Raw genomic sequence first — 115,343 nt, 5'->3', positions numbered from 1 at the left:
CAGCGCGCGCCGCGCAACGTTGATGCTGGAAAAGACCTCAAGGCCAAGGGCGGGCGTCCACAGAATCGCTGTTCCCGCGTGCGCGTCGTCGAGGCCGCCACGCTCGGTCAGCAATACACAATGCGCTAACGTCCGTGGGTCTTTCGTCACTGGGTGCTCCAAGGCAATTGACCAGGCATCAGGCCGAAAACCATTGAGTGAGCGGCGAGCGTCGCGATTGGGCTGAGCGGCATTGAAAACAGTGTCGACAATCGCCTGCTCAGCGGCTTTGAGCGAGCCACTGAGTACCCGCAGCTTTGCCTCACTGGTCACTCCGAAAAAGAGTGCGTGGGCCAGTCGCGGCTTCAGGTTTTCAAGGTGACTGCGTTGCTCGATCACATTGTCGAGCGGTTGATTTTCGAACAAACCGGCAAGCTCCGTGCGGATGCTTTCGCACGATTTCTCCACCACTTTCGCTTTTTGCTCAAGCACCGCTGAAGGTTGTTGAACGCCGGCCAGCACGGGCCGCGTCACCCAGCGTTCACCCGCGTCCATTTCCAGTAACTTCTCGTGGATCATCGTGCGGATATCCAGAGCCTTGTCGAACAGCGAGTGGATGCCTACGGCGCCACCGCTGAGGCGAAACGCTTGTAAGGCATAGACGATGTTCTGACGTTGTTTGGTGATGATTGCCTCGAACAGGACCTTGAAAATCTCACCACTGATGCGTTCGCCGGTCACGTGAGGCCGGTGGAAACCGATAAAGCGTTTGCGCTCTTCCAGGTTCAACAAGCCAAACAACTCATCCTGGTGGCCGGCTGCGCGAAACTTGCTGATCAAGGTCTCTTTCAGATCGCGGTAATCCTTGAGCACCTGCAGCCCCATGGTTGGCGTGTAGAGGCAGGCGTCGGCATGACTGATCATCAAGGAACCGGCCAGTTCGACATAGTTGGGTTCGTCTTCCCACAGGCGCACGGTTTCGATGGTCGGCAGCGGTGCCGTGCCCTGCTGGATCACGTGATGCAGGATGGCGAACTGCGTCGGATCAAGAATGTCGCTTTCGCGCTTGATCATCAGCTCGGCGCGTGCCTGCTCGCGCAACACTTCAGCAAAAAATGTCCGGCGCGCGGATTCTGTCGAGGCGGGCGCATTCCAGTAGTTTTCCATTTCGCTAAACAGCAGTACTTGAAGTTTGTCTGACGCCTGGTTCACTGCGTTTTCCCAGGCAGTCTGATCGCCTTCGACGGTCGCATGACCGGGGTGGGAAAATTCGCGCAGTTGGCCGCTTGGCCAGGCTCGCTGGCGGTAGATCAACAGCACGGCGTCACTCAGGCTCATCGAATCGTGCAAGTGCCGACCAGACTCCGGCGGTGGCGCACCGTCGATAACCTCGGCATCGGTATAGAAGGTGACCCGGGTCTGCGCCTGTTTAAGGTTGGGAAACCGGGCGGCCAACAGGCCATCAAGGATTTTTTCCAGCAGGGACGTGAGTGAGGGCAGTTGTTTCAGTTCCTTCAGCACAGCCTCGGCGTCGATTTGCCGGCAGGCGAGGATGGCAGCCTTCTGACTATCGAAAATATCGCCTTCAATCGCTTCGTAGCTCAGTGTGCGGCTGCTTTGCCCGACGATTTTTCGGCGTTGGGATAACGCCAGAAAAGCCAGTATCGAATCGTCTTCCTTGATCGATTTGAAGCGCATTTCGAGTGCATCGATGAGGTTGGGCAGGCTGTCATATTTTTTCAGGCCATCGTACGGCGTATAGAGAATCGCGCCTTTGTCGTCAGGGGTTTCACTGAGAATAAAACTGCCTGCCAACGCGACGGGCGAAGGTTCGCCAAGATTGAGGCTAATGCTTTGCGCGAGCATCGGCGGGGTCTGCTTGCTGCGTAGCGCCTGTGTGGCCAGTTCGACGTTGGCGAGCCAGCGGAAGTCGTTGTCGTTGAGGTTATGGGTCTTGCCCAGTGCTATCCACTGGCCAGATGAATTCAGGATTTCGGGGAAAAGGAGCGGGGGGACAGGCACGGTCATCATCGAGTCTCGGTATGGCGCGTTCGGCGCGAAAGGTGAGGCTCAAGGCTAAAAGGCGTGCCCGCGGCACGGGTGGTAGATAGTTATCGCGCAGCCAGCCTTGGCAGTGCCGCTGCACTGGCGGTCGGAGGGTTGACAGCAGGCGGGTCTGGCGTGGTTAATCGGTGGGCAAGTTATCCGTACGCTGGTGTTCCCTCCAATAATTATTCTGGAGCTTCAGATGTCTGCGCCACACGATTGTGCAACGCCTGCTTCTGCGTCGTCGATTTCACTCGAAACGCTGACCCGATTGCTCGAAACGATTTTTCTGCGCCATGGCACCTCCACTGAAGTGGCTCAGGTGCTGGCCGCCAACTGCGCCAATGCCGAGCGTGATGGCGCCCACAGCCATGGCGTGTTCCGAATTCCCGGTTATGTCTCGACCCTGAAAAGTGGCTGGGTCGACGGCCACGCAGTGCCACAGGTCGAAGACGTCGCCGCGGGTTTCGTGCGTGTTGATGCCGGCAATGGTTTCGCCCAGGCGGCACTGGCAGCGGCTCGACCGTTGCTGGTGGAGAAGGCGCGTCGTGCCGGGATCGCCGTGTTGGCCATTCGCAACTCGCATCACTTTGCTGCGCTGTGGCCGGATGTCGAACCTTTCGCCGAGGAAGGACTGGTTGCGCTGAGTGTGGTCAACAGCATGACCTGCGTGGTGCCGCACGGCGCCGATCGACCGTTGTTCGGCACTAACCCGATTGCTTTCGCCGCGCCACGCGCCGGCGCCGCGCCGATTGTTTTCGACCTGGCCACCAGCGCCATCGCCCATGGCGACGTGCAGATTGCTGCGCGCAAGGGCGAGAAGGTGCCGGCAGGCACGGGAGTCGACAGTCTCGGTCAGCCAACCCAGGACCCCAAGGCGATTCTCGAAGGTGGGGCATTGTTGCCGTTTGGCGGCCATAAGGGGTCGGCGCTGTCGATGATGGTGGAATTGCTGGCGGCGGCGTTGACCGGGGGGAATTTCTCTTTCGAGTTCGACTGGTCAAATCATCCCGGCGCGAAAACACCGTGGACCGGGCAGTTATTGATCGTCATCGATCCGAGTAAAGCGGCGGGGCAGAGTTTCGCCGAGCGCAGTGAGGAACTGGTGCGGCAGATGCACGGGGCAGGGCTCAAGCGATTGCCGGGGGATCGTCGGCATTTGCAACGGGCCAGATCACTGGCGGAGGGGATCGTGCTGGATGAACAGACTTTGGGACAGCTAAGGGATCTGGCAGGTCATTGAAATGTTGCTTGGGGATCTGGCAAGTAATTGAAATATTGCTTGGGGATCTGACAAGTAATTGAAATGTGGTGAGGATCAATGTGGTGAGGGGATTTATCCCCGATGGCCTGCGCAGCGGGCCCCTGCTTTTGATTCAAAAGCGGGGGTCGCTGCGCGACCCATCGGGGATAAATCCCCTCGCCACAAAAATCCCCTCGCCACAATTGGTTTCTGATCAAGTTAAGATTTTGATTCTAAAAGAGTTTTTTGCTTAGCGACGACCCAGCAGCAATCCCACTACCAAACCAAAACCAGCTGAAATCGCCACGGTCTGCCAAGGATGGCCGCCGATATAGCTCTCGGTGGCATCGACAGCGGGTTTGGTGCGCTCGCGCACGCTGGAAACCGAATCCAGCGCCTGTTGCAGCTTCAGCGCGACTTGTCCGCGCAGGGTCTCCGCTTCTTCGCCAACCAGTGAGGCGCTGCTCTTGAGCAGTTTGTCGGACTCTTCGATCAGTGCCTGAAGGTCGCTGAAAGCTTGATCCTTGATTTGATCCTGAGCGGCTTGCACGGCGGATTTGCGGGCCATTGGGTGACTCCTTGCAGTTGAATGGACAGTGATCAATGGAGTGTGACGCTGAGTAAAAAGTTGCACTGAATTTAGTCCGGAATCAAAAACCTGCGCGGGAGATTTCCGTCGAGCGTGTAAGATGTCGGCATTTTACGCCGCAGGATAATTCCCCATGAGTTTCAATCTGGCCGACAAACCCCTCGCAGAGCGCGCCGCGCTGGAAGACGAGAAATCCCGTCTGTTCGACCTCTGGCAAAGCAATCTGGGCAAAGCCAAAGGCGAAGCTGCACGGTTGTTCGGCGAGCGCGCCAAGCGCAAGGGCAAATGGGCCGAGTGGGTCCGTGCGGAACTCGACGGCATGTCACCGCCGGAGTTCGCCAACATGGTGCGCAGTGAGGTCAACCGCTTGATGGCGGCGAAGTAAGACCACGTCAGTCGCGTTTGAAACACGCAACAATTGCTTCGCGCACCTTCACCACCACAGGGTCGATCTGGGTGCTGGTGCGCCAGCCGAGTTCGATCGGATAACGCGGCAGGGCCAACGGGCAGGGCAACAGCGCCAAGCCGCTGAGTGCGGCGATGCTCACGGCGGCATGCGCCGGAATCGTCGCCACCGCCTGACTGCCCTTGAGCAGAAAGGGCAGCGCGGCAAAATGCGTGGTCGATGCGCAGACCCGGCGACTCAAACCTAGCGCCGCCAGCCCTTCATCGGTAATGCCGATAAACCCTCCTGACGACACCAGCAGGTGCTCGCGGGCGACAAACTCCTGCAGATCGATCTGTTGCTGGCCGGGCGCAAGGCTCGCCGGGTCCACCAGGCATGCGTAACCCCCTTCACCCAACACCTGACGGCTGAGCAAGCGTTCGGCAAAACCGCCGGCAGTGATCGCCAGATCGATGCTGCGTTCCATCAGGTCGCGGGCGACAATCTGGCTGTGAGTCTGCCGGAAGATCAGCCGCAGCTTCGGCGCGCTACGGGCGATTTCTTCGATCAGGCGGCGACCGTAAGCGATTTCGAAATCGTCCGACAGGCCCACCGTAACCGACCGCCCTTCGTAGTGATTGGCTGCTGGATCAACCATCGCCAGGCTTTGCCGACACTTGTCAAGCGCCTCGCTGACCACCGGTTTCAACTGATTGGCCTTGAGCGTCGGCGCCAGTCCGCGCCCGGTGCGCACGAACAATTGATCGCCATAAACCTCACGCAGGCGCCGCAACGCCGCGCTGACTGCCGATTGCGTCACGCCCAGACGCAACGCTGCGCGGCTGGCGCTGGATTCTTCATGCAGGGCTTCGAAGACTTTCAACAGGTTGAGGTCGACCGTGGCGATATTCATTTGGCTCATATCATTCAGCAGCGATTGGGGCTTTATTCATGATCCCGTGGCGCCGGAGAATCAGCAACACTTGAATCCGATGGAGTGACCGCGATGCCAAAATCAATTGTTGCTGCGCTGCAAATCGGCGCATTACCCGGTGGTAAAGGCGAAACCCTGGCGCAGATCCTCAGTTGGGAAGCCGCCATTATTGAATCCGGCGCGGCACTGGTAGTGATGCCGGAAGCGTTGCTTGGTGGTTATCCGAAAGGTGAAGGCTTCGGCACGCAACTGGGTTATCGCTTGCCCGAAGGTCGTGAAGCGTATGCACGCTATTTTGCCAATGCCATTGATGTGCCGGGTGCGGAAACCGAGGCGTTGGCGGCGTTGTCGGCGCGCACGGGGGCCAACCTTGTGATCGGCGTAATCGAGCGCGCGGGCAGCACGTTGTATTGCACGGCTCTGTACTTCGATCCGCAGTCAGGACTTGTCGCCAAACATCGCAAGCTGATGCCCACCGGTACGGAACGGCTGATCTGGGGCAAGGGCGACGGCTCGACCCTGCCGGTGCTCGACAGCCAGGTCGGCAAACTTGGCGCAGTGGTCTGCTGGGAAAACATGATGCCGTTGCTGCGCACGGCGATGTACGCCAAGGGTATCGAGGTCTGGTGCGCGCCGACCGTGGACGAGCGCGAGATGTGGCAGGTGAGCATGCGTCACATTGCTCATGAGGGTCGCTGTTTCGTGGTCAGCGCGTGTCAGGTGCAGGCATCGCCAAATGAGCTGGGAGTCGAAATTGCGAACTGGCCGGCGGATCGTCCGTTGATTGCCGGTGGCAGCGTGATTGTCGGGCCGATGGGTGATGTGATGGCGGGGCCGTTGCGCGGCGAGGCGGGGTTGCTGGCTGCTGAAATCGATACCGATGAACTGATTCGAGCGCGCTATGACTACGACGTGGTCGGCCATTATGCGCGGCCCGATGTGTTCGAGTTGAGCGTGGATGAACGCGCCAAACCGGGTGTGCGGTTCAATACTTAATCCTTGTGGCAAAGCCTGCCCTGTGTCGTATCTGGATTCCAACAGGGCAACAACCGGGGATTCTGGATTGCGCCGGCCTGGCAAGGTCAGTGAGTTGATCCGCGAGGCTCACGTATTTTTACCAGGTCGCGGCGCTGGCCTTGGGCAGGCTGAGCTTGCCGCTGTCGACAAAACGCATCGTGCCGAACAGCCCGCCGGCGAGTTTGCCGCGCAGCACGTAGGGCAGGTTGTCGAGGGTTTGTGTCTGGCTCAGGCCGAGGGTCTGGCGCAACACCGAGAACGCCGAAACGCTGACCGGGACGCTGACCACGGTTTCGGAAAACCGCGCGATCGTCCCGCTCTGGTCGCTGACGCCCGAGGCCAGCGCATGGCCGTTGACCTCCAGATCGAGGGCGATGCCGTTGTAATCGATAGCGGTTTCGTTGGGGTTCTGTACGCGCAGTTTGATCGCGAAACGCACTTCAAGATCCTGGCTGGTCAGCGGCTCGATTCCGACCACGTTGATGTTGACCGGATCACGATTGGGAAACAGCGCGCAGGCACTGAGCGACAGCAGAAGGAGTGACAGGATGAAAGCGTGCAAGCGGCGCATAAACAGTCTCTCAACAAAAAGGGCTGAACCGATTACCGGCTCAGCCCTTTTTCACAGGCGCAGCTTTTAGCGGTTCAACTGTGCGACAGCCGCAGGCGAAGCAGGTTCACCCTTGGCCGGGACATCCGGGTTTTCCATGACTTGCAGAATAGAAGCTTCCGGATCGAAGTCGTCTTCCTCAAGTTCGATGAATTCTTCCGGCAGGAAGATGTTCAGCACGATAGCGCACAACGCGCCCACGGTAATCGGCGATTCGAAGATATTGCGCAGCGCTTGCGGCAGTTCGCGCAGCACTTCCGGCACGGCGGCGATGCCAAGGCCCATGCCCAGCGAAATGGCCACGATCAGCATGTTGCGTCGGTGCAGGCCAGCCTCGGCAAGGATCTTGATCCCGGCCACGGCCACGGTGCCGAACATCACCAGTTCGGCGCCGCCGAGCACCGGTTTGGGCATCAGTTGCAACACCGCGCCGATCATCGGGAACAGCCCCAACAGCACCAGCAGGCCGGCAATGAAAAACGCGACGTAACGGCTGGCCACGCCGGTCAGCTGAATCACGCCGTTGTTCTGCGCGAAGGTCACCATCGGCATGCTGTTGAACACCGCTGCCATCGCCGAGTTGAGACCATCGGCGAGCAAGCCGGACTTGATCCGGCGGATGTACAACGGGCCTTTGACCGGTTGCCGGGAAATCATCGAGTTGGCAGTCAGGTCACCGGCAGCTTCCAGTGGCGAGACAAGGAAAATCACCGCGATTGGCACAAACGCTACCCAGTCGAAATTGAAGCCGTACTTGAACGGCACCGGCACGCTGACCACCGGCACGTCGGGCAAATTGGCAAAGTCCACGGTGCCCATCAGCCAGGCGACCACGTAGCCGAGGGTCAGGCCGATGACGATCGCGCCCAGACGCAGGAACGGCACGTCGACCCGGTTCAGCACCACGATGGTGCCGAGCACCAGCGCCGCCAGAAACAAATGGCTGGCGCCGCCCAGATCCGCCGCGCCGAAACCGCCGGCGATGTCGGTCATTGCCACTTTGATCAGCGACAGGCCCATCAGCGTGATGATTGTGCCGGTGACCACTGGGGTAATCAGCATGCGCAGTTTGCCGATGAACTGGCTCAGCGCCACTTCGATGAACGCAGCGAAAAAGCACACGCCGAAGATCGTTGAAAGGATTTCATCCGTGCCGCCGCCGCGAGCCTTGACCATAAACCCGGCACTGAGAATCACGCTGATAAAGGAAAAACTTGTTCCTTGCAGGCACAACAAACCAGAGCCCACAGGGCCGAAGCGCTTGGCCTGAACGAACGTGCCCAGGCCCGAGACGAACAGCGCCATGCTGATCAGGTAGGGGATTTCGCTTTGCAGACCGAGGGCGCCGCCCATGATCAGGGTCGGGGTGATGATGCCGACGAAACTCGCCAACACGTGTTGCAACGCAGCAAACACAGTGGCGGTCAGGTGCGGGCGGTCGTTGAGGCCGTAGATCAGATCGTTGTTGCGCAGGGCTTTTTCAGAGGCGGTCATGATGATTTGCGCGCCGTGAGGCGGGGCCGGGTCAGAAAATGGAGGCGCAGGATGCCGGAAGAGAGCGGCGAGGGCAACGCAATAAAACTGCCTGAAAGGTCAGGTTTTATTGGGTGTGGAAGGTTTGAACACAGCCCCGATCCTGTAGGAGCTGCCGAAGGCTGCGATCTTTTGACTTCGGTTGTTCAGATCACAAGCCAGATCAAAAGATCGCAGCCTTCGGCAGCTCCTACAGGGAGTTGGGTGACTTAAAGGTGTGGGCAAGCCATGGCATACTGCCGCGCATGACTTTCGACTCTCCGCTAAGCGCCTGGCAGCATGCCATCGAGCACAAGGGTTTCATCCAGGATGAAGCTCAGGAGCACGCTGTATGGGCGCTGCAAAAATGCCACGAAGCCTTGCACGCCGGTGCGCGGTCTGTCAGTGGCGTGTACTTGTGGGGCCCGGTCGGGCGCGGCAAGACGTGGCTGATGGACCAGTTCTATCAAAGCTTGCGAGTGCCGGCGCGGCGCCAACACTTTCATCATTTCATGGGCTGGGTGCACCAGCGTTCGTTCCAGTTGACCGGCATCGCCGATCCGCTGCGTGCGCTGGCCAAGGAATTGGCGGGCGAAGTGCGGGTGCTGTGCTTCGACGAATTGTTCGTCAACGACATTGGCGATGCGATCATTCTCGGGCGCCTGTTCCAGGTGATGTTCGACGAAGGCGTTGTGGTGGTCTGTACATCCAACCTGCCGCCGGATGATTTGTACGCCGATGGCTTCAATCGCGACCGCTTTGTCCCGGCGATCGCCGCGATCAAGGCGCATATGCAGGTAGTCCCGGTGAATGGCGCCGAGGATCATCGCTTGCATCCGGGCGCGATCCACCAGCGCTACTTTGTCGCCACTGCCGAAAGCACCAGTGCGCTGGGCGAGGTCTTTGACGCGTTGACGGCCGGGCAATCGGCCAGCGCTGCACCGGTAGCGGTCGGCCATCGAGTGCTCAACGTGGTGCAGGCCAGTCAGACGGTGCTCTGGTGTCGCTATGCCGACCTGTGCGAGCAACCGTTCGCCGCCATGGATTTCATCGCGCTGTGCGACAACTACCGGGCTATTCTGTTGAGCGACGTGCCGAACCTCAGCGCACAGAAGCGCGAAGGACGCATCGCTCGCGGCACCGAAGACGGCTCCGCGCAAGTGGTGGCGGGGGATCGTGAGTTGCCGCAGTTATCGGTGCACGACGATGGCGTACGGCGCTTTATCGCCTTGGTCGACGAGTGCTACGACCGCAAGGTGCCGCTGTACATCGAGGCACATGTGGCGATGGAGGCGCTCTACACCGAGGGCTATCTGCAATTCCCGTTCCGCCGCACCCTCAGTCGCTTGCAGGAAATGCAGTTGCAGCGCTTTGCCGAGGCTTGAAAGAAGAGGGCGCCCATATGAATCAGCCGCTGTCCCATCATCTATTGACCATGGCATATCAAAACGCCTGGGCCAACCACCGACTGGCCAAGGCCTGGACGCAACTCGACGACAGCGACCTGTCGGCCCCTCGGGTGAGTTTTTTTCCGAGCCTGCGGCTGACCCTCAACCATATCCTCACCTGTGACTGGTTCTACGTGGATGCGCTGGAGCGCGAACTGCGCGGGGACGAACCGCATCCTGACTGCTACGTGTTTTTCAACGCCGCCGAACCCTTTACCGACCCTCTTGCATTGCGCGAAGAACAGGCCCGTGTCGATCGCCGGCTGATCGCTTATTGCGAACAACTGCGCGATGCCGATCTGGGCCGGCTCGTCACCATCGCCCGCGAGACGCCGCAGCACGACAGTCGCTTGCGCATGCTTTCGCACCTGTTTGAGCATCAGATTCATCATCGTGGGCAGGTGCATTCAATGCTTAGCGATACGACCGTGAAACCGCCGCAACTGGATGAGTTTTTCTGTGTCGGTGAGGCTGGATTGCGCGCCGGGGATTTTGCTGAACTGGGCTGGACCGAGGAACTGATCTGGGGTCGTTGACCTACAAAAGATCAAAAGATCGCAGCCTTCGGCAGCTCCTACAGGAGATCGGTGTAGGAGCTGCCGAAGGCTGCGATCTTTTGATCTTTTGCTTTTCTTGCAGGTTGTCTGCCGGCCCGCGCTCGCGCTAAGGTCAACACAGCCTATCAGCAAGCACTTTGCGCGCCGGGGCTTTTGTGTTCGGGGATGGAAATGGATTCCGCAGAAATTCTTGTGCTTCAGGCCAGTTACACCAATCCACTGCATGCCGAGGCCATCGGCGTAGTACTCAATCACTATGCAGAAGACCCCATGGGCGGCGAGCAGCCGATCGACCCTGAGTTGCTGCGCCGACTGCCCGAAGAGCTGGCGCGCCGGCCGCACGCCTTCAGTGTGCTGGCATTCGTCGGCGGCGAGCCGGCAGGGCTGGTGAACTGCTTTGAGGGGTTTTCCACCTTCGCCTGCAAGCCCTTGGTCAACGTCCACGACGTGGCGGTGATGAGCAAGTTTCGCGGTTTGGGGTTGAGCCAGAAAATGCTCCGCAAGGTCGAGGAAATCTCCCGTCAGCGCGGCTGCTGCAAGATCACCCTCGAAGTACTGGAAGGCAACGCCGTGGCACAAAACGCCTACAGCAAATTCGGTTTTGCGCCAGGCATGTTCAACCCGGATCACGGGCGCATGCTGTTCTGGATCAAAGACCTTCAGGCATAAAAAAGGCGCCCGAAAAGGGCGCCTAACTGTCATCTCCCAGGCCGGAGCACAGCCGTGGGAGGTCCATCGGTTGCTTGGTAAAAACTCAGTTGCGGTAGGACTCGGTCACTTGCGCCGTCTGATCGGCGGGAACCCGAATCTCTTTCGCGCTAGCGTCGCTCGTCTGTTCGCTTTGCGCGTGATGGACCGGGAAGTTGTCGTAGTAATGGCGCATGCGTTCGGCGCCTCCTTCAGCGAATACGCTGGCGGAACCAAGGGCGAGTAGCCCGGCAAGCATTGCGGTAGTGATTTTCATGGTGCCTCCTACTGAACAAGTCGGAGCCGTTCATCCATGAAGCAGATCTCGCAGGCAAGTCTGTGCCGAGCGAATTAACGCGGGGTTAACAGCAAAATGTGGCGAGGGGATTTATCCCCGATGGGTCGCGAAGCGGCCCCGGCTTTTAGAATCAAAAGCAGGGGACTGCTGCGCAGCCCATCGGGGATAAATCCCCTCGCCACAGATAAATCCCCTCACCACAGATAAATCCCAATCACAGATAAATCCTAGTCACAGATAAATCCCATCCACAGTTGAATCCCGACAGCAGATACAGTCTTCACCCATGACATTTTCCTTCAACACAACTTCCTGTGTCAGAAGGGAGTAATCAGGCGTCGTGTCAGAGCTTCCAGTCTAGGCTCAACGTGACCGTGCGCGGATCGCCCCAGTAGACGCCATTGTAGAAGCCAACGTTCTCGTAGTACTTCTTGTCGAAAAGGTTGTCGACGTTAAGCGAGGCCGAGAGGTTTTTGTCGATGGCATAGCGCGACATCAACTTGACCACGGTGTAGGCGCCCTGGTGGATTTTGGTGTTTTCGGTGATGAATGCACCCTCGGCATCGCGGCCGACCGGGCGATTTGAACCGCCGAAAATACGGCTTTGCCAGTTCACTGCACCGCCCACGGTCAGCGCCTGCCATTCGCCCGGCAAACGATACGCCGTGGAAACCCGCAGCATGTTCAGCGGCTGGTCTTCATTGGTGCGTTGTTGCTCACCGTTGGCCGAATGGGTGTAGGTGTAGCCGGCGGTCATGTTCCAGCCGTTGCGGATTTCGCCGGAGACCTCGGCTTCAAAACCGCTGACCTTGTTGCCTTTACCGCCGGACTTGTAAAACTGTTCGCGCGTGACGGGATCTGGCGGCACCGAATTGTCGACCTCGGCAACGTTGTCCTGCGTGCTCCAGAACAGCGCCGTGGCGACGTTGAGTCGCTCTTCCAGCAAACTGCCCTTGAGGCCCACTTCGTAGTTGCTGCCGACGACCGGATCGAGGTAGTTGCGGCTGCTGTCGCGGTTGCTCTGCGGTTTGAAAATATCGGTGTAGCTGACGTAAGCGGTGTACTCCGGCGTCAGGTCGTAGAGCAGGCCGGCGTAGGGTGTCCAGACGTCATTTTGTTGCTGACGGGTTGTTTCAACGCGGGTCAATTGCAGGTTTTTGTCATAGTAGTGATCGGAATTTTCGCCTTCCCAACTGCCGTAACGGCTGCCAATCACAGCGTGCAACTGGTCGGTCAGGCTCAGGCGCGTAGCGATATAGCCAGCCTTCTGCCGCGTGCTGCCCCTTGAGCCGGTCAGCCCTGTGACGGTGTCGGGGAACTTGCCGATGTTACCCATGTACTTCCAGTCGCGGATCTTACCGTAGTCGTCCGGTACGGGACCGTCGACGGTCTTGGGGGAGTAGGAGCGGTGCTCGGCTTCGCCATAGCCAAACATCATTTCGTGCTCACGGCCGAACAGCGAATAGGGGCCCGAGAGATTGAAGTCATAGACGTCCATTTTCTGCGTGCCGACCATGTGCGATGTGTAAGCGATCATGCCGCTGCGGTCCGCCTCGGGAAAGCCTGCGCCGCCGTAGTAGACCTTGCCGTCGATATCGCTTTGGCGATGGGTGTAGGCCGCTTTCAGGTGCCAGCCACCTGCCAGTGCCTGATCAAGGGTGGCGAAGGCGGTTTTGTCCTTGAGCGGCCACGAGCTCCAGGAAGTCGCCATATTGGTCGAGCGGCCGAGCCCGGCCTTGCCGCCGTCGGCGTTCCAGTAAGGCACGGTGCCCCAGGCCGAACCTTGCACCTGTTTATCCTGATAGTCATAACCCACGGCGAGCACCGTGGAGTCGGTCAGGTCGGCCTCAAGAATCCCGTAGCCGACCTCCCGTTGCAGGGCGTACTTGTCGCGAAACGACTGGCTGTCGCGATAGGCCAGCACGGTACGCCCGCGCAAACGGCCATCGAAGGCCAGCGGGCCACCGACATCGACGTAACTGTAGTAATCGTCGTAGCTGCCACCGCTGACCCCGGCCAGCGCCTGAAGTTGGGCGGTCGGGCGTTTGCGCACCATGTTGATGGTCGCCGACGGATCGCCCGCGCCGGTTGTCAGGCCTGTGGCACCACGCACCACTTCAATGCGGTCATAAATGATGGTATCGGCGTCGGACTTCATCCGGTCGAACGTGTTGAGCATCCCGTCGATCTGGAAATTGTTGATCGAATAACCCCGGGACGAATAGCTGACCCGATCCGAGTCCAGGTGCTGGACCACCACGCCAGTGGTCTGGCTCATGGCTTCGGACAATGTACCGAGCTTGAAATCATCCATCTGTTGGCGGGTGACCACGGACACCGACTGTGGCGTTTCCTTGATCGACAGGTTCATCCGCGTGGCGGTGCTCATGGCGCCGGTGGTGTAAGCGTGGGTGTTTTCGGTGCTGCTGCCCAGGCCTTGGGCGGAGATGTTGGTGGGTTCCAATTGCATAGCCGGGGCTGCGGGCTCCGATGGTTTTTCGAGTTCGGATTCAGCCAGCAGATCGGGGCTCAGGGCGGCTCCGCAGAGGCCGAGGGTGAGGGTCATGGAACGGGTGATGGGCGCGAACATCGCAGCCGACTCCTTGTCTTCGAGGGGAAAAAATCCGTTTGTTCAAAGACGAGGCGGGGCACTGCGATTTAGTATCAAACGCGAAATACTTTCATTTGTAAATGTTGCAGGCATGAAAAAGGGGCCGGTTTGGGCCCCTTTTTCTATGTCACTGTTGTACGACTTTCGGCTCTGCGCCCGCGACGGGTTTGGGCTTCATCAAGCTGAAATCGATCAGCGCCCGTTGTGCCGTTTGATACGGATCGCCGATCAGCAATGGACGAGCTTTGAAGCTGTCGCTGACCACGCTTTTGCTGCGGTCCAGTTCATCGAAGCTCAAACCGGCCAGGTCTGCCCAGGTGTGGATCAGATGCGAGCTGCTGTACGGTCGCTGCAAGTCACCGGCCAGGTTCCAGTCATGGTTTTCGCGCCATTTAGGCGAGGCCCAGGCCATGAACGGAATGGTGTACATCGGTGCGGTCGGTTTGCTTTCGTTACGGCCCAGGGTGTTGTGGCCCACCGAGTCGAACACGTCTTCGCCGTGGTCCGAGAGATACAGCAGGAAGCCATTCGGATCGGATTTGGCGTAATCCTTGATCAGGCTCGACACGACAAAGTCGTTGTAAAGCACGGCGTTGTCATAGCTGTTGTAGGTCGGTACCTGATCGTCACGCACACCCGGTGGTACACCGTTGCGGTCCTTGAACTTGTCGAAGGTCGGCGGATAACGGTACTGGTAGCTCATGTGGGTGCCGAGCAAATGTACGACGATCAGCTTGCGCGGTGCTGCATCGGCCAGCGCCTTGTTGAACGGCTCGATCACGTCGCCGTCGTACTGGGCGGCGTTCTGGTTGCGGTTGTTGTTCAGGTACACCTGCTCGTCGGCCTGTTCGGAGAAGGTCGTGAGCATAGTGTTGCGCTTGGTCATGGTCTGCTGGTTGGTGATCCAGAAGGTCTTGTAACCCGCCTGTTTCATCATGCTGACCAACGATGGCGTGGACAGGTACAGGTCCGGGTTTTCTTCGTCAGCGAACGTCAGAACCTGCTGCAGCGCCTCGATGGTGTACGGGCGAGGGGTGACGACGTTGTCGAACACCGCCAGTTGGTCCTTGAGTTTGTCCAGTTCCGGCGTGGTGTTGCGCGGGTAGCCGTACAGGCTCATGCGCTGACGGTTGGTCGACTCGCCGATTACCAGCACAAGCGTTGACGGCTGATCGGCGCCGGCAGCCTTGAGGTTATGCAACGGCGGGATCTTGCTGGCGCTGTGCAGCATGCCCTGCATGTCTTCCAGGGTGTCGAGATAACGGTGGTAAGCCACAACCATTTGCCAAGGCACCGCCGGCTCGATACGGGTTTCGAATTTCTCGAAGCCTTGAGCGAAAGTGCCCATGCGCAGCGTTTGCTTGACCAGCGGATAACCGACAACAGCGATCACGATAGCCGCGGCGGCGACCATTGCACGGCCACGGGGCATGTACACCGGGCGCAGGCGAGTCCACAGAAAGTAAGCGAATGCGGTATGCGCGAGGAACGCCGCCACCATCCACCAGGCAAAGTACTGGGTCATGTACTCGCCGGCTTCAGACACGTTCGACTCGAACATGATGAAGATGACGCTCTGGGAGAACTCCTGCTGATAAATGAAGAAGTAACCCAGGCTGGCCATCGAACAGGCCCACAGCACCACGCCGATCAGGGCGGCAAGCAGTTTTGTGCGTTTGGGGAACAACAGCATGGGTGCCAGCCAGATCGCGCTCATCACGAACGCTTGGCGAAACCCCGTGAAACCGGAGGTGCCGGTTATCTGAATCAGCAGTTGGGTAATGCCGGAGAAGTACCAGAAGAACACAAACAGCCAGAGGAAACCGGCCCAATCGAAACCTGCCGCAGTCGTTTTGCTGCGTTTGAACAATGCCATTCGGCGCTCCAGCTCACTCGTTACAACTACCGCCGGAACATCCATGAAACCGACGAACGGACGCCGCACGCGCAGGTACGGCCAGAATGCGGCGCAGTATCACGAAGGGAATGTGAAAGTTTTGTTAATCGGCGCGCTTGTCTGTGCGAAAGCGGCCAGAGGTGCATCGTGTCGGGAACAGCGTCGGCTGTTCCCGAAAATAGCGGGGAAAATCAGGCGTGCGGGTGACGCTGGACAACCGGCAGCGGTTTGGGCTGAGCGCCCTGGGTCAACGCGCGCAGTTGCGCCAACTCCTGCTTCAACTGGTCGCGCTCGTCTTTCAACTGACGCAATTCATCGCGACGAATCGTGACGTACAGGGTTTGTGGCGGCATTGCTGTGTGTACTGTGCCCATTGCTCACCTCGCAAATGGTATGTCTCAACTGTAAGTAGCTCCCGTTTTGGGGTGCTGACTTACTATCGGCAGCAATTTTGTTTTCTTTTGCCTCTGAATGGAACTTTTTTATTTTTCATGGTCGGTGTGTCTTCGACAGGTTTGAGGGCGTTATCAGTCTAGATCGGGCACAATGCCCGGAAACTTCATCCCGGTGCTCTGGACTAACCTCCATTAGTCGCGTTGGGCTATACCTTTTGACACACATTATTTGTAGTAAGGAGCATCAGCACATGCAACTCGGGATTATTGGACTGGGCCGTATGGGCGGCAATATTGCGCGGCGTCTGATGCTCAACGGTCACACCACCGTTGTTTTCGACCGCAATACCGCTTTCATCGATAACCTGGTCGCCGAGGGCTCCACGGGCGTTGCCGATTTGCCGGCACTGGTTGCAGGCCTGGCCAAACCACGTGCCGTGTGGGTCATGCTGCCGGCCGGCGCGCCGACCGAAGACACCATCGAAACGCTGAGCAACCTGCTGGAAGCTGGCGACACCATTATCGACGGTGGCAACACCAACTATAAGGATGACATCCGCCGCGCCAAAACTCTGGCCGAGAAGGGCCTGCACTACATCGACGTCGGCACCTCCGGTGGCGTCTGGGGCCTGGAGCGCGGTTACTGCATGATGATCGGCGGCGATGCCGAAACCGTAAAACGTCTCGACCCGCTGTTTGCCGCATTGGCGCCGGGCATGGGCGATATTCCGCGCACCAAGGACCGCAAGTCCGATGACCCGCGTGCCGAGCACGGCTACATCCACGCCGGTCCCGCCGGTGCCGGGCATTTTGTGAAGATGATTCACAACGGCATCGAGTACGGGATGATGGCGGCCTTCGCCGAAGGTTTTGACATTCTCAAGACCAAATCCAGCGAGCGTCTGCCGGAAGATCAGCGTTTTGATCTCAACGTGGCTGACATCGCTGAAGTCTGGCGTCGGGGCAGTGTGGTGTCGTCCTGGTTGCTCGACCTGACCGCCGACGCCTTGGCCAGCGACCCGAAACTCGACGGTTTCTCCGGCTCGGTGGCCGACAGCGGCGAAGGTCAATGGACCATCGAAGCCGCCATGGAACAAGCGGTGCCGGTACCGGTGCTGTCGAACTCGCTGTTCTCGCGCTACCGCTCCCGTGGTCAGGGCACTTTTGGCGACAAGATTCTTTCGGCCCAGCGCTTCGGCTTCGGCGGCCACGTAGAGACTGCGAAAAAATGACCCATACGATCCGCAGAAAATCCAAGGCAGAACCCGCACCACCGACCACGCTGTTCCTGTTCGGTGCCCACGGTGACCTGGTCAAGCGCTTGCTCATGCCCGCGCTGTACAACCTGAGTCGCGACGGCTTGCTTGATGAGGGTCTGCGGATCGTCGGCGTTGACCACAACGCCATTACCGATGAAGCCTTCGCGCAAAAACTCGAAGACTTCATCCGCACCGAAGTGGCGGCGAAGGTCGGCAAGGGCGATCAGATGCTTGATCCGGCCTTGTGGGCCAAGCTCGCCAAAGGCATCAGCTACGTCCAGGGCGACTTTCTGGACGACAGCACTTATTCCGCGCTGGCGGCGAAAATCGCCGACAGCGGCACCGGTAATGCGGTGTTCTATCTGGCCACCGCGCCGCGTTTCTTCAGCGAAGTGGTGCGCCGTCTCGGCAGCGCCGGTTTGCTTGAGGAAACCCCCGAAGCATTCAGAAGGGTGGTGATCGAGAAGCCGTTCGGCTCCGATCTGCACACTGCCGAAGCACTGAACGCCTGTTTGCTCAAGGTCATGTCCGAGAAGCAGATCTATCGGATCGACCATTACCTGGGCAAGGAAACCGTGCAGAACATTCTGGTCAGCCGGTTCTCCAACAGCCTGTTCGAGGCATTCTGGAACAATCACTACATCGACCACGTACAGATCACTGCCGCAGAAACCGTTGGCGTTGAAACCCGTGGCAGTTTTTACGAACACACCGGCGCGCTGCGCGACATGGTGCCCAATCACCTGTTCCAGTTGCTGGCGATGGTCGCCATGGAACCTCCGGCGGCGTTCGGCGCCGATGCGGTGCGCGGCGAGAAGGCCAAGGTGGTCGGCGCCATTCGCCCGTGGACCGTGGAAGAAGCGCGGGCCAACTCGGTTCGCGGGCAGTACAGCGCCGGCGAAGTGGGCGGTAAGCCACTGGCCGGGTACCGCGAAGAGGCCAACGTCGCACCCGACAGCAGCACCGAAACCTACGTCGCGCTCAAGGTGATGATCGACAACTGGCGCTGGGTCGGCGTGCCGTTTTACCTGCGCACCGGCAAACGCATGAGCGTGCGCGACACTGAAATCGTCATCTGCTTCAAACCGGCGCCTTATGCGCAGTTTCGCGACACCGAAGTCGACGAGTTGCAGCCGACCTACCTGCGCATCCAGATCCAGCCGAACGAAGGTATGTGGTTCGATCTGCTGGCCAAACGCCCCGGACCGGCGCTGAACATGGCCAATATCGAGCTTGGGTTTGCCTACAAGGATTTCTTCGAGATGCAGCCGTCGACCGGCTACGAAACACTCATCTACGACTGCCTGACTGGCGATCAGACGCTGTTCCAGCGCGCCGACAACATCGAGAACGGCTGGCGCGCCGTGCAGCCGTTCCTCGATGCCTGGCAGCAGGATGCGAGCGTACAGACCTATGCCGCCGGTGAAGACGGCCCGCAGGCTGCCGAAGATCTGCTGACTCGCGATGGTCGCGTCTGGCATGGTCTGGGATGAGCGAGCCTATCCGTTTTTTGCTGAGCGATATGGACGGCACGCTGTTGCTGCCCGATCACAGTCTGAGCCAGCGCACCATCGACGCCGTTCGATCGTTGCGTGAAGCGGGCGTGCTGTTCAGCCTCGCCACTGGCCGCCCGCCAAAAGCCATGCTGCAGCAGATCGAAGCCCTGGGCGTCGACCTGCCGACGGCGGCGTTCAATGGCGGCACTATCGTCAATCCGGACGGCAGTCTGCTGGTGGCGCATTACCTGCCGGCGACGACCGCACTGATTGCACTGGCGACGTTCGCGGACCAGCCTGATGTTGAAGTCTGGGTGTTCAGCGGCGGTGACTGGCTGCTCAAAGACCCGAACGGGCCGATGGTGCCGCGCGAGCAGCATGGCCTCGGTTATGCGCCGGTGGTGGTGGAGAGTTTTGAACCGTATCTGGAGCGCATCGACAAGATCGTCGCGACCAGTAACAACACTGAGTTTCTGATCGAGCTGGAAGCGCGCCTGTTGCCCAAAGTCAACGGCATGGCGCAAGTCTCGCGTTCACAACCGGTGTACCTCGACGTCACGGCGCTGGAGGCGAACAAGGGCACCGCGCTGGCAACGATTGCTGCGCATCTCGGTATTGCGCTGGAACAAACGGCGGCAATTGGTGATGGCGGCAACGACCCGGCAATGTTCCATTGTGCGGGGTTGTCGATTGCCATGGGGCAGGCGGAAGAGAGGGTGCGGCGTCAGGCCGATGTGGTTACCGGCGCAAACACTGAAGACGGTGTGGCCCAGGCGATCGAGAATTACATCCTCCCTCGCTGAGCCCTGAATCACCGAAACCCTGAATCACGGAACCCCTGTAGGAGCTGCCGAAGGCTGCGATCTTTTGATCTTGATTGTTAAAAAAAAGATCAAAAGATCGCAGCCTTCGGCAGCTCCTACAGGGAGTTGTGTTTACAGCCAGTAACTCACCGCATACCAGCCCAACAAGCCCATCACCACGGTGTAAGGCACTGCCATCCAAACCATCCGCCCATAAGACAACCGCACCAGCGGCGCAATTGCCGACGTCAGCAAAAACAGAAACGCTGCCTGACCATTCGGCGTCGCCACGCTCGGCAAGTTAGTGCCGGTGTTGATCGCAATCGCCAGCGTCTCGAAATGCTCACGGCTCATGTGGCCGGCGAGAAATGCCTGCTTCACTTCGGTGATGTAGATGGTCGCGACAAACACGTTGTCGCTGATAGCCGATAGCAGGCCGTTGGCGATAAACAGCATGCCCGGTTGTTGATCCACCGGCAGCGCCAGTACCCACGTGATCAGCGGCACAAACAGCTGTTGATCGTGGATCACCGCTACCACGGCAAAAAACACCACCAGCAATGCGGTAAACGGCATGGCGTCCTTGAACGCGCTGCCCAGGCGATGCTCGTCGGTGATCCCGGTAAATGCGGTAATCAACACAATCACCATCAAACCGATCAGGCCGACCTCTGCCACGTGAAAGGCCAGGCAGCCAATCAGGATCAGCGCGGCGGCGCCTTGCACCAGCAGCGCAGCGCGCTGGCGTGCGGTACGTTCAGCGTTGTCTTCGGCGGCGTAGTTGGCCAGTACGGCGCGCACGTTGTCCGGCAGCAGGGTGCCGTAACCGAACCAGCGCAGTTTCTCCAGCAACACGCAGGTCACCAGGCCCGCCGCCAGTACCGGCAAGGACACCGGCGCAACTTTCAGGAAGAACTCCGCAAAATGCCAGCCCATTTCATGGCCGATCAGCAGATTCTGCGGCTCGCCCACCAGCGTACAGACGCCGCCAAGCGCTGTACCGACCGCGCCATGCATCAACAGACTGCGCAGGAACGAGCGAAATTGTTCCAGGTCGGCATGGTGCAAAGTCGGCAGGTTTTGGTCGTCGCTGAATTCGCTGTCCTGGCGCGGATCGTTGCCCGAGGCCACCCGGTGGTAGACAGAATAAAAACCTACCGCTGCGCTGATGATCACTGCGGTCACCGTCAGGGCATCGAGGAACGCCGAGAGAAACGCCGACAGAAAGCAGAACATCAGCGACAGTATCGCTTTGGAGCGCACGCCCAACAGCAGTCGCGAAAACAGATACAGCAGCAGGTCTTTCATGAAGTAGATGCCGGCGACCATAAACATCAACAGCAGGATCACCGGGAAGTTGTGCACCAGCTCATCGTAGAGCGCCTGCGGCGTGGTCATCTTCAGCAGCAGGGCTTCGATCAACAGCAAACCACCGGGCATCAGCGGATAGCACTTGAGGGCCATGGCCAAGGTGAAAATGAACTCGATCACCAACAGCCAGCCCGCCGCGACGGGGCCGACGGTGAACAGCACAAGCGCATTGAGGATCAGGAAACCGACGATGGTCGCCTTGTACCAACGTGGCGAGTGCCCGAGAAAGTTGTGCGCGAACGCCTGGGCGATTGAACCGGACATCGGTTGCTCCTTGTATTCTGAAGCGCGCAAGTTGCCGGATGTTTCAGCCGAGTTCAAGTTCTAACTGCCTGAAAGACGGCTTCCTGTAGGAGCTGCCGAAGGCTGCGATCTCTTGATCTTTTTTTAAAATCAAAAGATCGCAGCCTTCGGCAGCTCCTACAGGGGCGTAATTGTGTCAGGGGAAATTTATTGATTTGAGTAGCGCGCAACCATCGCCCGGTAGTTGCCATCCAGCGAATAGCCGCCGACCAAGATTGAACCGTCTGTTTGCACGGCCAGTGAGTTGGCCGTGTCGAGGCTGCGGCCCAAGCGTGTGCGCAGCCAGCCGCGGCCATCGCCGAAGCTTGGGTCGAGGCTGCCATCGGCGTGATAACGAGCGACGATGAAGTCTGCCTCGACACCGCCAATGGTTGCTCCCACCGCGATCATCCGACCGTCTGCCATGCGTTGTGCGGCGCTCCATTGACAGCCGCTGGGTCCGATTTCGAGCAGTTGCGACTGGCCATTGCCGATGTGCGAGTCCGGGCGACCATTAGAGTGCAGGCTGAGCGTGAGGCAGCGGATCGGGTCGCGACTGCTGCCGAAACAGTGCAGCGATTCGGTGGATTCAAGGATCTGACTGACCAGTGCACTTTTGCCTTGGGCGGTGAACGCCATGAAACCATCCACTGCAAAGCGTTCATCAAGACAACCATCGGGCAGGTACCGCGCCAACAGACCTTGCTGCGGAAAGTCGATCGATCCGCCAACCACGATACGCCCGTCAGCCTGCAACAACAGACTGCTGAGCCAGGTATTGAGCAGCAAATGGCGGATCATCACGAAGCCGCGACCGTTGAAAGCCTCATCCAGACAACCATCGGGTTTGAGGCGAATCAGCATCCCGGCGTGATCGGCAAGTTCGAAATGATGATTGGCGATCAGCAGAATATGCCCGTCGTCCTGAACCGCGAAATCGCAGGCTTCGGCACCCGGTACGCCGGGCGGGAGCCAGCTATCGCGGGTGCCCATGGACAGGTCGCCCGGCAGCCGCACGACCTGCCGGCCGTTGTCGCCGAAAGTTTGATCCGGATTGCCTTGCGCATCGAACAAGGCTAAGGCCGGCAAAGTGCGATGGCTGTTTTCATAGTGCAAGCCGGCCAGCAGGATGCGTCCATCGGCCAGTGCCTGGACTTTGCCGGCCATCGCTTCGAAACCATGAGTAAACGTGTCAATCACGCTGCCCTGATTGCCGAAGGACAAATCAGCAGAACCATCCGCGAGCAACCGCGCCAGACCGAAACGGCTGCCCTCGGCAACGCCGACTTTCGCCGCCACCAGAATCCGACCTTGCGCATCGAGCGCAACATCCCCGGTCAGGCTGGACAAACTGCCGGCGAAATACACCTGAGCAACGCCGCGGAAGGCGAAGGTTTGGTCAAGTTGACCGGCATTATTCATTAAGGCTGGGAGCGCAAAGGCGTTCAGGGTGGACATGCACGCATCTCCTTGCGAGTTGACCAAGACCGCAAACCGGCTGGTAACTGCATGAGCGGAACATTCAAAACCTGAACTGAGGGAAGTACAACTGTAAGAACTAACAGGTGGAGGGTCGCACTGTGCCAGAACAGTGTCTTTTTGAACCGAATGAAAGCGTGCCAAGCAAATACGCTGGAGGGTGTTGCCGAAAGTTGTACAAAAGTATCGAGGATTAACCAGGAACTGCAACTAACAAGAGTAGGGCGGATGACCAGGAAGTCATCCGCGTCACCCGCTTATCAGTGCGGCATCGACCAGGATTGCAGCGTGTAACCTTCGTCGCTCAATTCAGCACGAGCCTGCTGCAGCAGTTGCTCAAGTTGTGCTGGATCGGAGTAGGCGCTGCTTGGAATCTGTTTGCGACCGATGTGGGAGTTGGTGCGGTCGATAACGGTCAGGCTCAGTTCGCCATTGCCGTCTTGTGGCGCCCAGGCCACGCACTGGAAAGGCTTGAAGGCGTGGTTGGCAATCAAAAGTGCTTCGTTGATACGGAGCGGGGCGGTCATGGGGTCTTCTCTCTGTAGTGCCCAATCAAGTGATGTGCCGTCGGTTGGGCTTACCGTTCGGCTGGTTACTTGTACTGATGCACGCAACCCCGGAGCAGGTCACACTCTTGGCAAAGAAATTTCGACTTTCTTTCATATACCCGGTTTTAAACCGGTTTTGAAAGCTTGGCGAAAGCTTATTAACTGGGATTCATCCAGACATAAGTCGATAGCTAACTAACAACTGTAGTTCTTATAACGAGTTTGCTTGTACACCTATAAGCAATCGATACAAGGCGCTGTCAAAATCTTGCTAATGTTACAGCCAGGTCTGCCAAATGACTGTTTTTTCAACCTTTTCCTAAAATTTGGCGCCAAGGAACAGTCATGAGCGAAGCGCCTGCGTTACGACGTTTATTGGTGGTCGATCCGTGCGACGACTGCCATCGCCTGTTACCGGGTTTACGCGCGGTAGGGTGGGATGTCGACAGTTGTACCCTGGAAAACGCTGCCGACCGCACCTGTGATGTCGGGCTCTTGCGTTTGCAGCCCTTTCATCTGGAGCGACCTGAAGCCGTCAAGGAGCTGATCAGCCGCAGCGGCACCGAATGGATCGCTGTGCTCAATCAGGAAGTTCTGCGTTTGCAGAACGTTGGCGACTTCGTTTGCGAATGGTTTTTCGATTTTCATACCTTGCCGTTCGACGTGTCGCGGGTGCAAGTCACGCTCGGTCGGGCCTTCGGCATGGCGCGTCTGCGCGGGCAGGGCACGATCCATGTGGATCAGCCCGAGCATGAACTGCTCGGCGACAGCAAACCGATCCGCGAACTGCGCAAGTTGCTCAGCAAACTGGCACCCACCGAATCGCCGGTGTTGATCCGTGGCGAAAGCGGTACCGGTAAAGAACTGGTCGCGCGCACCCTGCATCGCCAATCCCAACGCCACAGCAAGCCATTTGTGGCGATCAATTGCGGGGCGATTCCCGAACATCTGATTCAGTCCGAGCTGTTTGGCCACGAAAAAGGTGCGTTTACCGGCGCTCATCAACGCAAGGTCGGGCGTATTGAGGCGGCCAACGGTGGCACGTTGTTTCTGGATGAAATCGGTGATCTGCCGCTGGAATTACAAGCCAATCTGCTGCGTTTTCTGCAGGAGAAACACATCGAGCGGGTCGGTGGCAGTCAGCCTATTGCGGTGGATGTGCGCGTTTTGGCGGCGACCCACGTCGACCTCGAGGCGGCAATTGAGAAGAAGCGCTTTCGTGAAGACCTGTATTACCGGCTCAACGTGCTGCAAGTCGTCACCGCGCCGTTGCGCGAACGGCATGGGGATCTGTCGATGCTGGCCAACCACTTCTCACATTTCTACAGCCACGAAACGGGCCGCCGGCCGCGCAGCTTCAGCGAAGATGCGTTGATTGCCATGGGTAAGCATGACTGGCCCGGCAATGTCCGTGAACTCGCCAACCGCGTTCGTCGCGGCCTGGTGTTGGCCGAAGGTCGGCAGATCGAAGCGCGGGATCTGGGGCTGATCAGCCAGCATTCGATCGCCACGCCCATGGGCACCCTGGAAGACTACAAGACCCGCGCCGAACGCCAGGCCCTGTGCGATGTGCTGAACCGGCACAGCGACAACCTCAGTATTGCCGCCAAAGTGCTTGGGGTTTCGCGGCCCACGTTTTATCGGCTGCTGCACAAGCATCAGATTCGTTAGTTAGATAGCTCAAAAGCAAAAGATCGCAGCCTGCGGCAGCTCCTACATTAGATCTATGTAGGAGCTGCCGCAGGCTGCGATCTTTGCTGTTGCTTTAGAAGTAGTACGGGAATTTCAGACTGAAGGAAAAGTCCGGGGCATCCTCGGTTATACCGATAGACAGGTTGGGTACGATGGTCAGGTTATCGGTGGCCGCAATGGTCATGCCGACGTTGAAGTAACCGGCGTTGGCGTCACTGGATACCACCGACTCCCAATCCCCGCCATCCTGCTTCAGTTTGCTTTTGCGCTGCACCAGGTCGGATACCGAGAACGACATACTCATTTTCTCGTTCAGTGCAAAGGCAATACCGGCGCCGATCTGGAAGCTGTCGCCGATCTTCACCTTGCCCGGGTTTTTCTGGTTGACGGTGGAGCTGATATCGTCGAACGACTCCTCGAGGTTGTGCGTATAGGACAGGCTACCGAACAGCACGGCCGGGTCAAACGTCTTGACCAGCGAGATGCCCGGTGTGATCGACCAGACGCCGTTGCCGGTCGGCAGGGTGTCAGGCACGAACAGGTTGGAGTTGGCGTCGGTCTGACGCAGTTTGATGCCGAACGGATCCTTGCCGGTTGGCGCCTTGACCCGCAAGGTGACGACTGCATCCGGCGTGTTGACCGACTCGTCGAGGAACTTGTACGCAATACCGAAGTTGACGTCGCCGAGGGTTGGATCCTTGGTGACGGTTTCCTCGGTAGTAACGCCTGCCGCACCCTCGTTGCCGCCGCCCGACTGATACGTCGACTCGCGATACACCACCGGCACGTTCAGGTCGAACTGCCAGCGATTGTCGAAGTTGTAGCGGCCCGTGAGGTCAAGGGTCCAGGTGTCGGCCTTGATCCGGTCGAGGTTGATGTTGCCGAGAAAGATCGAGTCCAGTGCCAGGAAGCCGTTGAGAATCAACTGGCGGGTGTCATAGCGTGAATAAGTGACGCCGGTTTCAACGCTGAACTTACCGCCGCCAAAGAAGCCGCTGGCCTCGTCATAGAGGTTCGATACGCTTTGCGCCGGTTGTGAATCGTCAGCCAGCGATTGCCCGTAAGAGGCGCCGCTGCCCCCGGCGGCTCCCCCGGATGCTGCGGCAGCACCGGTGCCGGTGGCGACGCGATTGCCTTTCATGTCCGACGGTGATTTCGCCAGCCGTTTTGGCGGTGGGGCAGAGGGTTGTTCCTCAACCTGGCGGACCCGTTGCTCGAGTACCGCCAGGGCTTTTTGTTGTACTTCGTAGCGTTGCTTGAGCTCCAGAAGTTCCTGTTTCAGGGCCTCTACATCCGCGTTGGGAGCCGCTTGCAACATTGCGGCAGGGAGAAGAGTGCTCAAACACACTGCGGCACGCAGTGATACTGATCGATACATGAATAAGCCGTCCCTTTATGCCCAATGATCGAGACTCAGCGTAGTTCAATATCCGATATTGCGTAGGGCCCCGAGTTGAGTCAGGTTGCAGTCCAGTGCGCCGGCGCTTCTGCCGTTATTGTTCAATACGACGTTGAGTTGAGTCAGGTTATTGACCACGTTGGCGCTGCCCAGCAATCGAGTGTTCTGCAGTAAACCGCCCTGGGCGACTTGTTGCAGTGCAGTCCCCTGATTGCCGCTGGCTTGAATAGCCATTTGAACGCCGCCGCCAGTGGCCGACACCGCGACACTGCCCGCAGCGTTGCTGCCACTGATGGTTTGTCCGGCGACCAGCGCCTGGCCTTGGGAAGGTGCCAGCGCTGGCGCCTGACTGGCTTCGCTGACGTTGATTGCAACATTGTTGCTGGCGGTATTGCTGTCGCCCGCGGCACGTACGCTTTGCGTCACGCCCTGGCTGCTGTTGAGCCCCGCGCCACCGATGACACTGCCAGTACCCAGCGTCGGGGTGCTGCCATTGCCGTGTTCCTTGATGGTCGAGACGTAGAACTCCGGTTTTACCGTCGCGGCCTGGATCTGCATCGAGGTCGCTGCTCCGATCAAGTCACCGCTGGCGTTGCGCCAGGTACTGCTCATTACAATGCCGAAGCTGATGATTCGCCCCGGCATGACATAACGACCACGCAGCTCGGCGAGCTCATGGTCCTTGATTTCGATAGGTGTGAATCCTGCATTGGCATAGCCTGAAGCACTCGCCGCCAGGCAGGCGGCGGCCAGCCAGTATGAGGTTTTCATCTGCTGCTCCCGGGACATCCAGTCCCTTTTTATATAGTCGGCGATTAAAAGAAGTCGCTCTGTATGAACCCGAAATCCATCAATTCAGCATCTTTGACAGGATTGAAGCCATCCAGCTGGTTCTTGGCCGTCAACGGTACCGGTGGACTGCGCAAGGCGTTGGCCTTGTCGTACCCGGGACCGACGATGGCGAAGACAATGCCGTTCCAACCTTTGACAAAGTCATCGTGTTTGTAGCGCTTATGACCCAGGACAGGGTCTCCGATGTAAACCCACTCCTTGTCTGCACGCTGCAACACGACGAAATGCTTGTAGCCGCGAATATCTATCAGTACCACCACCGGAATCGTCACCGCTTCGAGCTTCTCGGGCGGTATCCGGTAGCCTCTGGCACGCATGCCGATGCTTTCAACGTAGCGCTTCATGTCGAGCATGGAGAAGCCTTGAGTACGAACAAGGTCCTGGTCTGCAGTGACCAGCATGCCTTTGATGATGTGCTCCTCATTGACGTCGAGCCAATAAGCCTGGCGTAACACCGTGGCCAGTGCGGCAGCGCCGCAGCTGAAATCGGTTTTCTGTTCGACAATGTCGGCAAACTTGCGCTCACGAATGCTTTGCACGTCCTTGTAGACGAGTGTGCCGCCCGGCAAGGCAGCCACAGGCATCTGTGCCGCCTGAGTCAGACCGCACAGGCACAGCAAAGCGAGAAGGGCCGTCTTACGCATGATCGATACGCCTTTGCGGACTGAGGAAAAGCCCCGTTTCCGGGGCTTTCGTTCGATCGCGATTACAGGCAGGCTCTGCAACCTGCGGCGATGGACAGCGAGTTGCTTTGTTGGTTGCCCACACCAGACGAGACGTTGGCCCCACCGTTGCCGGAGAAGTTGTTCATCGAGTTGGTCATGTTGGCATTGTTGACCACTGGCGCTTTCCAGCCGTCTTTGGTCATCACTTGCTGAGTGGTTACGCCAGCGAGGCCAAAGGTACCCACGGCTTCGAACTTGGCTTTCTGATCATCGTTGCCGCCGTGGCCGCCGCCACGATTGCCCCAACCGCCGTGATCATTATCGTCTTCGATGGTTGCAGTGCCTTTTGCCTTGAACGTCCCGGCAGCGGCATAAGTGCCGGTGAGGGTGTCGGTTTTGTAGGCCTGCACGCCTTTGTTTTCTACAACCAGGCCAGTGGAAGACTGGTTGGCAGATGCAGCAGCCTGAGCTACGCGGCCACCGGATACGGCGATCGCCAGGTTGTTTTTCTGCTGGTTGAAGTTACCGGCAGTGACGTTGATGCCGATGTTGCCGGAACCATTGTTGCCTGCGTTGTTGAGCGTGGCGTTGTTGAAGGTGGACGAGTTTTTCACATAGTTGTTGTTGTTGGTTTGAGTGGCGCTTGAGGCAGCAACAGCGTTACCGAAGATGAAGCTTTCGTCAGCGGTGGCCAATGCAGCAGCGTTGTCCTGCTGGTTGCCGTCGCCGGCTGCCACGTTGGCACCCATGTTGCCGTTGGAGTTGTTGAGCGAGTCACTGGCGTTAGCGTTATTCAGCGTGCCCTGGTTTTTGACAACGTTGCCGTCGCTGTCTTGCTCATCGAGCACAGCGGCGCCGGCGCCTGCAGTGATTTGCAGCAGTTGTTCAAGGCTTGGGCCCCTAGGCTGGTTATTACCATGACCGTTGCCGTGTCCATTACCATGATCGTCATCACGACCGCCTGCCTGTGCTGCGATAGCCATCACTGCTGCAAGTGCGAAAACCAGTGGTTTGAGAGCCATTGTAGGTTTCATGGTGTTTCTCCGTCGTGCTTATTAGTTGGTTAAGTGTTGGTACTTTCTAATTGCACTGCTTTTTATTTGGGTCAGTCTGCGACCCGGATGCTCAGGGTGTTGGCCATTCGGTTCCCCACCCCGGCACTCTGGTTCACCTGGATTATCCCGCGGCTGCCGGTGAAGGCCTGATCACTTGTCGTGACCTGGCGACTGCCGGGTGAGGTACCAGTTGCTCCTGAGCTCGGTAACAACGCCACGTTCTGTTGCGAAAGGGCGCTATCGTCAACGCTCTGCGGGGCAGCACTGATGCTGACGCGCGTCACGTTGGCCATCTGGTTATTGGCCCCGGCACCCTGGTTCACACCCAGTACTCCGTTGCCATTACTGAAAGAGTTGCCGCCGATGTTGGCGCTGGCGTTCATCGAGCGATCGGCAGGTGTGTCGATCTTCTGGATGACGCGAGTGGAGGCGTGGGATTCGGTGCCGATGGCAATTGCCTTGGTGTTGGCTTGCTGCATCTGGTCACCGGCGGCTTGGTTGACGTTGAAATTGCCGCGGTATTGCACGCCTGAATCCTGAATGTTTGCGCTGTTGACTGAACTTGGGTCAGCCATGGCGCTGGTGCAACCGAGCAAGGCGAGGAGAAGAAGAGTGCGATTCATCTCATTGGCCTCCGGCCATGCGGGTCAGGGGGGCCAGGCCGGTGCTCATGGCGCGGTTGACGGTATTGGAGATCGAGCCGCCAGCGCCGCCGCCGGTGCCAGTGCGCATGCCCGGCAAGCCGTTGGTGTTGGTCAGCGTGTTCATGCCCGGAAGGTTCGAAGCAGGCGTGTTCATGTTGCCGCGTATCGAAGAACCACTGGCGATCCCGGCGAAGTCACCGTCACTGAGTTCAGTGCTGCTCAGGGTCTGGTTGATTCGAGCGGAGGGGTTGGCGTTGACGGTCGTCGGGTAGGGGTCTTTGCCGCCATTGCGGCCGATTGGGATAGGCTGAACATCGCGATCAAGGACGATCACGCCATTGCCTTCGGCCTGAACGTTGAAACTGATAAATGCGCTGGCTGCTGATCCGATCAGCAGAAGGCAGGTGATGCTCTTTTTGATATTCCCCACGGCTGCAATTCCTTCTTCAGTGGGCTGCCCTTGTCAGCGTTGTGAAGGAGATAGCGAAAGCTGTGCCGCTTTTGAATTGTTGTTGTTTTCCAGCGGGTTACCGCAAGCACGCGCAGAGTCGATGCACAGGGTGTTTCATCGTTGAAACACAAGCAGTCTCGCCAGCCCGTCTATTGGCTGAACAAAGCTCTGGAACAAGGGTTTGCCGGGATGTGTATCAGTGGCGTAACAAGTGCCATGACAAAGCGATGAATGCCTCTGAAACGGCCACTCTGCACTCGCGTCAGTGTTTCAGGAATGGACACTTTGCCCCCAAAACAGGGTGAAACAGTGGGGCAAGTGACCCATCAGGCGGTTTACTCGGCCAACAGCTTTGCGACTGCCGCAAAGGCTTGCACCTGGCGCTCGGCCCAGTCGCCTTGAATGATCTGGCAAGGTTGCCGATGCTGTTCCAGCCAATCGCGCGTGGCCTGGAAGAAAGCCAGGCGCTGATCAAGGTCCGGCTGGCAGCGCTGACCGTCATCGGTCCAGTCAATTCGTTCCGGGGACAACAGAAGGTGCAGGTCGTAATGGCGCGCCAGCAACTCGCCTTCCAGCCATTCCGGGCAGGCGCCAAACAGGGTCTGGCTCCAGAGAATATTGCTCAACAGGTGGGTGTCGAGAATCAGCAGCGACGGTTGCTGCGCCCGCGCCTGATCTTCCCATTGCAGTTGCCCGCGGGCGATCTCGGGGATGTCGGCCAGGCAGGTGTCGCGCGGGTTCTGCTCGATAAACCAGCGCACGTACTCGTCCACCCGCAGACCGCCAAACTGTTGCTGAAGACCCGCCGCCAGCCAGCTCTTGCCAGTGGATTCCGGACCGGTCAGAACCACGACCTTCATGTGCGCAGTGCCGGGTCGGCGCGCCATTCGCGCCAGCCCTGAATGGCAATCACGGTGAACAGTGCGTACAGGCCCGCGGTGAGGTAAAGCCCCTTATAAAGGAACAGCCCGACAAAAATCACATCGAGCACGAACCACAGCGCCCAGCATTGCAGGCGTTTCTGCGCCATCCACAACTGCGCGACCAGGCTGAACCCGGTGAGCGCCGCGTCCAGCCACGGTTGCGCAGCGTCAGTCCAATGCGCCATCGCAGCCCCCAGCAACACGCTACCAATTGCGCCGACACTCAGGCCAAGCGCAATCGAGCGAGCATCCAGGCGGGTGACCTGACGCCCGTCATGCATCGTCCCGGCGCGCGTCCATTGCCACCAGCCATAAACCTGCAGCGCGGCGTAGATCACTTGCAGCATCATGTCCGAATACAGCTTCACTTCAAAGAAGATCCAGCTATAGAGCAACACCATGACCAGCCCGATCGGCCAGCACCACGGATTCTGTTTGACCGTCAGCCACACGGCAATGACACCGAGAGCGGCGGCAAACAGTTCAAGCCCGGACATGTGGGTTCCTTGGGGGGGGGAGTTGAAAGAGGGGGCGGATTGTACTGTATTCGCCAGAACACTGAAGGACCCAAGGAGCGAGCTTGCTCGCGAAAGCGTCGGCACACTCAACAATGATGCTGAATGTTGGGCCCTCATCGCTGGCAAGCCAGCTCCCACATGGATTTTTTGCGGTGCTCAGCCTTTGTGGCACGCCGACAAAGCCTGCCAACTCCCACATGGATTTATGTAGTGCTCAAAATGATGGCGCTGCACAAAAACTTGTGGGAGCTGGCTTGCCAGCGATAGCGGTGGGTCAGGCGACATCTCTATCGACAAATCCACCGTTATCGCGAGCAGGCTCACTCCTACAGGAGAATGGCGTTAGACGCGGAACTGGCGCAGGAGGCCGTTGAGTTGTTCGCTCAACTGGCCAAGTCGCACGCTGGCCGCACTCGACTGTTCTGCCGCCACGGCCGTGCTGTGAGAAAGCCCCGCCGCCTGAGTAACGTTCTGGTTGATGTCTTCGACCACATGCGCCTGTTGCAGCGTGGCGCTGGCAATCGATGCGTTCAGGCCATTGAGATTGCGCAATGCCTGGCCGATGGCATTCAAGCTAGCTCCAGCCAGCCCAGCCTGTTCAATGGTCAGTTGCGACGCCTTGCTGCTGTCACCGATAACCTTGACCGCTGCCTCGGAGTGATTTTGCAGGCGTTCGATCATCGACTGGATTTCCGCTGTCGACTTCTGTGTACGCTGCGCCAGCAAGCGCACTTCATCCGCCACCACGGCAAATCCACGACCCTGTTCACCGGCCCGTGCTGCTTCGATGGCCGCGTTGAGGGCGAGAAGGTTGGTTTGCTCGGCGATCGAACGAATCACCTCCAGCACACTGCCGATCTGGGTACTTTCGGTGGCCAAAGTGCGAATCACCTCGACCGCTTGGTCAATGGTGCCCGAGAGCTTGTCGATCTGTTGCAGGCTGCCGTCGATATTGATCTGGCCCTGTTGCGCCTGCGCCTCGGCATCACGCATTTCGGCGGCGGCATGCTCAGCGTTTTTCGCCACGTCCTGCACGCCGTAAGTCACCTCGTTGATCGCGGTGGCGACCAACTCCATTTGTTGCGACTGTTGCTGGCTACGTTGTTGGGCCTGCGAGGCATCGTTGCCCAGTTCGCTGGACGATTGACCGAGCGCGCTGGCCGACACCTGCAACTCACCGATCACCCGGCGCAATTTGGCGGTAAATGCATTGAAGTGGTGAGCCAGTTCGGTGACTTCATCCTTGCCGTGGGTGTCGAGGCTGCGGGTCAGGTCGCTTTCGCCGCTGGCGATGTTGGCCATGGCGTTCACGGTCTCCTGCAAGGGGCGCACGATGCTGCGCGCGATCAGGATCACCAACAGCGCCATGATCACGGCGATCACCAGGCCGATAACGGTGGCCTTGATCACCTGGCCCTGGAATTCGGCCTGCACATCGTCGACGTAAACCCCGGAGCCAAGCACCCAGCCCCACGGTTCGAACAATTTCACGTAAGAGGTTTTCGCCACCGGCTCACTCGCGCCAGGCTTCGGCCAGCGGTAGTCGACCATGCCGGCGCCCTTGGACTTGGCAATCGCGACCATCTCGTTGAACACCGCAAAGCCGTCCGGATCGCGGATCGCCGACAGGTTCTGACCTTCGAGCTTGGGGTTGGTCGGGTGCATGACCATTACGGGCGTGAGGTCGTTGATCCAGAAGTAATCGCTCTGGTCATAGCGCAGGCCACGGATGGCGGTGAGGGCTTGTTTCTGCGCGGCTTCCTTGGTCAGCGTGCCGGCGGTTTCTAGGTCGTGGTAATAGGTCAGCAGGCCGCTGGCGGTCTGCACCACATGCTGGGTTTTCTGGGCTTTGGCGTGATACAGGTCATCGTGGATCTGCTTGAGCATCAATGCGCCCAAGGTCAGCAACATGACCACTGCCACAATCAGGATGAGCCACAAGCGTCGGCTGATCGACACACTGCGCAAGCTGTTCATAACGCTGTCACTCCGGATTCTTTTTCTTGTAATTAACGACCGCCAGCATCCAACCACGATTTCGTAGGCGGGCATACGCGACCCAAGTCGTATAACGCGGCAGCGCTATTAAGGCTTGTCTGTTAGGATTTCGGCCCCGCGCGTGAAAACCTGAATCGAAGTTGCTATTTCACGGAATTTTGACCCTTTCGTAAGGATCCTGTGCGCGCGGAATCGGTCCAGCATTAACCAGCTACGCTGATCGCAGTGAACGTAAAAAAATACTATCGGGGCATGCCGGCGTGCATCGCTCTTTGGGGGATTGATGGATCTTTGGACCGCCTTGCAGGCATTGATACTAGGAGTTGTAGAAGGGCTGACGGAGTTTTTGCCCATTTCCAGTACCGGACACCAGATCATTGTTGCCGACTTGCTCAACTTCGGCGGCGAACGGGCCATGGCGTTCAACATCATTATTCAGCTCGGCGCGATTCTCGCGGTGGTCTGGGAATTTCGCCGCAAGATTTTCGACGTGGTCATCGGCTTGCCGACCCAGCCAAGTGCGCGTCGCTTTACGGCTAATCTGCTGATCGCATTCTTGCCAGCCGTGGTGTTGGGAGTGATTTTTGCTGATCTTATCCACGAATACCTGTTCAACCCGATCACCGTGGCGGCCGCGCTGGTGGTGGGCGGGGTGATCATGTTGTGGGCCGAAAAGCGTCAGCATGAAGTGCATGCCGAGACGGTCGATGAAATTCGCTGGAGCGACGCGCTGAAAATCGGCTTCGCGCAATGCCTGGCAATGATTCCCGGCACCTCGCGTTCCGGCTCGACGATCATTGGCGGCCTGCTGTTCGGCCTGTCGCGCAAGACGGCTACCGAGTTTTCTTTCTTCCTCGCCATGCCGACCATGGTCGGTGCCGCGGTGTACTCGGGCTACAAGTATCGGGATCTGTTTGTGCCGGCGGATTTTCCGGTGTTCGCCATCGGTTTCGTCACCGCGTTTATCTTCGCGATGATCGCGGTGCGCGGCTTGCTCAAATTCATCGGCAGCCATAGCTATGCGGCATTCGCCTGGTATCGGATCGTGTTCGGGCTGGTGATTCTGGCGACGTGGCAGTTCGGCTGGGTGGACTGGACGGCGGCCAAGGCATGAATGATTCGCGCGCCCGCCGACCCGAAGGTCGGCCGTCCGGTGGCAGCATTCAGAACCTGAAACTGAAGCTGGTCGTTCTGTTGATCGTCTGCGCGTTGCCGTTGGCCGGCTCGCTGTCGATGTGGCTGAGCGGCATTTCTCTGGTGCCGCTGGCGGCGTACGGCATCGTCAGCGTGTTGGCGTTCTTCATGTATTGGGCAGACAAACGCAAGGCGCGCACCGATGCATGGCGCACGCCGGAAAACATCCTCCACGCGGTGGAGCTGGCTGGCGGATGGCCGGGTGCGTTGATCGCCCAGCAAGTGTTCAGGCACAAGACGCGCAAGGTGTCGTTTCAAGTGCTGTTCTGGGTGATTGTCGCGCTGCATCAGGTGTTCTGGATCGACCAGTTGTTCCTTGGTTCGAATCTGCTAACCCAGCTCTAACCCCACCGCAAACCCCCTGTAGGAGCTGCCGAAGGCTGCGATCTTTTGATCTTAAAAGACAAGATCAAAAGATCGTCCGATCGCGGCCCGAGCCTTCGGCAGCTCCTACAGGGAGTGAGTTACAGAAGTAGGCCAACCCGGGTTTTCTTCGGCAACTTGCTCACCACCAACTGATGCGAGCGTTGCAGCAACCCCTGCAATTCCTCGGTGCCCAGCGGGTAGGGTGGGTGCATGATGATCCACTGTGCCCGGGCCAGATACGGCGCCGGATGAATCCCCGGCCGATCGCAATGCCCGAGAAACAGATCCTTGTCGACCTTGAACGCCAGCGAATCCACGCGTAAACCCTGCAAGGCAAACATCTTGTTGCCCGCAATCGAAAACACCCGCACGCCACCCCACTTGTAGTCTTCTCGCGCGCCGGGCAAGGCCAGACAAAACGCGGCGACATCCGCTTCGCTCATTTTTCCCTTGCTCATAACAACCGCTCCCCACAGGCATTGAACGACTCGACCAGGTGATCAATCCACGCACGCACCGCCGGCATGACCCCACGCCGATGCGGGTAAACTGCTTGCAGCCAACCGCCGGGCAGCGACCACTCGGGCAGCAATTGCACCAGAGCGCCGCTTTCCAGCTCCGCTTCGCAAAACATCATAGGCAGCATCGTGAAACCCTGGCCGGCCAGTACGCAGGCCTTGCGCACGACAAAATCGTCGATGCCCAGCCGTGCTTCCATGCTCAGTTCGAAGCTGTTGCCCTGCTGATCGAGTAAACGCAAGTGCACCAAGCGATCGGCCTCCAGCGCCCCGAGCACCGGCAGGTTCTTCAGCTCTTGCGGATGGCTGATCGACTGGCCTTGCATGAATGTCGGACTGGCCACGACCACCGTTTGTGCCTGGCGCAGACGTCGGGTGACCAGCAATGGATCTTCATCACCCAGCTCGCGTACGCGCAGGGCAACATCAAAGCCTTCGGCGACCAGATCGACCCGACGATTAAGCAGCACCACTTCAAGTTGCACCTGAGGAAATTTGCCGAGAAAGTCGCTGATCACCCACGGCAGCATTTCATGCGCAAGACCGGTAGGGCATGACACACGCAAACGACCCCGCGGTTCGCTGGACATGCTGGCGACGGCTTCGTCGGCCATTTCCGCTTCAAGCAGCATCGCCTGACAGTGACGCAAATAACGCTCGCCGACGGCGGTGAGATTGAGTTGGCGCGTGGTGCGTTGCAGCAAACGCGCACCGAGGCGCTCTTCCAGTTCGGCGATTCTGCGTGACAGTCGTGACTTTGGAATCCCCAGCAGACGTCCGGCTGCCGCAAAACCGCCAGCCTCGACGACTTTGGCGAAATAGTAGAGATCGTTGAGATCTTGCATGGTTGGTATCCAACTGTTCTATCAGTGGGACGAACTATCGCATTGCTGGCGGCTAATCAGCTATTGGTTTCTTGCGTAGGATTGTCTCCATTCCGCCGCCACCGGCGATTCATTCCAGGAGATCCCACATGAAACTGCTGCATATCGATTCGAGCATTCTGGGCGACAACTCGGCTTCCCGTCTGTTGAGCAGCGAAGTCGTCAAAGCCTGGCAGGCCGCTGAGCCAAGCGCTGTGGTGACTTACCGTGACCTGGCCGCCGATGCCATCAGCCACTTCTCGTCGACCACTCTGGTTGCCGCCGGCACCACCGCTGAATTGCGTAACGCCGCACAGCAACACGAAGCCGACCTCAGCGCTTCGACACTGGCCGAGTTCATCGCCGCCGACGCTGTAGTCATCGCTGCACCGATGTACAACTTCACCGTACCGACGCAACTCAAGGCGTGGATCGACCGCGTTGCCGTTGCCGGTCAGACCTTCCGCTACACCGAAGCCGGCCCTGAAGGCCTGTGCGGTGGCAAGAAAGTGGTGATCGTTTCCACCTCTGGCGGCATTCACGCCGGTCAGGCCAGCGGCATCGCTCACGAAGAATATCTGAAGCTGGTATTGGGTTTCCTTGGCATCACCGACATCGAAATCGTCCGTGCCGAAGGCCTGGCGTACGGTGACGAAGTGCGCAACAACGCCATGACCGCCGCGCAAGCGAAGATCAGCGAGCAACTGTTCGCCGCCGCGTAAGGCTTGCGTAAAGAACAGCTGATGTTCAGGTAGTCTCTCAAAAACTCTGTATTCTGGTTCCGCAATGGCCAAATACGGAGTTTTTTGTTTCTGACTGTTACATAATCTGGCCCGGGTTATGCAGTCAAACGATCAGCGTCTGCGCGCAGTCTCGACCCGGAACATCGATTGCCCGTCGTTCGGGGCTCGCACTGCAACGGATCTTTGGATTGAGTCACAACAGGGTGGGGCATCCCGTGATGCGTCTTTGTGCAACGTTACTGATTTGCCTGCTCGGCAGCCTGAATTCAGTGCAGGCGGCGCCCGGGCGTCATCCTGTGTGGAGCGTCGGTTACCACGAGATGACGTTCCTCGATCCGCTCGACTTGCAACCGATGCGCGCCATCGCGTTCTATCCCTCCAACGACCGCGAACACCTGAGCCTGCTCGAGGGTTATTCGGTCGAAGCCGGCGAAGACACCAAAGTCGCCATGGGCCGTTTCCCGATGCTGATGCTGTCCCATGGCAACACCGGCACGCCGCTGGCCCTGCACGATCTCGCCACGTCGCTGGCGCGCAAGGGGTTCGTCGTGGTGGCGGTGATTCACCCCGGCGACAACTCCAAAGATCACAGCCGACTCGGCACCCTGAGCAATCTTTACGGGCGACCGATCCAGATTTCCGAAGCGATTACTGCGACCCTTGGCGACCCCATGCTGGCGCCATTCGTCAATGCAGAACAGGTCGGCGTGATCGGCTATTCGGCTGGGGGCGAGACAGCGTTGATTCTTTCGGGGGCACAACCGGACCTGGATCGCCTGCGCCGCTATTGCCAGGAACGCCCGGACGACCGCGACGCCTGCAACACCCAAGGCGAGCTCATTGTTGACCGTGATGACTTGCAGCCGGTGGCCGACCCACGCGTGCACGCCTTGTTGCTGATGGCGCCGCTCAGTTTGAAATTCGGCCGACATACGTTGGCTGACGTGCATGTGCCCGTGCTGCTGTACAGCGGCGATGGCGACAAACTCGTCGCTTTCGATAAAAACGCTGCCGCACTGGCGCGCAAACTGCCGACCGCACCGGATTTCAAATTGCTGGCCGGGGCAGGGCACTTTGTGTTCATGGCGCCGTGCAACGAAGAGCAGATTATTGCCATGCCGGCGTTGTGCACGGATGCCGATGGGGTTGATCGCAAAGACATCCATCGCAACCTGATTTCCGAGGCGGGTCGATTTTTCGCCCATGCGCTGGGCAGGCCTACACGGGCGGGGATGCAGACTGCGGATCAGTAACCCATAAGATCAAAAGATCGCAGCCTTCGGCAGCTCCTACATTGGCTTGGCGTAGGAGCTGCGGAAGGCTGCGATCTTTTGATCCTGCTTTTCAGGGGCTCGCCCGGCGCTTGAGCATCAAGGTCAACCCCAGCCCCGTCACCGACAACAGCGCCGCAGTGAAGAAAATCCACGAATACCCCAGATTCAACGCCACCGCCCCCATCAACGGCCCGGCAACCGCCAGTGCCAGATCAAAGAACACCGCATAGGCACTCAACCCGGCACCACGACTGGAACCCGGTACCTGCTTGATCGCCTCGACCCCCAGCGCCGGATACACCAACGACAGGCCGAAACCCGCCAGTCCGGCGCCGATCAATGCGAAAGCGGTGGAGGGCGCGAGCCACAGCATCACCAACCCCACGGTTTCAACGGTCATGCACACGATGGCCGAGGTGAATCCGCCGAATCGACTGATCGCCGAAATAAACAGCAGTCGCGACACAATGAAACACACGCCGAACACCGTCAGGCAATACGCCGCGCCGCTCCATCCGCGATTGAGGTAATAAAGGGTGATAAATGTGGTGAGTGTGCCGTAGCCGATCGAGGCCAGCGTGAGGCTCGCGCCGAACGGTGCAATCCGCCCGAACACGGCCCAAAAAGGCAGGCGCTCACCGCGTATCACCGGCACCGAAGGTTTGTTGCGGATCAACAGCAATGCCCCCGCCGCCAACACCGACAGCGAAATGCCGAGGCTGGTGAAACCGTATTCGGCCACCATCACCACGCCCAGCGGCGCGCCAATCGCAATGGCGCCATACGACGCGATGCCGTTCCAGCCGATGGATCTGGCGGTGTGCTCAACCCCGACCTGGCCCATGCACCAACTGATGGTGCCGACACCGATCAGCCCCTGCGCAATGCCCAACAGCAATCGGCCGAGAATCAGAATCAGCAGGCTCGGCAGCGGATAGCTTTGCAGCAACGTGGACAGCAGCGTCAGCGCGCCACTGAGCACAATCCCCAGCAAGCCATAAACGATCGCCCGTTTGGTGCCGAGGGTGTCAGACATGCGCCCGGCCATCGGTCGGCTGAGCAGGGTGGCCAGGTACTGCGAGCCGATTACCAACCCGGCAATGATCGCGCTGAAACCCAGTTGTTCATGTACATAACCCGGCAGCACCGCAATCGGCAGACCGATGCAGAGGAAGGCAATAAAGGTATAGAAAACGATGGAGACGATCTGCACGGTGATCGCCATGGAGCTTTGCGGTGGCAGTTGCTGCGCAGACATGAGGACTCGTTCGCGGGCGGCGGTGGGAGAATTCGCATCATGGCGTGGGTGTGGAACAAAAGGAAGCTGGCTAACGATCAAAAGATCGCAGCCTTCGGCAGCTCCTACAAAGATCAAAAGCGGTCCGGTGTTGGGGCTGCCGAAGGCTGCGATCTTTTGATCTTCAACACTTGAATGCAAAAAGCCCTGTCACATGGACAGGGCTTTTGACATGCAGCTAGCAGCTGAAAACTCGAAGCTGCTTTTTAGAACACCACACCTTGGCTACGCAGGTAATCATCGTACGTACCGCTGAAGTCGGTCACGCCGTCCGGGCTCAGCTCGATGATGCGAGTGGCCAGGGACGATACGAACTCACGGTCGTGGCTGACGAAAATCAGCGTGCCCGGGTAGTTTTCCAGCGCCAGGTTCAGCGCCTCGATGGATTCCATGTCCAAGTGGTTGGTCGGTTCGTCCATGATCAGCACGTTCGGCTTTTGCAGGATCAGCTTGCCGAACAGCATGCGGCCTTGCTCACCACCGGAAATCACCTTCACCGACTTGAGGATTTCGTCGTTGGAGAACAGCATGCGACCCAAAGTGCCACGGATCACTTGCTCGCCCTGAGTCCACTGACCCATCCAGTCGAACAGGGTCATGTCGTCTTCGAAGTCATGCGCGTGATCCTGGGCGTAGTAGCCCAGCTCGGCCGCGTCGGTCCACTTGATGCTACCGGCATCCGGAGTCAGTTCGTTGACCAGGGTACGCAGCAGAGTGGTCTTGCCGATACCGTTCGGGCCGATGATCGCTACGCGCTCGCCGGCTTCAACCTGGAAGCTGAAGTCCTTGAACAGTGGCTTGCCGTCAAAACCTTTGGCCATCTTCTCGACCATGACAGCCTGGCGGTGCAGCTTTTTGTTCTGATCAAAACGGATGAACGGGCTGACACGGCTCGAAGGCTTGACCTCGGCCAGCTGGATCTTGTCGATCGCCTTGGCGCGGGAAGTGGCCTGCTTGGCTTTCGAGGCGTTGGCCGAAAAGCGGCTGACGAACGATTGCAGTTCGGAAATCTGGGCTTTCTTCTTGGCGTTGTCCGACAGCAGTTGCTCGCGGGACTGGGTCGCCACGGTCATGTACTCGTCGTAGTTGCCCGGGAACAGACGCAGCTCGCCGTAATCCAGGTCAGCCATGTGGGTGCATACGCTGTTCAGGAAGTGACGGTCGTGAGAGATGATGATCATCAGGCTGTTACGCTGGGTCAGGATGTTTTCCAGCCAGCGAATGGTGTTGATGTCCAGGTGGTTGGTCGGTTCGTCGAGCAACAGCACTTCCGGATCGGAGAACAGCGCCTGTGCCAGCAGCACACGCAGTTTCCAGCCTGGCGACACTTCGCTCATCGGGCCGAAGTGCTGCTCGATGCCGATACCCAGGCCCAGCAGCAGTTCACCGGCACGGGATTCGGCGGTGTAGCCGTCCATTTCGGCGAATTCGGTTTCCAGTTCGGCAACGGCCATGCCGTCTTCTTCGCTCATTTCCGGCAGCGAGTAGATGCGATCCCGCTCGGCCTTGACCTTCCACAGCTCTTCGTGACCCATGATCACGGTGTCGATTACGGTGAATTCTTCGTAGGCGAACTGATCCTGGCGCAGCTTACCCAGGCGCACGTTCGGCTCGAGCATGACCTGGCCACCCGACGGGTCAAGGTCACCGCCGAGGATTTTCATGAAGGTCGACTTGCCGCAACCGTTGGCGCCGATCAGGCCATAACGGTTACCCGCGCCGAATTTGACGGAAACGTTTTCGAAGAGCGGCTTGGCGCCGAACTGCATCGTGATGTTAGCTGTAGAGATCAAGAGTTTTTCCTGCGAAGCATTCTGAATAGCGAGGGTGCGGCCGTAGCGCTTGGCCCGAGTCAAAGTGCGCTGAAGCGGGGAGTTCCCGGCATCAACCAAGGGGGCGCGTAAAGTTTGGCGGCGATTGTACTGGTCTGGCTCTTTAAACGATAGGGCGAAGACGTCGCGGGTGCCGATTGGCACTATCGCGGGACAGTTTTTCACAGATGAAGGTTCACTATCCGTTACAAAGTGTGGCTAAAATGCCATCCATTCAACCACCGCCCTACAGCGGCGCGGGCTCAAGGACGTGCCATTTTGTACTCAGACCACTGCATAAGACGCTGGGCCTCAGGCCGACAGGCGCGCAGTTTGTTCACTTCTGACGTGTGACGAATTCCGTGAAACTCATCATTGCTGCTATTTATGTCATTTCCATTGCATACGTTCACTTGCGTGGCCGTGTGCGCCACAAACTGGGGCGACAACTGAGCGACCATTCGACGTTTCTGGCGCCGATCAACTGCTTTCTCTACCTGTTCTCGAAAAAGCCGAACAAACCTTACCTTGATCCGACTGAATTTCCCGACCTGAGCCCGTTGCAGGCGCATTGGGAAGAAATCCGCGAAGAGGGCCAGAACCTGCTGCGTGCGGGGGAAATCAAGCGCTCGAACCAATATGACGACGTCGGTTTCAACTCCTTCTTCAAAAGCGGCTGGAAACGTTTCTATCTCAAGTGGTACGGCGAGAGCCATCCGTCGGCCATGAAGCTTTGCCCGCGCACCACGGAACTGGTGCAGAGCATTGGCTCGATCAAGGCTGCGATGTTCGCCGAGCTGCCGCCAGGTTCGAAACTGGTACGCCATCGCGACCCTTACGCCGGTTCCTATCGTTACCACTTGGGCCTGGACACGCCTAACGACGCGGGTTGTTACATCAACGTCGACGGTGAGAACTACCACTGGCGCGACGGTGAAGCGGTGATGTTCGATGAAACCTTCATCCATTACGCGGAAAACACCACTGACAAGAACCGGATCATCCTGTTCTGCGACATTGAGCGACCGCTGAAGTATCGCTGGGCTGCCGCGTTCAATCGCTGGTTCAGCCGTACGGTGATGTCCGCCGCCGGTGCGCCCAATGATGCGGGCGATCGTACCGGTGGGATCAATCGCCTGTTCACCAAAATCTACAAGATCCGGCTGCGTGGCAAAGAGCTGAAAAAGCGTAATCGTGCGCGGTACTACATGGAAAAGTGGGCGATTTTTGGTGGTTTGCTGGCGATCTTCATCCTGATCTGAGTGACCTCGAAACTGCGCGATTGACTGTAGGAGCTGTCGAGTGAAACGAGGCTGCGATCTTTTGACTTTGCTTTTTTTAAAGGCCAGATCAAAAGATCGCAGCGTGCCGCAGCTCCTACAGGAATTGCGTGCAGCCGGCCTGCTCGCGATGACTCTCTCAAAAACAACCTGTCAGTCAGCTGACAATCCTTCAACTGTCATGCCCCGGATGCCTTTTTGGTCTTCTTCGCCGGCGTTGCTTTCGCGGCCGTTTTGGCCTTCGGTTTAGCCGGTGTCTTGCCACCCAGGCTGCGTTTCAGCAGCTCGGTCAGGTCAATCACATCGGCGGTCTTGCGCTGTTCCTCGCCACCCACCGTCTCGACATCCTCGATCTCGCCCTCATGGGCCTTTTTCTCCACCAGTGCCATGATCTTGTCTTCGAACTCGTCTTTGTAATCCTCGGGGCTCCAGTCCCCGCTCATGTCCTCGACAAGACGTTTGGCCATGTCCAGCTCACCTTTGGCCAACTGCGGCTTGGTCACTTCGCTGCCCAGTTCCAGCTGGTCGAGACCGCGTACTTCCTGTGGCCAACGCAATTTCACCAGTACCAGCGCTGACTCCAGCGGCATCAGCGCCGCCAGATACTGACGCGTGTGCAAGACGACGCGGGCGAGGGCAACCTTGTTGGTTTTGCTCAACGTTTCACGCAACAGCGCATAAACCTTGCCACCGCGCTTATCCGGCGCCAGGTAATAGGGGGTGTCGATGTTCTGTAACGGGATCTGCTCGGCGTCGACGAAGGAAAAGATGTCGATGGTCTGGGTCGAAACCGGGTGCGCTGAGCGGATTTCCTCCTCGCTGAGCACCACATAACGGCCCTTTTCATAGGCCACACCTTTGACGATGTTTTCCTTGGTAACTTCCTTGCCGGTCACCTTGTTGACGCGCTTGTAGCCAACCGGGTCCATGCTGCGACTGTCGAGCCAGTCAAAATCCACGCCTTGAGACGAGGTCGCTGAAACCAGCGCGACAGGGATATGGACCAGTCCGAAGCTGATCGCGCCTTTCCAGATTGCCCGAGCCATGGTGAGTTCTCCGAGTGATGATCAGGTGACCTGAAGCCCGGCGCGAAAGTTTCCGGAGAATGCGCGTTTTCAGTCTGGCTCGGTCAAGCCGTGTTACATGTTGTTTAAGACCGACGGGTTAACAAATCCGAACCTGAAGCGTAGCGTGGACTCGAAGGCTCTACTCCACGCACATCGAGAGGCTGTCCCATGAACCGATTTCTGATTGGCATCGCCGTCCTGACACTCAGTGGCGGTCTGGTTCATGCGGACGTTGTGCTGGCGCAGAGTCCGACCGGCAACAGCAACAACCCCTATAACAGTCCGATTCGCCGGGCCAATCCCAACAGCATGCAGGGTACCCAGCCCAGTTCGCCGCCCATCCGAGTGCCGAACACCGTTCCCGTGCCACGTCCGCCAACGCTCGACAACAGGGGCATTGGCAATGGCCAGCCGATTCGCTCGGTGCCCAGCAAGCCGCCCACATTCATTCCCAACCCACCTTCGCGAAGCACCGACACTCAACGTTAAACGGCAGATCAAACGGTCGGCCAGCCTTTGAAACCACAAAAGGAATCGTGCATGTTGCGTAAAACCCTTCTAGCCAGCCTGTGCGCCGGCGCTCTGATAAGCGCTCCGGTGTTCGCCGCCGCCCCCCAAGAGCTGCAAAGCGAGCAAGGCACTCTTGAAGTCACCACGATTGCCCAAGGACTTGAGCATCCATGGGCGCTGGCCTTCCTGCCGGATCGCCAAGGCATGCTGGTGACCGAACGACCGGGCAATCTGCGCGTGGTCGGTGCCGATGGCAAGCTATCGGGACCCATAGACGGCGTGCCGCAAGTGTGGGCCAAGGGGCAGGGCGGTTTGCTGGATGTCGTGTTGTCACCCGACTTTAAACAGGACCGACTGGTTTACCTGTCCTACGCCGAAGGTGGCGGCGCGGGAGACAAGGCCGGCACGGCGGTGGGGCGCGGTTACCTGTCGGATGACTTGAAGACGCTGAAGGATTTCAAAGTGATCTTCCGCCAGGAACCAAAACTCTCCACCGGCAACCACTTCGGTTCTCGGCTGGTGTTTGATCGCGATGGTTATCTGTTCATCACCCTGGGTGAAAACAACGACCGGCCGACTGCGCAGGATCTCGACAAGCTGCAAGGCAAGATTGTGCGGATCTACCCGGACGGCAAAGTCCCGGACGACAATCCGTTCGTGGGTCAATCAGGCGTGCGCCCGGAAATCTGGGCCTACGGCATTCGCAACCCGCAGGGTGCAGCACTTAACCCGTGGAACGGCACAATCTGGGAAAACGAACACGGCCCGCGCGGTGGCGATGAGGTGAATATCATCGAGCGCGGGAAAAACTACGGCTGGCCGCTGGCGACCCACGGCATCAACTATTCGCTGCTGCCGATCCCGGAGGCCAAGGGAAAAACTGTTGAAGGGGGTGTCGATCCGCGCCATGTCTGGGAAAAATCGCCGGGTGTCACCGGGATGGCGTTTTACGATGCCGATCGCTTCAAGCCGTGGCAGCAAAACCTGTTTGTCGGCGCGTTGGTGAGCCAGGAGTTGATTCGCTTGCAGTTCGATGGCGACAAGGTCGTGCATGAGGAGCGCTTGCTGGGTGAACTGAAACAGCGCATTCGTGACGTGCGACAGGGGCCGGATGGGTATTTGTATGTGCTGACGGATGAGGAGAAGGGTTCGCTCTATAAGATCGGCCTGAAGCCCTGACTTTGAAATGCATGCCCTTGTAGGAGCTGCCGAAGGCTGCGATCTTTTGATCTTGTTTTTAAAAACCAGATCAAAAGATCGCAGCCTTCGGCAGCTCCTACAGGTTCAGCATCGGCATCGGCATCGGCATCGGCATCAGCATCAGCATCAGCATCAGCATCAGCATAAGGGTCAGTGTCAGAATCAGGGTCAGGGGCAGGCTAATCACTACGTGAGTAAAGAATCACAGCAGCCCGCAGCTTCCCCCGCCCAAACCGGCACATCTTCTCGAACTCTCCATGACTGACCGGCACATGCTGGCAGTCCATGGGCTGGCGATGCTGGCTGTGATCGACGTCGGGGTCATGCAGATAAACAAAATCCTCATCGCAATCGGTCACCACCACCCAATGCGGCGATTTCGATCGCGTGAGCCGATAGCTGCTGATCAGCACCAGCGGTTGGCCTCCCGCTTGCAGTAAGCGCGGCAAATCCAGCGCAGCACCTATCACTCGCTCGACATCGGTCTGCGCCAACTGCGCGGTGAACTCTTCATGGACCAGGCGCATGACGTCTTTTTTATGCTCATTGCGTACGCCGTCGAGGAACAACGGCCCCGCCAGACTCAACTCCAGACGCACGCGAAATCCCCGTCGCCACGCCGCGAGCGCCAATCCCTGCGGACTGCAACCACCATGCCCCGACGTCATGAAAACGGTGGTCGCCTCGCGCCAGATCTGCAATTCCTCACGGCGCTCCAACAAGCGTTCTGACTGCAGTGCCCCCATGGCCATCAACAGACACGCCGGGCCACAAGTGAAATCGGTGGTTTGTCCGTACCAAGGCACTTTGATGCTGCGTGAGTCTCGATGCTGAAGAATGCGTTTCTCCAGGCGCAGCGCGTCGGCATGGTCTTCGTAGTAGTCGTGGATCAGTGCAAAACGCCGGTAACCATTGCGTTCATACAGGGCAATGGCGGCGGGGTTGTCGGTGCGTACTTCCAGGCGCAGGTACGCGCAATCGTGTTCCAGCGCGCAAGTCTCGATCCGTTGCAGCAGTTGCTTACCCAACCCGCTCCCGCGCGCCTCGGCAGCAATCGCGATGGAATACAGCCGCGCCAGCGACGTACCACGGTGAAACAACGCCAGTGCGTAACCCCGTATTTGGCCGTCGAGCTCGGCCACCAGCAATTGTGCGTGGGCGCGGGTAATCATCCAGTGAAAACTGCGACGGCTGAGCCCGTCCGTGGTGAAACATTGCATTTCCAATGCCAGCAACGCCGGCAGATCTTCAATTACCGCCAAACGAAAAACAGCACTCATATGACCACCGTAAAAGTTGCGTAACGAAACGAGACTTTCGAAAAACTTCGTGCTTAATAGAAAAGGTCTTGTTCTCCAACGGATCAATCTCTATGTCAGCGGTACAGGGTCATTGGCGCGAAGTATCCGAGCAAAGTTTGCCGGCGGCAACTTATTTAAATTCAGCGTCCGGCACTTCCAGTCGAGTGCTGATCATTGTCGAACGCAAGGAAGACTGGGCTTCGTACTTCCCCAGCGAGGACATCATCACGGCGCAGGAATACCTCGAGCAAACCCGAGACAGCGAGCCAGGCAAGCGTGTGCAGGTAATCAATCTGTGCCGCAGCTACAAGTATCTCGGCCATGGCTATTACTGCTCGCTGCTGGCCGAAGCCCGGGGGCACAAAGTGATTCCGTCGGTTCGCACGATCAGCGAACTGACCAAAAAATCACTCTACGGCCTGGCTCTGGACGACCTCGATAAAACCCTGGAAAAAGCCCTCAGCCATCATCTCTACAGCGATACCGAAGGTTTCACCCTGACGCTGTATTTTGGCAAAACGCATATCGAGCCGTTACAGGATCTGGCTCGACAATTGTTTGAAGTGTTTCCCTGTCCGATTCTGTTAGTTGAGTTTCGTCGAACTAACGGCTGGCACATCGAGGGCATAAAGTCCGGCACTTTGCATAAGTTGCGCGACGACCAGGAAGATCAATTCGCCAATGCGCTTGATGGCTTCAGCCGCAAAGTCTGGCGGGTGCCTCGCTCCAAGCAAGTGGCGCGGTATGACCTGGCGATCTTGCACGATCCGCAAGAAGCGTTGCCGCCATCAAACAGCAAGGCGCTTGCGAACTTTGTTCGGGTCGGCAAGACCATGGGCATCGACGTCGAACTGATCGAGCGCAAGGATTACGCGCGACTCGCCGAGTACGACGGCTTGCTGATTCGCGAAACCACCAGCGTCGACAACCATACCTACCGTTTCGCCAAGAAGGCCGAAAGCGAGGGGCTGGTGGTGATGGACGATCCGGCCTCGATTCTGCGCTGCACCAACAAGGTCTACCTCACCGACCTGCTCAACAGCCATCAACTGGGCATGCCCGCGACGGAGATTCTGTACAAGGAGCGACCCGAAGATTTCGAGCGGGTAGGGGAACGCCTTGGTTTTCCGTTGGTGTTGAAGATCCCCGACGGCTGTTTCTCGCGGGGTGTGATCAAGGTCGAAAGCCAGCAGGCGCTGCTCGAAGCCACGGCCGAGCTGTTCGAACATTCGGTGCTGTTGCTGGCCCAGGAGTTTTTCTACACCGAGTACGACTGGCGCATTGGCGTGCTCAACCGCAAACCGATTTTCGCGTGTCAGTACTTCATGTCCAAGGGCCACTGGCAAATCTACAACCACAAGGCCAAGGGCCAGGACATCAACGGCGAATGCCGGACAATGGCGGTCCACGAGGCTCCCCGCGCCGTGGTGGAGCTGGCGGTGAAAACGGCCAACCTGATCGGCGACGGCCTCTATGGCGTGGACCTGAAACAGGCCGGCGACAAGGTGGTGGTGATCGAAGTCAACGACAACCCGAACATGGACGCCGGTATCGAAGACGCTTATTTGCAGGACGATTTGTATTCACTGGTGCTGGAAGAGTTTGTGCGGCGGCTGGAGCTCAAACGTCGCGGCCAGGCCTGGTGAAGCGCCGATGATCAACAGTTTTGCATTGAGCCATGGTGCTTTGCAGCGGGTCGAACGACTGGACGCCGAGGTGATGCTGTTCAGCGATCCCGACGCCGCCGAGCGTGACCTGCTGCACAGTCATTTCAAAGTCGATGAACACGCACTGGCCTCGGCACTCGATCCGGACGAAGTGTCGCGAATCGAGTTTCACCCCGATCACTTGTTCCTGATCTGGAAGCGCCCGGAAAACTATTCCGGTGGCGGCAGCCTTGCGTTTGAGGTGTCTTCGTGCGGTTTGCTGTTCTCGCCCGGGCAGTTGCTGGTGATCGCCACCGACGACACGCCGCTGCACGGCCTCGGCACTCGCCAGCCGTTAAACACGCCGCTGGATGTTCTGCTCGACCTGCTGTTCAACAACATCCATCACTACCTCGGGCACTTGAAGGTGATCAAACTGGTCGCCCGCGAGTTGCAGCAAAAATTCAACGCCTCGATGCAGAACCAGCATCTGGTGCAGATGTTCAACCTCAGCGAAAGCCTGATCTATTACATCAACGCCCTGCACAGCAACGGCGCGGTGCTCACGCGGCTGCGCAACCACGCCGAAAAACTGCATTTCAACAGTGAAGCGATCGGCCTGATCGACGACCTGATCATCGAAAACAACCAGTGCTACAAACAGGCGGAGATTTATTCCACGGTGTTCTCCGGGTTGATCGACGCGCGCGGCAACCTGATGAACAACAGCATGAACAACCTGTTGCGCAAACTGACGTTGATCAACGTGGTGTTTTTGCCGTTGAACCTGATTGCGAGCATTGGCGGGATGTCGGAGTTCAGCATGATGACCGCGGGAACACCGTGGTGGGTGTCGTATCCGCTGTTTTTGGCGGCGATGTTGCTAGGAGCGGGAGGGATGTTGTTTGGGCTACGGCGTTTGGCCAGTTGATCGTTGGTAATCCCTGTAGGAGCTGCCGAAGGCTGCGATCTTTTGATTTTCAAGATCAAAAGATCGCAGCCTTCGGCAGCTCCTACACGGTTTATGTATTTCTCACAGTCCCGCATTTGGCCGAACCGCCACCGTGATGCCTTGTTATAGTTCGGGCCTCATTTTCAGCCCGGTAAAGGATCACTGCCATGTCTCAATACACCGCCTTCAGCGTCGAACTGGCCGACAATATCGCCCATGTGCAGATCAATCGTCCGGAAAAGATCAACTCGATGAACGCCGCGTTCTGGAGCGAGATCGTCGAGATTTTCCAGTGGGTCGACGACACCGACGAAGTGCGCGTGGTGGTGCTCAGCGGCAACGGTAAACACTTTTCCTCCGGCATCGACCTGATGATGCTCGCCGGCGTCGCCAATGAACTGGGCAAGGATGTCGGCCGCAACGCGCGCCTGCTGCGCAAAAAGATCCTGACCCTGCAAGCCTCGTTCAACGCCGTCGACAATTGCCGCAAACCGGTGCTTGCGGCGATTCAGGGTTACTGCCTGGGCGGCGCCATCGATCTGATCGCCGCCTGCGATATGCGTTACGCAGCTGAAGACGCGCAATTCTCGATCAAGGAAATCGATATCGGCATGGCCGCCGATGTTGGCACTTTGCAACGGTTGCCACGGATCATCGGGGACGGCATGCTGCGTGAACTGGCTTACACCGGTCGCCACTTTGGCGCTGAAGAAGCGCGCAGCATCGGTCTGGTCAATCGCGTTTACAGTGACAACGACGCGCTGCTCGAAGGCGTGCTGGACATCGCTCGCGACATCGCGTCCAAGTCGCCCATCGCAATTGCCGGCACCAAGGAAATGATCAGCTACATGCGCGACCATCGCATCGACGACGGCCTCGAATACGTTGCCACCTGGAACGCCGCCATGTTGCAATCCACCGACTTGCGCGTGGCCATGGCCGCCCATATGAGCAAACAGAAACCCGAATTTGTGGATTGAGAACCATGACATCTCGCTGGACCACTGCAGTACTGGACACCGATCAACCCGGCGGCTTGGCCGTGGCGCGTAGCCCCGAAGGCTTTCTGTTCGACGACAACGGCGCGCTGTTCCCGCGGGAGTGGCTCAAGCGCCAGGACTTGTCGGTGCTGGCCGAGCATGGCATCGGCCACCTCGATGGCGAGCCGGTGTACCTGCTGGAGTTGCGCAGTGCCAGCGAGGTCATGGGTTGCAGCTGGAAAGGCCTGCGGGCGTTCATGCTCGACGGCGATCACACGATCTACAAAGTGCTGGGTTATGCCGCGCAGATCGGCACTTGGGCCCGTGAACACCGCTTCTGTGGCAATTGCGGGCAAGCCATGACGCAAGTGCCGCGCGAGCGGGCGATGTATTGCCAGCCCTGTGATCTGCGCAGTTATCCGCGGATTTCGCCGAGCATGATCGTGCTGATCACCCGGGGCGACGAGATTCTGCTGGCACGCTCACCGCGGTTTGTCAGTGGGGTCTACAGCACGCTGGCCGGTTTCGCCGAACCGGGCGAGTCGGCGGAGGAATGCCTGATTCGCGAGGTGCGCGAAGAAGTGCAGATCGAAGTGAAGAACATCCAGTATCTGGGCAGCCAGTGCTGGCCGTTCCCGCACTCGATGATGCTGGGTTTTCACGCTGAATACGCGGGCGGCGAGATTGTCTGTCAGGAAGACGAGATTGAAGACGCCCAGTGGTTCAACGTGCACGATCTGCCGCCGTTGCCGGCATCAAAATCAATTGCCCGTTACCTGATCGACGTCTATGTGGCGCGGCGCTTAGGCCACGCTGAACCAGTGTTGCCAGGCTAGGCGCACGGTCAAGCCCAGCACCACGGTGATGAACACCGGACGAATGAACTTGGCGCCACCGCTGATTGCGGTGCGCGCGCCAAAGAAAGCACCAACCATCACCGACAGGCCCATGCTCAGGCCGATGATCCAGTCAACTTGCCCGGAAAATATGAACACCGACAGCGCCGCAATGTTGCTGACGAAGTTCATGCTGCGCGCCACGCCGCTGGCCTTGACCAGGTCGATCGGGTACAGCAGCAGGCTGCTGACGGTCCAGAACGCGCCCGTGCCGGGACCGGCCACACCGTCGTAGAAACCGAGGCTGAAGCCTTGGGTCGATTGCCATTTCTTCTTGATCGGTGCGTCGCTGTCCAGCGGCGCTTTTGGCGTGCCGCCGAACAGCAGATACAGGCCGCAGGCAAAGACGATCACCGGGAGCATTTTGTTCAGCCATTCCGCCGGCAGGTAATGGGCGACGACGGCGCCGGTCAACGCACCGACCAGGGTGCCGACAATCGCGTGCATCCACTGGCGAGGATGAAACAGCTTGCGCCGGTAGAAAGTGAAACTGGCCGTCGCCGAACCGAAGGTTGAACTCAGCTTATTGGTGCCCAGTACCAGATGCGGCGGCAGGCCAGCAGTCAGCAGCGCAGGCGTGGTCAACAGACCGCCGCCGCCAGCGATGGCATCGATGAAACCGGCAACGAAAGCGACAACGGCCAGAATGGCCAAAGTGGTGAGGTCAACGCTGAGTTCAAAAGGCATGGAGTCGACTTATTCGGCAGGGGCGCAGATCGGAGCTGCGGGGAAGGGCCGCCATGTTACCTGTATCCAAGTGTTGCGGCGAGACGACTGAAGTCTTCGCGAGCAGGTCTTAGAGTTGTTCCCAAAACCCTGTAGGAGCTTTCGAGTGCAACGAGGCAGCGATCTTTTGATCTTGAAATTCAGAATCAAAATCAAAAAATCGCAGCGTGCCGCAGCTCCTACAGGGGTGTTGTGCTTGCTAAGAGTCAGGCGTTGCGATTGGCCAACGCGCGTTCCATCCGCGCAATCCCTTCTTCCAGCAACGACCGCGGGCACCCAAAGTTCAGCCGCACGAACTGCTGATTCTGATCGCCAAAGTCCAGCCCGGCGCTCAAACCGACCTTGCCCTGTTCCAGAAAGAACTGCTGCGGGTTTTCCAGATCCAGAGCCGAACAATCGAGCCAGGCCAGATAAGTCCCCTGCGGCACATTAATGGTCACGCCCGGCAAACGGCTGCGAACCGCTTCAACCAGATAATCACGGTTGGCCTGCAGGTAGGTTTTCAACTCGGCCAGCCATGGCCCACCTTCGCTGTAAGCGACGCGGGTGGCTTCCATGCCCAGCGGATTGACGCTGTCGACCATGCCGCAACGGGCGTGGTTGACGCGTTCGCGCAGGGCGGCGTCCTGAATGATCATGAACGAGGTCTTGAGACCGGCGATGTTGTAGGCCTTGCTCGCCGACATCAGGGTGATCGTGCGCTGGGCGATTTCTGCGCTCAGCGAAGCGGTCGGAATGTGCACGCGGCCATCGAAGCACAGCTCGGCGTGGATTTCGTCGGAGATGATCCATGCGTCCTGCGCCACGCAGATGTCCGCCACCGCTTGCAGCTCATCGCGGCCGAACACTTTGCCGATCGGGTTGTGCGGATTGCTCAAGAGCAGCGCGCCGCCGCCGTTCAGCGAATCACGCAAAGTGTCCAGCGGCGTGGCGTAGGTGCCGTCAGCCTGCGGCACGAATTCCAGCTCAACCTTGTTCAAACCCCAATGGGCCGGCGCATGGCGCAGTGGCGGGTAGTTCGGTACTTGCACCACGACATTCTGCTGCGGCTGCACCAGCGCCTTGAGCGCCATGTTGAAACCGGATTCAACGCCCGGCAGGAAGATCAGTTCTTGCGGCTGGACTTTCCAGGCGAACTTGGTCCAGAGGTCGGCAACGATGGCTTCACGCAGGTTGTCCTGCGCGACGCTGTAACCCACCAGCGGGTGCAGCAAGCGCTGTTGCAGCGCCTCGATGACCACCGGCGGCGCGGCGAAATCCATATCAGCGACCCACATCGGCAACACGTCGGCCGAGTAGCGGCTCCACTTGGTGCTGCCCGTCTTGTGGCGGTCGAATACCTGATCAAAATCGAAAGTCATGCGCGGTCTCGTGAAGGCGGGTGAGTTCTGCCGGACATGATAAACCTTGAACCCCTGTAGGAGCTGCCGAAGGCTGCGATCTTTTGATTTTGTTTTTAAAAACCGGATCAAAAGATCGCAGCCTTCGGCAGCTCCTACACAGACTCGGTTGCGCCCCGACAAACGGCCGACGGTCGGTTTTCACACAGTCTGTGTGGTCATTGTCTACAGTGAAAAGGCTGGCACCCGTTGCCGCAACCGTGATTGTCCAGATAAAGCCCGGCATCAGTACCGGGTTCCACCTGATCAGGAGTGCACGATGGATCTCAGCCGTCGTCAGTTCTTCAAGGTCGCCGGTATCGGCCTTGCAGGCTCAAGCCTGGGCGCGTTGGGCATGGCCCCGACGATTGCCTTCGCCGAGCAGGTGCGTCACTTCAAGCTTGCCCACACCCATGAAACCCGCAACACCTGCCCGTATTGCTCGGTCGGTTGCGGCTTGATCATGTACAGCCAGGGCGATGCCGGGAAGAATGTCGCGCAAAATATCATCCACATCGAGGGCGACGCCGACCACCCGGTCAACCGCGGCACCCTCTGTCCAAAAGGCGCGGGCCTGCTGGACTTCATTCACAGCCCGGGCCGTTTGCTGTATCCGCAGACGCGCAAACCCGGCAGCAGCGAATGGACACGGATCAGTTGGGATGAAGCGCTGGATCGCATCGTCGACCTGATGAAAACCGACCGCGACGCCAATTTCATCGAGAAAAATGCCAACGGGCAAACGGTGAATCGCTGGCTGACCACCGGTTTCCTCGCGGCCTCGGCGGCGTCCAACGAAGCGGGCTACATCACCCAGAAGGTGATTCGCAGCCTCGGTTTATTGGGGTTCGATAACCAGGCGCGTGTCTGACACGGTCCGACGGTGGCAAGTCTTGCCCCGACGTACGGCCGTGGAGCAATGACCAATACCTGGACCGATATCGCTAACGCGAATCTGATCCTGGTGATGGGCGGCAACGCAGCAGAAGCGCATCCGTGCGGCTTCAAATGGGTGACCGAAGCCAAGGCGCATAACGCCGCGCGGCTGATCGTGGTCGACCCGCGTTTTACCCGGACCGCTTCGGTGGCCGACTATTACGCGCCGATCCGCACCGGTACCGACATCGCCTTCATGGGCGGTTTGATCAACTACCTGCTGACCGAAGACAAGATCCAGCACGAATACGTGCGCAACTACACCGACGTGTCGTTCATCGTCAAAGCCGGATATGGCTTCGAGGACGGCATCTTCAGTGGCTACGACGTGGCCAAGCGCAGCTATACCGACAAATCCGGTTGGGGTTACGAAATGGGCGAGGACGGCTTCGTCCGAGTCGACCCGACCCTGCAAGACCCGCGCTGCGTCTACCAATTGATGAAACAGCATTACAGCCGCTACACCATCGACCTCGCGAGCCAGATCTGCGGGATGCCGGTCGATGCCATGCAGAAAATCTGGGACGAAATCGCCACGTGCTCGATACCGGGCAAGACCATGACGATTCTCTACGCGCTCGGCTGGACGCAGCACTCGATCGGCGCGCAGATCATCCGCAGTGCGGCGATGGTGCAACTGTTGCTGGGCAACGTCGGCATGCCGGGCGGCGGGGTGAATGCCTTGCGCGGGCACTCGAACATTCAGGGCCTGACCGACCTCGGATTGCTCTCCAATGCGCTGCCGGGCTATCTGTCGCTGGGCACCGATACCGAGCAGGATTACGCCACCTACATCCACAAACGCACGCAAGTGCCGTTGCGGCCGGGGCAACTCTCATACTGGCAGAACTACAGCAAATTCCACGTCAGCCTCATGAAGTCGTGGTACGGCGCCCACGCCACGGCCGAGAACAATTGGCTCTACGACCATTTGCCGAAACTCGACATCCCCAACTACGACGTGTTGAAGATGTTCGACCTGATGAGCCAGGGCAAGGTCAATGGCTACTTCTGCCAGGGCTTTAATCCCATCGCCGCGTTGCCCGACAAGAACCGCGTGATGGGCGCGTTGGCCAAACTCAAATGGCTGGTGGTGATGGACCCGCTGGCCACCGAGACTTCGGAGTTCTGGCACAACGTCGGGCCGTACAACGATGTGAAAACCGACGAGATCCAGACTGAAGTCATTCGCCTGCCGACAACATGTTTCGCTGAAGAGGACGGCTCGTTGGTCAACAGCAGCCGCTGGCTGCAATGGCACTGGAAGGGCGCCGATGGCCCGGGCGAAGCGCAGACCGACATCCGCATCATGAGCGAGCTGTTCCTGCGCCTGCGCAAGCGTTATCAGGCTGAGGGCGGCAAGTTTCCCGACCCACTGCTGAAACTGACGTGGCCGTACAAGATTGCCGACGAACCGTCCCCGGAAGAGTTGGCCAAAGAGATCAACGGCAGCGCCGTTACAGACTTTACCGATGCCACCGGCGCCACGGTCAAGGCTGGCACGCAACTGGCCGGGTTCGGTTTGCTCAAGGACGACGGTAGCACCGCGTCCGGTTGCTGGATCTTCGCCGGCAGCTGGACCGAGGCCGGTAATCAGATGGCGCGGCGCGACAATGCCGATCCATATGGCATGCATCAACACCAGGGATGGGCGTGGGCCTGGCCGGCCAATCGGCGGATTCTCTACAACCGCGCTTCCGCAGACGTTGCGGGCAAACCGTGGGACCCGAAAAAGCGTCTGGTCTGGTGGAACGGCAAAGTCTGGACCGGCACCGATGTGCCGGACTACAAGGCCGACGTGCCGCCGGAAGCCGGGATGAATCCGTTCATCATGAACCCGGAAGGCGTGGCGCGGTTCTTCGCCGTCGACAAGATGAATGAAGGGCCATTCCCCGAGCACTACGAGCCGTTCGAAACCCCCATCGGCATCAACCCGCTGCACCCGCAAAACAAGCAGGCCACCAGCAACCCGGCAGCGCGGATCTTCGATTCGGTCTGGGAAACCCTCGGCGAAGCCAAGGACTTCCCGTACGCCGGCACCAGCTATCGCCTGACCGAGCATTTCCACTTCTGGAGCAAGCACTGCAAGTTGAACGCGATTGCCCAGCCTGAACAATTCGTCGAAATCGGCGAAGTGCTGGCGAAAGAGAAGGGCATCGCGGCCGGTGATCGGGTGCGGGTCAGTTGCAAACGCGGGTTCATTGAGGCGGTCGCGGTGGTGACCAAAAGGATCCGGCCGTTGCAGGTCAACGGCCAGGTGGTGCATCAGATCGGCATCCCGTTGCACTGGGGTTTTACCGGCCTGACGCGTCACGGTTATCTGACCAACACCCTGGTGCCGTTCCTCGGCGATGGCAACACACAGACCCCGGAATCCAAGTCATTCCTGGTCAACGTGGAGAAACTGTAAATGGCCAGCCAAGACATCATTGCCCGCTCGGCCACCACCACGATGCCGCCCTCGGTGCGAAATCAGGAGGCGGTGGCCAAGCTGATCGACACCACCAAATGCATCGGTTGCAAGGCCTGCCAGGTCGCCTGTTCGGAATGGAACGAACTGCGCGACGAGGTCGGCCATAACCACGGCACTTACGACAATCCGCAGGACCTGAGCGCAGAGTCCTGGACGCTGATGCGCTTCACCGAGCATGAAACCGACGCCGGTAATCTCGAATGGCTGATCCGCAAGGACGGCTGCATGCACTGCGCCGAGCCGGGGTGCCTGGCGGCATGTCCGAGCCCCGGCGCGATCATCAAGCACGCCAACGGCATCGTCGACTTCGATCAGGATCACTGCATCGGTTGCGGTTATTGCATCACCGGGTGCCCGTTCAACATTCCGCGTATCTCGCAAAAAGATCACAAGGCGTACAAGTGCACCCTGTGTTCGGATCGAGTCGCGGTGGGGCTGGAGCCGGCCTGCGTGAAAACCTGCCCGACCGGCGCCATCGTCTTCGGCACCAAGGAAGACATGAAGGAACACGCCGCCGAACGTATCGTCGACCTGAAAAGCCGTGGCTTTGAAAATGCCGGTTTGTATGATCCGGTCGGGGTCGGCGGCACTCACGTCATGTACGTGCTGCACCACGCCGACACGCCGAGGATTTACGCCGGTCTGCCCGACGCGCCGGCCATCAGTCCGCTGGTGGGTTTGTGGAAAGGCATCAGCAAACCGCTGGGGTTGCTGGCAATGGGCGCGGCGGTGCTGGCCGGGTTCTTCCACTACGTGCGCATCGGCCCGAACCGGGTTGAAGAGGATGAGCATCCGACAGCTCCCGACACCTCGGTGCATGTCGTTGATCCGGCGGTGCACACCTTCGACCCACGCGGGGAGGACCGGCCATGAGCAACAAGACGATCCTGCGTTACACCGCCAACCAGCGCACCAATCACTGGCTGGTGGCGATTCTGTTTTTCATGGCCGGGCTGTCGGGGCTGGCGCTGTTTCATCCATCGATGTTCTGGCTGACGCATCTGTTCGGCGGTGGGCCTTGGACGCGGATTCTGCATCCGTACATGGGTGTGGCGATGTTCGTGTTGTTTCTCGGGCTGGTGTTCAATTTCTGGCGTGCCAACTTCTTTATCGCCAACGACCGGCAGTGGCTGCGGCGCATTGATCGGGTCATGGTCAACGACGAAGAATCCGTGCCACCGGTTGGCAAGTACAACGCCGGGCAAAAGCTGCTGTTCTGGACTTTACTGCTGTGCATGCTTGCGTTGCTGTTCACCGGGTTGGTGATCTGGCGCGCTTGGTTCAGCGCGTTTTTTGGCATCACCCTGATTCGCTGGTCGATGCTGCTGCATGCACTGGCCGGGTTTGTGCTGATCCTCAGCATCATCATTCACATCTACGCCGGGCTGTGGATCAAGGGCTCGGTCGACGCGATGCTGCATGGTTGGGTCAGCCGCGCCTGGGCGAAGAAACACCATGCACTGTGGTATCGCGACATCACCCGCGATGAGCGTCAACCGGACGTGCCTGAGCGACCGATCACCAAAAAGGGCTGACTTTTGCCAAGCATTCTTGAACCCGGAGAAATCGAAGCGGCGGCCAGTTCGCCGCCGTTTCTGCACCTGCCACCGCACAACCTTTTCACCCTGCGCGCCGAACGTCTGGAGCGACTGGCCGAGGGGCATCCGTTGGCCGAGTATCTGCGCTTGATCGCCGGTTTGTGCCGAGCTCAGCAGCAAGTGCTGGATGATCCGCCGTCGACCGAACCGGTTGATCAGCAGCGTCTTGCGCTGTGTCAGCAACACGGTTTGCCACCGTTCGGCGCCGATACCTTGATCCGCGAAGATGACTGGCAAGCCTGGCTGGAGGCTTTGTTGCAGCGTTACACAGCACCCGAGCAACCCGCTGTGATCGACGCGATCGCCACATTGCGCAGCGCCGATTCTGGGCAATTGCGCAGTTGGGGGGTGGCGCTGGTCAGCGGCCAATATTCCATGGTGCCGGCGCAACTGGTGCCGTTTTTGGGCGCGGCGTTGCAAGCGGCGTGGAGCCACTGGCTGCTCAGCGCACCCAACCTGCAACTTAAACCCGGCGACAGCCTCAGCCAATGCCCGGCCTGTGGTTCACCGGCCATGATCGGCGTCATTCGCCATCGCAGTAAACACAACGGCTTGCGCTATCTGGTGTGTTCGCTGTGCGCCTGTGAATGGCACGTGGTGCGGGTCAAATGCGTGTATTGCGAGTCAAGCAAAGGCCTCGACTACCTGAGTTTTGAGGACGATCGCCACGCCGCCAATCAGGCGCCGCTGCGTGCCGAAGTCTGTCCGGGCTGCAACAGTTATCTGAAATTGCTCTATCTGGAGAACGATGCCGACGCCGAGGCCTTGTCGGCGGACCTCAGCAGTCTGCTGCTGGACATGCGTCTGGCGCAGGACGGCTATCAGCGCCTGGCACCCAATCTGTTGCTGGCGCCGGGAGACGAATGACCGCAGCGTCTACACTCGCCGGACAGTCTTTTGTTTCGGGAGTGGCAGATGTCTGCAAGTGTTGCCCTGCGATTACCTTCCATTGATGGTTTGTTGCGTCACCCGGCGTGTCTGCTGCTGGCCGAGCGTTATGGGCGTGAGGCGTTGCTGGCGAGTTTGCGGCTGCTGCTGGATGAATTGCGTTCGAGTGTGTTGAACGGGCAGTTGTCCGCTGTTGAAATCAGTCCTGAAGTGCTCGCCGGGCGGGTCGGCGAACGTCTTGCACAGCAACAACGCAGCCAGATCCGGCGGGTGTTCAATCTGACCGGCACGGTGTTGCACACCAATCTCGGCCGGGCACTATTGCCTGAAGAAGCGATTGAAGCGGTGCAAATGGCAGCGCGTTATCCGCTCAATCTGGAATTCGATCTGGCCAGCGGTAAACGCGGCGATCGTGATGATCTGATCGAAGGTCTGATCCGCGAACTGACCGGCGCCGAAGCCGTCACCGTGGTCAACAACAATGCCGCTGCGGTGCTGCTGACGCTCAACAGTCTAGGTGCGCGCAAGGAAGGCATTATCTCTCGCGGCGAGTTGATCGAGATCGGCGGCGCGTTTCGCATCCCCGACATCATGGCCCGCGCCGGCGTGCGTTTGCATGAGGTCGGCACCACCAATCGCACCCATGCTCGCGACTATGAAGCAGCGATCAGCCCGCGCAGTGGTTTGATCATGCGTGTGCATGCGAGCAATTACAGCATTGAGGGTTTTACGGCGCGGGTGGCGACCGCCGAGTTGGCCGAGTTGGCGCATCGTCACGGGCTGCCGTTGTTGGAGGATCTGGGCAGCGGCAGTCTGCTGGATTTGACGCGCTGGGGTTTGCCGGCGGAACCGACGGTGCGACAAGCGCTGCTCGATGGCGCCGATATCGTCACCTTCAGCGGCGACAAGTTGCTCGGCGGCCCGCAGGCCGGATTGATCGTCGGCAGCAAAGCGCTGATCGCGAAGATCAAGAAGAACCCGCTGAAGCGCGCATTGCGTGTCGACAAGCTGACCTTGGCGGCGCTGGAAGCAGTGCTCGGTCTGTATCGCGATCCGGATCGACTGGCCGAGCGATTGCCGAGTCTGCGCCTGCTGACCCGTGCGCAATCCGACATTTTTGCGCAGGCGTCACGATTGCAACCGGCCATGGCTGACGCTTTGGGCGAGGTCTGGAGTGTTGCTGCCGTGCATTCACTGGGCATGATCGGCAGCGGCAGCCAACCGGTGGCGCGCTTGCCCAGTGCGGCGCTGTGTTTGCGTCCGCAAGTGTCCAGGCGATTACGCGGCCGTCATCTGCTTAACCTTGAAGCCGCGCTGCGTGCCTTGCCGATCCCGGTGCTCGGGCGCATTGACGACGACGCGTTGTGGCTGGACTTGCGCCAACTCGACGACGAACCTGCGTGGCTGGCGCAGTTGCCGCAATTGCAGGTCGCGCAATGATTGTCGGCACAGCGGGGCACATCGACCACGGCAAGACGTCGTTGCTGCAAGCGCTGACCGGGCAAACCGGCGACCGCCGCCCGCAGGAACGCGAGCGCGGCATGACCATCGACCTTGGTTATCTGTATGCCGAACTGGAGCCGGGTGCCGGGCTGACCGGTTTTATCGATGTGCCCGGCCATGAAAAATTCACCCACAACATGCTCGCCGGTGCGCAGGGCATCGATCTGGTGTTGTTGGTAATCGCGGCGGATGACGGCGTGATGCCGCAAACCCGCGAACATCTGGCGATTGTCCAGTTGCTCGGCATTCCCCGCGCAGTGGTGGCGATCACCAAGTGCGACCGGGTCGAGGCGGGCAGGGTGGAGGAAGTGCAACGCCAGACACTGGACTTGCTGGAGGCCGGGCCGTTCGCCGAGGCGCCGATTTTGGCCGTGTCGAGCGTAAGCGGGCGGGGCATTGATGAGTTGCGACAGATCTTGTTGCAGAGCCAACGCGAAGTGCTGGAGCGCAGTCGAGAAGGAGGTTTTCGTCTGGCCATCGACCGCGCTTTCAGCGTTGCCGGCGCGGGGATTGTGGTCACCGGTACGGCGCTGTCGGGCTTGGTCGCGGTGGCGGACAAACTGGTTTTGGGTCCCGCCGGCAAAGCGGTCAGGGTTCGTGGTTTGCACGCGCAGAATCAGCCTGCCGAACATGCGTTTGCCGGGCAGCGGGTGGCATTGAATATCAGCGGCGATCGCTTGGCACTGGAACAAATCCATCGCGGCCAATGGCTGCTGAGCGAGTGGCTGTACGCACCGACGCAACGGGTCGATATCGATTTTCAACTGTTGCCCGGCGAACGCCCCTTCGAGCACTTCCACCCGGTGCACCTGCACCTTGGCACACAAGACGTGATCGCCCGCGTCGCCTTGCTCGAAGGCCCGCGCCTGAACCCTGGCGAACGCATGTTCGCGCAATTGCTGATCAACGCGCCGGTGCACGCGGTGCAGGGTGATCGGTTGATCCTGCGTGATCAAAGTGCGCAACGCACCCTCGGCGGCGGCCGGGTGCTCGACCCGTTCGCCCCGGCCCGACAGCGTCGCAGCCCCGAAAGACTGGCGCAACTTGAAGCCTTGGCGCGCAGTGAGCGTTTTGAGCAGGTGCTGCCGGTGTTGCTCAATCACAGTACCAGCGGTCTCGATCCACAGCGGCTGGAACGCCAGTTCAATCGTCCCCGCGAAGGCTGGTCGTTGCCGCAGAACGTTCGGTTGATCGATACGCGTCAGGGGTCGGTGCTGTTCAACGTGCAGCGTTGGGGCCAGTTGAAATTCACGCTGCTGGAACAACTGACGAAGTTTCATGAACTGGAGCCCGATCAGATGGGCCCGGATCGGGATCGTCTGCGGCGTTTCAGCGGGTTGGCGCTGGAGCGTTCTATCTTCGTCAGTCTGTTGGAGGAATTGCTCGGTGCCGGTTCGATCAACGCCAGCGGGCCGTGGCTGCACCTGCCGGATCATCAGGTGCGCTTGAATGCCGAAGACGAAACCCTGTGGCAACTACTGCAACCGCTGTTCGAACTGGCCGGATTTGATCCGCCGTGGGTGCGCGACATCGCCAAAGCCGTTGAGCAGGACGACGCCGTCGTCCGCTTGCTGCTGCGCAAACTCGCGCGCCTTGGCCTGATGCATCAAGTGGTGCGCGACCTTTTTATCAGCGACGCGATGCTGCGGCAAATGGTGGCCGTGTTGCTGGAACTGGCCAAGGAAAATCCGCAGATCCAGGTGACAACCTTCCGCGATGCGCTAGGCTTGGGACGCAAACGTTCAATTCAATACCTCGAATACTTCGACCGCCTCGGCCTGACCCGGCGCAGCGGCGAATCACGCCAAATCCGTTACGACAACGCGCTGGCCACCGCTGACGCGCACTGAGTTCAAGGAAGGCAATCGCGCCCGGTGGCGCGGCCGGGCTTCAAACCCGGTTGGGGACGGCATCCGTTCCCGGGCAGGTTCGACTCCGGCTGCCTTCCGCCATTTCAAGAAACGATCCCCTTGAGATCTCTGCTGGTCATTCATGTGCAGGGCGGCCATCAGCTCGCGGGTGGCATTTAAGATTGTTCTTATTCTCGCCTTTGGGTTTAGTGGTTTGAATGCTCGGTCAAGTGACCTGTTCAAGGCTCACGAGCGGCTACGATCGAGGATTTTTTATGAAGTTATGGATTGCGCTTTTGGCGTCTTTTGTCGTTCCGAATGCATGGGGGCATTGCGGTTTTTCTTTGAACGACGAGTTAAGGAAAGTTAGAAATTATGGCGCTCACGGGCCAAGCTCAAAATTTATTAATACACCTAGAGATGCTACCGGTTTGCCGGTTATTTATACTGAATCGTTGCCAGTCATGGGCAGCAAGATGATAATTACGTGCCCGTTCACAGGGAGCTTGGGCCTGAAATTAAATTCTGCGATTGGTACGCAGCCTAACTTCAGTACTTCGCTTTTCCGATTGAAAGATACCGGTATTGCACTTCAGTTTTCTCTTGATAGCAAGAGTATCGCATTGGTCCCACTTCAGTTCAGCGATATATCTATCGGGCTACGCACAGAGACCCTTACGAGCGACCCCCAATTGCGTGTTATACAAACCGGGCCGATCAAGGAAGGGGCTGTGATCCCGGCGGGAGTGCTCGCCTCATTGGTATCCAGTGACGACCAAACGTTTGCAACGTTCAATTTGTCGAACCCTGTCTATATTGTCGCAGGAGCCTGCAAGACACCTAATGTCAGTGTCGATATGACGCGGGACAACAAAACCAGTTCATTCAAGAAAATAGGGAGCAAGACCAATCCTGTTGCATTCAATATTCAATTGGTCGAATGCCCCAACTTTCTGAAATCAGTCAAGTATTCAATAAAGGCGAACACGAAAGTCATTGACGCGAATAAGGGCGTTGTTTCACTGGATGCATCTTCTACCGCGAAAGGTATAGGGCTGCAGGTATCACGGGGGGATGATCAGCCAGTGGTGATTGGAAAAGAATACAACTTTGCTGGATATGATCGCGCGGGAGGCGATTTCAATATCCCTTTCAGTGCATCGTACATTCAAACCGATGCATCAATAGAGGCAGGAATCGCTGACACTTCTCTGACGTTCATCATGAGTTATCAATGAGTATTTGAAACTTACGCAAGACACCGAAAAATCACTAGACTCTTGCTTCTCAATTGCAGGAGCCTGGGTTTATTCTTTTTCGAGGGTAGGCGAAGGGTTGCATTGCAGTAGCCCGATTTTTTCTCGTCTGGTTTCATGCAGAGGTATCATTAATCATTGCGGCAAAGTTACAGGTAGTTTATCAGGAACATCATTTCAGAGTTCGCGATTCCTGCCTTGATGGGGCCGGTTCCCAGATTTATATATTTAGCGGAAAGCGTTTGGATAAAGGTACCCTGGCTATCTCTTGAGGATAAAGGATAGTCCTTGTCGAAAGTGATGGCCTTACCCGAATCGTCAGTGATTTGTATGCCGATATTTTTTGCATTAGAAGCTTTATTCAATGAAATAACTCCGTTGGACCCATCTATCACCTGAGTGAGAGGTTTCAGGCTAAAGGTCAGTCCTTTGGTGCTTTTTGGGCATTCGGTAATCGAGACGGAGAAGCTTTTCGATAGGTCTTCGTCACTCGAATCATAAACTTCATGAATATAACGGTTGCCCATCTCGACCACTACTGGTTGCACTTGGCAAGCGCGCTCATAAAATCCGCTATCGCTGTTGGTTCTGAATATATATGAAGCTATGCCCCCGTCACTTTGCGTAGCGATCTGTCCACTGGCCAACACGTAAGTTGTGTCGATTTTTCCGGTTTTAACGATTCTCAGGGTAAAACGTGTGTGGGTGTAACCCCACATGCCTTCGCCATTGGACGTGGTGCCGTAGGATGTCAATAGATTACCGTCCGAACCTTCGATGCTAAAAGAAAGTCCGGTGGTACCCACTCGAAATAGACTTTCGCCTGCAGCCGGATTGGTGTATCGGGAAATGACTCCTGAAGGGCTATTGCCGCTGCATATGACGACTGGGTAACGGCTCACTGAAGCAGATGTGGTAAACAATACGGTATTCATAGGAAGACCGGGTTCGATAGCTTGCCAACCTCCACGTCCTGCGAATGTTACAAGCGCAGGGCCCGTACCTTCCTTGAGTCGACAGTTGGCATTAGAGGTATTCCAGAAAAATAATGCAGCCAGCGGAATGAATAAAATAATTATTTTTTTAAGGGGCATGCTAAATCCTTTAGGTTAGTTGATGTCCACTGAGAGAGGCTCTCGCCGGGGTTGTGATACCTGAGGGTTTTTTTTAGTGGTGCTGGCTGACGGAGTACGCTAATTCTCAGGCAGACAAACTAGTTGGTAGGTCTCGTAGTTTCGGTTTTTATCCTGCGCTGGTAATACATAAGGCGCCTGGCATTGTTTTTCGCCCCATTTGATATTGATCACGCCTTGCTCTTTCTCCATCAATGCCAACGCTTTCCCACTTGGATCACTGAGCGACAGCTGTTTACCTTCGCTGTCCTCAAGTATTGCGCCAAACGGTAACGGCTGTTTCTGCGCGTCAAACAGTTCAAATTGCACGCGCCGGCCGGTCTTGCCGGCATAACGTGCCTTGACCACCGCACCACGGCGCGGCACGCGTTGTTGGCTGGCGTTGTCGATTTCGAGATCGGCACCGAGGTCGCGGGTGTCCAGGGTGATCCAGTTGACCCGATAGGGTTGCGCACTGGGGATCACCGCATAGCCATTTCGGCCGGTGGTCACACCGCTGTAACTGCTGATTTTGGCGTCCTTGACCCCCGGCACCTCAACCAAGGCGAAGGTTTCGCCCAATGTCTGACCAAGGTTAATGCCGCCGGCATGGGCCACGACCGATCCTGACGCGTTGAGGTTTTGTGATTTGTAACCACGGCCCTCGCTATAGCCCAGGCTCAAGTCGCCCACTGATGTGCGGGTGTTGAGATTGAACGAACCTGAATTTCCGCCACTGGAGCTATTCCCGGCCTGTACGGAGTAGAAGGTATCACCGGTTTCCGAGACATAACCGTTGATACCGGCCTGCGTGCTGCTGTTGTTTTTCTGACGGGTAGTGGTCATGAAAGCGCGGGGCGCGCGAATTTTTCTACCAAGAGGAAAGGAGATCGACAGGCTCATTTGGGTGTCATTGCTGGTCGAACCGTAATAGCCCTGATCCTGGGTATGCGTGACGCCGAAGTTGTAATTCAGGTCGCCCCAGTTATTGCTGTAGCCCGCAGAAAAGCTTCGCGAACCGCCACGATTCCAATAGCGTTGATCACTCGCCGTCAGATAGAGATTACCTAGCTGTTGATCCCGGCCAAGGCTCTGGTTGATGGTCAAGTCGGTGCGGGTTTTCGAGCTGCCGCTGTTGCGAGTGCCGTCATCACTGATGGCCTGCACGTGTTCGGTCAGGGTACGGAAACCCTCGGTGGAATAGCGGTAGGCCGCCAGGGTGAAGCTGGTGTTGGTGCCCGTGAACGTTTTCGCATAGAGGGCACGCACGCTGTCACCTTGGGTGGTTACGCCGCCAACCTCGCTGGTGGAGTGGGTCATATCCAGCGAAACCGCGCCCAATGAGGTGTTTTTGCCCATACCCAATCCCAGCGCTTTGTAGCCATCACTGACCTGAACACCGGCTATGCCGGTCAAATTGCTGGTGAGGCCGTACGCCAGTGTGCCACTGACCAGTTGCGGGTTTTTCTCCCCCTCGGCGTGGCTGCTGTATTCACCGGCCGAGACGCTGTACTTCAATTGACCTTCACGCACCATGATCGGTAGCGCGGAGAACGCCTGGCGGGTGACGTGACGTGTACCGTCAGCTTCGATGACGGTGATTTCCAGATCACCGTTGGAGCCGCTGGGATAAATATCGCTGATCTCGAACGGCCCCGGCGGCACGTTACTGGTGTAAAGGATGTAGTCGTTCTGGCGGATTTCCACCTTCGCACTCGTCTGCGCTACACCCCGAATCACGGGGGCATATCCGCGTTCGCTGTCAGCACGCATGCCTTCGTCTGACGCCAGTTTCAGGCCGCGATAGCGCACGCTGTCGAACAGATCCGGATCAGAAAAGATATCGCCCGCGCTGAACTGGCCCTTGATCGCGGTGACGTCATGCTGCAGGTAGGTGCGATTGCTGGTGAAAGTATTCGGGCGTCCGGTGCCGGTGCTGAAGTTGGATTCATTGCGCAGGCGCCAGCCAGCGAGGTTGATGCCGTTGCGCAGCCCCAGGTTGTTGGAAATCTTGACGCCGTAATCGCCAGCATTGCGATTGGTGTTGAGTTGGTAGTTGATGAACGCCGCCGACACGCCTTCGTCCCACAACTCGGGAGCGACATAGCCGCGAAGGCCTTTCTCCATCGACATCTGCGGCACGCTGACGGCCAGGCGCAGGTGACTCGCGTCGTAACGCACGCTGGCCTGATCAATCATGCCGGGCAAGTCATAGCAGGCTTGCGGGTCGTCCGGGTTAAACGTGCCCTGCGCCTGAAGTTTATTCAGATCGATGCCCAGTTGTTTGAGCAGATCAAACGTCAGGCACGGTTCAACCCGACCATTGATCGCGTTGCGCATAAAATCGATATCGCGCCGACCGACCAGCACTTCATTGCTGTAAAGATCGACTCGATAATTGCCAGGCAGCACGCTGTCGGCTGCCAATAGCAGCTTGAGGTCGACGTTGGACTGCGCACCTTGCAGGAACGTGGTGTTGTAATCGTCCAGTTGCAAATCTTCATCTGCACCCAGCACGAGAGTGGGCAGGCCAATGAAAATGGCCAATGCCAGCGCATTGAATGCTGTCGAATCAAATGCCTTGAGAGCATATGAATTGCACGCGCGCTTCCCTGAACAACATCCGGTTTTGTTTAGAGTGGAAAATGGCATGCAATAAAACCTGTATCGGCGCCTGCAACTCAATCGCTGGCCGAGCGCGAGCGAGCACCTGGTTTGAAGGTGCTTGCGCAAGGACTTGTTACTTGGATTCAGTCGGTTCGGCTTTGACGGCTTGGCCGTTGATCAGCGACGCCTGGTAATGACTCATCGCCCCGTAGTCATTGATGCTGGAAAACGTCAGGCTCACCGGGGGACTGCCGGATGGGAAGCGGCTCAGCGAAAACCTGGCTTCTGTTCCCGGCGCGACCATCTTCGAGTCCAATGGAAGTTCACTTCCTTTCGAATCGCGAAGTGTCAGATCGGCCATTGATACGTGGTACGCGCTGGGGTTTTTTACAATAAGAACGGCATTGCCGTTTTCTTGTGTGACTTGCCACTGCAATTGGGTCGGCGCCAGGATCGGGTCGCCGGGCAGGCCTGGGGGGCGAAAAAAAACCTTGATCCGTTGGCGCACGGCCAATTGCAAGGTATTGGCAGTTTTGGACGTTTGCGGGATCTCTTGGACATTAAGCCAGACCACCGATTCTTTATCGGTTGGCATGCCTTGGCCTTCGTAAAGAATGCGAAGGAGTTGTTGTTCTTTGGCAAATACACGGGCCAATGGCGGTGTGACTGCGAACGGAGTCGCTTTATCACTGGTGTCTTCCCGGTCGATCCAGGATTGAATGAGTGCGTCCTGGTTGCCGTTGCGCACGGTGATGTTGGCTTCTTTATGAGCCCCATCAAACACCACACGCGTGGCACTCAAGGAAATACTACCCAGTGCCTGCGCACTCACCAACAGTGCCAGGAGAACGAAAATGAATTGACGCAACATAGTGATTACCGCTGTTTCAAGATAAAAGGCGAGGCCGAGGCCTCGCACGAATTCAGGCAGGCGCCAAGAACTTAGTTGTATTCGAGAATGAAGGGCAGGGTGGCATCGCCACGACCGGCAGTAGCGCTGCCTTCCACGCCTGTGGTGACGTAGGCGGCAGAAAAGCTCAGTGTGCTGTCGCCACCGAATTCGCCAGCACCATGCATGCCGGCTTCGATACGAGCATCGTCTCTGTTGCTCAGGTTGATTTGCACGCCGTTACTGTCCAGCAACGCGATACCGACGTTGGTTGCCGTGCCGTTGCCAGGGGTCAGTGCCAGCAATTTTTTGTCGTCAGGGACAAAACCGGAGCCGCCGCTGCTCGGATCGAAGATCATCGCGACTTTGGTGCCTTTGTTGCAGTTGACGTTGAGGTTGAAGTGGTTACCGGCGACACGCCCGCCAGCCGGGTTAGCAGCAGTGCCCATGTCTTTGATCGAAACATCGCCCATATTGACAGCGATCACTCGATTGGCATCGCTGCCGTCGACGGAGCAGGCATCGTTGTTGATTACGCCAGTAAAGCTGATTTGGCCGCTGCCACCCTCTGTTGATTTTACTGGATCTTCTGCGAGCGCGTTGCACGAAGCACCCAATACTGCGCAAGCAAGAAGAGCAAGGGAGAACTTTTTCATCATGATGTCCATTTATATGAAAGTGAAATGTGCTGAATGAAATTGCATGAGCAAGATAGTCAGCGAGCACTTTCGAGGACATCAGACGAATCTTAATAGTCGCGGCCGTTTAATCCCTTTTAGTTAAAAACGTTGAGTGCGTGACAATAAGCCAACAAGTCCTGATCGCTTGAAACTTCGAGTTTGCGCATGGCCGATATCTTCTGCGCGCTGACTGTTTTGGTACTGCGGTTTTGAGTGCGGGCGATATCACTGACGCTTTTTCCAGACACAAACAACCGAAGAATCTCGAACTCCTTTGGCGACAGCATTGAAAAACGCTGTTGGATATCGGCGTGGGACTTGATGACAGATTGCGCTGCGGGTTGCTGGCTGAGGTATTGGCCTTTGCGGGCAATGGTTTCGAGGGCCAATTGAATCTCATTGTGCAATTGACTCTTTTGAATCACGCCGGCCACACCCAACTCATGCAAGCGCGTGAGTATCAGTTGATTGGACAGCATGGTCAGTACCAGCACCTGTACTGCTGGGAAGTGTCGCTGTAGATATTCGACCAGCTTCAGGCCATCGCCATAGGGCGAGTCGGCGGGCATGTTGTAGTCGGTGATGACGATGTCTACCGAATGGAGGTTGAGCAGGTCGATCAATCCTTGTGAGCAGACAGCTTCGCCTACCACGCAAAAGCGACCATCGCGCTCGACCAGTTCGCGCACTCCGAGCAGGACAATCGGGTGATCGTCAGCAATGACTACGTTCAACTTTTTCATGAAAACCAACCCGTGGACGCGTGTATCGATGAGTGAACTGCATGTAAGTCGTTCAAGGGGAAACCTTGTCGAGCAGGTTCTGGATGCGCCGCACCATTTGCCGGACATCAGCCAGCAATGTCGCGGTGACTGCGCCTGATGACAGTCGGCACTCCAACTCAGTGCAAGCATGAGCCAACTCGCCTGCCTGTACGGCGCCCATGGCACCTGCAATGCTGTGAAGCCTTTGTGCCACAGCCAGCATGTCAAGGCTGTCCAGGGCTGAGTTGAGTCGTGCCAGGTCCTCGCGCATTGTCACGGAAAAGATGTTGCGCATTCGCGGCGAAAGCACCACGTTGTCATCAAAAGATTCGGGGTGAACAGAAGTCGAGACTTCACTGACTGACACGGCTTCAACCGGTAACGAGCAAAATCCAAGCAATTGTTCGCGTAATGTTTTGAGGCTCAATGGTTTTACTATCCAGGCATTCATCCCGACCTCAAGGCAGCGGGTGCCTTCTTCACGCATTGCATTAGCCGTGACGCCAATAATGGGAGTGCGCAAGTCCAGTTCCCGCAGTGCCTTGGCCAGTTCATAACCGTTCATCACGGGCATGTTGACGTCAGTCAACACCAGATCGAAAGCCTGCTCGCGCCACTGCTCCAACGCTTGCTCGCCATTGGCCGCAACGCAGACGCTACAGCCCAGTGCTTCCAGTTGTTCTTTGATGATCGCCTGGTTGATCGGATTGTCCTCGGCGACCAGAATCCGCAACTCAAGCGGTGTTTGGGCAGGGCGTGCCAGTTCGGTCGCGTCTACCACCTTGCCTTTTTGCACCAGACTGACCGCCCGGGCGATCGCTCGGATGTCGTACAAATCGACATCTGGCGTATCTGCAATCGTTTCAGGCTGATTGAGTCCATTTATCCGGCAGACAATCCGCGAGCCCTGCCAGGCCGCGACGTTGTCGGATGGAAGAATGTCAACCAGGACCGCGCCAGGCTCAACAGTCAGGTTATCGCTGAGTGGGCGGGCCATCAGTCCGAAACGATTGAGCCAAGCGCAGACATTCTCTGCCAGTTCCGGCACTGGGGCGCGAACGAGGACAGTCGCCGGGCTTGGCGTGATGTCCATACAATCGGTCAATTCGCCGGGCAGTCCCTTGAGCCTCAGGTCCAGCGAAAAACTGCTACCAAGCCCCGGCTCACTGATGACGGTCAACTCGCCATTCATCATTGCGCAAAGCCTTTGACAGATCGCCAGCCCCAAACCGGCCCCGGCCTCGCTGGAGGCGTCGCGTACTTGAAAGAACGGCGTGAACAACTGAGTTTGTTGTGCCTGAGCGATACCTATTCCGGAGTCGCTTACTTGCCATTGCACCGAAACTTGATCCAGGTCGCTGGCCAGCACCCGAGTACGCAGGACAACCCGGCCTGAGTCGGTGAATTTGATCGCGTTGCTCACCAGATTGTTGAGGATCTGACGGATGCGCACCGGGTCACCCTGCAACCGATTGGGCAGGGCGGGGTCGGTGCACGCACAGAGCAGCAGCCCCTTGCGCTGGGCGAATGCGGCATACGTATGCAGCGTGTCCTCGATCAGTTGCAGGGGGCAAAAACCGATGGACTCGATCAGCATTTGTCCGGATTCGATCTTGGAAACGTCCAGCACATCGCTGATCAACTGAAACAATGTGGTCGATGAGCGTTGAATGGTCTGTAGATAGTCCTCTTGACGTGCGCTCAGGCTGGTCATGCCAAGTAACTCAAGCGTGCCCAGAACGCCGTAGAGCGGGGTGCGGATTTCGTGGCTCATTGTCGCCAGGAACCGGGTCTTGGCCTGGTTCGCCAAATCGGCCGTTCGCCGAGCCTTTTCCAGGGCCAAGGCATCCTGGACGTGGCGCGTGATGTCATTGAACGCGCAAAGTAGTACGTCCTGCCCTTGATAACGGGTCGAAATAAAGCCGACATGTAAGTGCCGGCCTTCGATGTCCAGGCGCGTTTCACCGACATCGGCCAGATCGTGATGGCGGTCCAGCACCGCTACCAGTTTTGCGGTGCCTTGCCACTGCTGGGCACGCTGGTTTTCCAGCAGCACTTTGAAATCGGTGCGCCGCACCACACACAATCCGGTGGGGGCGGTATCGATCACCGCACGGCTGAACGCTTCGCTTTCGGCGATGCTTTGATGCGCTTTTTCGGCTGGCTGAACGACGCGAATCCTGTACCAGCGACTGATCATCCAACTGATACCCGCCCCGCCCAGTAACAACATCAGCAGGCCAACCAACGGCCACATCAGTTGCCCGAAGTAACTCTTGAAGCTGATGGTATAAATGGCTGTCCAGGGTTGCTCCGTTTTAGCCACGACCTTGAACACCATGCCATTGCGATTGATGTTCAGACCTTCATGCAGTGTTCGATCGGAATTGATGGAACCGATGACCGCACGACCGTCGGGGGTTATCAACGTGAAACTGTCGTAAATCGACCATTCCATGATGCGTTCAACATCATTGACCTGGTTCATGTTCAATAGCGACGCCACCACGCTCGACTCACTGGTCCCATTGATTTTCCGTTCGTTGGGATCAAGCTGAATATTGATATAGGCGAGCATTTCGGTTGAGCGCGGGTAATCGTCGGGCACGTTGTAGGCTTCCCAGTGCACCCGACCATCGGCGAGTCCGTTGTTCTTCACTTTGAGGTGTCGGGCCACGCGCGCGACGATCGTATTAAGCGGTTCCTCACTTTCTTTTGTGCCGGCGTGCAGAACGCCGTTGGATGGAACGGTGATGTCGAAGTTGTCATTGTCGTTGTACAAGAAGATTTGCGGCGATTGATAGTGCGACGTCGACCAAAAGGCGCTGTAAAGACTCGAAAGGTGGACGCCGAGGGTGAACACTTTAGGCAGTTCACTTTCCTTGAGTTTTTGATGGTTGAAACTCAGGCCGAAAGGAACGGAATAGGGGAACTCATAACCTTCGTAAATATTCGGGCCTTCGGTTGGCAGCTGTCTGGCGCTATAACGCGCATTCAAACCCTTGTAGAACATTTCCCCTCTTACACTTTGCTGCGCTACTTCACGCAGAAACGCTTCATGCCGCTGCACATTCTCCATCAAGCGAGCAAAGTGAAATCGCACGGTGTCGTTTTGCTCCCTGAGCAAACGCTGGAAAGCCCAATAGCTGAATCCCACCAACAGGATGGCAATGCCCAACAACACCAGCAGCACTTTGTTCAGGCGCATGGAGCTTCGGGAAAGGTTTTCAAGCAAGGAGGGATTGTGTTTCATGTTCGGTCATTTCCAAAGGGCATGCAGGTGCCTCGTTGAAGGGCATCTTGTCTCTAAGCTCCTTTTTTCATTGGCTTGAGACCGGCTGCACCGTAGCGTTTTGCGGGGCTGTCCGACCATAGGGCAGCAAGCAATTGAACAGCGCTCGCAATGCAAACGGCTTGACCAAGCAGTGGTCCATTCCTGCTTCAAGGCACAACGCTTCTTCGCCGCGCATGGCATTGGCCGTCGCGCCGATGATGGGTTGTACATAGCCTAGACGTCGTAATTCTTTTGCCAACTCGTAGCCGTTGAGTTTCGGCATATTTACATCACTGAGCACAACATCGAAGGTGCCGGCTTTCCAGAGTGCCAAAGCTTCTTCACCGTTGCAGGCCAACTCCACCGAGCAACCTAATTCTTCGAGTTGATCACGAAGAATCAGCTGGTTGATGTCATTGTCTTCAGCAACCAAGAGATGCAGATTGAGTTTTTTCAAAGCGCTGGTCGTCAAGCTTTGTGTGGTCTGGTCGACCCACAGGCCTTGTGCCTGGCTGACAGCCTGGTGAATGGCATACAGGTGGCTGACATTGACGTACCGGCATTCGGGCTGCGATGCAGGCGTATTGCGCAGGTTGGCGGTGGCGATTATAAGTGGACCGCACCAATTCGGCACCAGGCGTTTTTCAACATCACCCGCATGCAGCTCGATCAACAGGCTGCCACTTGCCGCTGTGGTGTTTCCAAGGGGCGCCACCTGAGCCCGTGCCCCCCACCGACGCAACCAGCCCGCGATGGACTCGTTCAACTCTCGCACCGCAGACGCCACATAGATTGTGTTCGGAAGCAAACTATTCGTTGCCGGCAACGATCGGGTGACGATGTCGAGTGGCAACGTCAGCGTAAAACTGCTGCCCAGTCCCTTTTCACTTACCATACGCAGTGTGCCTTTCATCAGCTGCGTCAGGCGTTTGCAGATCGGCAGGCCCAAACCGGTTCCGGCGACGACATTGGTATTGCCTTCAGTCTGATAGAACGGCTCGAAAATATGGGCCTGGTCATCCCGGGAAATACCTCGGCCGGTGTCTGTCACTTGCCACGCCACCTGTGCTTGTTCGTCAGCACAGTCGAGTAGCCTGACCCGCAAAACCACCCGCCCTGAATCAGTGAACTTGACTGCGTTGCTCAGCAGATTATTCAAAATCTGCCGGATACGTGTGACGTCGCCAATCAATCGCTCGGGCATTTGTGGATCCATGCACGCATACAACCGGACGCCTTTTCGCTGCGCCGCCGCCGCGTAAGCCTGAATGGCCTCGTATACCAATTCCGTCGGGGCAAACTCGTGCAGTTCGAGGGCCAGTTGACCTGCCTCGATCTTCGATACGTCCAGGACATCGCAGATCAATTGCAACAAGGTCGCGGATGAACCTTCGATGGCACGCAAATACCCTTTCTGTTGGGTGTCCAGCCGAGTCCGGCCCAAGAGTTCCAGTGTTCCCAACACGCCATACAGTGGGGTACGGATTTCGTGGCTCATGGTTGCCAGAAACAAGGTTTTGGCTTCATTCGCCGCGTCAGCCAATCGCCGCGCCTCTTCAAGCGCCGCCTCGACTTGCTTGCGCGCACTGATATCGCTGAATGCGCAGAACAACACGTCTTCACTTTTGTAGCGAGTCGGTGCGCTGCTCAAATAAAGGTGGCGTCCGTCGGCTGTGGAAAAATAGTCACTGCGAATGGGTTGCGTCGCATCAAACGCTTGCTCGATCCAGCTTTTGCAGAGCATTTCGCGCTCAACACCACTGCCCAGCCAACGCTCGGACAAGGTGTTTTCGAGCATCACCTGGCCGTCAGTGCGCCGCAATACGCAAAGTGCGACGGGCGCGGTTTGAATCACGTCACGGCTGAATGCTTCACTCTCGATCAGTGCCTGCAAACGGTTGAGTGCCGGTGTAATAAACCTGTGCTCGACCCGACGAATCAATAGCCAGATCAAAACCATGCTTGCCAGGCAGAACGCCAATGTCGCGATCAGTTGCGGCAATAAAGCCTTCAGCAGATCCAGCAAGTCGAACGAGTACACCAATTGCCAGTCCGTGGATTTCAACTGCTTGCGGATCACCAGATGATCGGGAAGCCAGCCGCTGCCCACAAAACCGAAGTAGTTGTTCTCATGCGATCGGCTCAACGTCTCGCCGAGTCGGTGCGCAGGGGTGTTGGCAAACAGCAGAGAACCTTGGGAGTTGAGCATCATGAACGTGCCGGCGCTTTGATCGTTCAGGGCTGCGGAGATTTCTGCACCCTCCATTTCCAGACCGAGCCAGCCTGAGTCTTTCACGCCATCATCCAGACGGATGAAGATGTACAACTGCGAAGCGCTTGCCGCTTGGTCAGTCAACCACAACTCCTGATCCCGTTCCGGCAATTGGTCATTCAATGCGGACAGTTGATCCAGGATCGACCGGGGAAGCCGCGGAAGATTCGCACTGGCGGTATACAGGCGATTCACCTGAGGATTCGCTTCGGCGGAAACATAAATCAGATTCAGCTGATTACGCTGCATGTAATCGAGCATTCTGCGTGTCAGCCAGAGGGTCCACTGAGCTCCGCCGGAAATGCCCAATTGAACAGAATGGTCCTCAATCGACGGCGAGTAGGAGAGTGGGGTGGCCATCATCGGCTTGCATACGGCTGAAAGCCCCAAGCTCTCAAGCAAGGACTCGCGGCTGGTAAAAAATGTCTGCGCCTCTGCTACCGCGCTGCTCATATAGCTGCGGCGCTGGGAAATATCGTTGGCGAGGGTGGAGCGCAAGAAGTTGTACGAAGCGCTGAGGATCCCGGCCATCAGGACCAGCGCAAACAGACGAAGCAGTCGGCGGGCTGCTTCGGGACTGGATAAGAACGGGTTGATCTGATGCAGGTAACTTTTGAGTCTCATTACCCCACTGTAAGGACTGTGTCATCCGCGGGGCATAAGACGATTCTTAAAGTGGCGTTTTTGTGAGCCTCTTCACCCACATTGTCGGTCACCCGTTTCAGAAGCCCATCGGGTACTGAACCACCACATAGATCCGATCAATATCATCCCCCGCTTGAGCTTCATTGGCCCGGTGTGAAACATGCGATACCTGCACCGACAAATCCTTCGCCGCACCCGACTGCACGATGTATTTCAGATCAATGTCGCGCTCCCAGTGTTTGCCACCATCGCCTTGCTGCGGCTGGTATTCGCCGCTATCGGCATCAAACGGATTGTAGGCGCCACCCTTGGGCGCATGGGTGCCGTTGATGTGGCTGCCGGAGACGTAGCGGGTCATGAACTTGAGGCCGGGAATGCCAAAGGCGCCGAGGTCGAGGTCGTAGCGTGCTTGCCACGAACGTTCACCGGCACCGTTGAAGTCGGCGTACTTGATTGAGTTGGCGAGGTAGATCGAGTCGCCGCCGACGAAATCGAACGGTGTGTTGCCATTGATCCGCTGCCAGCCGAGCATTACTGCATGCGGGCCGAGGGTGTATTTGCCCGAAAGGCTGAAGGCGGTATTGTCGATTGCCCCGGCCAGTGCCCGCCCGGTGTCGCGGGTGTGATAGAGGTTGGCGTCGAGCAACAGACTGGGGCGCTTGAAGTGCAGATTGCCGTAGAACTGCTGCCAGGTGTCGGTCAGGTCGGACGCATACAGCGCGCCGCCCAGCGGACTATCAGCAAACAGATCGGCACCGACAAAGCTGATGGCGCCGGATTCTGTGCTGGCACCGTACCCGTAAAAATCATCTTTTCCGCTAGAACCATCCTGATTCTTGAATGCCGTGAAATGCCCGGCCTGTAGATTGACGTTGTCGATCTCCCGGCTGCTGAGCAGAAAACCTGTGGCGTATTCCGGTTGCAGGCGTTTGTCGGAGGTGTCGAATACAGGGGTTTCGACGGTCATTTCGCCGAACGCCAGGGTGGTGCGCGAAGCCTTCAACTTGAGGGCGCCGCCGGCGCTGGAGTAGTCGTTTTCGCTGCGGCCATCGCTGTCGACCGGCAACAACCCCGTGCCGGAATGGCCCTTGCCGCCATCGAGTTTCAGTCCGAAAAATGCGTGTGCATCGACGCCGAGTCCAATGGTACCGGGTGTGAAACCAGATGAGAAAGTGCCGATAAACCCTTGAGCCCATTCCTGTTTATAGTTTTTCCCGGTAGGTGAGGGCGAGCGGTAGTCGTTGCTCAGGTAGAAGTTGCGGCTGAGCACTTCAGATTTGGAATCGTCGAAAAAACCGTCCGCTGCCGCTGTTTGTGTCAGGCCGCATAACAGCATAAGTAGCGTCATACGCGTAAGTGCGCGATCAATCATGGTCGGTGGCCAACATTCAAGGGTTGACGCTGATGATCAAGGGACTTTGAGCGAAGGGATTGAGGCGATGTGCTGTGCGGAACACAAAACCTTGTAGGAGCTGCGGCACGCTGCGATCTTTTGATTTTGATTGCAAAAAAAGAAAGATCAAAAGATCGCAGCGTGCCGCAGCTCCTACAGGGGTATCGTCGTTAGCGTTATGACAACGGCGGGGTGCGTGGCGGGATCATTCGTTTGCTGCCCGTCGATTCAAACGCCGCGGCCAGGCGCAGCAGGCTGGAGTCGTCGTAGGCGCGGCCGGCGAAGGTCAGGCCGACCGGCATGCCGATGTCGGCCATGATGCCCATGGGCACGGTGACGGTGGGCACGCCCAGGTGGCGGATCGCGAGGTTGCCGTTGGCGACCCAGATGCCGTTGCTCCAGGCGATGTCGGCGGACTCAGGGTTCACATCCGCATCCGCCGGGGCGACATCGGCGACGGTCGGGAACAGCACGGCGTCGAGGCCCAGGTTATCCATCCAGTCCTCAAGGTCGATGCGCCGGGTTTGTTCCAGACCGCGCAAGCCATCGGGAACAGTCGAGATTTCATTCCAAGGCGTGATGCCACGCTCGGCCATGCGTACGTACTCGTCCATACCGGCAACGAGATCGCCCTCACGGTTGGGCAGAGTGCCCGGCTCGTGCGGGAAGATTTTCGCGCCGTCGACGTCCACCAGACGATTGAGCTTCGGGTCGCCGTTGGCTTGCAGGAAGTCGTCGAACGCCCAGGCAGTCAGGTCCCACAGTTCATGGTGGAGGAACTCTTTGGACACCAGCCCACGGGTGAACACGGTCGGTGCGCCGGGACGGTCGCCTTCGCAGTTGGAGACCAGCGGGAAGTCGGTTTCGATCACTTCGGCACCGGCAGCTTCCAGTGCCTGACGCGCCTGTTTCCACAGATCAATCACCGATGCGCGCGTGTTGATGCGCTGGCCGGTCGGGCCACCGATGCCCGGCGCTTCGCTGGTGCCAGCGTCAGGGTCGGCGTTGATGAACATGCGCGGCACGGCGAAACGCTTGCCGGCCAGCGCCGTGCGGTCGGCAGCCAGTTCAGCGTAAGCGGCAGGGCGTACGGTGCTGACACTCGGGATCGGCACCCAAGGTTGCAGGCGCCACAGATCGCCGCGTGTATCCGGGTCTTCTGCAACGACGATGTCGAGGACTTCGAGCAAGTCAGCCATGGTGCGTGCGTACGGCACCACGACATCCATGGTCGGGGTCAGTGGCCAGTTGCCGCGCACCGAAATCACACCGCGCGACGGGGTGTAGGCACACAGACCATTGTTCGACGCAGGGCCGCGTCCGCTCGACCAGGTTTCTTCGGCCAGGCCGAATGCAGCAAAACTCGCAGCCGTGGCGGTACCGGCGCCATTGGACGAACCGGAGGCGAACGGTGCGGTGAGGAAGTCAGGGTTATACGGGCTCTCGGCGCGGCCATAAACCCCGCGCTGCATGCCGCCATTGGCCATCGGTGGCATGTTGGTCTTGCCCAGGCAAATCGCCCCGGCACCGCGCAGGCGCTCGATGGTGAACGCGTCGCGATGGGCGACCAGATCAACGAAGGCCGGGCTGCCGGACGCGGCGGTCAGGCCCTTGACCAGATAACTGTCCTTGGCGGTGTAAGGAATGCCGTCGAGCGGGCTCAGGGTTTTGCCTTTGGCGCGGCGGGCGTCGGCGGCCCGGGCTTCGTTCAGCGCTTCGGGGTTGCGCACGACAACCGCGTTGAGCGCTGTCGCCGTGTCGGCGCCGTCGTAGGCATCGATGCGAGCGAGATAGGCCTGCACCAGCTCAAGCGATGTGGTCTGACCGGACTCAAGCGCAGCGCGCAGTTGGGCGATGGAAACTTCAGTGACTTCGATCATGCGTTCACCGCCGATTGCAGTTGAGCGTCATGGTTTTTTGCAGAGCTATTCATATCAGTTCTCGTGCACGGCTTTAGCGACAAGGTTAAGACTGGCGCCTATTTAACACCATGCCGGGCGCGGAGTAATCGGCGGGATGGTTTTTGTCCATCGATGCCTCCTTGGCGGGCCCATCAATCAAACAGGAAGAATGCAAGGAGGTGATCTAGGCTCAGCGCAGTCCGACCGATGCGCTTGACAGGGGAACCACTGTGGAAGAGAAACCGCTGATCGCATTCAACAGTTCCAGAACTTTGCTTGACGTGCTGATCCGTGCGGGGTTGATCGTCACGTTGGTGCTGTTCTGTTACGACATTTTCCATCCGTTTCTCAATGTGATGCTCTGGGCCCTGATCCTGGCCGTCACCCTGTACCCGCTGAACAGAATGCTCGGCGCCAGACTCGGTCAACGTTACGGCTGGGCCGCGGTCATTGTGGTGGTGCTGGGGCTGCTGATCCTGATGGTGCCGTTGAGTCTGCTGGGCGCATCGGTGGCCGAGTCGGTGAAGGGCGGGATGCAGGTGCTTGAAAGCGGCCATTTCGAAATCCCGCCGCCGCCGGCCAATGTCGAGACCTGGCCGCTGATCGGGCCACCGATTTTCGGTATCTGGCAGCACGCCTCGCAGGATCTGAGCTGGGCCTTCCAGGAACTGGCGCCGCACCTCAAGGAATGGGGCAGAGTGATGCTGCACCAGGCGGCCGGGGTGGGAGCGGGCATTGTGGTGTTCGTCGTAGCGTTGATCGTTGCCGGGTTGATCATGACTTACGGTGAAAGCGGCCATCGCACCGCCGTCGCCGTCACCACGCGGATTTCCGGGCCCGCGCGTGGGCCGCAGATTGCCCAATTGTGCACGGCGACCATTCGCGCTGTAGCTCAGGGCGTGGTGGGCATCGCTTTTATCCAAATGCTGCTGATCGGCGTCGCCCTGGTGATCATGGGCGTACCGGCGGCCGGCATATTGGCGCTATTGGTGCTGTTGCTGGGCATCACCCAATTGCCGGTGCTGTTGATCACGCTGCCTGTGGTGATTTTTGTTTTTGCCCAGCAAGGGGTCAGCGCCGCGACGGTGATCTTTGGCGTGTGGATGGTGGTTGCCGGGCTTTCCGACAATGTGCTCAAACCGATGCTGCTGGGACGCGGCGTGGCCGTGCCGATGCCCGTCGTGTTGATCGGCGCCCTCGGCGGCATGGTGACCAGCGGGATTATCGGGCTGTTTACCGGGCCGGTGATTCTGGCGGTCGGTTATGAGTTGTTTATCGGTTGGGTGTATCAACCCGCCGACGTTACCCAGGTTCTGGAACCGCCCCCAGAGCAAACTCTGCCCTGATTCGCGCGGTGCTGAGAGGCTGCGGCAGCCCGGGCAGGTTTCTACACCGGGCTACGCAGAGGTCATGTTGCCTTAGTTGATCCGTGGATGCTGTTGCACCAGGTTCTTGCGCTTGGCTTCCAGTTCGGCAATTTCAGCATCGATGTCTTCGATCTTCTGCTCGATATTGTCGTGATGCTCTTGCAGCAGCTCCTTCGCCTCTGCGAGGTCAGAGGCTGCCGGGGCGGCGCCACGCAACGGTTTGTTCGCCGTCTCCTTCATGGTCAGGCCGGTGACCAGACCGACCACGGCAACTACCATCAGGTAGTAAGCCGGCATGTAAAGGTCGTTGGTGCTTTCCACCAGCCAGGCCACGACGGTCGGCGTCAGGCCGGCGATCAACACCGAAATATTGAAAGACGCCGCCAGTGCGCTGTAGCGAATATGCGTGGGGAACATGGCCGGCAGGGTCGAGGCCATCACGCCGATGAAGAAGTTCAGCAACACCGCCAGCATCAGCAGCCCGGCGAAGATCAGGCCGATCTTGCCGCTGTTGATCAGCATGAACGCCGGAATGGCGAGAATGAACAGGCCAATGCTGCCGATGACGATGAAAGGCTTGCGGCCGATCTTGTCGCTGACAAAACCAATCAGCGGCTGCACGAACAGCATGCCGACCATGATCGCGATGATGATCAACACGCCACGATTTTCGCTGTAGTGCAGGTTATGCGAAAGGTAACTCGGCATGTAAGTGAGCAGCATGTAGTAGGTGACGTTGGTCACCGCTACCACTCCCACGCAGGTCATCAGGCTGCGCCAGTGCTTGGTGGCGATTTCCTTGAACGACACCTTCGGGCCACGGGCCAGACCTTCGCGGTCGCCTTGTTCGAGCTTCTCCACGTGCTGCTGGAACGCTGGTGTCTCTTCGAGCGCGTGACGCAGATAGAGACCGATCATGCCCAATGGCAGGGCGAGGAAGAACGGCAGACGCCAGCCCCATTCGAGAAACTTCTCTTCACCGATAATCGCCGAGATCATCACCACCACACCGGCGCCAAGGACGAAACCGGCAATCGAACCGAAGTCCAGCCAACTGCCGAGGAAGCCGCGTTTGCGGTCCGGCGCGTATTCGGCGACGAAGATCGAGGCACCGGTGTACTCGCCACCGACGGAGAAGCCTTGAGCCATTTTCGCCAGCAACAGCAGGATCGGCGCCCAGATACCTATGGAGTCATAGGAGGGGATCAGGCCGATGGCGAAGGTGCTCAGGGACATGATGACGATGGTCGCGGCGAGGACTTTCTGTCGTCCGTACTTGTCGCCCAACGCGCCGAAAAACAGGCCGCCCAGCGGCCGGATCAGGAAAGGCACGGAGAACGTCGCCAACGCCGCGATCATCTGTACGCCAGGGTCGGCGCCGGGGAAGAAGATTTTGCCGAGTGCATAGGCGACAAAGCCGTAGACGCCAAAGTCGAACCATTCCATGGCATTGCCGAGTGCAGCGGCCGTAATGGCTTTGCGCATCTTGACGTCGTCGACGATGGTGATGTCTTTCAGACCAATCGGTTTGACGCTGCTTTTACGTGATTTCATCCGGGTATTCTCTTTACTGATCCATCTTGTTACGCCGATGCCATCTATTTGATGGCGCGTGCTTAATGGGTCTGATACATGAGGACACGAAATAATTCACCGCTCGCGGCTTTTTTTAATTTTTAAACACAAGATCAAAAGATCGCAGCCTCGTTTCACTCGACAGCTCCTACAGAGTCCTGTGTTCAGTGTAGGAGTTGCCGAAGGTTGCGATCTTTTGACTTTGCTTCTGCGGTTTTACTTACGAATCGCCACGTACGATTTGCCTAGATCATTGGCCCAGCCATCCAGCACCACTTTGACGTCGTCAGCTGTCAGCACTTGTTTATTGTTGTCCAGCGGCACGCCGGTGCCTTTGCGCATGACTTCTGCAACCACTTCACCGGTCGAGCCATCCTCGAACGACACTTCGGTGGCGATTTCGCTGTCTTGGTCACGAATGCCAGTGGCGGTGCTCACGCCGGCCGCGACCAGTGTGACCGGCAACCATTCGTAAAAACGCAAACCTTGAGTGCTAGTGGCGACCCGGGTAATCGCAGGCCTGACGATCAGCGTATTGGGACCGGGAGTCGATACCAGTGGCAGGACTTTGCCCAGTTCGTGCCTGAGGGCCGCGTCGTAATAGTCGGTGACGCCCGCGAGGGTGCTGAGGGGAATGCGTGCGGTGGGCTCGGCGCTGGGAAAAAACTGACTCGGCGCCAGATAGGCCTGGGTGTAACGCCCCCTGGCCAGGGCAGGGCTGACCCACCCCAATACATCGTGACCCGACGGCGATGTGTGTTCCGTCAAAACGCTGTAATCATGCAGAAATCCCGTGTGTTCGACGCTTGTACTGGTGCAGGCCGACAGGCTCAGGGACGCAGTACAAAGCACCGTCATCAGGCAATGGCTTCTCATTAATGTGAATCCTTGTTGGTTTGCGGGGCATTTTCCGAGCACTCGATGTGCAACTGGCCGTGGGTCATGATCCAGTGGATGAGGTCGGCGGCCGGGATCGAATGGGCGTACTCCACCCACTGGGCATTGGCCGGGCTGAACTGTTCAAAGTAACGGCGCAGGACAATCCGGCTCTGATCACTGGACAACCCCAGGCAAAACTCCTGAAACAGGATCGGCGTATCGTGCGTCGGCGCCGTGGTGCGCTGGCTGAGGATCAACGGATATTTGGCGTTATGCCCCTCGGCGGTATACCTGCTGTGCAAGGCCTTCATGAACAACCCCCTGATTTGGAAAGGTGTGCAGGATGCACGAGGGTTTTTGCCGGACGATGTCCGGTTGATGTCGCTGGCGAAGGAATGTTGCTCGATTGAAATAAATGACCCGGACGCCAGAATGGTTTTAGATGCGCTCTTTTCTGGATTGAGGATCCTGTGCCCGTGAGCAGACTGCTGATCGTCGACGACGACGTGGAAATTCTGTCGCTGCTGAAGAAGTTCTTCGTCCAGCACGCCTATGAAGTCGATGTGGCGGCGGACGGCGAGGCGATGTGGGCGGCGATCGCGCAGCAGCGACCGGACACGATCATTCTCGACCTGATGCTGCCCGGGGAGGGCGGCTTGAGTCTGTGCCAGAAAGTGCACGCACAGATGGCCATTCCGATCATCATGCTCACCGCCATGGGCGAACTGAGCGACCGCATTGTCGGCCTTGAGCTGGGGGCGGACGACTACGTCACCAAGCCGTTTGCACCGCGTGAGCTGCTGGCTCGTCTGCGTGCCGTGCAACGCCGCGCGGGCGAACCGGTCAGCCAGCCGAGTGAGCCATCCCGGCCAGTGATCGCCTTCGCCGGTTGGCATCTGGATATCACCTGTCGCGAACTGCGCTCACCGCAAAACGTGATGATCCCGCTGTCCGGTGGCGAGTTCGATTTGCTCGTGGTGTTTCTCGAAAATCCGCAACGCATCCTCACTCGAGAGCAATTGATCGACCTGACCCACGGCCAGGGCCACGACGCGTTTGATCGCAGCATTGATGTCCAGGTCAGCCGGCTGCGGCGCAAGATCGAGCCCGACTGCAAACGCCCGGATTTGATCCGCACCGTTCGCAACGGCGGTTATATGTTCACTGCCAAGGTCAGCCGCTCGTGATCCGCCGGATGCTGCGGCGCGACACCCTCAGTCGGCGGATTGCCCTGACTATCGTCGCGGCGATGCTCACGTCGCTGGCCCTTAATGCATTGTTCGTGCAGGTCGCCGGGATCTGGGCGCGTCCACCGATTGAGCGTACCGGTTTGCTGGAACAGATTGCCGCTACCGTGCGCGTGATCGAGGCCGCGCCGGTACCGTTGCGCCCGCAGTTGGCGGACGCGGCAAGCAGCCCGCGGCTGAAAGTGGCGTGGAAAGCGCAGCGCGCCGACTTCGGGCTGCCGGCGGGCGGCAATCCGGTCGAAGCGGGCAGGGTGCCGGTGCTGCAATTGCTATTGGGTAATGGCCGCACCATGGAAGCCTTCAACCCCGACGACTGGCCGAGCCACAGCCCGCAGGCGCACTACGCCGCACTCGTGCAACTGGTCGATGGCAGTTGGTTGTCGTTCACCCCACCCGAACGGGTTTGGGGGCTGGAGGCCAGCACGCGGATCGCGGTGGTTATTGCCCTTGGCCTGATCGCCACGTTGCTGGTTGCCTGGATCGCCACGCGCCAACTGGCCAAACCCTTGCAACGTTTCGCCAGCGCTGCGCGGCGTTTCGGTGGTGACCTGCGCGCACCGCCGATCAAAATCGAAGGCCCGGACGAAATCCGCCAGGCGATCATCGCCTTCAACACCATGCAGGCGCAGATCCAGCATTTCATCGGCGAACGCACGCACATGCTCGCGTCCATCTCCCACGACTTGCGCGCACCGCTGACGCGCATGCGCTTGCGTAGCGAGTTCATGGAAGACCTGGATCACCAAGGCAAACAGATTCGTGACATCGAAGAGATGCAGTCGATGATCAACGCCGCGTTGGCGTTTTTTCGCGAGGACACCCATCGCGAATCCACTACAGCGTTTGACCTTGCCGAACTGCTGCAAACCATCATCGATGACTACCGTGACCAGAACATCGCCGTCGATTACAGCGGCCCCGCACATTGGGTGTATGAGGGGCGGCCGCTTGGCATCAAACGAGTGATCGTCAACCTGCTGGATAATGCCGAGAAGTACGCGCAACACCCGCGCATCGCGTTGGGTGGCGATGGCTACACGATCTGCATCGAGGTCAGCGACGACGGGCCGGGGATTGCCGAAGAGTCGCTGGAACGCGTGTTCGATCCGTTTCTGCGCCTCGAAACCTCACGCAACCGCGAGACCGGCGGGGTCGGACTCGGGCTTTCCGCAGCGCGGGCCATCGTGCGCGAGCAGGGCGGGGAACTGACGTTGAGCAATCGCAGCGGCGGCGGGTTGGTGGCGCGGGTTGAATTGCCGATTCAATGACCGCGCCTTTAGCCGATGTCAGGGGGCACCGTCATCAGCGTTGGACATTCAGTGGTAGTACGAAACTTCCGTCAGATAATAAGCCATGCCGTCTCGAGTCTTTTATTGAATCGCCAAACTTGATCGCGACATATTTTGTTTACCGTTTCAGAAGGGTCCTACAACCTGACTAAAACTCCTTTCATTAGGATGTGCGGCTTACCAAAAGGAGTGGGCACGCATGGCTAATCACGGTTACATGACCATCACCGGCAAGGCTCAAGGATTGATTTCATCGGGTTGCTCGACCCAGGACTCTATTGGCAACAAGTGTCAGACAGCCCATGCAGACGAAATCATGGTGCTGTCTTACAGCCACAACATGGCCAATATCGGAAATATCAATAAACCGACGCATAACCCCATCGTCATTACAAAGAATGTTGATAAATCATCGCCGCTACTGGCTCAAGCGCTCTCAAGCAGAGAAGAAATCAACTGCATCATTAACTTCTACCGCATTTCTCCGTTTGGCTTGCAGGAGAAGTTTTATACGGTCGAAATCAGGGGCGGCGTGGTTACCGATCTGACACTCGACATGCCTCATGTGGTTTTACAGAACGACGTCGAACCTCAGGAACATCTTGCTATTCGCTATCAAGACATCATCTGGACTCACCACCTGGCAGGGACCAGTGGCTACAGTTCATGGGGGGAATAACCCATGCGCCGGTCCAAGGATAGCTGCAAGCCAGGAAGTTGCGACTATTGGATGGTCAGTAACGCCGCTGCCAATCTGGCGAACCAAGCCTGTACGTTAAGTGCTCGCCACATTAAAGACGGCACGTTACGCATTCAATTCAATCGTGAGGTTTCTTATTACGCAAGAGGCGTTGTCAATGACGTTGCGCAGGGCAGAAAAAGCTCTGAACAGGGACTGAAAGACATAAAGGACGAGCAGAACAGTCTGTTAAGTCAATCGATGGAGGTTGCTCAAAGAGGCGTCGGCGCAATTGCAGGTGCACTTCAGTTTGTAGCCGGTGCCGGGATTTGTTACGGCTCGGTCGGTACGTTATGCCTTTTCGCGGGAGCGCCGATGATGGCTCATGGTGCCAACAATGTGTATGAAAACGGGCGGAATTTATGGGAGGGCCGTTCAGATACACAAGGCCCCGTCAGAAAAGGTTATCAAGAGATCGCTAAATTTATTGGCGGCGGAGCATTTGAAGGGAATATGGCCTATGGGACTGTTGACTTGGGACTTTCCGTATATGGCGCCGGCAGACTGATATTGAAGCCGGATGCATGGCGCCTTTTTAGATATGTGCGTGCTGATTATGTCCGGGTTTATGAAAACTCAAACAAGACCGCATTGATATTCGGGGCGTTTTCCGACGTCACAACAATAAATTCCATGTATAAGGAGGTCAAAAATAATGACGAGTGAGCCAATATTCATAACGTCGATATATTTAATTGTTTCTCTGGCGGGTTTCCTGTTTTTTTTCTTCATCCCAAGAAGATTTTCAGGGGTTAATTTTACGCATGGAAGGTATTGGTTGTTTTTTGCATTAGTAATGCCTTGGGCAACCAATCAACTCAGCGTGGCTCGCTATGGTTACTTGCTTTCATTTATGCCAGCCATAGGTTTTTTTGAAAATGATTACATTGTTCGGTGGGTCGCATTTATTACTGCTATCGCTCAAACGTTCTTTTTTCCAAGCAGAAAAGAACCAAAACGCTGGTTTTTACGAAAGTAGACGCACCTATGACAAGCCCCGCACCACTCTCTCCAACTAACCGTTTTAGGGATCACCATGATTGGCGGTGGAGGCTTTCCGTATATGGCGCCGGCAGACTGATATAGAAGCCGGGATGCATGGCGCCTTTTTAGATATGTGCGTGCTGACTATGTTCGTGGCCATGAAGGTTCAAGCAAAATTTCGCTGTTGATCGAAAGTGTTTCCGGCGCAGCTACAGTGGACGCCCCGTATCGGGAGGTCAAAAATAATGATCAGTGATCCGAGATTCATAACGGCACTATATTTTCTTGTCTCTGTAGCGGGCTTCTGGTGTTTGCGCTCTGTCTCAAGAAGGATTTCAGGAGATAACTTTACAGATGGAAAATTTTGGGTTTTTTTTGCTTTGTTTTTATTTTGGGGCGGGAACCAGATGAGCGTGGCTCGCTTTGGTCAATTGATGTCTTTCATGCCAGCCGTGGAAGCTTTTGAGGATGATTACATAATTCGATGGATCGCATTTATAACTGCCATCGCTCAAGCCTTTTTTGTTCCAAGCGAAAAAGAACCAAAGCGCTGATTCTCACGAAAGTAGACGCACCTATGACCACCACCGCACCACTCGCCATTTATTTCTGTTAATGGCCCCCACGTTCGCGCTGTTCATATCGCGTCCTCGATCCGCCCACATCACAATAACAATGTCGCGGTAGCACACTGTCATGCAGGTCGACGGCCGAACAGGCGCGCATCCCTCGACCTGCTGGAAAGCTGCGTAAAAAGGGATCTGTGGCTTTTGGTCGACAACCGTCCCAATGAACACACACTTTTTCACAAAGACCTCCTGCCAACCATTCAATGGCAGAATCTCTCCAACTGACTGTTTTGGAGATCATCATGCTTCGTGCGTTTGAACGAAGACTCGACCCTTTTCCTCCTGACGAGGTACCGCCGCCGCCCAATGGCCTGGCGCGTTTTCTGTGGGCCTGTACGCGGGGCGCGCGCGGTTACATTCTGCTGCTTGCGCTGGTGAGTGCCGCTGTATCGATTTACGAAGCCTGGCTGTTTTCATTCCTCGGGCAGGTTGTGGACTTGCTCTCGACCTGGCAGGCCGGCGGTGAAGCGGCCGCGCAAGAAAGTCGCGTGTTGTGGGGCATGGGCATCGTCATGGTAACCAGCGTCGGGCTGGTGGCGTTGCGCACCATGGTGCAGCACCAGATATTGGCGATTAACTTGCCGTTGCGCTTGCGTTGGGATTTCCATCGTCTGATGCTGCGGCAGAGCCTTTCGTTTTTTTCCGATGAGTTTTCCGGCCGGGTCACCACCAAGGTGATGCAAACCGCGCTGGCAGTGCGCGACGTGCTGTTTACCCTGATCGAGATCATCCCCGGGATCGGTGTGTATTTCATCGCGATCATCGCGTTGGCCGGTGGCTTTGCGCTGAAACTGATGCTGCCGTTCATTGGCTGGGCGGTGTTGTTCGCGCTGGCCATGTGGTACTTCGTGCCGCGCCTGGGCAAGGTCGGGCAGGAGCAGGCCAATGCGCGGTCAATGATGACCGGGCGTATCTCCGACGCCTACACCAACATCACGACGGTGAAGCTGTTCTCCCACTCCAATCGTGAGGCGCACTTCGCCCGCGCAGCGATGGAAGATTTCAAGCTGACCGGTTTTCGCCAGATGCGTCTCGTCAGCATGTTCGAAATCGTCAACCAGGCCTTGGTGGTAGGGCTGATCATGTCCGCGGGTGGTTACGCCTTGTGGTTGTGGCACCAGGGCGATGTCGGCGCCGGTGCGGTGGCGGCAATCACTGCCATGGCGTTGCGCATCAACGGCATGTCGAACTGGATCATGTGGCAGATGACCTCGCTGTTCGAGAGCATCGGCACCGTGCAGGATGGCATGGCCACACTGACTCAAGGCGCCAAGGTGCAGGACGCGCCGGATGCAGGTGTGCTGGTGACCAAGGGCGGCGCCGTTACTTTCGATAAGGTGCACTTCAACTACAACGGCGAACGCCAGGTGCTCGATGGCCTCAGCCTGAACATCCGCCCGGGTGAAAAGATCGGTCTGGTCGGCCGCTCCGGCGCCGGCAAGTCCACGCTGATCAACTTGCTGCTGCGCTTCTATGATGTCGACAGCGGTGAGATTCGCATCGACGGTCAGAACATTGCGCACGTGACCCAAGACAGTTTGCGCAGCGCCATCGGCATGGTCACTCAAGACACCTCGCTGCTGCATCGTTCGATTCGCGACAACATCGCCTATGGCCGTCCGGATGCAACCGATGCGCAAATCCGCAGCGCTGCCGCCAGCGCCCAGGCCCATGAGTTCATCAACCAACTCAGCGACCGGCAAGGTCATAGCGGCTACGACACGCTGGTCGGTGAGCGGGGCATCAAGCTGTCGGGCGGTCAACGGCAACGCGTCGCGATTGCCCGGGTGATGCTCAAAAACGCACCGATCCTGCTGCTGGATGAAGCCACTAGCGCGCTGGATTCGGAAGTCGAAGTGGCCATTCAGGAAAGCCTCGATGACATGATGCAGGGCAAAACCGTGATTGCTATCGCCCATCGGCTGTCGACGATCGCGGCCATGGACCGGCTCATCGTGATGGATGACGGACGCATTATCGAACAGGGCACCCACAGCGAATTGCTGGAGAGGAACGGCGTGTACGCGCGGCTTTGGCAGCATCAAAGCGGCGGGTTTCTGGGGGAGGACAAGGGGTTGGTCGAGGCACTGGATCAGGCTTGAGATGCAAGGGCGCATGGCGCGGATTTATTGAGTTCCGTCCATGCGCCCTCTATATGGGCCGACAGTAGCCCGTGGTTAACCAGAACTTTGGGCAGAGGTCGACGCGTACCTGCCAGTCGCCAACGCCGGCTTTCGACTTAGCAGCGAGGTGATTCCCGAGCAGGCAAACCCGTATCTGAATAAGGAAACTCCGAGAACGCCTGAAAGTCTATTCTCCAAGACTTGACTCCACTGTTCAGGGTGCTGATGCATGAACTCTCTCTGGATCGCCCTGGCCATTTTCGGGTGCCTGGTTGCTGCCTCGCTTCTGATGATGAATGGGTACCCCAAGCTGGCGTCCCACCACCGGGATGACGACACCAATACGGTCATTCGCCTGGTCGCCAACATTTTTGTGGTTATGACGTCGCTGGTCTTTGGTCTGATGATCAATTCTGCCAAAAACACCTACGAGTCCATAGATGCGAATTTCCATGGGTATGCAACCAGCCTGATTATTTTTGACCGGACGCTACGAGGCTATGGAGATGCGACACAAGTCACGCGCAACCGTCTGATCACCTATCTTGCGCGCGCTATCGAGACCCCGTATCGAGGTGATGAGGCATTGCAGCATCGCAACAGCGAAGCGGCTAAATACCTGGATGACGTAGGCAAGTCGCTGACCGGCATAAAGCCACCGGATCGCTACCATGAAACGATGCTTCAGGATATCCGTCAGCAATATCATTCGCTCATCGAGCAACGCTGGAGGATCGTCGAGCAGTCAGAGGGGGCAATTCCGGGCCCTTTGATTGGAATGCTGGTTGCCTGGTTGACACTCATCTTCGCCAGCTTTGGTTACCGCGCTCCCCGGAACTCGATGGTGATTGGAATGTTTATTGTCTCGTCATTTCTCATCGCGGCCTCTGTTTACCTCGTGTTGGACATGGATGTGCCATTTCACGGCCCTATTCAGATATCCGATGAGCCCCTGCGCAGGGCGCTCGCCGAAATGCAGCTCTGAGCGGCTTGTTGGGCATTTGCATTCCAAGTGGCAGCTTCCATCCGGATGCCAATGCTCCAGCCGTTGCAGGTGGTGCGGCAGGAAGCAGCCGATCAACGTCCCCCGGTGTTTTAACGGCAATGGAACAATGACCCTGTAACTTCTCAAGAACCCGAAATACGCTATCGTTGCGCGACTATTGAAGAAGGAACGCGGGTACATGGCCGACTCTTGTACGACTGAACGAAACAGTGCCTGGTCGGTGTTTCTGATCTTTCTGCGGCTCGGATTGACTTCATTCGGTGGTCCCATTGCCCACTTGGGCTACTTCCACCATGAGTTCGTCAGCCGGCGGCAATGGCTGACCGAGCGCAGCTATGCCGATCTGGTCGCGCTTTGTCAGTTTCTGCCGGGCCCGGCGAGCAGTCAGGTCGGCATCGCTTTAGGCCTGTCCCGCGCAGGTTATGGCGGCGCGCTCGCTGCTTGGGCCGGGTTTACGCTGCCGTCAGCGATGCTGATGATTTTGTTTGCGCTGGGCCTGTCCCGTTATGGCGCTGTTCTTTCGCCCGGCGCTCTGCATGGCCTCAAAGTCGTCGCTGTCGCAGTGGTTGCTCAAGCCGTGTGGGGAATGGCACGAAACCTGTGCACGGACGTGCCGCGAATGACCCTAATGTTGATTGCCGCGTGCGTCGCGTTGCTTGCGCCGACGGCTTGGGGGCAGGTCAGTGTGATTGTCATCGCCGGGCTGCTGGGGCTGATGCTGTTCAAGCCTGCGCAACGTGTCGAACACGACGCGCTGTCGATACCGATCAGTCGCAGGGCAGGAATGATGTGGCTGGCCTTGTTTCTTCTGTTTTTGGTGGGGCTGCCGCTGTTGGCTGAACGGGTAACCGATCAAAGCCTGGCAATGGTCGATGCTTTCTACCGTTCCGGCTCTCTGGTATTCGGCGGCGGCCACGTGGTTCTGCCTCTTCTGCAAGCAGAAGTCGTGCCCACCGGTTGGGTCAACAGTGAAACGTTCCTGGCCGGGTACGGTGCTGCGCAGGCTGTGCCGGGTCCGTTGTTTACGTTCGCGGCGTTTCTTGGCGCCTCCATGAACGGCGCGCCGTCAGGTTGGGCGGGCGGCGTGATCTGCTTGTTGGCGATCTTTGCCCCAGCGTTTTTGTTGGTCGTCGGCACCTTGCCTTTCTGGGAGCGGTTACGGCGAAGCGTGCGTGCGCAAGCCGCGCTGGCTGGCGTAAACGCAGCGGTCGTCGGCCTGTTGCTGGCCGCGCTTTATCAACCCGTGTGGACCAGCGCGATTCTCAAGCCGCAAGACTTCGGCCTCGCGCTGGTCGCCCTGATGGCGTTGATGATTTGGAAGTTGCCGGCGTGGCTGGTTGTAATCGGCACGGGAGTGGCGGGGTGGGTGATGAGTGTCACGCTTTGAAAACGTCCAGGTCAGCGCTCTACGCGACCGCGCCTGTATAGCAGTTGAAAATCACACTTTGCGCGCCCAGCTACCGAACATCACGTCGCCGATATACGTTGCGCGAGAGTCTGAACGCTCCTGGTCCAGACGTTCTTGCAACGTTTCAATCCCGACGTCTTCTGCACTGGCCACCCCCAGCGCAATGATTCGCGGCAAGCACGCTCGAACAATGCTGCCGAGACCGTAAGGTGTATCAGGCGTTTGCACCAGGCATTCAGCCCGCACATGTTCGACGGCCAGGCCCGCCTCGGTGAAGAGGCTGTGCAGGTTGAATCCGATGTGGAGATCGGCTCCCTCACGCGCGATAATTTGCTGTATCCAAGCTTGCGCTTGTCTATGCAGCGGGAAAGGCTCCAGGCTTGCCGGTACCATCGTCGTATCGTGTTCTTGAAAGACCAATATGCCGCCGGGACGCAAACATTTCGACAGCGCCCGAATCGTCGCCACGGCATCCTTCTGATACATCAGCACGCGTCGCCCGACAATGGCGTCGAAAGTACCCATGGAATCTGGCAGCTCAAGAAGATCGTACTGCACAAAGGTCAGGGCAGGGTGGTCTTTTGCTGCACTGCGCTCGCGGGCAATGGCGACGGCGCGGGCGTCATGATCAACGCCGATGATCTCTCCGTCTTTTCCCACCAGTTCGGCCAGGAGAAAGGAAACATCCCCTGAGCCGCAGCCCACGTCCAGAACACGCATTGCTTTGGTGATGCCCGCGTCGATCAGCAAGCGCGTGGTGAAATCCGGTCTGTTGCTCGTCATCACAAAGCCTCATCAAGTGTTCCGGGGAAACTCCCCAGCAGCGCTTCATCTTTCGCCACGGCACGCTTATAGGCGTCGCGACTTATCAACTTCCCGGCGTAAGCGAGAAACGCGGGTCTGTGCGGCAAAGTGCCCAAGCCTAATCCCCAGCCGATGTGGGAGCCAACATAAATGTCGGCAGCGCTGAAGTGCTCCCCGGCAATGAACGGATGAGCCAGCACGGCGCGTTCAAGTTGGTCGACGGTGCGTTCGTAGCTTCCATAGCCAAAGAAGAACTCCTGATCCGCCGTCGGGTTGAAGCCGGCGCGATGATTGGTCACGGCCTGTTCCAGAGGGCCCGCGGCGAAAAACAGCCAACGGTAGTAGGCCGCCCTTTGCGTTACCGCAGGGGCCAGCCCGGCTTCCGGGAAAGTGTCTGCGAGGTACGCACAGATGGCGGCCGTTTCTGTTATGGTTTGCCCGTTATGCACCAGCGCAGGGATCTTGCCCATCGGGTTGACGTCGCGAAAGAATCTGACCCGCGGATCATCACCCTCGGCCAGCGCCGGTACTGCCAGCGCAGCGCCTCCCCAGCGGTCTGCCTGACTGGTCGCCTGGTAATCCAGAATGACCGTTTCATACGAACAGCCGATCTCTTCAAGCATCCAGCGCACCATGCGGCCGCGAGAGTTGGGGTTGGTATAAAAGGTCATCGTCATCGTGAGCTCCTTTCAGCTCGATTCGTTGCCAACAATGTTAAAAGCGAAGCTGCATCATCCCTTCAGCGGTTTGCGCCAAAACACTCGCAGAGTGCGCCATCAACGAGGCGCTACGTCAGTAAGCCGCTTGCCTGCGGCTCGGAGCCTGGAAAAATGTCCCACCTTCAAACCAGCGCCGAGCGCTGTAGATTACCCCGAGCGTTCTGGCAATCGATCGAACAACTGGGGCTGAATCCCTCGTTGATCCAGGCGCACGCTCAACTGCCCCATGACCTTCATCTGAACGAAGCTGCCGTCGTCAGCACACAGCAATTGTTTGCCGTGTGGAACGCGATCGAGGCGCTTTCAGCAGACCCGGCCTTCGCGATAAAAATGGTCCGCGATACGCCCAGCGCGAAACACAAACTCGCGTTTCTTGCAGCGCTATATGCGGCCAGTTTTCGCGACGCACTAGCGAGGTTTTGCCGTTTCAAGCGCCTGTGCAGTCCCGACCAGATTTGCATAGATGAGCGTGAGGACAGGGTGCTATTCACGATTCAGTGGCCTTCTGGTGCAGGGCTTGTGCCGCATCTCTCGGTGGATGCCTGTTTTGCTTTGGTACTTGAACTGGGTCGACGAGGCACCGGTAAGCACCTGAAGCCTCTTGCACTGAGCTTGAGGCGCCCGCCGCAAAGCCTGGAAATCCATTCGAGTTACTTCGATTGCCCCATTCAATTCGGCGCGGCTCGTGACGAATTGAGCATGAGCGCCGCCGACCTCGATCTGCCATTTCTTCAACACAACCCGGAAGTGCTGGACATGATGACGCCCGGCCTTAGCGCTGCGATGCGAGAGATCGAAGCGCCGGCTGGTTTCTGTGAGCAGGCGATTGAAGTTCTGAAGCGAGCCTTGGCGGATGGTCGGCCGAGTTTGCAATATCTCGCCCGTGAACTCTTGCAAAGCGAGCGCACCTTGCAACGACGATTAACGGCGGAGGGTACGACGTTCAGCGCGCTGCTCAACGAGGCCCGGCGCCAGGCAGGATTGCACCTGCTGGCTGACAAGACGATTGAGCTGAAAGAGGTGGCTTACCTGCTCGGCTACCAGGACGTTAACTCTTATTACCGGGCGTTTCGGCAATGGGAGAACGTTTCACCAGGTGAGTGGCGACGCGCCAACGCATGAGGTTTTAGTGGGTAGAGACAGAGACTGATCAACGCCTCGCATAAATAATTTGAACGGCTCTTGGGCGCGCTCACCTAATGATTAGCTTGTGAATAATCACACAGGCAATGTGCCAATATCGGCATTCTCCGAGAGGTGATCAACGTGGCTAAAGACGACAAGAAAAGCAAAGGTGACGCTTCGAAAGCCAGTAAAGACCTGAAAGACAAAAAGTCATCACCGGCCAAGAAGTCAGCTGCGGCCTCGACGCTTTCCAAATCCTCCGACAAGAAGGACAAAAAGAAAGATGCCGAACCGAAGAAGTCTGCAAAGAAGGCTGATAGCAAGCCAGAAAAGACCAAGAAGACAGAGAAGGCTGATAGCAAGCCAGAAAAGGCCAAGAAATCAGAGAAGTCTGATAAGCCTGCAAAGAAGAAAAAGTGACACCTGCTATCTGCTAGGGCTTTACGCCCTAGCTTTCTTCAAGCCATTGGCTCCAAACCTTCAGGCCAGTTCTTCAACCCTGTGCACATCACCCAAGGAATCACGCTGCATCGACTGCAGGTTTTTCTCGATGGTTTCGCACAGCGCTTCCATCTGAATCTGGTGCTCACTGAGGCGAAACGGGCTCTGTAGATCCGTGCCGATGCGCTCGATGGCCAGCAGCATGAAACCCACCACGGTCGAAGCGAGCGGGGTGAACCAGCCCAGCGATTCCACCAGCCCCACCGGTACGATCAGGCAGAACAGCGAAATAAACAGCCGTGGGAAATACACGTAAGGGTAGGGCAGCGGGGTATTGGCGATCCGCTCCATTCCGCCCTGGCTGTTGGACAGATCGACCATGGTCGATTCCAGCCGCGCAAGGCGAATACTGTCCAGGCGCCCGGCCTTGTATTCCTTCGCCAGCAGGGCAGCAGAACCGGTGAGGATGTCGTTGGCGAAGTTGTTGGTGGTGCCGCTGCGGGCGAACTCGTCGGCAGGGATAAACGCGCGAACTTCTTCCGGGCAAGGCTCGCCCTGTAGATGCGCCGCGAGGCAATTTACATAGGCCACGTGGCGGCGCAGCAGGGTCGATTTGACAGGATTGACCTCATTGTCCGGGTCATCCAGCAATGTCAGCACCTGCCGGGCGTAGCTACGCGAACTGTTGATCATCATGCCCCACAGCGTGCGCGCCTCCCACCAACGGTTGTAGGCGCTGCTGTTGCGAAAACTGATCAACACCACCAATGCAGAACCGAGCAATGTCAGGGGCATCAGCGGCAGGTTGATCTTGGCATTGAGAAACAACATGAAGTCTACGGTGACGGCGATATCCCAGAGCAATAACCAGAACAGTGCCCAGCCCACATAGCCCATGGTTTTGATGATCAGACGGTATTTTTTGATGATGGCTGCTTTCAAACGGAAACCTCGAGGTGAGCAGTAAGCATTAACGCCTTAGCTCGGACGGTGTTTTCGGGGTAAAGGTTCGGCGATTGAAATACCTGTCGTCCATTCGTCCAGAATGCGGCACTCCTCAGAGCGGATCGCCTCTGAACTTCAAGCACGGACTTCCCGCGCCCCGGTTGGAGAGCCAGCATGGAAATTGATGAAAACGCGCCAGGCAACAAATCTCAGCAGGAAGTGACACGCACCACGGACAACGAGACCGGACACGATCCGCAGCGCGATGAACCTGAGGTCCCGTTGCCAGCAGACGACGAAGCGCCGGTCGAGGAAGACATGAGCGATGTGGATGCGAATAACTCGGTATCGAGCGAGCATCCTTGATCAACATAATCGAGCAAAAAAAACCGGCATTTCGCCGGTTTTTTTATGTTCTGCAATCGGGGGATCGGCAGATCAGAGCGCAGCTTTCACCTGCAAGCCAAACACCAGCGCATTGTCGATGTCTTGCCCGGAGAACGCTCCCGGCTCGATGATGTACTGCATATTTGGGCGCAGGGTCAGCCAGGGCGTGGCCTGATAACCGTAACCGAGTTCGATCAACTGTTCGGCGCTGTCCAGATTCGGGAACGCTGTGCCGTTGTTCAGCGCGGCGTCTTGTTGCACATCGCGACTGCGCGGGTTGGGCACAGCGCGGCCATAGCCCAAAGCAAGCGTGTCACGCGGCCGGCCTTCGAACGGTTTGTACAACACCACGCCTGTGCCGTACCACTTGCTGAAAGGCGAAGCGGCAGAACTGGCTGCCGAATACTGACCGAAGGCGTGCAGGCTGCGACCTTCGGACGCTTGCGAGCGCCACACCGCCTGGTCGACGAGCAGGTAATGACCACCGCGACCGGACACCTCTTTGTCGCTGTCGATGCGTTTTACATCGGAGCTGTCGTAGTAGTAACCAACCTTGTATTCACCCGGTAAGTCCCCCGCGTGCTTGTACACCAACTCGATCGGCACCACGGTACCCGTCGTGTGTTTCGGCCCAAGATGCCACGCACGGCTGGAGTCGCCGTTGCTTTCGGGGTCTACATTGAATGCGGCCACACGCAGTTGCCACGCTGGCGACAGGTCGTATTTCACCCGCACGCCCAACCGAGCGTTGGGGTAGTTGGTCCAGCCGCTGCCGCCGGACATGTTCAGCGGGTGGCCGCAGAAACCGGCGTTCATGAAGTTGCATAGAATGCCACTGTCCAGGCCGCCGAGGTCGTTACCCATGGCCATGTAGCCGAGTTTGACGTTCAGCGCCGGGGTGAAGAGCGAACGCTCGTAGCTCAACTCGGTCAGGCGGGTGTAGAGGCCACCGTAGTTTTCCTGAATTGGCAGACGGTTGCCGACCAGATCGTCGGAGGCGCTGTTGCCGCGGCGGTCGTTGATGGTCAGTTGGACCTTGCCGGCGTTGTCCACGCCATACAGTTTGCTCAGGTCGAATTGCACGCCGAGCTTGATGTTCTGCGAGTAACGCGCCGAACGATGCAGCCCGCCGTCGGCATTGTAGGCCATTTCACCGCTGTAATCGCCGGTGAACTTGACGCCATCTTCGTCCATCTGGTGGCGCAGGCCGCCCCAATCGCCAGTCAAGGTATTGCGGGTCAACAGGTTCGAGTCGGCATCGGCGAAGGCGGGCAGGGCGGTGCTGCAAGTCAGGCCCAACAGCACGCCGTTGATCCAGCCGATATGAGAAAAACGAAACATGGAAATCTTCCTGGTGAAATCTTCAGCGATAGGCATAAAGCGGCGCGGCACCCGAAGGTGCCGCGCACAAGTGCAATGAAGTGGCTCGCAGATGTTTACGGCAGCGCGTAAGCCATCACGTAGTCGCCACGATCGGTCGACTGACGAGCACCACCGGCGGTGACAACGATGAACTGCTTGCCGGTCTTCGGCGAAACGTAAGTCATAGGGCCGCCCTGGCTGCCCACAGGCAGACGCGCCTTCCAGACTTCTTCACCGTTGCCGCTGTTGAAGGCGCGCAGGTAGAAGTCTTGAGTGCCGGCGATAAAGATCAGGCCACCTTGGGTCGACAGGGTGCCGCCGAGGGTTGGCAGACCAACCTTGATCGGCAGGTGCATGCGGATACCCAGCGGACCGGTGTCTTCAACAGTGCCGACCGGCACTTGCCAGGCGACTTTCTGCGTCTTCATGTCGATGGCAGTCAGCGTGCCGAACGGCGGCGCCTGGCAAGGAATGCCGGCGACCGACAGGAAACGGTTTTTGTTCACCGCGTAAGGCGTGCCCTTGAGCGGCACGGCGCCCATGCCGGTGTTCAGCGATTCGCCACCGGAAGCGGCCTGAGCCTTGTTCTGCGACGGGATCATCTGAATCCACAGACCCAGGCGCATGTCGTTGACGAAGATGAAACCGTGCACCGGATCAGTGGAGATGCTGCCCCAGTTCATGCCGCCCAGCGAACCCGGGAAGCTCAGCGACTTGTCGGTGCCCGGCGCGGTGTACAAGCCGTCATAACGCATCGACTTGAAATCGATCCGGCACAACAGTTGGTCGTACGGCGTTGCGCCCCACATGTCCGATTCGGTCAGGTGCTGAGCACCGATCTGCGGCATGCCCACCGATTTTGGCTGGGTTGGCGAGTACGGTTCGTTAGGGATGTTGGCCGCTTTGACCGGCACTTCTTCAACGTCGGTCAGCGGTTTGCCGGTAGCGCGATCCAGTACATAAATCTGGCCAGCCTTGGTGCCGATGACCAGCGCCGGAACGGTTTTGCCGTCCTTGGTGAAGTCGATCAGGCTCGGCTGCATCGGCAGGTCGAAGTCCCAGAGATCGTTGTGAACGGTCTGGAACACCCACTTTTCTTCACCACTGTTGGCGTCCAGCGCGAGGATCGACGCACCGTAGGTGTGATCCAGTTTGCTGCGCTCCACACCATAGATGTCGGTGGAAGAACTGCCCATCGGCAGGAATACGGTGTTGGTCGCCGCGTCGTAAGACATCGGTGCCCAGCTGTTCGGCGTGCTGCGCACATAGGTGCTGCCGTCGGCTGGCGCGTTGCGATCCTGCGGGTTGCCTGGGTCGAATGCCCAGCGCATGGCGCCAGTCATCACGTCGAACCCACGGATCACGCCGCCCGGCATGTCGGTTTGCACGTTGTCGGCCACACGACCGCCAACGACTACGGTGGTCCCGGCCATCAACGGGGCGGAGGACAACTGATAGTAGCTGTCCGGGACATTGCCCAGACCGGCCTTGAGATCAACCTGGCCATTGTTGCCAAAACCCCGGCAGAACTCGCCGGTGTCGGCATCCACGGCAATCAGGCGTGCGTCGATGGTGTTGGTCAGCAAACGACGTTGGCAGTGGGCAGGGAGGGCGTCGGCCGTTTCTGGAGCGACTGGCGAGTTTTCTGGCTTGGCGACTGCCGCAGTGGCGTCGAAGTAAGCCATGCCACGGCAACGCTGCCAGACTTTCGATTGCGCGTTGATCGAGTTTTTCCAGATTTCCTTGCCGGTGTCGGCATCCAGCGCGATCAGGTTGTTGTGCGGGGTGCAGATGAACACTTTGTTGCCGACCTGCAGCGGGGTGAGCTGGTCTTCGGCACCGTTGCCATCGCTCTCGGCGACGTCACCGGTGTGATACGTCCACGCGACCTGCAATTTGTCGACGTTGGTACGGTTGATCTGGTCCAGCGCGGCGAAGCGGCTGCCACCTTCGGTATTACCGTAGTGAGCCCAATCCTTCTGCGCCTTGTCAGGCTCGACAGGGGTGAGGCCCGGGCCAGTGCCGGTCGCGGCAACTGTCGGGTGGGCGACGAACATATTGCCGGCCGCGACAGCCAGTGCCACTGCCAATACCGCGGCAACGCCATAAGCGCCACGGCCAGGCACACCGCCGTTGGCGCGGGTCAGCAGGGGATAGACCAACGTAACGGCCAGGCCGACCGCGCCGAACATGAACAGACGCGAGAACAACGGCCAGAACACCAGGCCCACGTCGCTGACTGCCCAGACGGCCGTTGCCAGCAGGAACGCCGCAAACAACCAGGCACCGGCCGGCTTATAGCGCGCGATCAGCAAACCGGCGATGGTCATGACCAGACCACCGACCAGGAAGTACCACGATCCGCCGAGGCCGACCAACTTCACGCCCCCGGCCGCGAGGGCCAGACCGAGCAGGGCGATGATCACGCCCAACCCGATCAGAATGAATTTTGATACGCCAGAGACGCGTTGACTTTGCTTCACGTTGAGAGCCCCGTTGAAATGAAGCGCGCATTATATAGTTAGGTAACTATCTAGTTAAATCACAATTTCACCTTCAAGCGTAGTTCGTCCTTGTATCAAGCGCTCCATCGCAAGGCCCTGCACACGTCAGGCGTTTGCTGCGTTTGGCCAAATGCTGACGACAGGCGCTAAAATCGGCGGTGAGCGCCGCCCGTCGCAAGCGCACCGTGAAAATTGCAATTATTCCTTTCGACCACGTTTCAGATCATTGTGGATTGCCTGCACCGCTGCCGATCCCGGCGCGGACGTGCGATGTACCCACTTCAAAAAAATCAGGAGGAGCAATGTCGCAACCTGTTGCGTCTGCAAGGCCGACTCAAGCGTCAAACCGGCGCTGGATGGGCATGATGTTTTGGCTGGTACTGGCAGGGGTGGCAGTGCTGTTGCTGGTCAGTGGCTACGGTGCCTTGGTGAATGCCGACCGCGCTAACTTGCAACTCGCCGTACTGGGTGGACTTTCCGGATTTGGTGCAACCGCGCTGGGCGCCGTGGCAGCCATTGCGCTGCGCGACATCTCGGCGCGCACGCAGGACACCATGCTCGGCTTCGCCGCCGGCATGATGCTCGCCGCCAGTTCGTTTTCATTGATTCTTCCCGGTATCGAAGCCGCTCGGGAGCTTAGCGGCAACCCGATGCTGGCTGCGGGCATCGTCGTGCTGGGATTGGGACTGGGGGTGGCGTTGATGATCGGACTCGACCGATTTGTCCCTCACGAACATGCCGAGAGCGGTCGGCGCGGGCCGGAAGTGGAGCGCATCAACAGGGTCTGGTTGTTCGTCCTGGCGATTACCTTGCACAACTTGCCGGAAGGCATGGCCATCGGCGTCAGTTTCGCCAATGGCGATATGCAGGTCGGCCTGCCGCTGACCACAGCCATTGCCATCCAGGACATTCCCGAAGGTCTGGCGGTGGCGCTGGCCTTGCGGGTGACCGGTATTTCAGCACTGCGCGCGGCGATGATCGCCATTGCATCCGGCTTGATGGAGCCATTGGGCGCCGTCGTCGGTCTGGGCATTTCCAGTAGCTTCGCGCTGGGTTACCCGATTGCACTGGGGCTTGCTGCTGGCGCGATGATTTTTGTGGTGTCCCACGAAGTGATTCCCGAAACGCACCGTAACGGCCATGAAACACCGGCGACGCTTGGGCTCATGCTGGGCTTCGGGGTAATGATGTTTCTCGACACGGCGCTGGGCTAGTCGCTCATCTCCGGTTTGAACTCCTGGCCTGAGTGTTGCGTCCGTTGCTGAGAGGGCCTCACTACCGTTTAAAGCCTCGCACCGGGGGATCCGTGCCATGAATGCCTACAAGAATCTGCTGAGCGATACCGAAGTCAAAAAACTCGCCGCACTGGATCGTTGGCACGCGGCGTTTGACGATGTGACGTTGCGTCGGGATAACCCGGACGGCTATCACGAAGAGCTGATTCGCCGGGCCGATGAACTGGACCGCTTGGGGAAAATAACCTTCGAAGAGTGGCGGGTGTTGCGTCTCGACGCTGATCAAGCCTGGCTGCGTGCGGTATCTGGGGATGACTATCGGTAAAGTGGTTTTCAACTATGGAGATTATGTGTCCACATTCAACATCGAGGCCGTGACCCGGTCAGAGATTGCCGAGGTCATCGACTTCGTCATGCAGGCTCGCGCTGAGCTTTTTCCGAAGCTGAGCGCCACAGGAATCCCGCCAGATCTGGCGAATTTTGAAGAGACTTACATCAGTGGCGCCGGACGTTTTCTGGTCGCCCGTAATGAAGGCCGCATCGTCGCCGCGATCGGTTATTTACCCTATGACCAGCGCTTCGAACACCTCGACTATCAGCAACTCGAGGTCGTGGAAGTGGTGCGGCTGTTTGTCATTCCCGAGTACAGACGCTCAGGATTGGCCAGTGAGCTTTACCAGACGTTGAAATCATCAGCCGAAGACGCCGGAGTCGACGTGATCTACCTGCACACGCATCCGTTCTTGCCGGGTGCGATCAATTTCTGGCTGAAACGCGGTTTTCAGGTGATCAACGTCGATCCCGACCCGGTCTGGCAGACGACTCATATGGATTGCCGAATTCAGAACTGACGGATCAGGAAGAGCGCAATCGCAGGATCTGCGCGCCGTCGAAAGGGTCGGTCAGGTAATGGGCATGCACCCCGAACGTGTCGAGCAGGCGTTGCGGGGTCAACACCTCAAGTGGTTTGCCGAGGGCGACCAGGCGACCCTTTTCCAGTACGGCCAATCGATCACAAGTCAGTGCTTGATTGAGGTCGTGCAGGGCAATCACCGTGGTCACCGGCAACGCTTGAACCACATTCAAAATAGACAGTTGATGCTGGATATCCAGGTGGTTGGTGGGTTCGTCCAGCAGCAGGATTTGCGGGCGCTGGGCGAGGGCGCGCGCGATGTGCACACGCTGGCGCTCGCCACCGGAAAGGCTGCGCCAGGAGCGATTGCGCAGATGCGTCGCGTCAACATCGCGCAAGGCCTGATCGATAATGCCATCGTCCTCGGCAGACCACGGACTGAGCGCCGACAGCCATGGCGTTCGACCCAGCGCCACGGCATCAAACACGCTGATCGCGTCGAGGGTGTCCGCCTGCTGCTCAACCACCGCCAGCGTTTGCGCGATGGTTCGGCGCGACAGCGTCTTCAACCGCTGGCCGTGGAGATGGATGTCGCCACGACTGGGCGTGCGTACGCCGCAGAGCAATTTCAGCAAAGTGGATTTGCCAGAACCGTTGGGGCCGACAAGGCCAAGGGTTTCGCCGCGACGGATGTCCAGATCAATCTCGTGCAGCAACCGCGCATCGCGGATATCAAAGCCGAGGCCGCAGCAACGCAGCACCGATTCGCCGACCACCGGGGACAGCGCATTCATCGGGCATTCCTCCGGCCGATCAGGATCAGCGCGAACACTGGCGCACCGACCAGCGCGGTAATCACGCCGACCGGGATCACCTGGCCTTTGATCAGCGTGCGCGACAGCACATCAGCGGCAATCAAAAACACCGCGCCACCCAGTGCACTCGCGGGCAGCAGACGCGTGTGTCGAGTGCCGAGCAAAAGCCTTACAGCGTGGGGAATCACCAAACCCACGAAACCAATCGAGCCGACAATCGACACCATCACTGCCGTCACCAGTGCGGCGCAACTGATCAACAGCAACTGCACGCGCCGCACTGGTATCCCGAGCGATGCCGCTGAGTCGACGCCAAAGGTAAACGCGTCCAGCGCACGCCGATGCCACAGGCACACAACGAGCCCGATGACCGCCACCGGCACCGCCAGCCACACCGATGGCCAGCGCACGCCGCTGAGATTGCCGAGCATCCAGAACATGATGCCGCGTGCCTGTTCGGAGCTGGCCGACTTGGTGATCAGAAATGCCGTGAGCGCATTGAACAGTTGCGAACCGGCGATCCCCGCCAAAATGATCTGGCCGGTATTACCCGGTGAGCCAGCGGCGCGGCCGAGCAAAACCACCACGGCGAACGCCACAACAGCGCCGCCAAACGCACCAACTGACATGGAAATCGCCCCGGCACCGAAACCCAGCAACGCGACCATCACCGCGCCCGTCGAGGCACCAGCGGAAATGCCGAGCAGATACGGATCGGCCAACGGGTTGCGCAGCAGCGATTGCAGAATCACCCCGCAAGTCGCCAGGCCTGCGCCGCAAGCGGCAGCCACCAGCGCGCGAGTCAGGCGATAGTTCCAGACAATGCCTTCGTCGATCGGATCAAGCACATAACCGGCCGCCCACAGTTTGTTGGCCAGCACCTGAAACACCACGATGGGATCAATGGTCGTCTCACCAATGGCCACACCGGCAATCACCGCTAAAAGCAGGATGGCCAGTGCCAACAGGGTGCGTATCAACGTCGCGGTCATTTGGACAGGTCGTAGCCGTTGATGGCGCTCGCCAGTGCGGCGATGCCGTCGAACGTGCGCATGCTGGCCTGCATGGCCATGGCGTCGAGAATGATGATGCGGTTGTTTTTCACCGCGTCCATGTTGCGGGTTACGGGATCGTTGCGCAGGAATTCCAGTTTCTTCAGGTAGTCGTCAGCCGGGAAGCGCCGACGATCCATGCGCGCGATGACCAGGAACGTCGGGTTGGCTTTGGCGATGGTTTCCCAGCCGACAGTTGGCCATTCTTCATCGGACTCCACGACGTTGCGCACGCCCAGCGTGTTGAGCATGAAGTCTGGAACGCCCTTGTGTCCGGCGACGTACGGGTCGATATCCAGACTGGCACTGGAAAACCAGACCAGTGCGCTGATGTCTTTCGATTTCTTGTCATTCGCCATGGCAATCGAGTTGGCGAGGCTCGCCTTGAGGTCTGCGTTCAACTGTTGAGCGCGCGCCTGGACATCAAAAATCTCACCGAACTGGGTGATGCTTTTATAGACGCTATCGATGCGAAACGGCGCCAGACGCGTGCCGTCGGCACCGACCAGATTGTCCTTGGCCTCGCAGTCAGACGGCATCAGATACGTCGGAATCTTCAGTTCGTGAAACTGTTCGCGGGTGCCGACCGCGCCTTGTGGCCCGACCATCCATTCCAGCTCCACAGCCACCAGTTGCGGGCGCTTGGCGATCACCGATTCGAAACTCGGTTCGTTATCGGCCAAGCGCTCGATGTTGTCGTTTTGCGCTTTGTACTGAGGCAGCACATCGTTGAACCACAGCGAAGTGCCGACGATTTTTTCACCCAGTCCGAGGGCGAAGAGCATTTCCGTGCCGGCCTGGCCGATTGTCACCGCGCGCGCCGGGGCCTGCGCGAAGGTCAGCGTGCTGCCGCAGTTTTCAATCGTCAGGGGGTACTGCGTCGGTGCAGCGTGGGCGAGGGCGCTAACACCCAGGCCAACGACGAGGGCGACAAAACGAGGCAACAGCATGATGCAATCTCCATTTGAACCGTACACGGAGCCAGGGTGCAGGTTCTGGAAACACATCGCTCACGCTGCCTTGAAAGCAGTGCCAGGCCGATCACCGAAGTGACGCGCGCACAAGGATGTCCTTCCCGGACACCCCGCCGGTTAGTGATTGTTGCTTGGCCGGCAGGTCTCCTGACTGATGCGTCGTCGCCTGCTTCAGCCTTCCCGGGAGCAATCCCAGTGGCAGTTCAGAAGCAGGCTCGGCATCTACAGTTGCGGGGGCAGTTCCGTTTGATGCGCGGGGCGCATCACGGATTCCCTATTAATCCCAATTGGAAACCGGCGGGCGGCATGGTATCCGATCGTGGCGGTTGAGGCGAACGGGCGTGCTCGCTCAAGCGATGGGGCAGCGCCAGCAGGAGGGGCGATGGTGAGAACGGACCAGTCACATACTTTTATGCGAAGCACTTTTGCGCCACCTATTCAGTTACTGCAACGATTCAGCGCAACTTGTATCCTTGCGTTACAAGAGGACGAATGGCCCCAGCTATTGCCCTGACCCAATAGTCGCGGGAACGGAAAACCGGACTTTCCTTAAGGTAATAACGTGAAGCGTGATTCGCACCTGGTTGTGCTTTTGCTGTTCGTGATCGGTTGCTCTCTGGCGTCATTGACGGTCTGGAAAGTATTGGCTTCTCGAGATCGGGCACTGGAGGAAGTGGATGTCCACGGCTTGAACCTGACCCAGGCGCTGTCTACCTACTCCGAGGGGATTGTCCGCCAGAGCTCGCTGCTTTTACTCGGGCTTGTCGAGCGTCTGGAAATCGAAGGTAGCGGCCCCGCGCAGATTCAGCGGCTGAGTGCATTGATCATCCGCCAGGAACCATTGATGCCACAGCTCAGTGGTATCACGATTTACGACAATCAGGGACGCTGGCTGATGTCCTCCAATCGACCGATTCCGGCCGGGGCGAATAGCAGCGATCGGACCTATTTCATTCATCATCGCGACGATCCCAGCCGTGAGACCTTTATCGGTCCGCCTATCCAGAGCCGTTCGAATCAGGAATGGGTGATCACCGTCAGCCGCCGCTTCAATGATGCGCGCGGAGAGTTTGCCGGGGTGGTGGCGGTCACCTTGGGCGTCGAAAACTTTCTTCGGTTGTTCGGAAAGATCGACGTGGGGCAGGAGGGCGCCATCGGGTTGTCTTACACCGATGGTACGTTGCTGGTTCGTTATCCATTCCGCGAGCAGGACATGGGCCGCAACTTTTCCAAATCGCCCATCTATGCCAAGTATCTTGTGGATCGATCAGTCGGCACCGCGTCGTTTACCTCCAGCCTGGATGGTGTGGAGCGGCTCTACGCCTTCCGCAAGAGTGACCGGCTGCCGTTGATAACGACGGTCGCACTCGGCAAGCGCGAAGCCCTCGCCGCGTGGCGTACGGAGGCATTGTTGTCGGCGGTGGTGGTCACCGGGCTGCTGGGGCTCACGGGCCTCATTGGCTGGTTCCTGATTCTGGATATCCGTCGGCGTACCAAAGCCGAAGATCAGTTGCGAGGCACCCAGCAGCAGTTGCTCTCAACCAATCGGCAGCTGGAGTTGCTGGCGATGAAAGACGCCCTGACCGGTCTGGCCAATCGACGCTGCTTTGATCAAAGCCTCGCCATGGAAGCCCGGCGCGCACGACGTGACGGCACGACGTTGGCATTGCTGATGATCGATATCGACCACTTCAAGCTGTTCAACGACTCACTCGGACATGTTGCCGGAGACGCCTGTCTGCAAACCGTTGGCAGAATCCTGGACGAATGTGTGCGGCGCCCCTCAGACCTGGTGGCTCGATATGGCGGTGAAGAGATGGGCGTGATCATGCCGGACACCGACATCGAAGGTGCCGCAGTCGTGGCGCAACTGATCATCGACCGCTTGCAGCAAGCAAACATCCCGCACAACGCCAGCCCGCTCGGACGCGTCAGTGTCAGCATCGGGATTGCGACAGCCACGGGGCTGGAACTGGATCACCTGCAAGGTTTGATCGAGGTAGCCGATCAGGCGCTGTACAACGCCAAGGCCCGGGGTCGGAATCAGTATGTAAGGGGTGGGTCGTGACAGGCGATCGCCTTTAGGTCTGGCACGGCATCAAAGGGCCTCTTCAAGCATTCGTGTTTTGCTACCGACAAAAGCACCTTCTCACGAGCCTGCGACTTCCTCTAGCGATTGCAGTTTTTCTAGCTACGCTTGCCAGCAAGAGAACGGCGTCAGCGCGCCCACTCGTTACTGGTCACGAAAGGGAGCCGACATTCATGGACAGCGTGCAGGACCTGTATCCATCAGCAACCGTCCTGGTGGTGGACGACACCCCCGACAACCTGATGCTGATCGCCGAGTTGCTCAAGGACAAATATCGGATCAAGGCAGCCAACAGCGGCGAGAAAGCACTGCGTCTTCTGCAAAGCGATCCGCTTCCCGACCTGATCCTGCTGGACATCATGATGCCCGGCCTGTCCGGGTATGACGTTGCCGAGCAGCTCAAGGGTGACCACCGTACTCGCCATATTCCGATCATTTTCCTGACTTCCATGGTTGCGACAGAGTACGAGATTCGCGGTTTGAGTCTGGGGGCTGCGGATTACATCACCAAGCCGATAATCCCCCCCGTGCTGTTGGCCAGGGTCGAGACTCAGATCAAGCTCAAGTCGGCGGCAGACTTCCTGCGCAATCAGAATGAATTCCTCGAGCAGGAAGTGCAGCGCCGGACCCGGGAGGTGATCGCCATCCAGGACGTCACTATTCACGCCATGGCATCGCTGGCCGAAACCCGCGACAACGAAACCGGCAACCACATTCGCCGTACTCAACACTACGTAAGATTGCTGGCCGAACTGCTGCGTGAGCATCCGCGCTTCCGGCACTTCCTCGATGAGGAAACCATCAAGCTGCTATTCAAATCAGCACCGCTGCACGATATAGGCAAGATTGGTATCGCTGATCGCATCCTGCTCAAGCCGGGACGTCTTACTGCGCAAGAGTTCGAGATCATGAAGACCCACACCACACTGGGGCGCGATGCGATCCAGCACGCCGAGGATCAGTTAGGAATCAAAGTCGACTTCCTTCATCTGGCCAAGGAAATCGCCTACGGCCATCAGGAAAAGTGGGATGGCAGTGGTTATCCGCAAGGGCTGGCCGCCGACGACATACCGATCAGCGCCCGTTTGATGGCCCTGGCGGATGTCTACGATGCGCTGATCAGTCGTCGCGTGTACAAGCCCGGCATGCCCCATGAACAGGCAGTCGAGATTATCCGCGAAGGCCGCGGTTCGCATTTCGATCCGGACATCTGCGACGCGTTTCTGGCCAATGCCGAGCAGTTCCGTGAAATCGCACTGCGCTTCATCGACAGCGACCACGACATGGCGAGGCAGTTGGCCTTGCTTGAGCAAAACGCTGACCACTCCTGAGCCCTTGGCATCACTGCACATCAAGCTGAACGAGGCCGTATATGAACAGACTGTTCGAGCTGCTCGAGCGCCTGTCCCTGCGCAATAAATTGATCATCGGCTTCGCCGCACTGCTGATGTTGAGCCTCGTACTGGGTGTGCAAAGCCTGCGCACCCAGTATTCGCTCAGGTACGAAATGCAGCAGTTGTACCAACAGGATCTGGTCGGTATCCAGCATGTGCAGGAAGTCCGGGTGCAGTTGCCGCATCTATTGCTGGCAATGCAGCGCGCAATCGCTACCAACAACGCAGACATCCGGATCAGCGCCAGAGCCCAGATGGCCGTCGCCCAGAAACGCCTGCTCGATGCTCTGGAGCAGCTTCGACCGACACTGCGACGACAGAGCAGTCTCAACAGCCTGTTGGAGTTCGAAGTGGTGTTGCGGCGTCTGCAAAAAGACGGCGATGAAGCACTGGAGTTCGCCGGCAAGGGCTCCCTTGGTCAGGCCCTGACATTACTCAACAGTAAGGATTTTCTCGCGCTGGAACAGGGAGGCGACGAGTTGCTCACTCAGATACAGAAAAACAAGGAAGCCGACATCCACGATATGGCGAAGAGTCAGGTTGAGTATGCACAGCGAAGCAGCACGATCACTTATGTCTTGCTGCTGGGCGGTTCGACGCTGGCCTTGCTCTTGACCTGGCTGGTCAGTCAATCCATTCGCGTGCCGCTCAACCGTGTGCGCGTGGCGGTTGACGAGTTGGCTTGCGGCAAGCTGGACGGTCAGATTCCTCACACCGATCTTCGCAACGAAACTGGCGACCTGGCGCGTGCCATTGCCACGCTGCAACTGGAGGCTCGTCAGCTTGAGCGCCAGCGCTGGGTCAAAGCCCACGCCTCGCTGCTGCAAGTGGATCTGCAACAGGCGGAGACGCCGCAACAGTTGGCGCAGGCTTTTTTCAGCCGTATCGCGCCACAGTTGGGCATGTGCCAAGGGGCTTTGTATGTCCTCTATGAGGGCGCGTCACGTCTTCGGTTGGTCGGCGGTTATGCGGTGGATAGTCAGCAGCCTCTGTCGACTGAGGTTGAACTCGGTGAAGGATTGCTCGGCCAGTGTGCACTGGATCACCAACCTCGCCAGCTCGACGATCTGCCTGAACGGTTCTGGCATGTGCGCGCGCAATTGGGTACAGCCCCCGCCAGCCATCTGCTGGTTCAGCCTGTGCTGCGTGGCGAGCGCTTGCTTGGCGTTCTGGAAATGGCCGGCTTTCGACCGCTGGTAGAAAATCAGGCGTTGCTCTTGCAGGAAGTGCTGCCCAGGCTGGCCGGTGCCATGGCGATCATGGAGCGCAGTGAGGCGGCTCGGGCACTGCTGCTGGAAACTCGTCGCCAGGCGGACGAAATGGGTGCGCAAACTTTACTGCTGGAACACCAGGCCAGAGAACTTGAAGCCCAGCAGACGGCACTGCGTGCTACCGAGGCCTGGTATCGCGGCATTATCGAGGCGGCACCGGATGGCATGTTGGTACTGGGGGCCGACGGCCGCATTCTGATGACCAATCCACAAATGGACACGCTGTTTGGTTATGAACAAGGCGAGCTGATCGGCGCCAGCATTGAGCGTCTGGTGCCGCAGGCTGCACGCCAGCGGCATGTCGGATTGCGCGACGGTTTCATTGCCAGCGGCGGAACCCGGCAGATGGGCGGCGACCTCGGTGACCTGAGCGGCGTGCGCAAAGACGGCAGCCTGTTCTCCGTGGAAATCGGCCTGTCCCATTTGCCTCGCCTGGAGGGCCGCGGCGTCTGCGTTTGCGCCTCGGTGCGTGACGTGAGTGAGCGCAGGGCGATGGAGGCGAAACTGCGCACTGCCAGCGATCGCCTGAATCTGGCGCAAGAGGCCGGCGACATCGGCTTGTTCGACGTTGATCTGGTCAGTGGTACAAATTACTGGACGCCCCAGCTCGAAAGCCTGTTCGGTCTGGAGACTGGCGCATTCGGCGGCACGCTGGAGCACTGGAAGGCGCTGGTCCATCCCGATGACGTAGCGCGCGTCAGCAGCACATTCGAGAACGCCGTCCAGCGGGGCGATGATCGCGTCGAGTTCGACTTGCGCATCGTGCGTAAAAACGATGGAAAGGTGCGCACATTCCGATCGCTCAACCGCTTCTCACGCACCCCTGACGGTAAGCCGTTACGTGCGACCGGTATCAACATCGACGTGACTGCGCTGGCAGAGGCGAGGGCAGTGGCCGAAGAGGCCACGCGGGCCAAGAGCGAGTTTCTCGCCAACATGAGTCATGAGATCCGAACGCCGATGAACGCCATCATCGGCATGAGCCACTTGGCGTTGCGTACCGAACTTGATAAGCGCCAGCGCAACTACATTGAAAAGGTACACCGATCGGCGGAGAACCTGCTGGGGATCATCAACGACATCCTCGATTTCTCCAAGATCGAGGCTGGCAGGATGAGCCTTGAACAACTCCCGTTTCGCCTCGAGGACGTACTCGACAGCTTCGCGGCCATGATTGGCCTGAAAACCGAAGACAAGGGCCTGGAGCTGCTGTTCCAGATCCCGCCCGACCTGCCCACTGCACTGCTCGGAGATCCCCTGCGTCTTGGCCAGGTGCTGATCAATCTGGGTAACAACGCCGCCAAATTCACCGAACGCGGTGAGCTTGTGGTCGGCGTGGAAAAAGTCAGTATGCACAACGAGCGCGTGGAGCTGCATTTCTGGGTGCGCGACACGGGCATAGGCATGACAGTCGAGCAGTGTTCACGCCTGTTTCAGTCGTTCAGTCAGGCTGACAGCTCGATTACCCGCAAGTACGGTGGCACCGGGCTGGGCTTGTCTATATCCAGGAAGCTGGTGGAACTGATGGCCGGCCGCATTTGGGTCGAAAGTGAGCCTGGAGTCGGCTCCACGTTTCATTTTCAGGTGCAGCTCGGTGTGCAGCAAGACGCTCAGCCGCGCCGAATGTTCAAGGCCGGCGAACTGATGGGGCTGCGGGTACTGGTCGTGGATGATAACGCCAGTGCCCGTGAAATCCTCTCGGGTATGGCTCGCAGCTTTGGTCTGGAAGTGGACGTCGCGCAGTCCGGTAGTCTGGCCCTGCGCATGCTCGGCGACGCCGAACTCAAGGCGCTGCCGTACGATCTGGTCCTGATGGACTGGCGGATGCCCGGCATGGATGGCATGGAAGCGGTGAGCAGAATGCATTCCGCCAGCCTGTTGCATACGCCATCGGTGATCATGGTCACTGCCTTTGGCCGCGAAGAGGCTTGCGAGGAAGCCGACCGACAGGGTATCCAGTTGCCGGTGGTGTTGACCAAGCCCGTCACACCGTCCTCTTTGCTGGAAGCCATTGGTATGGTGCTGGGAAAAGGCCTGAACGGCGATACTCGGGCTGGCGAACGCGCCCAACTCAACGCCAGCACCGTAGACAGCTTGAAGGGTGCGCGGGTGCTGCTGGTCGAGGACAACGACTTGAATCAGGAACTCGCCTGCGAGCTGCTGGAGAGTGCCGGAATGCGACTGCGACTCGCCAGGCACGGCCAAGAGGCGCTGGACATCCTGGCCGAGGATGACGACTTCGATGGCGTGCTGATGGATTGCCAGATGCCGGTTATGGACGGCTACACCGCGACCCGGAAAATCCGCCAGCAGCCGCGCTTCAACGCTTTACCGGTAATCGCCATGACCGCCAACGCAATGGACGGTGACCGCGAGCGAGCGCTGAACAGTGGTATGAATGACCATATATCCAAGCCACTCAATGTCGAGGCCATGTTCGCCACATTGGCAAAATGGATCAGTCCACGGGCAGCTCTTGCATCGCTGAATGCAACGCTGTCGGATCGGTTGCCAGACCGTATCGAGGGTATTGATGTGGCGGCCGGTTTAGCCACCTGCATGCAGCGGCGAGACCTTTATTTACGTCTGCTGTGCAAGTTTCGCGACACTCAGGCAGGCTTCGCCGAGCAATTCGAGGCCGCACTCGACGACCTCGATCCTGGCGCCACCGAACGACTGGCGCACAGTTTGCGCGGCAGTGCCGGCAACATCGGCGCCATGGCCGTGGCTCAGGCTTGCGCGCTGCTGGAACAGGCCTGCCACAACGGCGAGTCTGCTAGCGTGCTGCGAAAGCTGGCGGCGCAGGTCGAAAATTGCTTGCTCCCGACCTTGGCGGCGCTGGCCAACCTGACCGCAAACGCCCCGGCATCAATAGATGATGGTGTGCTGGTCGGGTCAGAAATCAGTGAGCGACTGAACAGTCTCAAAGATCTTTTGGTACAAGGTGACACCGCGGCACTGGACGCAGTTGCCGAACTTCGCCACATGCCACTCGCTCGGGTCTTGGCAGAACGTCTGGCGCTGGTTGCCGAGCAGGTGGAACTGTTCGACTTTGATCGTGCTCTGGAACTCTTGCAGGAGGGGTAGGTTTTGCCGGGAGAGGGCGTCAGGTCAAGCCACCCTTGAATTGATCGCTGATCAGCTCCGCCAGCATCCGCACCGGTTCGGTAAAGCTTCGGCGAGAACGATGAACAAGCCCGATATCGCGGTGGAAGGTGTGGGGGCCCAGGTCAATTGCGCGAACGCCTGCCGGCCATTCCGGCTTGGGTGTTGTCTGCGGTACCAGCGCAACCCCCACGCCGTTTTCGACCAGTTTGATGATGGCCTCCAGCTCATCCAGTTCGCAGACTTCGTGCAGGGTGAAATGCATCTGCCGCAGAAAACGGTCGACTTGCCTGCCGCCGAAAGATGATCGGTCGTAGCGAATGAATGGCTGGCTGGACAGCAGCTCCGACCAGTCGTCTCCCTCCACTTCGCGGGGCACGATCAGACGGTAGGGCTCAAGCGCCAGCGTCGTCCAGCGCAGGTCACTCTGAAGCGAGAAGGGCGGGCGGATGATGGCGGCCATGTCGATCTCGCCGGCGTCAACGAGGTTCACCAACTCCATCGACAGTCCCGGAATAACACGAGTGCGGCACTGCGGACATTGTTGGTGAAACCTGGCCAACGCATCAGGCAAACAGGAACGCTGCACCGACGCGATGGCGCCAATGTTGACCAGCACGCTTGCCGGTTGTCCTGCCGTCGTGGAGCCCAGATTCTCGTAAAGCCTGAGCAGCTCCTGCGCTTGCAGGAGTATCTGGTGACCCATTTTGTTGAGATGGGCCGAGCGGCCTTTCCTGTCGAAAATCTCGAAGCCGAGTTCAGCCTCCAGGCGTTGGATCTGCGCGCTCACGGCGGCCTGCGTCAGGCCGATCTTGTTGCCGGCTGCGGCAAACGTGCCTTCGCGCGCCACGGCGATAAGTGTCTTGAGTTCTTTGATCATTCACAAATATTAATTGTGTTTCTGAGAAATATATATTGATTTTTATGTTTGGTTTTCCGCCCTAGGATGTTTCCCATCCCCGGCAACGGCTGAACCCAGAGAGCCAATGACGGTGGGAATGTTCGCCAATCAACAAAAAATATTACTGGAGTTCTGATGAGCCTCTCGCCATTCCATCTCGCAATCCCTGTTTACGACCTGGCTGCTGCGCGCACCTTTTATGGTGAGGTCTTTGGTCTTGAAGAAGGGCGTTCCAGTACCCAGTGGGTCGATTTTGATTTTTATGGTCACCAATTGGTGATTCACGAGCATCCCAAAACCGTTTCTCAGGAAAGCGTGCATAGCAACCCGGTCGACGGGCACGACGTTCCGGTTCCGCACTTCGGCATCATTTTGGGTTGGGAGCAATGGGAAGCACTGGCCGAGCGTCTGAAGTCGTTTGGTACCGAGTTCGT

General features: G+C 58.2%; 99 protein-coding genes, 1 tRNA gene and 1 riboswitch (2 of these 101 cut by a window edge). Of the genes, 50 read left to right on the top strand and 50 right to left on the bottom strand.

What is annotated here, in order from left to right; all coding sequences use genetic code 11:
- A protein-coding gene (locus tag ICA16_RS05060; protein WP_338049901.1) for a dermonecrotic toxin domain-containing protein crosses the window boundary here: on the bottom strand, window positions 1-1,434 show its start. The gene continues 2,868 nt to the left of window position 1, outside the view; 1,434 of the gene's 4,302 nt are visible here — the first part of the coding sequence; its start codon is at window positions 1,432-1,434; its stop codon lies beyond the left edge, outside the window.
- A gap of 793 nt (window positions 1,435-2,227) precedes the next feature.
- Here ICA16_RS05060 and ICA16_RS05055 point away from each other — a divergent pair.
- Window positions 2,228-3,268, top strand: coding sequence for an Ldh family oxidoreductase (locus tag ICA16_RS05055; protein WP_210700103.1), 1,041 nt, complete (start codon window positions 2,228-2,230; stop codon window positions 3,266-3,268).
- A gap of 250 nt (window positions 3,269-3,518) precedes the next feature.
- Here ICA16_RS05055 and ICA16_RS05050 read toward each other — a convergent pair whose 3' ends face one another.
- Window positions 3,519-3,836, bottom strand: a complete 318-nt coding sequence (locus tag ICA16_RS05050; RefSeq protein ID WP_150603131.1) for an ElaB/YgaM/YqjD family protein — start codon at window positions 3,834-3,836, stop codon at window positions 3,519-3,521.
- 154 nt (window positions 3,837-3,990) lie between these two features.
- On the opposite strand from ICA16_RS05050, the gene ICA16_RS05045 reads away from it, so the two are divergent.
- Window positions 3,991-4,242, top strand: coding sequence for a hypothetical protein (locus ICA16_RS05045; protein ID WP_042559031.1), 252 nt, complete (start codon window positions 3,991-3,993; stop codon window positions 4,240-4,242).
- Between the two features lie 7 nt (window positions 4,243-4,249).
- Here the strand turns inward: ICA16_RS05045 and ICA16_RS05040 are convergent, their stop codons facing one another.
- Entirely contained in the window at window positions 4,250-5,164 is a 915-nt protein-coding gene (locus ICA16_RS05040) for a LysR family transcriptional regulator (RefSeq protein ID WP_210700102.1), read from the bottom strand.
- An 84-nt stretch (window positions 5,165-5,248) separates the two neighbouring features.
- On the opposite strand from ICA16_RS05040, the gene ICA16_RS05035 reads away from it, so the two are divergent.
- On the top strand, window positions 5,249-6,172 hold the full coding sequence (locus tag ICA16_RS05035; protein ID WP_210700101.1) for a carbon-nitrogen hydrolase family protein: 924 nt from the start codon (window positions 5,249-5,251) through the stop codon (window positions 6,170-6,172).
- A 118-nt stretch (window positions 6,173-6,290) separates the two neighbouring features.
- Here the strand turns inward: ICA16_RS05035 and ICA16_RS05030 are convergent, their stop codons facing one another.
- Entirely contained in the window at window positions 6,291-6,764 is a 474-nt protein-coding gene (locus ICA16_RS05030) for an LEA/WHy family protein (protein WP_150603128.1), read from the bottom strand.
- A 66-nt stretch (window positions 6,765-6,830) separates the two neighbouring features.
- Window positions 6,831-8,297 carry a nucleobase:cation symporter-2 family protein gene (locus tag ICA16_RS05025; RefSeq protein WP_150603127.1) on the bottom strand — a complete coding sequence of 489 codons (1,467 nt, stop codon included), beginning with the start codon at window positions 8,295-8,297 and terminating at the stop codon, window positions 6,831-6,833.
- A 284-nt stretch (window positions 8,298-8,581) separates the two neighbouring features.
- Here ICA16_RS05025 and zapE point away from each other — a divergent pair, with 284 nt between their 5' ends.
- The 3 genes from zapE (at window position 8,582) to ICA16_RS05010 (ending at window position 10,989) form a co-directional block, all read left to right on the top strand.
- Complete coding sequence (zapE, locus tag ICA16_RS05020) at window positions 8,582-9,700, top strand: cell division protein ZapE (RefSeq protein WP_210700100.1); 1,119 nt, start codon at window positions 8,582-8,584, stop codon at window positions 9,698-9,700.
- A 17-nt stretch (window positions 9,701-9,717) separates the two neighbouring features.
- Window positions 9,718-10,299, top strand: coding sequence for a DinB family protein (locus tag ICA16_RS05015; protein ID WP_210700099.1), 582 nt, complete (start codon window positions 9,718-9,720; stop codon window positions 10,297-10,299).
- Between the two features lie 192 nt (window positions 10,300-10,491).
- Window positions 10,492-10,989, top strand: a complete 498-nt coding sequence (locus ICA16_RS05010) for a GNAT family N-acetyltransferase (protein ID WP_150603124.1) — start codon at window positions 10,492-10,494, stop codon at window positions 10,987-10,989.
- A gap of 85 nt (window positions 10,990-11,074) precedes the next feature.
- Here the strand turns inward: ICA16_RS05010 and ICA16_RS05005 are convergent, their stop codons facing one another.
- The 4 genes from ICA16_RS05005 to ICA16_RS04990 form a co-directional block, all read right to left on the bottom strand.
- Window positions 11,075-11,284: a hypothetical protein gene (locus tag ICA16_RS05005; protein WP_150603123.1), complete on the bottom strand. Its 210-nt coding sequence runs from the start codon at window positions 11,282-11,284 to the stop codon at window positions 11,075-11,077.
- Between the two features lie 364 nt (window positions 11,285-11,648).
- Window positions 11,649-13,895 (bottom strand): TonB-dependent siderophore receptor, encoded by a 2,247-nt coding sequence (locus tag ICA16_RS05000; RefSeq protein ID WP_210700098.1) that lies wholly within the window; start codon window positions 13,893-13,895, stop codon window positions 11,649-11,651.
- 148 nt (window positions 13,896-14,043) lie between these two features.
- The gene (locus tag ICA16_RS04995; protein ID WP_210700097.1) at window positions 14,044-15,792 is read right to left on the bottom strand and encodes a phosphoethanolamine transferase CptA; all 1,749 of its coding nucleotides are present in this window, start codon (window positions 15,790-15,792) and stop codon (window positions 14,044-14,046) included.
- A 212-nt stretch (window positions 15,793-16,004) separates the two neighbouring features.
- Window positions 16,005-16,187, bottom strand: a complete 183-nt coding sequence (locus ICA16_RS04990; protein ID WP_064391122.1) for a DUF6026 family protein — start codon at window positions 16,185-16,187, stop codon at window positions 16,005-16,007.
- 272 nt (window positions 16,188-16,459) lie between these two features.
- On the opposite strand from ICA16_RS04990, the gene gnd reads away from it, so the two are divergent.
- From gnd to ICA16_RS04975, 3 genes are read left to right on the top strand one after another with little or no spacing between them, the layout of a single operon-like run.
- On the top strand, window positions 16,460-17,440 hold the full coding sequence (gene gnd, locus ICA16_RS04985; RefSeq protein ID WP_150603120.1) for a phosphogluconate dehydrogenase (NAD(+)-dependent, decarboxylating): 981 nt from the start codon (window positions 16,460-16,462) through the stop codon (window positions 17,438-17,440).
- Window positions 17,437-18,960 carry a glucose-6-phosphate dehydrogenase gene (zwf, locus tag ICA16_RS04980; RefSeq protein ID WP_150603119.1) on the top strand — a complete coding sequence of 508 codons (1,524 nt, stop codon included), beginning with the start codon at window positions 17,437-17,439 and terminating at the stop codon, window positions 18,958-18,960. The genes gnd and zwf overlap by 4 nt, the downstream gene beginning before the upstream one ends.
- The gene (locus ICA16_RS04975) at window positions 18,957-19,766 is read left to right on the top strand and encodes an HAD family hydrolase (protein ID WP_210700096.1); all 810 of its coding nucleotides are present in this window, start codon (window positions 18,957-18,959) and stop codon (window positions 19,764-19,766) included. The genes zwf and ICA16_RS04975 overlap by 4 nt, the downstream gene beginning before the upstream one ends.
- A gap of 132 nt (window positions 19,767-19,898) precedes the next feature.
- Here ICA16_RS04975 and nhaB read toward each other — a convergent pair whose 3' ends face one another.
- The 3 genes from nhaB to ICA16_RS04960 all read right to left on the bottom strand — a co-directional run bounded on the left by nhaB (window position 19,899) and on the right by ICA16_RS04960 (window position 23,425).
- On the bottom strand, window positions 19,899-21,401 hold the full coding sequence (nhaB, locus tag ICA16_RS04970; protein ID WP_150615712.1) for a sodium/proton antiporter NhaB: 1,503 nt from the start codon (window positions 21,399-21,401) through the stop codon (window positions 19,899-19,901).
- Window positions 21,402-21,587: 186 nt separating this feature from the next.
- A complete protein-coding gene (locus ICA16_RS04965; protein ID WP_210700095.1) occupies window positions 21,588-22,877 on the bottom strand; it encodes an NHL repeat-containing protein in 1,290 nt (429 codons plus the stop codon).
- A gap of 281 nt (window positions 22,878-23,158) precedes the next feature.
- Window positions 23,159-23,425, bottom strand: a complete 267-nt coding sequence (locus ICA16_RS04960; protein WP_095188991.1) for a hypothetical protein — start codon at window positions 23,423-23,425, stop codon at window positions 23,159-23,161.
- Between the two features lie 366 nt (window positions 23,426-23,791).
- Here ICA16_RS04960 and ICA16_RS04955 point away from each other — a divergent pair, with 366 nt between their 5' ends.
- Complete coding sequence (locus ICA16_RS04955; RefSeq protein WP_150603115.1) at window positions 23,792-25,117, top strand: sigma-54 dependent transcriptional regulator; 1,326 nt, start codon at window positions 23,792-23,794, stop codon at window positions 25,115-25,117.
- Between the two features lie 94 nt (window positions 25,118-25,211).
- Here ICA16_RS04955 and ICA16_RS04950 read toward each other — a convergent pair whose 3' ends face one another.
- The 9 genes from ICA16_RS04950 to ICA16_RS04910 all read right to left on the bottom strand — a co-directional run bounded on the left by ICA16_RS04950 (window position 25,212) and on the right by ICA16_RS04910 (window position 33,622).
- The gene (locus ICA16_RS04950; protein ID WP_150615710.1) at window positions 25,212-26,516 is read right to left on the bottom strand and encodes a transporter; all 1,305 of its coding nucleotides are present in this window, start codon (window positions 26,514-26,516) and stop codon (window positions 25,212-25,214) included.
- 45 nt (window positions 26,517-26,561) lie between these two features.
- Window positions 26,562-27,308: a hypothetical protein gene (locus ICA16_RS04945; RefSeq protein ID WP_210700094.1), complete on the bottom strand. Its 747-nt coding sequence runs from the start codon at window positions 27,306-27,308 to the stop codon at window positions 26,562-26,564.
- Window positions 27,309-27,352: 44 nt separating this feature from the next.
- Entirely contained in the window at window positions 27,353-28,033 is a 681-nt protein-coding gene (locus ICA16_RS04940; protein WP_210700093.1) for a C39 family peptidase, read from the bottom strand.
- Between the two features lie 62 nt (window positions 28,034-28,095).
- Complete coding sequence (locus ICA16_RS04935) at window positions 28,096-29,088, bottom strand: heme utilization protein (RefSeq protein ID WP_150615707.1); 993 nt, start codon at window positions 29,086-29,088, stop codon at window positions 28,096-28,098.
- A gap of 71 nt (window positions 29,089-29,159) precedes the next feature.
- The gene (locus ICA16_RS04930; RefSeq protein ID WP_210700092.1) at window positions 29,160-29,732 is read right to left on the bottom strand and encodes an adhesin; all 573 of its coding nucleotides are present in this window, start codon (window positions 29,730-29,732) and stop codon (window positions 29,160-29,162) included.
- Window position 29,733: 1 nt separating this feature from the next.
- A complete protein-coding gene (locus ICA16_RS04925; protein WP_210700091.1) occupies window positions 29,734-30,183 on the bottom strand; it encodes a hypothetical protein in 450 nt (149 codons plus the stop codon).
- A 356-nt stretch (window positions 30,184-30,539) separates the two neighbouring features.
- Window positions 30,540-31,064 (bottom strand): AAA family ATPase, encoded by a 525-nt coding sequence (locus ICA16_RS04920; RefSeq protein ID WP_210700090.1) that lies wholly within the window; start codon window positions 31,062-31,064, stop codon window positions 30,540-30,542.
- Window positions 31,061-31,624 (bottom strand): nicotinamide riboside transporter PnuC, encoded by a 564-nt coding sequence (gene pnuC, locus ICA16_RS04915; protein ID WP_210700089.1) that lies wholly within the window; start codon window positions 31,622-31,624, stop codon window positions 31,061-31,063. The genes ICA16_RS04920 and pnuC overlap by 4 nt, the downstream gene beginning before the upstream one ends.
- Window positions 31,625-31,987: 363 nt before the next feature.
- Window positions 31,988-33,622, bottom strand: coding sequence for a methyl-accepting chemotaxis protein (locus tag ICA16_RS04910; protein ID WP_210554720.1), 1,635 nt, complete (start codon window positions 33,620-33,622; stop codon window positions 31,988-31,990).
- 304 nt (window positions 33,623-33,926) lie between these two features.
- On the opposite strand from ICA16_RS04910, the gene ICA16_RS04905 reads away from it, so the two are divergent.
- Both ICA16_RS04905 and ICA16_RS04900 read left to right on the top strand, forming a co-directional pair.
- On the top strand, window positions 33,927-34,757 hold the full coding sequence (locus tag ICA16_RS04905) for an undecaprenyl-diphosphate phosphatase (RefSeq protein ID WP_150603105.1): 831 nt from the start codon (window positions 33,927-33,929) through the stop codon (window positions 34,755-34,757).
- On the top strand, window positions 34,754-35,182 hold the full coding sequence (locus tag ICA16_RS04900) for a DUF1294 domain-containing protein (RefSeq protein ID WP_210700088.1): 429 nt from the start codon (window positions 34,754-34,756) through the stop codon (window positions 35,180-35,182). Before ICA16_RS04905 ends, ICA16_RS04900 begins: the two co-directional genes overlap by 4 nt.
- 119 nt (window positions 35,183-35,301) lie before the next feature.
- Here ICA16_RS04900 and ICA16_RS04895 read toward each other — a convergent pair whose 3' ends face one another.
- Window positions 35,302-35,661, bottom strand: coding sequence for an MmcQ/YjbR family DNA-binding protein (locus tag ICA16_RS04895; RefSeq protein ID WP_210700087.1), 360 nt, complete (start codon window positions 35,659-35,661; stop codon window positions 35,302-35,304).
- Complete coding sequence (locus ICA16_RS04890; protein ID WP_150615699.1) at window positions 35,658-36,566, bottom strand: LysR substrate-binding domain-containing protein; 909 nt, start codon at window positions 36,564-36,566, stop codon at window positions 35,658-35,660. Before ICA16_RS04890 ends, ICA16_RS04895 begins: the two co-directional genes overlap by 4 nt.
- Window positions 36,567-36,694: 128 nt before the next feature.
- On the opposite strand from ICA16_RS04890, the gene ICA16_RS04885 reads away from it, so the two are divergent.
- Both ICA16_RS04885 and ICA16_RS04880 read left to right on the top strand, forming a co-directional pair.
- Entirely contained in the window at window positions 36,695-37,306 is a 612-nt protein-coding gene (locus ICA16_RS04885) for an FMN-dependent NADH-azoreductase (protein WP_047301015.1), read from the top strand.
- A gap of 236 nt (window positions 37,307-37,542) precedes the next feature.
- Window positions 37,543-38,580, top strand: a complete 1,038-nt coding sequence (locus ICA16_RS04880; RefSeq protein WP_210700086.1) for an alpha/beta hydrolase family protein — start codon at window positions 37,543-37,545, stop codon at window positions 38,578-38,580.
- Window positions 38,581-38,671: 91 nt separating this feature from the next.
- Here the strand turns inward: ICA16_RS04880 and ICA16_RS04875 are convergent, their stop codons facing one another.
- Together ICA16_RS04875 and ICA16_RS04870 are read right to left on the bottom strand one after the other, a co-directional pair.
- A complete protein-coding gene (locus ICA16_RS04875; protein WP_210700085.1) occupies window positions 38,672-39,859 on the bottom strand; it encodes an MFS transporter in 1,188 nt (395 codons plus the stop codon).
- Between the two features lie 245 nt (window positions 39,860-40,104).
- On the bottom strand, window positions 40,105-41,691 hold the full coding sequence (locus ICA16_RS04870) for an ABC-F family ATPase (protein ID WP_150603099.1): 1,587 nt from the start codon (window positions 41,689-41,691) through the stop codon (window positions 40,105-40,107).
- Window positions 41,692-42,071: 380 nt separating this feature from the next.
- Here ICA16_RS04870 and lpxO point away from each other — a divergent pair, with 380 nt between their 5' ends.
- Window positions 42,072-42,971 carry a lipid A hydroxylase LpxO gene (lpxO, locus tag ICA16_RS04865; protein ID WP_150603098.1) on the top strand — a complete coding sequence of 300 codons (900 nt, stop codon included), beginning with the start codon at window positions 42,072-42,074 and terminating at the stop codon, window positions 42,969-42,971.
- Between the two features lie 197 nt (window positions 42,972-43,168).
- Here the strand turns inward: lpxO and ku are convergent, their stop codons facing one another.
- Window positions 43,169-44,035 carry a non-homologous end joining protein Ku gene (gene ku, locus ICA16_RS04860; RefSeq protein WP_210700084.1) on the bottom strand — a complete coding sequence of 289 codons (867 nt, stop codon included), beginning with the start codon at window positions 44,033-44,035 and terminating at the stop codon, window positions 43,169-43,171.
- A gap of 189 nt (window positions 44,036-44,224) precedes the next feature.
- Between ku and ICA16_RS04855 the strand changes: the two genes are divergently transcribed.
- The gene (locus ICA16_RS04855; protein WP_210700083.1) at window positions 44,225-44,545 is read left to right on the top strand and encodes a hypothetical protein; all 321 of its coding nucleotides are present in this window, start codon (window positions 44,225-44,227) and stop codon (window positions 44,543-44,545) included.
- A 51-nt stretch (window positions 44,546-44,596) separates the two neighbouring features.
- On the top strand, window positions 44,597-45,745 hold the full coding sequence (locus tag ICA16_RS04850) for a PQQ-dependent sugar dehydrogenase (protein ID WP_210700082.1): 1,149 nt from the start codon (window positions 44,597-44,599) through the stop codon (window positions 45,743-45,745).
- Between the two features lie 200 nt (window positions 45,746-45,945).
- Here ICA16_RS04850 and ICA16_RS04845 read toward each other — a convergent pair whose 3' ends face one another.
- Entirely contained in the window at window positions 45,946-47,046 is a 1,101-nt protein-coding gene (locus ICA16_RS04845; RefSeq protein ID WP_210700081.1) for a GNAT family N-acetyltransferase/peptidase C39 family protein, read from the bottom strand.
- Window positions 47,047-47,138: 92 nt separating this feature from the next.
- On the opposite strand from ICA16_RS04845, the gene ICA16_RS04840 reads away from it, so the two are divergent.
- The 4 genes from ICA16_RS04840 to nudC all read left to right on the top strand — a co-directional run bounded on the left by ICA16_RS04840 (window position 47,139) and on the right by nudC (window position 51,481).
- Complete coding sequence (locus ICA16_RS04840) at window positions 47,139-48,713, top strand: RimK family protein (protein WP_228734128.1); 1,575 nt, start codon at window positions 47,139-47,141, stop codon at window positions 48,711-48,713.
- 7 nt (window positions 48,714-48,720) lie between these two features.
- Window positions 48,721-49,644 carry a magnesium transporter CorA family protein gene (locus tag ICA16_RS04835; protein WP_210554727.1) on the top strand — a complete coding sequence of 308 codons (924 nt, stop codon included), beginning with the start codon at window positions 48,721-48,723 and terminating at the stop codon, window positions 49,642-49,644.
- A 188-nt stretch (window positions 49,645-49,832) separates the two neighbouring features.
- Window positions 49,833-50,645: a crotonase/enoyl-CoA hydratase family protein gene (locus ICA16_RS04830; RefSeq protein ID WP_210700080.1), complete on the top strand. Its 813-nt coding sequence runs from the start codon at window positions 49,833-49,835 to the stop codon at window positions 50,643-50,645.
- Window positions 50,646-50,650: 5 nt separating this feature from the next.
- A complete protein-coding gene (gene nudC / locus ICA16_RS04825) occupies window positions 50,651-51,481 on the top strand; it encodes an NAD(+) diphosphatase (protein ID WP_150603426.1) in 831 nt (276 codons plus the stop codon).
- Here nudC and ICA16_RS04820 read toward each other — a convergent pair.
- Both ICA16_RS04820 and ICA16_RS04815 read right to left on the bottom strand, forming a co-directional pair.
- Window positions 51,449-52,228, bottom strand: coding sequence for a TSUP family transporter (locus ICA16_RS04820; RefSeq protein WP_150615690.1), 780 nt, complete (start codon window positions 52,226-52,228; stop codon window positions 51,449-51,451). The two genes, nudC and ICA16_RS04820, sit on opposite strands and share 33 nt — an antisense overlap.
- Before the next feature lie 245 nt (window positions 52,229-52,473).
- On the bottom strand, window positions 52,474-53,628 hold the full coding sequence (locus ICA16_RS04815) for a MalY/PatB family protein (RefSeq protein WP_210700079.1): 1,155 nt from the start codon (window positions 53,626-53,628) through the stop codon (window positions 52,474-52,476).
- A gap of 298 nt (window positions 53,629-53,926) precedes the next feature.
- Between ICA16_RS04815 and fdnG the strand changes: the two genes are divergently transcribed.
- From fdnG to ICA16_RS04775, 8 genes are all read left to right on the top strand, one after another.
- Window positions 53,927-56,992, top strand: a complete 3,066-nt coding sequence (gene fdnG, locus ICA16_RS04810; RefSeq protein WP_210700078.1) for a formate dehydrogenase-N subunit alpha — start codon at window positions 53,927-53,929, stop codon at window positions 56,990-56,992.
- Complete coding sequence (fdxH, locus tag ICA16_RS04805) at window positions 56,993-57,928, top strand: formate dehydrogenase subunit beta (RefSeq protein ID WP_210700077.1); 936 nt, start codon at window positions 56,993-56,995, stop codon at window positions 57,926-57,928. It abuts the gene before it with no gap.
- Window positions 57,925-58,590 (top strand): formate dehydrogenase subunit gamma, encoded by a 666-nt coding sequence (locus ICA16_RS04800; protein ID WP_210554731.1) that lies wholly within the window; start codon window positions 57,925-57,927, stop codon window positions 58,588-58,590. The genes fdxH and ICA16_RS04800 overlap by 4 nt, the downstream gene beginning before the upstream one ends.
- A 3-nt stretch (window positions 58,591-58,593) precedes the next feature.
- Entirely contained in the window at window positions 58,594-59,520 is a 927-nt protein-coding gene (gene fdhE / locus ICA16_RS04795) for a formate dehydrogenase accessory protein FdhE (RefSeq protein ID WP_210700076.1), read from the top strand.
- A 48-nt stretch (window positions 59,521-59,568) separates the two neighbouring features.
- Window positions 59,569-60,981 (top strand): L-seryl-tRNA(Sec) selenium transferase, encoded by a 1,413-nt coding sequence (selA, locus tag ICA16_RS04790; protein WP_210700075.1) that lies wholly within the window; start codon window positions 59,569-59,571, stop codon window positions 60,979-60,981.
- Entirely contained in the window at window positions 60,978-62,894 is a 1,917-nt protein-coding gene (gene selB / locus ICA16_RS04785) for a selenocysteine-specific translation elongation factor (protein ID WP_210700074.1), read from the top strand. The genes selA and selB overlap by 4 nt, the downstream gene beginning before the upstream one ends.
- A 6-nt stretch (window positions 62,895-62,900) precedes the next feature.
- Window positions 62,901-62,996, top strand: a tRNA-Sec gene (locus tag ICA16_RS04780).
- 173 nt (window positions 62,997-63,169) lie between these two features.
- Window positions 63,170-64,132, top strand: coding sequence for a fimbrial protein (locus ICA16_RS04775; protein WP_191626451.1), 963 nt, complete (start codon window positions 63,170-63,172; stop codon window positions 64,130-64,132).
- Between the two features lie 167 nt (window positions 64,133-64,299).
- Here ICA16_RS04775 and ICA16_RS04770 read toward each other — a convergent pair whose 3' ends face one another.
- From ICA16_RS04770 to ICA16_RS04730, 9 genes are all read right to left on the bottom strand, one after another.
- Window positions 64,300-65,244 (bottom strand): fimbrial protein, encoded by a 945-nt coding sequence (locus tag ICA16_RS04770; RefSeq protein ID WP_150603435.1) that lies wholly within the window; start codon window positions 65,242-65,244, stop codon window positions 64,300-64,302.
- A 99-nt stretch (window positions 65,245-65,343) separates the two neighbouring features.
- Complete coding sequence (locus ICA16_RS04765) at window positions 65,344-67,809, bottom strand: fimbria/pilus outer membrane usher protein (protein ID WP_228734127.1); 2,466 nt, start codon at window positions 67,807-67,809, stop codon at window positions 65,344-65,346.
- 193 nt (window positions 67,810-68,002) lie between these two features.
- The gene (locus ICA16_RS04760; protein ID WP_210700072.1) at window positions 68,003-68,740 is read right to left on the bottom strand and encodes a fimbrial biogenesis chaperone; all 738 of its coding nucleotides are present in this window, start codon (window positions 68,738-68,740) and stop codon (window positions 68,003-68,005) included.
- Between the two features lie 71 nt (window positions 68,741-68,811).
- Window positions 68,812-69,414 (bottom strand): fimbrial protein, encoded by a 603-nt coding sequence (locus tag ICA16_RS04755; protein ID WP_210700071.1) that lies wholly within the window; start codon window positions 69,412-69,414, stop codon window positions 68,812-68,814.
- Window positions 69,415-69,533: 119 nt separating this feature from the next.
- Window positions 69,534-70,181, bottom strand: a complete 648-nt coding sequence (locus tag ICA16_RS04750) for a response regulator (RefSeq protein ID WP_210700070.1) — start codon at window positions 70,179-70,181, stop codon at window positions 69,534-69,536.
- 52 nt (window positions 70,182-70,233) lie between these two features.
- On the bottom strand, window positions 70,234-73,455 hold the full coding sequence (locus ICA16_RS04745; protein WP_210700069.1) for a hybrid sensor histidine kinase/response regulator: 3,222 nt from the start codon (window positions 73,453-73,455) through the stop codon (window positions 70,234-70,236).
- A gap of 67 nt (window positions 73,456-73,522) precedes the next feature.
- Complete coding sequence (locus tag ICA16_RS04740) at window positions 73,523-76,372, bottom strand: ATP-binding protein (RefSeq protein ID WP_210554741.1); 2,850 nt, start codon at window positions 76,370-76,372, stop codon at window positions 73,523-73,525.
- Window positions 76,373-76,469: 97 nt separating this feature from the next.
- Window positions 76,470-77,765, bottom strand: a complete 1,296-nt coding sequence (locus ICA16_RS04735; RefSeq protein ID WP_210700068.1) for an OprD family porin — start codon at window positions 77,763-77,765, stop codon at window positions 76,470-76,472.
- A 197-nt stretch (window positions 77,766-77,962) separates the two neighbouring features.
- Window positions 77,963-79,666 (bottom strand): amidase, encoded by a 1,704-nt coding sequence (locus ICA16_RS04730; protein WP_210700067.1) that lies wholly within the window; start codon window positions 79,664-79,666, stop codon window positions 77,963-77,965.
- Between the two features lie 251 nt (window positions 79,667-79,917).
- On the opposite strand from ICA16_RS04730, the gene ICA16_RS04725 reads away from it, so the two are divergent.
- Window positions 79,918-81,033, top strand: a complete 1,116-nt coding sequence (locus ICA16_RS04725; protein ID WP_210700066.1) for an AI-2E family transporter — start codon at window positions 79,918-79,920, stop codon at window positions 81,031-81,033.
- 72 nt (window positions 81,034-81,105) lie between these two features.
- Here ICA16_RS04725 and proP read toward each other — a convergent pair whose 3' ends face one another.
- The 3 genes from proP to ICA16_RS04710 form a co-directional block, all read right to left on the bottom strand.
- Complete coding sequence (gene proP / locus ICA16_RS04720) at window positions 81,106-82,608, bottom strand: glycine betaine/L-proline transporter ProP (protein WP_150603444.1); 1,503 nt, start codon at window positions 82,606-82,608, stop codon at window positions 81,106-81,108.
- Window positions 82,609-82,845: 237 nt separating this feature from the next.
- Window positions 82,846-83,505 carry a DUF3313 domain-containing protein gene (locus tag ICA16_RS04715; RefSeq protein WP_210700065.1) on the bottom strand — a complete coding sequence of 220 codons (660 nt, stop codon included), beginning with the start codon at window positions 83,503-83,505 and terminating at the stop codon, window positions 82,846-82,848.
- Complete coding sequence (locus ICA16_RS04710; protein ID WP_150615677.1) at window positions 83,505-83,819, bottom strand: hypothetical protein; 315 nt, start codon at window positions 83,817-83,819, stop codon at window positions 83,505-83,507. Before ICA16_RS04710 ends, ICA16_RS04715 begins: the two co-directional genes overlap by 1 nt.
- On the opposite strand from ICA16_RS04710, the gene ICA16_RS04705 reads away from it, so the two are divergent.
- The 10 genes from ICA16_RS04705 (at window position 83,818) to chrA (ending at window position 92,912) form a co-directional block, all read left to right on the top strand.
- A complete protein-coding gene (locus tag ICA16_RS04705; protein WP_210700064.1) occupies window positions 83,818-83,988 on the top strand; it encodes a hypothetical protein in 171 nt (56 codons plus the stop codon). The genes ICA16_RS04710 and ICA16_RS04705 overlap by 2 nt on opposite strands.
- Complete coding sequence (locus ICA16_RS04700; RefSeq protein WP_150603447.1) at window positions 83,985-84,695, top strand: response regulator; 711 nt, start codon at window positions 83,985-83,987, stop codon at window positions 84,693-84,695. Before ICA16_RS04705 ends, ICA16_RS04700 begins: the two co-directional genes overlap by 4 nt.
- Window positions 84,692-86,023, top strand: a complete 1,332-nt coding sequence (locus tag ICA16_RS04695; RefSeq protein ID WP_150615676.1) for an ATP-binding protein — start codon at window positions 84,692-84,694, stop codon at window positions 86,021-86,023. The genes ICA16_RS04700 and ICA16_RS04695 overlap by 4 nt, the downstream gene beginning before the upstream one ends.
- Before the next feature lie 220 nt (window positions 86,024-86,243).
- Window positions 86,244-86,723 (top strand): Hcp family type VI secretion system effector, encoded by a 480-nt coding sequence (locus ICA16_RS04690; protein WP_150603449.1) that lies wholly within the window; start codon window positions 86,244-86,246, stop codon window positions 86,721-86,723.
- 3 nt (window positions 86,724-86,726) lie between these two features.
- Entirely contained in the window at window positions 86,727-87,449 is a 723-nt protein-coding gene (locus tag ICA16_RS04685; protein WP_228734126.1) for a DUF4225 domain-containing protein, read from the top strand.
- A complete protein-coding gene (locus tag ICA16_RS04680) occupies window positions 87,439-87,762 on the top strand; it encodes a hypothetical protein (protein ID WP_210700063.1) in 324 nt (107 codons plus the stop codon). The genes ICA16_RS04685 and ICA16_RS04680 overlap by 11 nt, the downstream gene beginning before the upstream one ends.
- Window positions 87,763-88,012: 250 nt before the next feature.
- The gene (locus ICA16_RS04675; RefSeq protein WP_210554751.1) at window positions 88,013-88,321 is read left to right on the top strand and encodes a hypothetical protein; all 309 of its coding nucleotides are present in this window, start codon (window positions 88,013-88,015) and stop codon (window positions 88,319-88,321) included.
- Between the two features lie 317 nt (window positions 88,322-88,638).
- On the top strand, window positions 88,639-90,498 hold the full coding sequence (locus tag ICA16_RS04670; RefSeq protein ID WP_210700062.1) for an ABC transporter ATP-binding protein: 1,860 nt from the start codon (window positions 88,639-88,641) through the stop codon (window positions 90,496-90,498).
- A gap of 250 nt (window positions 90,499-90,748) precedes the next feature.
- Window positions 90,749-91,504, top strand: coding sequence for a bestrophin-like domain (locus tag ICA16_RS04665; RefSeq protein WP_150603454.1), 756 nt, complete (start codon window positions 90,749-90,751; stop codon window positions 91,502-91,504).
- A gap of 199 nt (window positions 91,505-91,703) precedes the next feature.
- Window positions 91,704-92,912, top strand: a complete 1,209-nt coding sequence (chrA, locus tag ICA16_RS04660; protein ID WP_210700061.1) for a chromate efflux transporter — start codon at window positions 91,704-91,706, stop codon at window positions 92,910-92,912.
- Window positions 92,913-92,963: 51 nt separating this feature from the next.
- On the opposite strand, the gene ICA16_RS04655 is transcribed toward chrA, so the two are convergent.
- Window positions 92,964-93,716: a methyltransferase domain-containing protein gene (locus ICA16_RS04655; RefSeq protein ID WP_210700060.1), complete on the bottom strand. Its 753-nt coding sequence runs from the start codon at window positions 93,714-93,716 to the stop codon at window positions 92,964-92,966.
- Complete coding sequence (locus tag ICA16_RS04650; protein WP_210554756.1) at window positions 93,716-94,414, bottom strand: glutathione S-transferase family protein; 699 nt, start codon at window positions 94,412-94,414, stop codon at window positions 93,716-93,718. Before ICA16_RS04650 ends, ICA16_RS04655 begins: the two co-directional genes overlap by 1 nt.
- Before the next feature lie 153 nt (window positions 94,415-94,567).
- Here ICA16_RS04650 and ICA16_RS04645 point away from each other — a divergent pair, with 153 nt between their 5' ends.
- A complete protein-coding gene (locus ICA16_RS04645) occupies window positions 94,568-95,578 on the top strand; it encodes an AraC family transcriptional regulator (protein ID WP_210700059.1) in 1,011 nt (336 codons plus the stop codon).
- A gap of 135 nt (window positions 95,579-95,713) precedes the next feature.
- Complete coding sequence (locus ICA16_RS04640; protein ID WP_191626453.1) at window positions 95,714-96,001, top strand: hypothetical protein; 288 nt, start codon at window positions 95,714-95,716, stop codon at window positions 95,999-96,001.
- Window positions 96,002-96,061: 60 nt separating this feature from the next.
- On the opposite strand, the gene ICA16_RS04635 is transcribed toward ICA16_RS04640, so the two are convergent.
- Complete coding sequence (locus tag ICA16_RS04635) at window positions 96,062-96,964, bottom strand: bestrophin family protein (RefSeq protein WP_150615658.1); 903 nt, start codon at window positions 96,962-96,964, stop codon at window positions 96,062-96,064.
- A 177-nt stretch (window positions 96,965-97,141) separates the two neighbouring features.
- Between ICA16_RS04635 and ICA16_RS04630 the strand changes: the two genes are divergently transcribed.
- Window positions 97,142-97,333, top strand: a complete 192-nt coding sequence (locus ICA16_RS04630; protein WP_150615657.1) for a hypothetical protein — start codon at window positions 97,142-97,144, stop codon at window positions 97,331-97,333.
- A 72-nt stretch (window positions 97,334-97,405) separates the two neighbouring features.
- On the opposite strand, the gene ICA16_RS04625 is transcribed toward ICA16_RS04630, so the two are convergent.
- Together ICA16_RS04625 and ICA16_RS04620 are read right to left on the bottom strand one after the other, a co-directional pair.
- Entirely contained in the window at window positions 97,406-98,695 is a 1,290-nt protein-coding gene (locus tag ICA16_RS04625; RefSeq protein WP_210700058.1) for a carbohydrate porin, read from the bottom strand.
- Between the two features lie 95 nt (window positions 98,696-98,790).
- Complete coding sequence (locus ICA16_RS04620) at window positions 98,791-101,199, bottom strand: glucose/quinate/shikimate family membrane-bound PQQ-dependent dehydrogenase (RefSeq protein ID WP_210700057.1); 2,409 nt, start codon at window positions 101,197-101,199, stop codon at window positions 98,791-98,793.
- Between the two features lie 323 nt (window positions 101,200-101,522).
- Here ICA16_RS04620 and ICA16_RS04615 point away from each other — a divergent pair, with 323 nt between their 5' ends.
- The 3 genes from ICA16_RS04615 to ICA16_RS04605 all read left to right on the top strand — a co-directional run bounded on the left by ICA16_RS04615 (window position 101,523) and on the right by ICA16_RS04605 (window position 103,306).
- Window positions 101,523-102,434 (top strand): ZIP family metal transporter, encoded by a 912-nt coding sequence (locus tag ICA16_RS04615; protein WP_150615654.1) that lies wholly within the window; start codon window positions 101,523-101,525, stop codon window positions 102,432-102,434.
- Window positions 102,435-102,531: 97 nt separating this feature from the next.
- Complete coding sequence (locus ICA16_RS04610; RefSeq protein ID WP_210700056.1) at window positions 102,532-102,780, top strand: hypothetical protein; 249 nt, start codon at window positions 102,532-102,534, stop codon at window positions 102,778-102,780.
- 25 nt (window positions 102,781-102,805) lie between these two features.
- Window positions 102,806-103,306, top strand: a complete 501-nt coding sequence (locus ICA16_RS04605; RefSeq protein WP_338049897.1) for a GNAT family N-acetyltransferase — start codon at window positions 102,806-102,808, stop codon at window positions 103,304-103,306.
- Window positions 103,307-103,310: 4 nt separating this feature from the next.
- On the opposite strand, the gene ICA16_RS04600 is transcribed toward ICA16_RS04605, so the two are convergent.
- Genes ICA16_RS04600 through ICA16_RS04590 form a run of 3 tightly spaced genes read right to left on the bottom strand, consistent with a single transcriptional unit; the run spans window position 103,311 to window position 106,125 of the window.
- On the bottom strand, window positions 103,311-104,102 hold the full coding sequence (locus tag ICA16_RS04600; protein WP_150615653.1) for an ABC transporter ATP-binding protein: 792 nt from the start codon (window positions 104,100-104,102) through the stop codon (window positions 103,311-103,313).
- Window positions 104,099-105,115 (bottom strand): FecCD family ABC transporter permease, encoded by a 1,017-nt coding sequence (locus ICA16_RS04595; protein ID WP_150603467.1) that lies wholly within the window; start codon window positions 105,113-105,115, stop codon window positions 104,099-104,101. The genes ICA16_RS04600 and ICA16_RS04595 overlap by 4 nt, the downstream gene beginning before the upstream one ends.
- Complete coding sequence (locus ICA16_RS04590) at window positions 105,112-106,125, bottom strand: ABC transporter substrate-binding protein (RefSeq protein ID WP_210700054.1); 1,014 nt, start codon at window positions 106,123-106,125, stop codon at window positions 105,112-105,114. Before ICA16_RS04590 ends, ICA16_RS04595 begins: the two co-directional genes overlap by 4 nt.
- 144 nt (window positions 106,126-106,269) lie before the next feature.
- Window positions 106,270-106,462, bottom strand: a riboswitch (cobalamin riboswitch).
- Window positions 106,463-106,711: 249 nt separating this feature from the next.
- On the opposite strand from ICA16_RS04590, the gene ICA16_RS04585 reads away from it, so the two are divergent.
- The 3 genes from ICA16_RS04585 to ICA16_RS04575 all read left to right on the top strand — a co-directional run bounded on the left by ICA16_RS04585 (window position 106,712) and on the right by ICA16_RS04575 (window position 113,990).
- On the top strand, window positions 106,712-108,217 hold the full coding sequence (locus tag ICA16_RS04585; RefSeq protein ID WP_150615651.1) for a GGDEF domain-containing protein: 1,506 nt from the start codon (window positions 106,712-106,714) through the stop codon (window positions 108,215-108,217).
- Between the two features lie 194 nt (window positions 108,218-108,411).
- On the top strand, window positions 108,412-109,569 hold the full coding sequence (locus ICA16_RS04580; RefSeq protein WP_150615650.1) for an HD-GYP domain-containing protein: 1,158 nt from the start codon (window positions 108,412-108,414) through the stop codon (window positions 109,567-109,569).
- A 41-nt stretch (window positions 109,570-109,610) separates the two neighbouring features.
- On the top strand, window positions 109,611-113,990 hold the full coding sequence (locus ICA16_RS04575) for a response regulator (protein WP_210700053.1): 4,380 nt from the start codon (window positions 109,611-109,613) through the stop codon (window positions 113,988-113,990).
- A 19-nt stretch (window positions 113,991-114,009) separates the two neighbouring features.
- Here the strand turns inward: ICA16_RS04575 and ICA16_RS04570 are convergent, their stop codons facing one another.
- Window positions 114,010-114,888, bottom strand: a complete 879-nt coding sequence (locus tag ICA16_RS04570; protein WP_150615648.1) for a LysR family transcriptional regulator — start codon at window positions 114,886-114,888, stop codon at window positions 114,010-114,012.
- Window positions 114,889-115,044: 156 nt separating this feature from the next.
- On the opposite strand from ICA16_RS04570, the gene ICA16_RS04565 reads away from it, so the two are divergent.
- Window positions 115,045-115,343 carry the 5' portion of a VOC family protein gene (locus ICA16_RS04565; RefSeq protein WP_210700052.1) on the top strand. 127 nt of this gene lie beyond the right edge of the window, so 299 of the gene's 426 nt are visible here — the first part of the coding sequence; it begins with the start codon at window positions 115,045-115,047; its stop codon lies beyond the right edge, outside the window.

The sequence above is a fragment of the Pseudomonas anatoliensis genome (genome assembly GCF_017976235.1).
Lineage (GTDB): Bacteria > Pseudomonadota > Gammaproteobacteria > Pseudomonadales > Pseudomonadaceae > Aquipseudomonas > Aquipseudomonas anatoliensis.
The sequence above is the reverse complement of the archived record's forward strand: the minus strand, read 5'-3'. Positions and strand labels throughout refer to the sequence as shown.

What these genes read in the sequence shown, in the direction of transcription:
- ICA16_RS05055 (WP_210700103.1), top strand. Translation starts at nt 2,228, where the DNA reads ATGTCTGCGCCACACGATTGTGCAACGCCTGCTTCTGCGTCGTCGATT.
- ICA16_RS05050 (WP_150603131.1), bottom strand. Translation starts at nt 3,836, where the DNA reads ATGGCCCGCAAATCCGCCGTGCAAGCCGCTCAGGATCAAATCAAGGAT.
- ICA16_RS05045 (WP_042559031.1), top strand. Translation starts at nt 3,991, where the DNA reads ATGAGTTTCAATCTGGCCGACAAACCCCTCGCAGAGCGCGCCGCGCTG.
- ICA16_RS05040 (WP_210700102.1), bottom strand. Translation starts at nt 5,164, where the DNA reads ATGAGCCAAATGAATATCGCCACGGTCGACCTCAACCTGTTGAAAGTC.
- ICA16_RS05035 (WP_210700101.1), top strand. Translation starts at nt 5,249, where the DNA reads ATGCCAAAATCAATTGTTGCTGCGCTGCAAATCGGCGCATTACCCGGT.
- ICA16_RS05030 (WP_150603128.1), bottom strand. Translation starts at nt 6,764, where the DNA reads ATGCGCCGCTTGCACGCTTTCATCCTGTCACTCCTTCTGCTGTCGCTC.
- ICA16_RS05025 (WP_150603127.1), bottom strand. Translation starts at nt 8,297, where the DNA reads ATGACCGCCTCTGAAAAAGCCCTGCGCAACAACGATCTGATCTACGGC.
- zapE (WP_210700100.1), top strand. Translation starts at nt 8,582, where the DNA reads ATGACTTTCGACTCTCCGCTAAGCGCCTGGCAGCATGCCATCGAGCAC.
- ICA16_RS05015 (WP_210700099.1), top strand. Translation starts at nt 9,718, where the DNA reads ATGAATCAGCCGCTGTCCCATCATCTATTGACCATGGCATATCAAAAC.
- ICA16_RS05010 (WP_150603124.1), top strand. Translation starts at nt 10,492, where the DNA reads ATGGATTCCGCAGAAATTCTTGTGCTTCAGGCCAGTTACACCAATCCA.
- ICA16_RS05005 (WP_150603123.1), bottom strand. Translation starts at nt 11,284, where the DNA reads ATGAAAATCACTACCGCAATGCTTGCCGGGCTACTCGCCCTTGGTTCC.
- ICA16_RS05000 (WP_210700098.1), bottom strand. Translation starts at nt 13,895, where the DNA reads ATGTTCGCGCCCATCACCCGTTCCATGACCCTCACCCTCGGCCTCTGC.
- ICA16_RS04995 (WP_210700097.1), bottom strand. Translation starts at nt 15,792, where the DNA reads ATGGCATTGTTCAAACGCAGCAAAACGACTGCGGCAGGTTTCGATTGG.
- ICA16_RS04990 (WP_064391122.1), bottom strand. Translation starts at nt 16,187, where the DNA reads ATGGGCACAGTACACACAGCAATGCCGCCACAAACCCTGTACGTCACG.
- gnd (WP_150603120.1), top strand. Translation starts at nt 16,460, where the DNA reads ATGCAACTCGGGATTATTGGACTGGGCCGTATGGGCGGCAATATTGCG.
- zwf (WP_150603119.1), top strand. Translation starts at nt 17,437, where the DNA reads ATGACCCATACGATCCGCAGAAAATCCAAGGCAGAACCCGCACCACCG.
- ICA16_RS04975 (WP_210700096.1), top strand. Translation starts at nt 18,957, where the DNA reads ATGAGCGAGCCTATCCGTTTTTTGCTGAGCGATATGGACGGCACGCTG.
- nhaB (WP_150615712.1), bottom strand. Translation starts at nt 21,401, where the DNA reads ATGTCCGGTTCAATCGCCCAGGCGTTCGCGCACAACTTTCTCGGGCAC.
- ICA16_RS04965 (WP_210700095.1), bottom strand. Translation starts at nt 22,877, where the DNA reads ATGTCCACCCTGAACGCCTTTGCGCTCCCAGCCTTAATGAATAATGCC.
- ICA16_RS04960 (WP_095188991.1), bottom strand. Translation starts at nt 23,425, where the DNA reads ATGACCGCCCCGCTCCGTATCAACGAAGCACTTTTGATTGCCAACCAC.
- ICA16_RS04955 (WP_150603115.1), top strand. Translation starts at nt 23,792, where the DNA reads ATGAGCGAAGCGCCTGCGTTACGACGTTTATTGGTGGTCGATCCGTGC.
- ICA16_RS04950 (WP_150615710.1), bottom strand. Translation starts at nt 26,516, where the DNA reads ATGTATCGATCAGTATCACTGCGTGCCGCAGTGTGTTTGAGCACTCTT.
- ICA16_RS04945 (WP_210700094.1), bottom strand. Translation starts at nt 27,308, where the DNA reads ATGAAAACCTCATACTGGCTGGCCGCCGCCTGCCTGGCGGCGAGTGCT.
- ICA16_RS04940 (WP_210700093.1), bottom strand. Translation starts at nt 28,033, where the DNA reads ATGCGTAAGACGGCCCTTCTCGCTTTGCTGTGCCTGTGCGGTCTGACT.
- ICA16_RS04935 (WP_150615707.1), bottom strand. Translation starts at nt 29,088, where the DNA reads ATGAAACCTACAATGGCTCTCAAACCACTGGTTTTCGCACTTGCAGCA.
- ICA16_RS04930 (WP_210700092.1), bottom strand. Translation starts at nt 29,732, where the DNA reads ATGAATCGCACTCTTCTTCTCCTCGCCTTGCTCGGTTGCACCAGCGCC.
- ICA16_RS04920 (WP_210700090.1), bottom strand. Translation starts at nt 31,064, where the DNA reads ATGAAGGTCGTGGTTCTGACCGGTCCGGAATCCACTGGCAAGAGCTGG.
- pnuC (WP_210700089.1), bottom strand. Translation starts at nt 31,624, where the DNA reads ATGTCCGGGCTTGAACTGTTTGCCGCCGCTCTCGGTGTCATTGCCGTG.
- ICA16_RS04910 (WP_210554720.1), bottom strand. Translation starts at nt 33,622, where the DNA reads ATGAACAGCTTGCGCAGTGTGTCGATCAGCCGACGCTTGTGGCTCATC.
- ICA16_RS04905 (WP_150603105.1), top strand. Translation starts at nt 33,927, where the DNA reads ATGGATCTTTGGACCGCCTTGCAGGCATTGATACTAGGAGTTGTAGAA.
- ICA16_RS04900 (WP_210700088.1), top strand. Translation starts at nt 34,754, where the DNA reads ATGAATGATTCGCGCGCCCGCCGACCCGAAGGTCGGCCGTCCGGTGGC.
- ICA16_RS04895 (WP_210700087.1), bottom strand. Translation starts at nt 35,661, where the DNA reads ATGAGCAAGGGAAAAATGAGCGAAGCGGATGTCGCCGCGTTTTGTCTG.
- ICA16_RS04890 (WP_150615699.1), bottom strand. Translation starts at nt 36,566, where the DNA reads ATGCAAGATCTCAACGATCTCTACTATTTCGCCAAAGTCGTCGAGGCT.
- ICA16_RS04885 (WP_047301015.1), top strand. Translation starts at nt 36,695, where the DNA reads ATGAAACTGCTGCATATCGATTCGAGCATTCTGGGCGACAACTCGGCT.
- ICA16_RS04875 (WP_210700085.1), bottom strand. Translation starts at nt 39,859, where the DNA reads ATGTCTGCGCAGCAACTGCCACCGCAAAGCTCCATGGCGATCACCGTG.
- ku (WP_210700084.1), bottom strand. Translation starts at nt 44,035, where the DNA reads ATGGCTCGGGCAATCTGGAAAGGCGCGATCAGCTTCGGACTGGTCCAT.
- ICA16_RS04855 (WP_210700083.1), top strand. Translation starts at nt 44,225, where the DNA reads ATGAACCGATTTCTGATTGGCATCGCCGTCCTGACACTCAGTGGCGGT.
- ICA16_RS04850 (WP_210700082.1), top strand. Translation starts at nt 44,597, where the DNA reads ATGTTGCGTAAAACCCTTCTAGCCAGCCTGTGCGCCGGCGCTCTGATA.
- ICA16_RS04845 (WP_210700081.1), bottom strand. Translation starts at nt 47,046, where the DNA reads ATGAGTGCTGTTTTTCGTTTGGCGGTAATTGAAGATCTGCCGGCGTTG.
- ICA16_RS04840 (WP_228734128.1), top strand. Translation starts at nt 47,139, where the DNA reads ATGTCAGCGGTACAGGGTCATTGGCGCGAAGTATCCGAGCAAAGTTTG.
- ICA16_RS04835 (WP_210554727.1), top strand. Translation starts at nt 48,721, where the DNA reads ATGATCAACAGTTTTGCATTGAGCCATGGTGCTTTGCAGCGGGTCGAA.
- ICA16_RS04830 (WP_210700080.1), top strand. Translation starts at nt 49,833, where the DNA reads ATGTCTCAATACACCGCCTTCAGCGTCGAACTGGCCGACAATATCGCC.
- nudC (WP_150603426.1), top strand. Translation starts at nt 50,651, where the DNA reads ATGACATCTCGCTGGACCACTGCAGTACTGGACACCGATCAACCCGGC.
- ICA16_RS04820 (WP_150615690.1), bottom strand. Translation starts at nt 52,228, where the DNA reads ATGCCTTTTGAACTCAGCGTTGACCTCACCACTTTGGCCATTCTGGCC.
- ICA16_RS04815 (WP_210700079.1), bottom strand. Translation starts at nt 53,628, where the DNA reads ATGACTTTCGATTTTGATCAGGTATTCGACCGCCACAAGACGGGCAGC.
- fdxH (WP_210700077.1), top strand. Translation starts at nt 56,993, where the DNA reads ATGGCCAGCCAAGACATCATTGCCCGCTCGGCCACCACCACGATGCCG.
- ICA16_RS04800 (WP_210554731.1), top strand. Translation starts at nt 57,925, where the DNA reads ATGAGCAACAAGACGATCCTGCGTTACACCGCCAACCAGCGCACCAAT.
- selA (WP_210700075.1), top strand. Translation starts at nt 59,569, where the DNA reads ATGTCTGCAAGTGTTGCCCTGCGATTACCTTCCATTGATGGTTTGTTG.
- selB (WP_210700074.1), top strand. Translation starts at nt 60,978, where the DNA reads ATGATTGTCGGCACAGCGGGGCACATCGACCACGGCAAGACGTCGTTG.
- ICA16_RS04775 (WP_191626451.1), top strand. Translation starts at nt 63,170, where the DNA reads ATGAAGTTATGGATTGCGCTTTTGGCGTCTTTTGTCGTTCCGAATGCA.
- ICA16_RS04770 (WP_150603435.1), bottom strand. Translation starts at nt 65,244, where the DNA reads ATGCCCCTTAAAAAAATAATTATTTTATTCATTCCGCTGGCTGCATTA.
- ICA16_RS04760 (WP_210700072.1), bottom strand. Translation starts at nt 68,740, where the DNA reads ATGTTGCGTCAATTCATTTTCGTTCTCCTGGCACTGTTGGTGAGTGCG.
- ICA16_RS04755 (WP_210700071.1), bottom strand. Translation starts at nt 69,414, where the DNA reads ATGAAAAAGTTCTCCCTTGCTCTTCTTGCTTGCGCAGTATTGGGTGCT.
- ICA16_RS04750 (WP_210700070.1), bottom strand. Translation starts at nt 70,181, where the DNA reads ATGAAAAAGTTGAACGTAGTCATTGCTGACGATCACCCGATTGTCCTG.
- ICA16_RS04745 (WP_210700069.1), bottom strand. Translation starts at nt 73,455, where the DNA reads ATGAAACACAATCCCTCCTTGCTTGAAAACCTTTCCCGAAGCTCCATG.
- ICA16_RS04740 (WP_210554741.1), bottom strand. Translation starts at nt 76,372, where the DNA reads ATGAGACTCAAAAGTTACCTGCATCAGATCAACCCGTTCTTATCCAGT.
- ICA16_RS04735 (WP_210700068.1), bottom strand. Translation starts at nt 77,765, where the DNA reads ATGATTGATCGCGCACTTACGCGTATGACGCTACTTATGCTGTTATGC.
- ICA16_RS04730 (WP_210700067.1), bottom strand. Translation starts at nt 79,666, where the DNA reads ATGATCGAAGTCACTGAAGTTTCCATCGCCCAACTGCGCGCTGCGCTT.
- proP (WP_150603444.1), bottom strand. Translation starts at nt 82,608, where the DNA reads ATGAAATCACGTAAAAGCAGCGTCAAACCGATTGGTCTGAAAGACATC.
- ICA16_RS04715 (WP_210700065.1), bottom strand. Translation starts at nt 83,505, where the DNA reads ATGAGAAGCCATTGCCTGATGACGGTGCTTTGTACTGCGTCCCTGAGC.
- ICA16_RS04705 (WP_210700064.1), top strand. Translation starts at nt 83,818, where the DNA reads ATGAACAACCCCCTGATTTGGAAAGGTGTGCAGGATGCACGAGGGTTT.
- ICA16_RS04710 (WP_150615677.1), bottom strand. Translation starts at nt 83,819, where the DNA reads ATGAAGGCCTTGCACAGCAGGTATACCGCCGAGGGGCATAACGCCAAA.
- ICA16_RS04690 (WP_150603449.1), top strand. Translation starts at nt 86,244, where the DNA reads ATGGCTAATCACGGTTACATGACCATCACCGGCAAGGCTCAAGGATTG.
- ICA16_RS04685 (WP_228734126.1), top strand. Translation starts at nt 86,727, where the DNA reads ATGCGCCGGTCCAAGGATAGCTGCAAGCCAGGAAGTTGCGACTATTGG.
- ICA16_RS04680 (WP_210700063.1), top strand. Translation starts at nt 87,439, where the DNA reads ATGACGAGTGAGCCAATATTCATAACGTCGATATATTTAATTGTTTCT.
- ICA16_RS04675 (WP_210554751.1), top strand. Translation starts at nt 88,013, where the DNA reads ATGATCAGTGATCCGAGATTCATAACGGCACTATATTTTCTTGTCTCT.
- ICA16_RS04670 (WP_210700062.1), top strand. Translation starts at nt 88,639, where the DNA reads ATGCTTCGTGCGTTTGAACGAAGACTCGACCCTTTTCCTCCTGACGAG.
- ICA16_RS04665 (WP_150603454.1), top strand. Translation starts at nt 90,749, where the DNA reads ATGAACTCTCTCTGGATCGCCCTGGCCATTTTCGGGTGCCTGGTTGCT.
- chrA (WP_210700061.1), top strand. Translation starts at nt 91,704, where the DNA reads ATGGCCGACTCTTGTACGACTGAACGAAACAGTGCCTGGTCGGTGTTT.
- ICA16_RS04655 (WP_210700060.1), bottom strand. Translation starts at nt 93,716, where the DNA reads ATGACGAGCAACAGACCGGATTTCACCACGCGCTTGCTGATCGACGCG.
- ICA16_RS04650 (WP_210554756.1), bottom strand. Translation starts at nt 94,414, where the DNA reads ATGACGATGACCTTTTATACCAACCCCAACTCTCGCGGCCGCATGGTG.
- ICA16_RS04645 (WP_210700059.1), top strand. Translation starts at nt 94,568, where the DNA reads ATGTCCCACCTTCAAACCAGCGCCGAGCGCTGTAGATTACCCCGAGCG.
- ICA16_RS04630 (WP_150615657.1), top strand. Translation starts at nt 97,142, where the DNA reads ATGGAAATTGATGAAAACGCGCCAGGCAACAAATCTCAGCAGGAAGTG.
- ICA16_RS04625 (WP_210700058.1), bottom strand. Translation starts at nt 98,695, where the DNA reads ATGTTTCGTTTTTCTCATATCGGCTGGATCAACGGCGTGCTGTTGGGC.
- ICA16_RS04615 (WP_150615654.1), top strand. Translation starts at nt 101,523, where the DNA reads ATGTCGCAACCTGTTGCGTCTGCAAGGCCGACTCAAGCGTCAAACCGG.
- ICA16_RS04610 (WP_210700056.1), top strand. Translation starts at nt 102,532, where the DNA reads ATGAATGCCTACAAGAATCTGCTGAGCGATACCGAAGTCAAAAAACTC.
- ICA16_RS04600 (WP_150615653.1), bottom strand. Translation starts at nt 104,102, where the DNA reads ATGAATGCGCTGTCCCCGGTGGTCGGCGAATCGGTGCTGCGTTGCTGC.
- ICA16_RS04595 (WP_150603467.1), bottom strand. Translation starts at nt 105,115, where the DNA reads ATGACCGCGACGTTGATACGCACCCTGTTGGCACTGGCCATCCTGCTT.
- ICA16_RS04590 (WP_210700054.1), bottom strand. Translation starts at nt 106,125, where the DNA reads ATGCTGTTGCCTCGTTTTGTCGCCCTCGTCGTTGGCCTGGGTGTTAGC.
- ICA16_RS04580 (WP_150615650.1), top strand. Translation starts at nt 108,412, where the DNA reads ATGGACAGCGTGCAGGACCTGTATCCATCAGCAACCGTCCTGGTGGTG.
- ICA16_RS04575 (WP_210700053.1), top strand. Translation starts at nt 109,611, where the DNA reads ATGAACAGACTGTTCGAGCTGCTCGAGCGCCTGTCCCTGCGCAATAAA.
- ICA16_RS04570 (WP_150615648.1), bottom strand. Translation starts at nt 114,888, where the DNA reads ATGATCAAAGAACTCAAGACACTTATCGCCGTGGCGCGCGAAGGCACG.